Consider the following 115,343-nt stretch of genomic DNA (forward strand, 5'->3'; position numbering starts at 1 on the left):
GGCGGCCCTGCGGGCTGAAACCGCCGGTCACCGTTCCATCCGCCCCGGCGGGGCCATAGAGGAAATTGGCCGGGTTGGCGACATCAAAGCCGAAGCCCAGCTTCGGCACGGAACCACCATCCCGGTAATCGATGGTGAAATTATCGCTGTCAATGACATCCATGAAGGTCTGGAACCGCTTGCGCCCATCCAGCTCCGACCGGTTAAAACCCAGCAAGCCACTGATTTCGAAATTATTGTCGAACTCATGCCGGAAATTCAGATTGGCCTGCTTGAAGCTGGAGACGAAACGGTCGACCAGCCCTTCGGATCGCACATCCACCCCGTCGAAGACGCCATAGACCAGGGAGCCCTTATCGTCGAACTTCGCATCCCGTACCGAGACCATGGGCTGGCCATTATTGGTGATGGAACGGGCAAAGGAAAGACCGGCAATGTAATTGTCCCGCCGGGTCACATCGAAGCGGGAATAAAGCCCGTCCAGCGAGATATCCGTCATCTCGTCCGGCTTATATTGCAGGGTCAGACTGGCGCCCAGCCGTTCCTGATCCTGTTCGGAATTCAGGTAACGCGGGATGCGGGGCAGGAAGGCCCCGCTGCCGGGCGTGTTGGGCTGGTCAGCCCGGCGCAAGCCCAGGATGGTGTTATAGGCATCCACCGACCCGGTACGCGGGTTGTTGGTGGAACACATTGTACTGGAAGAGCCTTTGGCCGGCACATTGGGATAGATCGGCGTCACCCCCAGCGGCGAGCAGAACAGGCCATTAGTGTTGGCCGAGAGGATATCCACGGCGGAATAGCCGACCTCCCGGATGTTCCGCTTCTGATAAGCGAAGGAGCCCAGAACGCCGAACTGCTCCTGATCACCAAATTTGTGCGAGAGCAGCAGCGAGGCACGCGGATCGGCCTTTTTCGACACTTCGTTATAGACACCCTTCACCGTGGCGGTCGCCACCGTCTTTTCCCGGCTGTCGAACGGCTTGGGCGCACTCAAATCCACCGTGGCGCCCAGCGAACCCTCCTCCGTATCGGCTGAGGGGGTCTTGCGCACCGCGAGAGCGGAGAAAATCTCGGTGGAGAACACATTGAAATCAAAACTGCGGCCGGCATTGCCGGCACCATAGATATCCGAAGAGCCGGTCTGCGAGGTGCCTTCCATGCCATTGATACGCACACGCGTGAAGGCAGCACCCAGGCCCCGGACTGAGATATTGCGCCCTTCCCCGCCATCGCCGCGCGCCAGCGCCACACCGGGCACGCGCTGCATGGATTCCGCCAGATTACTGTCCGGGAACTTGCCGATATCTTCGGCCACGATGCTGTCAATGGCGGCTGTCTCGTTACGCTTCTGGTTCAGCGCGCTGTTGAGCGAGGCGCGGAAGCCGGTCACGATGATCTCGTCCAACGCCCCTTCGGCTGGCGGTGCCTCCTGTGCCATAGCGATGCCGGGGGCCACCACGGCCATGGCGATCCCCAGCGCCAAAATGGAGGCGCTGGAACGATTGAATGGCAAACAACGCCCATGTTTCTGGAACATTCTGGTCCTCCCCTGATGCCGCATCATCCTCAACGGGATGGGTTTGATTGTTGATTATTGGCCACAGTCCGGCACCGCCATCGCCCCTATTTACGCATACAATTCCCCATGCGGCCCCCATTTCAGAGGCCGGGCAACAGGATGCGGCAAGGATAAATGGCCGGCTTGACCGGCTGGAACGTCACTGCAACTGCAAAGGCACCCTTAAGGTGCGCCGATCTTGCGACCGGTCCTCCCGTACTTTTCTTATATTTGTCTGAGTATGGGAGGTGTGCGTCAGAGTCAATAGAAAATTCACATTAAGGAAATGCATTCCATTATATGAGAAATTTCTAGAGTTGCCGGATGCACGATATATCCGGCCGCCCCATCGCGGCCTTCGGTGGAAAATTCTGCCGGGGCCATGGCTTTTCCGCAATCATACCCGTGGATGGGGATAAGCTTTACCGACAAGGGGCACGGACGGGCGAGGGCGTCCGGCACCCGGAAGCCCCAGACGGACAGGATCGGGACATGAAAAAACGGATGCGCATCGCCCTGGCATTGGCCACGCTGGCCGGATTTGCCGCCACCATGCCCGCCGACGCCCATGGCATCTGGTTCGCCCAGCGCGCCAAGCAGACGGCCCTGATCTATGGTGTCGGCGCCGACGATCTGGACATGGTGAAGCGGCTGCCCCTGATCAAAGCCACTAGCGCCTATGATGCCAGCTGGCAGCCGGTGGAAGCCACCCTGCGCGCCGCCGGGCCCATTGTGCTGGCGGAAGCCAAGGGGCCGGCCGTGGCCCTGACCGCCATCATGGATAATGGCAACTGGACCAAGGCGCCCGACGGTAAATGGCACAATGCCGGGCGGGACAAAGTGCCGGACGCGGTGCGGGCCGAACATACCTATAAATATGCCGTGCATCTGACCGGCCAGCCCACCAAGCCGATGCCGGCCCTGCCCGGCCACACGCTGCAACTGGTGCCGCTGGAAGCGATCCCCACGGAAATGGGCAAGCCGCTGAAGCTGCGCGTGCTGTTCCAGGGCAAGCCGCAGGCCGGCGTATCGGTGCAGCGCGATCTGGTCACCGATCCCGACCAGGAACCGCAGAAGACCGATGCCGATGGCGTGGTGACGGTCACCATCCGCAATCAGGGCCTGAACGTCATCGCCGCCACCTATGCCGCCAGCCCGGCAGAGCCCAAGCTGGTGGACCATGATGAACATCTGGCCACCCTCTCCTTTGTGCTGCCGCACGCGGAGGAATAAAGTCGTACAAATCTCCCTGGATCGTGACCGATCCCGGGAGATGGCGCTGCCATCCGGCAGCTTGGCTTACGCGCCCATGGGGGTGCTAAGCCAGCGGTCGCCGGCCTCCACCCCGCCTAAAGGTCAACCTTTAGGCGGGGTGGTATCAATTCAGACTGGGCCGGGGAACGCGGGGGTGGAACATCCCACCCCCGCGCCGGGTTGTTGGCAGGCAGCCAGACAACCCGACCCGGAGCCTGCCGCCATGGCCATTGTAAAACCGTCGTCGCGCGTCACCGAAGGGCTTCCTTACCCCTTGGGGGCGACCTGGGACGGGCTGGGGGTGAATTTCGCCCTGTTTTCCGCCCACGCCACCAAGGTGGAACTCTGCCTGTTCGACAGCAGCGGCAAGCGGGAGCTGGAGCGGATCACCCTGCCGGAATATACGGACGAGGTGTGGCACGGCTATCTGCCCGATGCCCGGCCGGGGGCCGTCTATGCCTATCGCGTGCACGGCCCCTTCGCGCCGGAGCAAGGCCACCGTTTCAACCCGCACAAGCTGGTGCTGGACCCCTATGCCAAGGGGCTGGTGGGGCGGATTGACTGGCACCCCTCGCATTTCGGCTATCGCATGGGGCATTCCGCACTGGACCTCAGCTTCGACCGGCGGGACAGCGCCCCCCATATGCCGAAATGCCGGGTGATCGACCCCGCCTTCACCTGGGGCCGTGACCGGCGCCCCCGCATCGCCTGGGACCGCACGATCTTTTACGAAGCGCATGTAAAGGGCATGACCATGCGCCACCCCGCGGTGCCCCCCGCCCTGCGCGGCACCTATGCCGGGCTGGCGGTGAAAGAGGTGGTGGATTATCTGAAGGCACTTGGCGTCACCAGCGTGGAACTGATGCCCATCCACGCCTTCGCCCAGGATCAGCCCCTGCTGGACAAGGGCCTGCGCAATTACTGGGGCTATAATTCGCTGGGATTCTTTGCGCCCGAACCCGGCTATTCCACCAGCGGCGGGGGGATCAGCGAGTTCAAGCATATGGTGGCCCAGTTGCATGATGCCGGGCTGGAGGTGATCCTGGACGTGGTTTACAACCACACTGCGGAAGGCAACGAATTAGGCCCGACGCTGAGCTTCAAGGGCATCGACAATGCCAGCTATTACCGGCTGATCCCGGACCAGCAGCGCTATTACATCAACGAAACCGGCACCGGAAACACGCTGAACCTGTCCCACCCGCGCGTGCTGCAGATGGTGACCGACAGTCTGCGCTATTGGGTGGAGGAAATGCATGTCGATGGCTTCCGCTTCGATCTGGCCACCATTCTGGGGCGGGAGCCCTATGGGTTTGATGAAGGCGGCGGCTTTCTGGACAGTTGCCGGCAAGACCCGGTGCTGTCCCGCGTGAAGCTGATCGCAGAGCCGTGGGATTGCGGTCCCGGCGGCTATCAGGTCGGTGGCTTTCCACCCGGCTGGGCGGAATGGAACGACAAGTTCCGCGACACGGTGCGCGCCTATTGGAAGGGGGACGAGGGCCAGTTGCCCGAACTGGCCGACCGGCTGACGGCCAGCGGCTCCGTCTTCAACCGGCGGGGCCGGCGGCCCCATGCCTCGGTCAATTTCATCACCGCCCATGATGGCTTCACCCTGAACGACCTCGTTTCCTATAACGACAAGCATAATGATGCCAATGGGGAGGAGGGACGCGACGGCCATTCGCATAACCTCTCCTGGAACCATGGGGCGGAGGGGCCGACCGACGACCCGGAAATCCTCTCCCTGCGCGAACGGCAGAAGCGCAACCTCCTGGCCACGCTGATCTTTTCCCAAGGCACGCCGATGATCCTGGCGGGCGATGAGTTCGGGCACAGCCAGCAGGGCAACAACAATGCCTATTGCCAGGATAATGAGACGACCTGGCTGGACTGGGCCGGCGTGGATGCGGCGGGCGAGGCGTTGCGGGATTTCGTGCGGCATTGCATCGCGCTGCGCCAACATTACCCGATCCTGCGGCGGGGCCGCTTCCTGACCGGGCAGCAGCATCCCGATCTGGATGTGAAGGATGTCACCTGGCTGACCCCGGCGGCGGCGGAGATGGTGCCGGAAAACTGGCACGATCCCCATGCCCGCTGCCTGGGCATGTTGCTGGATGGCCGGGCCCAGCCCACCGGCATCCGCCGGCCGGGCAGCGATGCCACGCTATTATTATTGCTGAACGCGCACCACGAGGCGGTGTCCTTCACCCTGCCCACGGTGACGGGTGGCGCGCTTTGGCAGGTGCTGCTGGACACGGCGGCGGAAACGGATGGCGTGTTGCCAGCGGGTGAGGCCCACCCGCTGGCCGCCCGTTCCCTGTTGCTGCTGGGTTTACAGCCGGCGCAACCAGCGCCCGCCCACACCGACGCCGATCAAGCCGACAGCCAGCAGCAGGAAGGCGATGGACAGGCTGCTGAGATGGGCGACAAAGCCGATGGCGGCTGGGCCGGCCAGGATGCCCGCATAGCCAAGGGTTGACACGGCTGGCAGGGCCAGGCTTTCCGGCATGGCGCGCTGGCGGCCGGCGCTGGTGAACAGGATCGGCACAATGTTGGACGCGCCGATCCCCACCAGCGCATAACCGGCCAGCACCAGTTCCCAGACCGGGGCCAGGGTGGCGGCGATGAAACCCAGCCCGGCAATGAAACCACCCACCGACAGCACGGTGACAGGGCCAAACCGATGCACGATCCGGTCCCCCAGGAAACGCCCCACCGTCATGGCCCCAGCAAAGGCAGCATAGCCTAGACCAGCATAGGCCGCCGGCACCTGATGCGTGCCGGTCAGGAACACCGCACTCCAATCCAGCATGGCGCCTTCGGCCAGAAAGCTGATGAAGCAGAGGATCCCCAACAGCAGCACGATGCCACGCGGCAGGGCAAAGGCCGGACCGTCCGACTTGCTGCCATAGGGCAGCAGCCCCCCCTGTGACAGGAACAGCAGCACAACCATCGCCACCAGCATGGTCAGCGTGGCCACCAACGGGGAGGCGCCCAGGCCCAGGATGGCCGCCATCCCGGCGGCCCCGACAATGCCGCCCAGGCTGAACAGGGCATGGAATCCCGACATCATCGGCCGGCCGCTATCCCGCTCCACAATGATGGCCTGCACATTGATGGCCACATCCATGGTGCCGATGCTGGCCCCGAACAGGAACAGGCCCGGCACCAGCCACCAGAGATCGGGGGCGACGGCCAGCAGCGGCAGGATCGCCGTGGCGATCAGGCCGGAGACCATGATGGTGGCGCGGCAGCCAAACCGCGCCGCCAGCTGCCCGGCCAGCGGCATCATCAGGATCGACCCGCCGCCCAGCGCCAGCAGCACCAGCCCCAGCGTGCCCGCCTCCATGCCGATGCGTGATTTGACAAATGGCACCAGCGGCGCCCATGTCGCCGTGCCAAAGCCGGCGACCAGAAAAACCAGCCGCGTGGCGAATTGCGCGGCGGAAGGGGCGGGAACCGGGGAAGAAAGCGCAGTCATGATGGTCCTGGGCAAACAGATCGTCGGGTGTCAGGCGGCAGCCTGGAGAATGACAAGGCCGGCATCCAGCAGGGGGGCCAGTGCCGCATCCGGCACCTCCCCACCGACGATCAGATGATCGATGGTGGCCAGATCGGCGACATGGAAAGAAGCGGCCGTTCCCACCTTCTCCGCCGTCACCGCCACAGCCACGGCGCGGCTGGCGGCAATGACGGCGCGTTTGAATTCGGCATCTTCCAGGGAAAAACAGCGCAGGCCCGCCTCGGCAGAGACAGCACAGACACCCACAAAGCATAGATCGGCGGCATAATCCGCTACTTCTCGCACCGCGCGGGCGCCCAGCGTGCCCCCAACAGACGGGTTCAGCACGCCGCCCACCTGGATCACCGTAAAGCCCGGACGGCCGGCCAGGGCCAGCGCGATATCCGGAGCGTTGGTAATCACGGTCAAATCGGCATGATCAGGCAAGGCATCGGCAATGGCGCGGTTGGTGCTGCCGGCATCCAGGAACAGCACCTGTCCCGGCTGCACCAGCCCCACCGCCCGCCGCGCCACCAGGGCCTTGCCCTCCGGGTTCTGGCGCTGGCGCGTCTGCAGGTCACCCGACGCCGGCGACAGGCGCAGCGCCCCGCCATAAACGCGCTGGCAATGGCCCAGCGCCGCCAGTTCGCGCAGATCGCGCCGTATCGTGTCTTCGGAGATATTGAGGTCACGCGCCAGATCGACCGCCAGCACCCGCCCCTGCGCCTCCAGGCGCTGACGGATCAGGCGGTGCCGTTCTTCCGGCAGGATGGGCAGGTTGGCCATGGGGTGAGACGCATCACAATGATTGTTGGGCGGCAATATGGTTCAGATTGCCCTCAGAATCAAGGATAAACACGCACAAACGTGCAACGCTTCCAGATTTGTCAACATATTTAGAGAATTGATAAATTGAATGTCACACGGCAATGCCGCCTTCTGACGCTTGGCTGATGTCAATGGACACAGAATTCGAAACATAGAGGTAATTAATGTCTACTGCTCTGTCATGGCCCCCCGCCGTACCACAAAATGTTAACATCACAAGTGCCCAGATTGCAGAAATGAAATTATTAGAAATTCCTCTTTATTATATTCCATGTCAAAGCAATGGAGAAACCTACTACAAGGTAGGCATTGTTGTTAATGTTGCAGTCAATAACGGCAGCGCACAAGGCTCACAATCCAGCTGCCTGTATGAATTCGACACAGGCGGCCCAGGTTTCTGGGCTAATGGGAGTAACTTCAAGGGGTTTCAGTCTGGCAGTTATGACACCGCAATTCAGTATGAAAGTGGCATTACGTACTTTGCTCAATCGACAGAATGTCAAATCAGCTTCTATCTGAGTGGTTCTAACAATCAGACACCAAGCATATCTATAAATATGGGATTGGTTGGGGAATCCTATGTTACAGGACAAGAATCAATAAATACGCCTCACTCAAAATTCGAATCGAATGTTGATGACGACAATAATTTATTTCCAATATATAATTATTTTCAGGGTGATTTTGGCGTATCTCTATCAAGTCTACAAAAATGCAATGTTCCAAGTCAATATTCTGGCGAATTCACCCCTTTATTGGGCGCTTTATCACAAATAATTCAAAACAATGTAAACGGCTTTGTTATTGATCTGGCAAATCTTACTGAACTTCCACAAAATCCATACCTAGGATCAATCCCAATTACTCTCCCAAGCGAGACTAAGGTCGGTCGATTAATTTTAGGTGCCGTTGCGCCTTTAATTGAATATTTTCCGCAGGTATTTAAATTACAAAATAAAGGACAGTTTACCCCTGAAACACAATCAGAAAAACAAAATAGCTATCCCATTTATAGCCCACAATTATTATGTGGTAATGCTTACACAGCCCAAAATGATATACCAAATATAATACTTACTAAAGAAATCACCCAAGCCGCAGTGGCTGTAACTTTGGATACCGGAACGCCCAGTATCCTCTTCGACCAAGGTACAAACATGCAGATTTCTGCAAATCAATTTCCGGATAACACTGAAATTGCCCTTACGGTTGGCGGAGAAGGAGACGATGAAGGAACACCAATGCCAATTCTATACCTGACAAATCCAAAACCCGGAGATGCACCAAACAATATAAACATGTCCACCTCAGCAGGAGGTCTAGGTAACATTAATACTGGAATTTATCCTTTCACACAATTCCCTATTCTCTTTATGATTGGTACAGAACCTAATGCCCCCGGCTTGATTGCCTTCCCTGCGGCGAGTACGACGGTGTCCGGCTAATATCAAGTTGCCATGAGCAGAACGGATCGCAACTTGATACGACGGCGCCCCCCGCCGTACCATCGGCCATGAATTATGACCGATGGTATAACAGGGTACGCAATAGGCTTTCGCGTCACGAGGGTGGGGGATTTTCGGGCCAAGATTAAGAGAGGGTTTTTCAGCACCCTGCCAATCGCCTGACCGTACTCTGGGAAGGTTTTAACAGAAAAGGCGGGCCGCATCTGCTGCGGCCCGCCGTTACGCCGGATCAGAACTTCGCCCGCACGCCGGCCGTATAGCGGCGGCCGTAATAGTAGATTTCGCGCGGCTGGTTCTTGTCGTTACCGTAATTGTAGATGGCGGCCCCGGTCAGGTTGGTGCCTTCCAGCGTCACCGTGATATTCTCGGTGACGGCATAGGAGAGGCTGGCATCCAGGGTGCCGAAATCATCCACATTGGTGTCGGAGCTGACCTCGTTGCCGAAACCGCTCATATAGGCGCTGCGCCAGGAATAGCTGGCACGGGCGCCGAACGGCCCCAGCTCATAGAAGCCAACCAGATTATAGCTGTCCTTGGACAAGCCCGGCAGCAGGTCCCGCACGGTGCGGGTGCCGGTGACGAATTCGGTCTTCACATCGGCATGGGTGTAATTCGCCTGCACGCCCAGCCCGTCAAACGGGGCCGGCAGGAAGCTCATCACCTGCTGATAGGCCAGTTCAAACCCGCGCACCTCGGCATCGCCACCATTGGTCAAGGTGGTGACGCGGATATCGCCACGGCCCGGTACGTCGATCTGGGTGTTGCGGGCGGTGATATAGCTATCCAGCTTCTTGAAGAAGACGCCGCCGGTCAGCGCCGCATCCTTGGCGAAGTACCATTCCAGCGTGGCATCATACTGGGTGGCCAGATAGGGGTTCAGGTTGGGGTTGCCACCGCTGCCGGTGGGGGCATCGTTGGAAATGGTCAGGCGCGGGGCGATATCGCCCAGGTTGGGGCGGGTCAGCACGCGGGCCACGCTGAACCGGCCCACCAGATCGTCGGTCAGGTCGGCCTTGACGTTCAGGCTGGGCAGGAACTTGGTATAGTCCTTCTCATACCGCACCGGGGTGGCGGTGGTGCCATTGCTGGCATGGCCGGCAGAGATCTGCTGGGTATTGACCAGACGGCCACCCAGATTGGCGCTGACGGGGATGGAGCCCAGCTCCGTCTCCATATTCAGGCGGGCGTAACCGCCCCAGATTTCTTCCTGCACATTGAAGCTGTTGGCCTTGTCGGCCGCGGTCAGCGGATTGCTTTCCAGCGCCTTGTTCCAGTATTTGGCAAAGAAGGCCTTGCCATCCGGCACCAGCCAGGTGCGCGGGAAATTGCCGCTATAGTCGGACAGGAAGTCGTTATAGGGGAAACTGTCGAACAGGTCGCTGGAGAAGCTGGCACCGGGCACATTGGCCACGCCGGTGTTGCTGGTGATGTCGCGGCGGAAATAGTCACGCTCCCGCTTGCGATATTCGGCACCGGCCTGGATGCTGGCCAGCGGCCCCATATTCAGTTCGCGCGTCACATCCAGACGCCCGCCCCAATCGGTATCGTTGCTGTCCTGCATCCGATATTCCAGCCGGCGGCCGACATAGGAGGCCGGGTTGTTCAGATCGGTGCTGGTAATCAGATCATAGGCATTCTTGTAACCACGGGTAAAATCCATGGTCAGCGGCAGATAGGTCTGCAACCGGGTGCGGGAGATAGGGTCTTCGCTGATCGAATGCGCCTTGGAGTAGGACACATCCATATCGACGATCCAGCCGTCACCGCTGGTGAATTTCTGGTTCAGGCCCGCCACGTACAGGTCATGGCGCTGGCCCGAGGTCTCCCGCGAGGCCATGGTGAAGACGTTATCGAACGTGCCCTTTACAAGGGTACCATTCTTGATGGTGAAGCTGCCGGGGCGCGGCTTGGCGGCGCTGTCGCCGGGGTAAATATCGATGCCGTATTCGTCATAGTCGTTACGCAGACGGGAGAACAACAGATCGACATTGGTTTCCCAGCGCGCATCCGGCTGCCATTGCAGGGCGCCGGCCACGGTGTAGCGCTTGCGGTCTTCCTGCTCGATGGTCGGGCGGATGCGGGTCGGCGTCCAGGTGTCGCCGCCAAACAGGGAGGACCAGCCCTTCTTGATCTCAAAGCCGGTGCTATATTCGCGGTCCTGGCGGACGGAACGCTTCATGTAGGAGCCGGCCAGCAGCAGGCCCAGGCTCTTATCGTCATTCACCCAGGAGACGATGCCCGACGCCGACGGATCGGTCTTTTCCCGCAGGTCGGAATAGCTGCCCTGTACCGTGCCGCTGACCGTGGTGCCCAGATCAAACGGGCGCACGGTGCGCACATCGATATTGCCACCGATGGCGCCTTCATTCATGTCGGCCGTGGGGGACTTCACCACATCGATGCGGGAAACCAGTTCCGGCGGCAGCACGTCGAAGCGGAACTGACGGCCATTGACGCCGCCATTTTCCACATTCTCGTTCACGGCGATGGAGCGGCCATTCAACTGCGTGGTCTGGAAGTTGGAGGCCAGACCACGCACGGCGATATCAAGACCCTCGCTGCGGCTGCGGGTCATGGTGATGCCGGTGACCAGCTGCAGCGCCTCGGCAACATTCTGGTTGGGGAACTTGCCGATATCTTCGGAGGAGACCGAATCCACCACCTTGTCGGCATTGCGCTTCACGTCGCGGGCGGCCTGCAGGCTGCGGCTATAGGTGCCGGTGACGACGATTTCTTCCATCTCCTCCGTCGCGGGGGCGACATCGGCGAAGGCCGTCATGGCCGGGACGCAGGCAAGGCAAAGCGCCAGCGCAGAGGCGCTGCGCAGCAGGAAAGTCCGGTGCATCGGTCAACCTGTGGGGTCGGATTGGCAACAGCCCCACGGCCATCAGGGGCCGCCGGGACAAGGCGGCTTATAGGCCCCAAAGGTGACAGTATCTGCGCAGATAGATTTCAGATTTATTTCGCGGTGCAAACGTTTGAAACTTGCCCAACCAGCATACCTTTATATGCTTGGCGTTCCGCCACTCACAGCCCTGTCAATATCCATTTTTGCAGGGGAAATCCGCTTCTCAACTCAACCGCATCGCCACCTGTTTGCTGCCGGGTGTACGGGCCAGGCACTGCTGCAGGGCGGCAACACGGGCATCCACCCCCTGTGCACCGGGATATGATGCCTGGACATAGGCGGCACAGCCGGCAAAGCCGGGATGTTCTTCGGCCACCTGTAAAGGGGCGGAAGCGGTGAGGGTATTGGGGGCGGTGGTGCAGGCACCGAGAAGCAGCAGCAATCCCGTGCCCGCCAATGACAAGCGGCGCATGGCCCTGATTCCTGTTAAGATGGCGATGAGGTTGATGAAACCTAATCCAGGGCCCGCCGGCCCTCAGTGACACGGCTCACAGCGCCGTCCCTGCCGCCGCATGGCGGCCTTGCAGCAAGGGATCATGCCATGTCAGGCCCCGCCGACCGCTCCGCCCCCACCCCGCTGGTGCTGACCGGGAACAGCCGGCTGGTCATCATTGATGTGCAGGACCGGCTGCTGGCCGCCATTGATGGGGCGGAACAGGTGGTGGCACGGTGCGAATTGCTGGCCCGCGCCGCCCATCGGCTGGGCATCCCGCTCGCCGCCACGGATCAGAACCCGGCCGGCATCGGCCCCACCACCGCCCGGCTGGCCACCCTGGTGCCGCTGCGTTTCAGCAAGGTGCATTTTGCCGCCAGCAACCAGGGCGATTTCCTGGCCTGGGCCGCTGGCGGGGGAACCGTGCTGCTTTGCGGCACAGAGGCGCATATCTGCGTGCTGCAGACGGCCCTGGGCCTGACAGGCTTGGGTTTGAAGGTGGCGGTGGTGGTGGATGCCATCGGCTCCCGCCACCCGTCCGACAAGGCTGCAGCGCTGGACCGGCTGCGCCATCACCGGGTTGAACTGGTAACGGCGGAGATGGTGGTGTTCGAATGGCTGGAACGCTATGACCGGCCGGAATTCAAGGAATTGCTGCGGCTGGTGAAGTGACCAGCGGGGAGTTTCGCCATGATCACGGAAAACAGCTATCGGCGCTCCCGGATATTTCCGGGCCTCCTCGCCGCCGGGGCGGTATCCGCCGCGGCGATGTTCCCCGTCGTGGGGTTCTACGAGTCTTTTGACATGTTTACCCGGCAAGGCGGGTTATGGGAGCCCGACAAGGCGCTGGCACTGCTGCGTCTCTATGCCTTTACCGCCGGGCTTTCCATCCCGCTGACGCTGATGCTGGGTGCAATCATCTTCGCGCTGTTGATCCGGCGGGTTCCGTTCACCCCTCGCCACTGCGCTGCGGTGGGCGGGTTCTTGGTGCCGCTGCCCTTTGCAGGGTTTCCCGATATGGGCAGCCTGGCCGGGACGATACCCCTGGCACTCATCACCCTGATCGGGGCGGCGGCCGGGCTGACCTTCTGGCGTATCGTCAGGATCGGGCCGGCGGATCAGCCCGCCGGCCCGTCAGCATCATCTCAGTGATGGCCATGCCCATGGTGGCCATGGCCGTGACCATGATCGCCATCGCCTTCCGGCGCCTTGATGGCGGCAATGCAGATGCCGGCCAGCACGCTGGCGGCGACGAAAATACCGATGACGGCGAAGCTCATGATCGATGCATTCCTGAACAGGGAGGGCCGGCGGCGAAATTAGCCGGTGTGGCCGCCGGGCGCAATGGTGGCGACCACACCGCGCCGCACCCCGCTTGTAATTCGCCAAGCGGCTGATTAGGTTCCCGTGCGGGTTCACCCCTATCGTTTCACCCCAGCCGGATTGTGGCGACGACATGAGCTACGGCCTTTATGACCATCATCGGCGCTATCGCCGCCGCTTCTGGGCCCGGATTATCAAGCTTGGGCTGTGGCTGCTGGTCCTGGGCGGGGTGGCCGGCTTCTCCTATCTGGTCGGCGTCGAACAGCTGAAATCGCGCCAGGGCTCCATGCAGGAAGAGCTGGCCAATGCCACCGCCGCCAAGGACAAGGCCGAACGGCGCGCCGGGCAGTTGCAGCAGATCGCCCAGTCGCTGGAGGTGAAGACCAAGGAGCTGGAAATCCGCCTGCAGCGCGAAGTGCCCAGCGGGGAGCTGGCGCGGCTGTCGGAATTGCTGTCGCGCAAGCTGGCCGAAGGGGTGAAGCCGGAACGTATCGCCTTTCTTCTGGAACAGGCCAGCAACCCGCGGTCCTGCGCCCGGCCGGAAACCAAGCGCTTCGTGCTGCCCACGCCGATTTATCGCGGCGCCAATACCAGTGTTGCTTTCGCCGATGGCAGCCTGGTGGTGACCGGCGAAGGCGTGCCCGCCCGCAATGCCGGCGGCAGCCCGGAGGCCTGGTACGACCCGGCCAAGCCGGTCACCCTGCGCATCAGCAATGGCGATGCCCCGGCGCAGGAAATTTCCGGCGTGCTGCCCCTGCAGCACTCGCTGATCGCCTCGGACAAGGAAGTGAAGCTGACCGTCAGCGCCGGCGCCCGTTCCTTTGTGGAGGTCACCGGCGAAGTCTGCCGCTTCCCCTGATCCGTCAGCCACCGCGCAGATAGGCCGCCACGGCTGCGTCCAGCGCCGGGGGACGGGCGGGCGGCCCTGCATCTGCCGGCGGGCGCAGATGCAGGCTCAACCCCATGGCATAGCCGCCATAAAGGTCCGGGTTGCCACCGTCCAGCCGCAGCACCGGGGCGTCGGCCCCCGGGCTCAGCCGCAATTGGCGAAATTGGTAATGGCGCAAGGCCGCCGCCACCAGGGCCGGGCTGTCAGTCTGCCGCGGGTCAAGGAAGGGCGGGACGGTCTCCGCCCCTTGCCAGATGATCTGCCCCGGCCCCACCGCCTGGAAGCCCCCAAGCGGTAAGGACCTGCCATCCAGCGGCAGATCAATGCGACCGGCAATCACCCCTTCCGCCGACAGCGGCGCCATGCCCAGCGCCGCCAGCACCGGGCCGGCCGCGCTGTCGGGCAGGGTCAGGGCCAGGGGGGACGGCGCCTTGCCCAGGGTGAAACGGCTGGGCGCCAGCTGCAGGGCAAGGCCGGACCAGCTGACCAGGGCCGGGCCGACCAACAGCTGGCCATCCCCCGGCAGTTCCACCGACAGCGCCCCGCCATCCAGCACCATGCCGGCCGCCCGCAGCCGGCCCAGCCACAAATTCTGCGCCGGCATGGCCAGCGGCGACAGCGTGTCGAACCACAGCACGCCGGACAGCCCCTCCACCTGCCCGCCGTTCCAGGAAAATCCCGCCTGATCCAGCAACAGATGGGCGGCACTGGTGGAACCGGCGGCGTCCTGGGCATAGGTCAGGCGCAACCCGACACGCCCCCGCGCCGCCGTCAGCCAGCGGGCAAGCCAGGGGGAGAGGGCATCCAGGGACCGGCCTGCCAGCCCCAGATTCTGGGGCGGGATTTCCAGCATCAGCCGGGCCTCGCCCCCCGGCTGCCACGCCGCCTCCCCCCGCACCAGCGGCTGCCCGGCAAGGTCGGTCGCCGACAGGCTGGCCGTCCATTGCCCCGGCTGCCCGCGATCCAGGCGCAGCACCGGGCGCAGCGGCACCAGCAGCGGGGCCGGCCCGCCCAGATGCAGGCTGTCGGCCGAGAGAATCAAGGCGCCCTCCGCCGCCGGGGCGGTCAGGGTCAGGCCATGGGCCGCCACGCCCAGCGCGGGCAGGAACAGCGCGCCACCGGCCGGGCTTTCCACCTGCCAGCCCTGTGCGCCCCGGCGCAATAACAGGGGCAGGCTGGCGCGATTATCGCGGGGGCCGTCCTGGATACCGATCCCCTCCGCACTCACCTGCCCTTCCAGCCGGGTCGGGGTGCCCGACAGGGATAGGCTGAGCCGGCCCGCCTGCAGGGGGCCGGCCGCGTCCGGCAAGGTCAGCAGCCCCTGCAACGCCAGCGCCCCGTCCTTGTCCGACTTGGCGGAAAGCTCCAGCCGCAGGGGGAAGAGGCCCCAGAGCGCCAGCTTCTCCAACTGCACATGCCCTTCCCCCACCGGCGGCGCGCCGGCGGGCAAGCGGATTCGCATGGTCCCGCTGGCCTGCGGGCCAGCGCCGGCCGGGCTGGCCGTGACCGCAATTTCGGACGGCTGCCCCGGCAGCAGGCTGCCCTGCAGCGCCAGATGGGCCAGCACGGCCCCACCGCCCAACAGCTGCCCCTGGCCGTCGGCCTGCCAGCCGCCCGCCGGCAGCGGGGTCAGGCTGGCCTGCATCACCTGCGCCGAAGCTGGCAGCACGGGGTTGTCCGGCAGCGGCAGGGGAATATCCCGCAGCTGAATGCTGGGCCATTGCCAGCGCTCCGCCCCCGCCGGCGGCAAAGGCGGCGGCGACCAGCCGGCCAGCGACAGGTCGCTGATCAGCAGCGCATCCAGCCGCCGGCCCCACAGGCCGGGTAGGCTGTAGCCCAGGGTGAAGCGGGCATGGCAGGCCGGGGCGCAGCGCGTATCCAGCAACAGGGTGCCGCTGGCCTGATCACCGCCCAGTTCCGTCAAGGTCACCTGGGCGCCGGTCAGCCCCTCCGCCCAGAGCGCCTGGGTCAGGGCGCGTTCCACCAGCCCCGGCAGCATCTGCCGCCCCACCAGGAAGAGTATCAGGCCCGAAAGGGCCAGCCCCGCCGCCAGCCAAAGCCGATATTGCCGCACCATCCGCCCCATCACCCTTTGCCGGATCGCCCGGATAGGTAAAATCCACCCAGCATCAATAAACGCCAAGGGTTCCCTTGCAAGGCCGTGGCCGTTATCGTCGGGCCAGGAAAAAACATGGATCGGGGAGAAACCATGGCGATGCTGCGCCGCCTGCTGCTGTTGCTGCCGCTGGCCCTGGTGCTGGCCCTGCCGGCGGGGGCCGCCCCCGCCTATAAGGCCAAGCCGGAGGATATTCTCTATCTGCAACTGGCCAGCGGCCGCATCACCATCAGTATGCGGCCGGATGTGGCACCGCTGCATGTCGCCCGCATCCGCCAGCTGGTGCGACGCGGCTTTTATGATGGGCTGGCCTTTCACCGGGTGCTGAAGGGCTTTCTGGTCCAGACGGGCGACCCGCGTGGCAATGGGGCCGGCGGCACCGGCCGCTATCTGATGCTGGAACCATCGGACCTGCCGCATGAACGCGGCACCGTCTCCATGGCGCGCGGGATGCACAAGGACAGCGCCGACAGCCAGTTCTTCATCCTGATGCGGGCAGAACCGCAGCTGGACCGCAAATATACCGTCTGGGGCAAGGTGACTCAGGGGATGGAGCTGGTGGACAAGCTCAAGACCGGCGATATGAAAAAAGATGGCCGCGTGACTGACCCCGACCGCATCATCCGCGCCTGGATCGCGGCGGATGGGGAGGGGCCGCCGGCAGCGGCCAACCCGCAGCCCCAGAAGAAATAGACGGCGGCAACGCATAAAGCGCCGGTTTTCATCCGGTCCCCATATCGCTATGGTGCGCGCCGGCCCATAAAACACCGACCAAGGAACCGACACGATGGATTTGGAAAACACCCTGTATCTCGATCTGGCCGGCGGCCGCGTCACCATTGAGCTGCGTCCCGACCTGGCGCCGAAGCATGTCGCCCGCATCAAGGAGCTGGCGCGCGAAGGCTTCTATGATGGGCTGAAATTCCATCGCGTCATCGAAGGCTTCATGGCGCAGGGCGGCTGCCCGCGCGGTGATGGCACCGGCGGTTCGGGCCAGAACCTGCCGCAGGAATTCAGCCGCCAGCCGCATGTGCGCGGCACCTGCTCGATGGCCCGCGCCGCCAGCCCGAACAGCGCCGACAGCCAGTTCTTCATCTGCTTCGCCGATGCCCGCTTCCTGGACGGCCAGTACACCGTCTGGGGCCAGGTGACCGAGGGGATGGAGCATGTGGACGCCATCAAGCGCGGCCAGGGCCGCAATGGCGAGGTGAAGGACCCCGACCAGATCATCAAGCTGCAGGTCGCGGCCGACGCCGAAGCCGCCTGATCCTACACAGACGGTTTGATCACACAGAACCGCCGCCGGCCTGCCCGGCGGCGGTTTTGTTTTGCCCGCACGGTGGATGGATGCGGCTTGGTTAATTATGCTGCGTCAGCGCAGTGGTTTGGCTAACATCCTGTGGCCTGATACACCACATGGGTTGCAATCATGCCTGATCATTCCGCAAGCCCTGCCCTGGAAATCCGCGCCTTGCGCAAATCATATGGCGCAAAGGAGGCGGTGAAGGGCATCGACCTTTCCATCCAGCCGGGGGAATTTTACGGGCTGCTGGGCCCCAACGGCGCCGGCAAAACAACGACCCTGAAAATGGTGGTCGGGCTGCTGCGCCCGGATGCCGGCAGCATTTCCGTCTTTGGCGTGGATACGCAGAGCCGGGGGGTGGAGGCCAAGCGCCTGATCGCCTGGCTGCCGGACGAGCCGATGCTGTATGACAAGCTGACCCCGCTGGAATATCTGGAATTCGTCGCCGGACTCTGGGGCATTGACGCCGGTCGCGCCCGGGATGAGGCGGAAAGGCTGCTGACCCGGCTGGAATTATGGGATCACCGGGATGAGCGCTGCGAGGGCTTTTCCCGCGGCATGAAGCAGAAGGCCGCCCTGGCCGGCGCGCTGATCCATGATCCGCGCCTGTTGATCCTGGACGAGCCCTTGACCGGGCTGGATGCCGCCATCGCCCGGCAGGTGAAAGACCTGCTGCTGGAACGGGCGCGGGCAGGCTGCACCATCATCCTGACCACCCATATCATGGAGGTGGCGGAACGGCTGGTGGACCGTATCGGCATCATCCAGCATGGGCAGCTGGTGGCGGAAGGCACCCTGGACGCCCTGCGCCAGCAGGCCGGCCGCAGCGGTGGCACGCTGGAAGAGGTGTTCCTGGATCTGGTCGCCACGCGGGGGGCCGCCTGATGCTGCCCGCCTTGCGCCCTGGTTCCCTTCCCTGGCTGCTGCGCCACGAACTGCGCCTGTCGTTCCGCACCAAGCGGAATGGCCCCTGGATGATCGCCGGCTCCATCGTGCTGCTGCTGATGCTGCATGGGGTTGGCATCATGTCCGCCTTCGGCTTCGCCAAAATGGACCTGCCAGCCCCCGTGCTGCATCTGATGCTGGGGGGCGCCGGCCTGTTCACGATGGCGATGAATATCGCCATCGCCCTGCAATTGCTGGTGAACGGGCTCTATACGCGGGGGGATTACGATCTGCTGCTCTCCTCCCCCCTGTCGCCGCGCGTCATTCTGCCGGTGCGATTGATGGGAACCTTGATCGCGCTCTCGGCCGGGGTTCTGATCTTTACCGCTCCCTTCATCAATGGCGGGGCGCTTATTGTCTCCTGGCGATGGCTGGTGGGCTATCTGACCCTGCCCACCCTCAGCCTAATCACCCTGTCCTTCTCTTTCCTGCTGCTGCTGGGCCTGGTGCGGGTGCTGGGGCCAAGACGGGCCCGAACGGTGGCCCAGGTGACCGCAGGCATTGTCGGTATCGGCGGGGCTCTGTCCTGGCAGCTGATGAATATGAAGGGGGGAGGCAGCGGAGAGCGTACCCGCGCCGGCATGGAGACAGCGTTGAAGCTGGCCGATACGCCGATTGCGCTGGCTGTGCGCTGGCTGGGCGCCGCCATGTCGGGGGAGCCGGGGCCCCTGGCCATCCTGCTGCTGGTCGGCATCGGTGGTTTCACCGCCATCTGCTGGTTCAGCGGCCCGGCCTTCCTGCGGCTGGCCGCCAGCACCGGGGCCACCGACGCCAGCCCACGCCGCCAGAAAAACCGACCGATGGGGTTGCGGGTGCGCGGCCGCACCTTGTCCGTCCTGTTGAAGGAATGGCGGCTGATCTGGCGTGACCCGGCCTTGCTGACCCAGGTGCTGTCCATCGCGTTGATGATCGTCCCCATGGGCTTTTCCCTGCATGGCAAGACCATCACGACCATGGGGAACGCGCCGTTATACATGGGATGGCTGATTGTTCCCCCCAGCCTGGGCCTGCTTGCCGGTGCCATGGTATGGCTGGCCGTGGTGGCAGAGGATGCACCGGACCTGCTGGGCACCGCGCCTGTGCCCCGGATGCGGCTGCTGGCGGATCAGCTTCTGGCGGCCGGCCTGCCCTCCCTCGCCATTCTCAGCGCTGTCAGCCTTTACCTGCTGCCAGCCTATGGCATGGCGGCGGTCGGCATCTGGCTGACCGGGGTGCTGGCCATCCTGCTGTTCCTGCTGCTGGATATGCGCCAAGCCCCGGTGGAAGGGGGCCGTAAGGCTTTCCAGAAGCGCTATCAGGGTAATTATTTCATCCTGGTGGCAGAGCTGTTGCTGGCCTTCGCCCTCTATGGCGTGGCCAGCCTTGCTGTCTGGGGTAACCCGCTCTGGATCATCCCGGCGCTGCTGCTGGCCATCGGGCTGGCGGCCGCCGCCCTGCTGACCCAACCCCCGCGCCTTGCCCATCTGGGATAGCCGGCAAGGGCCGTAAAATAAAAGGCCGGGGCTTCAACGCCCCGGCCTTTTATTTGGCAATAGGATCAAGCAAACCGCTGATAAGCGGCCGCTGACAATGGTTTCAGCGAGCCTCGCCGCTGACGGCAGCCGGGGTAGGTGCCTGCACCAAAGCGGTCCGGGCGATCACGGCACGATACAGCATCAAGGTAAGGGCCAAAGTGACCACGAAACCGGCAGGGCCACCGACCAGCATACCCAGCAAATTCGGAACACCCACCATCAGCCAATAGACGACAGCGGTGCGCACCGGCGACACCAGCCAGCGCAGCAGATAATGGTGCAGATGTTCCCGGTCAGCAGAGAACGGCGCGCGGCCGGAACGGGTGCGGGAGATGATCAGGCGCAGGCAATCCAGCACCGGCAGCAGGAACAGCCCCACCAGCTGCATGTTGGTCAGGCCGCTGTCTGGCTGGGCAACAATGGCCAGCCCCAGCAAACCGATCACGGCAGAGATGCCATAGGCCCCGCTGTCACCAAGGAAAATGCGGCCCCGCATGTTGAAGCACAGGAACACCACACCACCAAAGAACAGCAGCAGCGACAGCCACGCCAAGACCCCGGTTCCGGTGAAGAAGAAGAACAAGGCCCAGATCATAGCGGCGCCACTGGCCACACCATTGGCGCCATCGCTCATGTTGAAGGCGTATTGGAAGCCCACCAGACTGACGATGGTCAGCACGGCACCGACAACCGGCGCCATCGTAACCAGCGTTCCCTCACCGAAATTCAAGGTCTCAATCGCCAGATGCGGGGACAGGATCACCGCCAGGGAGAACATGACCAGCGAAACAGAGAGGCGGATCGCCGGGGGCAAATGCTCCCGGTCATCCATCATGCCCATGATGAACAGGACGGTGGCCGTAGGTACGATGACCCAGTGGGAGACCTCACCGGTCATGACGGAAAGGACAATGCCAATCAGCGCCGCCGGCAGCAGGATGGCCAGACCGCCGATCAGCGGAACAGCACCACGGTGCAGTTTGCGGTACGTATCAGGCTTGTCCATCACCCCCAGCAAGGTTCCGATCCGGGGCGCCATCAGGCAGATCAGCGCAGACGCGGCGATCTGCAGAACAAGAGCTATCGCATAATTCAATTTGCCCACCTTCTGCGCGGGTTTTAGGAACGGGCTATCACCGACCAAATAAACCCGTCATCCCCTGCGCATTTCAGGCGCAAGCAATGCCAAGCTCCCTGGTGGGAGAGCACCTTTGCCGTTTATCCGCGGTCCGCCCCTTCGTTCCGCAGTGCCGAAGCAATGTTGCTTTACCACAACCTGCTGCCGCTGGTGAAGACATTAGCTCAAGCTTCGCCTGCGTCAAAAGCAGAGTTTCAAGAATACAACTTTCTAGGCAGGCTCCCCCGGTTGGGCAAGCTCCACGGTCTCTTTCGCTGAGGAGTCGTATGCAATTTCGGTAGGGAAACCGCCATTACCAACCCGAGTAACGACGTTTGGCATAACCCAAAATGCCGAAAATGAGAATTGCTATGATTTCCTTTGAGGGCGGATGCGCAACTTTCGCAACGCATCGCCCCGACACTATTGGACATCAGCGCAAAAAATCCCGCGCCGCAACATAAAGTGACGAATCAGTCCACTTGGCACCTCTTTTGTCGCGCGAAAGTAACATCCGATCCATTAGGTTCCCCTGCGTCAACGGATCAGGGGGAGGCCCGGATGCCCTCCAGGAAGATGCGCACGGCCACCTCGACATCGCCCAGCACCTCTTCCCGCGTCGGCGGATCGGGCATTTCAGCCGCCAACCGGAACATCGCATCCCCCCAGGCCATGCTGAAAAAGATGCGGGCATATCGTTCCGGGTCCGGAATATAATAGGCACCGTCTCGGGAAATATCCGCCAGATAGGCGCCCAGCATCCGGTTACCTTCCACGAAGCCCTGTTCATGGAAGACCTGCGTCAGATGCGGAAATTTCCGCCCCTCGGCCAGCACGACCCGAGTCAGGGCCAGATTGGCCGGCGATAACAGCACGTCTACCGAACGCACTGCCATTTCCCGCAGCACCTCCCCCGGCGGGCGGGAGCGCACGGCATCGGCCGAAAGCGGTGCCAATACCGCCTGACAGCATTCCACCAGCATGGCCTCCAGCAGCCCGTCCTTGCTGCCGAACAGCTGATAGATGGTGGCGCGCGACCCGCCAGAGAGGGTGAGAATCTCGCTGAGACTGGCCTTCTCATAGCCTTTCTGCAGAAAGACGATGCTGGCCGCATCCAGAATCGCGCGCCGCCGCATCTCCCCACGGCTGGGACGACGCCCGGCCATGGGGATGGCGGGTTTTATCCCGGTCACGGTGTTGCGTCGACCGTGGCCGTTCCACCGGCCAGCGTGCCGCCCCCCAGCGCCTTATACAGCGTCACCAGATTGGACAGACGCTGCAGCCGGACAGAGATCAGGCTCTGCTGGGCGGCATAAAGCGCCCGCTGGCTGTCCAGCACAGTCAGGTAATCATCCACCCCGCGTTCATAGCGGGCCTTGGACAGGTTGAAGCTGCTCTGCGTCGCCGCCACCAGCCCTTCCTGCGCCCGCAACTGGTCCGTCAGCGTCCCCCGCGCCGCCAGACCATTGGCCACCTCCTGGAAGGCGGTGCGCACCGTCTGGCGATACTGGGCCACGGCAATGTCGCGGTTGGCCTTGGCCACACCCAGATTGGCCTCGTTGGCGCCGAAGTCAAAAATTGGCAGCGTGGCAGACGGTGCCACGCTCCATGCCTTCGTTCCGCTATCGAAAAGATTGGACAGGCTGCCCGAAACGGTACCGATGGAAGAGGTCAGCGAGATGCTGGGGAAGAAGGCGGCCCGCGCCGCACCGATATTGGCATTGGCGGAACGCAGGGAATATTCCGCCTGCAAAACGTCTGGGCGATGCACCAGCAGGTCGGATGGCAGGCCGCCCGGCAGATCCGGCAGCATATAGGTGCCATCCTCTGCGGCCAGCGTGGCCAGCCCGGCATCCACCGGGCCGCCGACCAGCACGGTCAGGGCGTTGATGTCCTGATCGACCTGCCGGCGATAGAGCGCCTGGTTGGCACGCGCTGTCTCCAGCGTCGTCTGGGCCTGGCTCAGCTCCAACTGGGTGCGCACGCCCCGGTCGAAGCCGATCTTGATCAGGTCATAGCTTTCCTGCTGGGCCTTCAGCGTATCGTCCGTCAGCTTCAGCAACGCCTTGTCGGACAGCAGGGTCAGCCAGGCATTGGCCACCTCCGCTACCAGCGAGAGCTGGGTGGAACGCTGCGCCTGTTCGGTGGCCAGGAAGCTCTGCAGCGCCGCGTCAGACAGGTTGCGCACCCGGCCAAAGAAATCCAGCTCAAAGGCGGTGATGCCCAGATTGGCCTGGTACTGTTCGGTCACCATGGAGCGGCCATTGCTGGAGCTGGCGGCCGGCACGCCCTGCCGACTGGCCGAAACACCGGCATTCAGCTTCGGCAACAGGTCGGACCGGTTGATGCGGTACTGAGCACGCGCCCGCTCCACATTGGCCACTGCCACTTCCAGGTTGGCATTATTGGCCAGTGCCCGCTCGATCAGGCCTTTCAGGGCCGGATCGCGGAAGAATTCCTGCCAGGCGATGGCGGCGGCCTTCTGATCGGCCGCCTTCACCGGGCCGGCAGATGCCGGCCAGGCACTGGCGACGCCGGTTTCCGGTCGCACCGTCTCCGGCGCCAGGCTGCACCCGGCCAGCCAGAGGGTCAAAGGCAGGGTGAGGGCAAGTTTGGCATGGGTTCTCATCGGATCAGCCCTCCCGGTTGGCGGCGTTTTCCTGCCGCTTCGACCGGTTCAAACGAAGGACCAGCTTCTCCACCACCACGAAGAAGATGGGCACGAAGAAGATAGCCAGCAGGGTGGCGGAGATCATGCCGCCGACCACGCCGATACCGATGGCGTTCTGGCTGCCCGAGCCGGCGCCCGAGGCAATCGCCAGCGGCGTCACACCCAGCACGAAGGCCAGCGAGGTCATCAAGATCGGCCGCAGGCGCTGGCGCGCCGCCTCCAGTGTGGCGGGGATCAGGTCCATCCCCTTCTCATAATATTCCTTGGCGAATTCCACGATCAGGATCGCATTCTTCGCCGACAGGCCAATGGTGGTGAGCAGGCCGACCTGGAAATAGATGTCATTGGGCAAGCCGGTCAGGGTGGCCGCAACCACCGCCCCCAACACACCCAGCGGCACCACCAGCATCACCGACACCGGGATGGCCCAGCTTTCATAGAGAGCCGCCAGGCAGAGGAAGACGACCAGCAGCGAGATGGCATAGAGCGCCGGGGCCTGCGAGCCGGAAAGACGTTCCTCGTAAGACAGGCCCGTCCAGGCCAGCCCGATGCCGGGCGGCAGCTTGGCAACAATCTCCTCTACCGCCGCCATGGCGGCACCCGAGGAATAGCCGCGCGCCGGCTCACCCTGGATGTTCATCGCCGAGTTACCCTGGAAACGCTCCAGACGCACGGGGCCATGGATCCATTCAGCCTTGGCGAAGGCCGAGAACGGCACCATCTCGCCCTTTGCGTTGCGGACATGCAGCAGATTGATGTCCTGGGGCAACATGCGGAACTGGGCTTCGGCCTGCAGGTAGACGCGCTTGACGCGACCCCGGTCGACGAAATCGTCGATATAGGCCGAACCCCACATGTTGCTGAGCGTGCTGTTGACATCGGCGAGATTGAGCCCCAGGGCGGCGGCCTTCACCTTGTCGATATCGACCTTCAACTGGGCAGCATCTTCCATGCCATTGGGGCGGACATTGGCCAATGCGGGATTCTTGGCGGCCATGCCCAGGAACATGTTGCGGGCTTCAAGCAGTTTGGCATGGCCAACACCGCCTTGATCGATCAATTGCAGGTCAAAGCCGGTGGCATTACCCAGTTCCAACACCGCCGGCGGGGTGAAGGCAAAGGCCAGTGCGTCCTTGATGGTCATCATGAAGGCGCCCATGGAACGCATGGCGATGGCCTGGGCACGGCCTTCCTTATTACCGCGCTCCTTCCAGTCCTTCAGGTTCACGAACACCAAGGCGGTATTCTGCCCCTGGCCGGAGAAGGAGAAGCCGGTGATGGAGAAGACGCCGTTGATATACTGCTTCTCCTGCCCCAGCAAATAATCCTCCACCTTCTTCACCGCTTCCAGGGTGCGTTCCTGGGTGGAACCGGAAGGCGTCATCACCTGGGCGAAAATGATGCCCTGGTCTTCTTCGGGCAGGAAGGAGCTGGGCAGCCGGGTGAACAGCACCGCCAGACCGCCAACAATGGCAACGAAGAGCAGCAGGTAGCGCACCGGCCGGTTCACCAGCCGGTCGGTAACCGAGACATAGCGGCGGTTGCTGCGGTCGAAGGTCCGGTTGAACCAGCCGAAGAAGCCTTTACGCTCATGATGCGCCTGGCTTTTCAGGATGGTGGCGCACATTGCCGGGGTCAGCACGATGGCCACCATCACCGACAGCGCCATGGCAGACACAATGGTGATGGAGAACTGGCGATAGATCACACCGGTGGAGCCGGGGAAGAAGGCCATCGGCACGAACACCGCCGACAGCACCATGGCAATACCCACCAGGGCGCCGGTGATCTGTTGCATGGATTTGCGGGTGGCTTCGCGGGCGGAAAGCCCCTCCTCCGCCATCACGCGTTCGACATTTTCCACCACGACGATGGCATCATCCACCAGCAGGCCGATGGCCAGCACCACGCCGAACAGGGTGAGGGTGTTGATGGTGAAGCCGAACGCCGCCAGAATACCGAACGTCCCCAGCAACACCACCGGCACCGCAATGGTGGGAATAAGGGTGGCGCGGAAGCTCTGCAGGAACAGGTACATCACCAGGAAGACCAGCACCACGGCTTCGCCCAGGGTCTTCACCACCTCATGGATGGAGAGCTTGACGAAGGGCGTCGTCTCGAACGGATAGGCCACATCGACCCCGGCCGGGAAGGACGGGCGCAGCGTCTCAATCTCTGCCTTTACAGCCTCTGCCGTGCCCAGTGCATTGGCGCCGGTGGCAAGGTTGATGGCAAGGCCGGCCGCCGGCATCCGGTTATAGCGGGACACGAAGTCGGAATTTTCCGCCCCCAGTTCCACATGCGCCACATCGCGCAGATGGACCGTGGAGCCGTCCGTATTGGTGCGCACCAGGATGGTGCCGAATTCCTCCGGCGTCTGCAGGCGCGACTGGGCGGTGATGGTGGCGTTCAGCTGCTGGCCCTTGGGCGAGGGCGTGCCACCGATCTGGCCAGCGGAGACCTGAGCATTCTGCGCCTTGATAGCGGCCGAAACCTCCGCCACGGTCAGGCCGTAGCTGGTCATCTTGTTCGGGTCCAGCCAGATGCGCATCGCATAGGAGGAGCCGAAAACCTGGATGCTGCCCACGCCATTGACGCGGCTGATCGGATCCTGGATGCGCGAGGCGACAAAATCGCCGATATCGGCATCGTTCAACCGCCCGTCCGTGGAAACAAACGCTGCCACCATCAGGAAGCTGGCCGACGACTTGGCCACCACCACGCCGCGCTGCTGCACCTCTGACGGCAAGCTGGCGAGCGCCGGCTGCACCTTGTTCTGCACCTGCACCTGGGCAATATCGCCATTGGTGCCGGCATTGAAGGTCAGGTTGATGGAAACGGTACCGGTGCTGTCACTGGTGGAGGAGATGTACCGCAGATTATCGATGCCCTTCAGGTTCTGTTCGATAACCTGGGTCACCGTGCGTTCCAGCGTCTCCGCCGAAGCACCAGGGTAAGAGGTGGTAACCGAAATGGTCACCGGCGCGATGGCCGGATATTGTTCGATCGGCAGGCGCATGATCGAAAGCGCGCCCGCCAACATGACGATAATCGCGAGCACCCAGGCGAAGACCGGGCGATCGATGAAGAATTTTGCCATGATGCGGCGCTCCGATCAGTGGGCCTGGCCCTGGGGTGCAGCACCGGCGGCAGGGGCGGTCGGCTTCTGGCCGGCGGGTACGGGCTTCACCTCCGCACCGGGGGCCGTCTTCAGCACCCCTTCGGTGATGATCCGTTCATTGGCGGCCAGGCCCTTGGTCACCAGCCACTGGTCACCGACAGCCTGACGGGTTTCAACCGGGCGCATCTGCACCTTGTTGTCTGCCCCCACCACCATGGCGATAGCAGCACCACCGGCAACGCGCTGGATGCCGACCTGCGGCGCCAGGATGGCGTCAGCCATCACACCCTGTTCCACACGGGCACGCACGAACATGCCGGGCAGCAGTTCCTGGCGCGGATTGGGGAAGGTGGCGCGCAGGGTCACCATGCCCGTCGTCTGATCGACGGTGACTTCATAGAAATCCAGCGTGCCGGCCTCGGCATATTCGCTGCCATCGGGCATCAGCAGGGTGACCCGCAGCTTGCCGCCTTCGGGCATGGAAAGCTGGCCATTGGCGATCTGCCGGCGAAGCGCGGAAATCTCTTCCGCCGACTGGGTCAGATCGACATAGACCTTGGACAGGTCGGTGATGTTGGTCAGCATGTCCGCCTGACCGGCGGTGACCAGGGCGCCCTCGGTAAAGCGCGACCGGCCGATGCGGCCGGAAATCGGCGCATTCACTTCCGTATAGCCAAGATTGATCCGCGCCGTTTCCAGCGCGGCCTTGGCAGAGGCAATCGCCGCTTCCTGCTGGCCCAGCAGGGCGACGACATCGTCATAATCCTGCTGGCTGACGCCGCGCACGCGCACCAGTTCACGGTAACGCTCCGCCTTGGCGCGGGTGGCAACCGCCTGGGCCTGGGCGCTTTTCAGTTTGGCCTCAGCCTCAGCGGCAGCCGCCTTATAGGTAGCCGGATCAATCTGATAGAGCGCCTGGCCGGCCTGGACAGTGCTGCCCTCCTCAAACAGGCGCTTCTTGATGATGCCACCCACCTGCGGTCGCACCTCGGACACCTGGAAGGCGGTGATACGGCCGGTCAGTTCCGTGGTCAGCGTATAGGGTTTGGCCGACAGGGTGACCACCCCCACTTCCGCTGGTCCCATCGGACCCATGGCATGCTGTTCCTTGCCGCAGGCGGTCAGTAACAGCAGGACGCTACCGAGCGCGAGCGGCCCTTTGAGACGGGAGAGGGTGGGCATGGTGCAGTGATCCCCAGTGATCGGTCGTTCTCCGCGCCGGACGCGCGGTTGTCAAATTACATCCGATGGCGGATGTATCATGCATCCGGCAACACAGGTAGATTTCTTTGCGCTGCCGACCCTATCACCATGGCGATAGGCCGGGCGGAAAGATACTGTACTGACGGGTACATTTCTGTACCGGCACTTATGGGTTCAAATGCAAACAGCCTCTGTGATCCGGCTCACAGAGGCTGTTGATTTTTAACGCGCCGCACAATTTCGTTTTAAAACAAACGCTTGATATCCCCCAACCAGTAAGGATACCCCGGATCAGAAACCGCCATCGATACGGTAGATATCGGGGGCGGTCGGCTTTTCAACATAGGAGAGCCGCAGATTCGCCCCCTTCACCACCGGTTGGGCATTGGGCTTGTCGGCCTTTTCCGTGATCAGGCCCAGCACCAGTTCCGTCAGGCGGCCCTGGTTATCCTTGCCCTGAAACACCAGCACATTGTCGCCATCCAGCGGGTGGTTCAACACCAGCGTATCGGGCTTATAGCCCTGATCGGTAAGGAAATTACGCAGGGCGTTGGCGGCGGAGACGATATTTTCGGCCTTGGTGTCCGAACCCGCTTCCCGTCCCCAGATGACATTGACGCGGAACAGCTTTTTGGATTTGTAGCCCATGATATAGGCGACCACGCCCACGCCGCTGTCCGGCAGCAGATCCTTGACCTTGATCAGCAGGGCCGTAGTGCGTTCCGATGGGTCTTCCACCTTCTGCACCGCGTCACCGGTCAGGTTGAAATCCTTGGCGATGGCTTTGCGCAGCTCTTCCTCATTCATGCCGAAGCGGGCATTGCGGAAGCCCTCTACCTTGGCCTGCTTGGTCTGGCCAGCGGGGGCGGCAGGGCTGGTCTGCGCCTGGGCCAGGGTGGGGGCCGCGACCAGCACCATCCCCAACAGCAGCGAAGCGGCAAAACGCGCGAACATGGAACCCTCATGGCAGGAATTGGCTTTGCACCCTGTTCTATCGCCAGTTCCGCCGAATGACGATGCTTTTCCACATCCTTACCGCTTGGGGGCAGGTACCGGGTTCCCGTCGGCACCTGCCCCCAACTACTCAATGAAACAGCACGGCCGCCTTTTGCAGGGTGACCCAGACACCCCAGAGGATGGGGATACCGACCGCCAGCCAGGCCAATGCCGCCCTGCCGTCCAGACCGCCCTTGCCAATGCCGAAGGAACCGGTCACCTGCTGGGCGGCCGCGGCGCGGGCGGAGGCCTGCAGGGCCGCCACTTCGCTGTCGGGCATGAACCATTTCTCCGCCAACGGCCGCACGGCCAGATTGGCCAGCAGCCCCAACACCAGCATCCCGGCCAGGATATACATGGTGAAATCATAGACCTGATCGCGCGGCACCCCGGCATCGATCTGGGCTTCGCGGATGAAGGTAACGACGAACGGGCCGATAATGCCCGCCGTGGCCCAGGCCGTCAGCAGGCGGCCATGGATGGCGCCCACGAACTGGGTACCGAAAATATCCGCCAGATAGGCCGGGATGGTGGCAAAGCCGCCGCCATACATGGACAGGATGATGCAGAAGAAGGCGACGAACAGGGCGACAGAACCGGCATGGGCCGCCCAGGGGGCCAGCCCATAGAGAACGATGCCGAGCGCGAAGAAGGTGAAGTAAGTCGCCTTGCGGCCGATCTTGTCCGACAGCGAGGCCCAGAAGAAGCGGCCACCGATATTGAACAGCGACAGCAGGCCAGTGAAGCCGGCGGCAATGGCCGCCACCGCCTTGCGCTGGCTTTCATCCAGGGCATTGAAGCCCACATCCGGCGCGCCGATCAGCGAACCAGCGAAAATTTCCTGCAGCATGGGCGAGGCCATGCCGATCACGCCGATACCGGCAGAGACATTCAGGCAGAGCACCGCCCAGATCAGCCAGAACTGCTTGGTTTTATGGGCATCACGCAGATGCACATGGCCATGGGTGATCATAACCTTACCGCTTGGGGGCGGTGCGGCCCAGCCATCCGGGCGCCAGCCGGCCGGCGGAATGCGATACCCAAAGGCCCCGGCCACCATGAACACGAAATAGCCGGCCGCCATCACCAGGAAGGTCTGCCACACGCCCACGCTGGTGGGGCTGCGGAACATGTTCATCAGAATGTCGGCCAGCGGCGCGCCGATCATCGCCCCGCCGCCAAAGCCCATGATGGCCATGCCGGTGGCCATGCCGCGCCGGTCGGGGAACCATTTCACCAGGGTGGAGACCGGCGAGATATAGCCAAGCCCCAGCCCGATCCCGCCAATGACGCCGGAGCCCAGCCACATCAGCCAGAGTTGATGGGTCATGATCCCGAAGGCAGCGATCACCATGCCGCCACACCAGCAAAGGGCGGAGACAAAGGCGGCCTTGCGGGGCCCGACCTTTTCCAGCCAGCCGCCCCACACGGCCGCCGAACAGCCCAGGAAGACGAAGAACAAGGTGTACATGATCGACAGGTCGGCCACCCGCCAGTCGCAACTGGTGGTGAACAGGGCCGAAAGGACATTCAGGTCCGTACAGGCGACCGGGGCCGTGACGCCCAGCGCCCGGCTGAGCGGTAGCCAGAAGACGCTGAAACCATAGGCCATGCCGATGCACAGATGCACGGCCAGGGCTGCCGGTGGCACCAGCCAGCGGTTGAATCCGGGCTGGGCAATGATGCGCTGCTTATCCAGCAGGCCCACGCCATCCGCATCTAAAGGGGGATTGGCAGCACTCATCCTTTTCACGCCTCCTGTTCCAGTTTCCTGCCTGTTCAGTCACTTGCGGCCGGCGCTTATAGCGCACCGTGCTGGGGGCGCGAGGTGCCAAAACCTCACGCCTGTATGCGCAGACTTTCCAATGCCTGGCGCACCAGCGGGTCCAGCCCCTGTCCACCCGCATCCAGATGCGCCAGAATTGTCTGGCGCATCCGGGGATCCCAGAAGCTGCGAATATGGTCGGCGATGCCAGCGGCGGCCTGGTCGCCGGGTTGGGTGGCGAAGAATTTGCCGATCTGGTTGGCCATGCTGACCAGCTTGTCAGGCGACATCGGCCTTTGCCTTTCCGTCAATACGATTTGGATGGGTGAACAGCTCAAACTCCGGGCCACGCACGATGGCGGCCAGGGTGATGCCAGCCTGTTCAGCCAGCCGCACGGCGAGCGCCGTGGGGGCGGAAATGGCGGCGATGACAGGTGCGCCGATACTGGCCGCCTTCTGCACCATTTCAACCGATACCCGGCTGGTCAGCAGCAGGATGCCGGCAGCCGGGGAGATACCGGCGCGTGCCAGGGCGCCGGCCAGCTTGTCCAGCGCGTTATGCCGCCCGACATCCTCCCGCACGGCAACGATGCCGGTATTGGCGGTCCAGAAGGCGGCGGCATGAACGGCGCGGGTCTGCTGGTTCAGCGGCTGCAGCGCCGCCAGTTGCGCCATGGCGTTTGTCAGTTGGGTCGGGGTGAAACGGGGCTGTGCCGTCACCACCGGCAGGGCGCGGTTGGCTTCCGCCAAACTCTCAATCCCGCACAAGCCACAGCCGACAGGACCGGCCAGCCGCCGCCGCCTTCTTTCCGCCCGTGCCGCCGCCGCCGGTTCCAGCCACAGGCGCAGGTTCACGCCATCCGGAACCGGCACCAGCTCCAGTTCCCGGATGGCGGATGGCTGATCGATGATGCCTTCGGTCAGGCTGAAACCGACCGCGAAATCCTCCAGGTCTGCCGGGCTCGCCATCATCACCGCATGGGCGGCCCCGTCATAGCTGAAGGCGACCGGTGTTTCCTCGGCCAGATGGCGTTGATGCGGCTGCATTTCCCCCGCCCGCCACGCCTGACCGGGGGTTATCCTTACGGCTTGGGGGAGAGGTTGATCACTCATTCCGCCGCACTCACGTGGCCGGAAATGCGGCGCGACAGGTCGGCATGGGCCTGATAGCGCTCCTGCCAGTCAGAGGGGCCATTGCTGGGCGATACCTGCACCGCCGTCACCTTATATTCCGGGCAATTGGTCGCCCAATCGGAATAGTCGGTGGTGACGACATTGGCCTGGGTCATCGGGTGGTGGAAGGTGGTGTAGACGACACCCGGTGCCACCCGGTCGGTGATCAGCGCCCGCAGCGTCGTCTCCCCCGCCCGGCTCTGCAGCCGTACCCAATCCCCGTCGCGCACGCCGCGCTGTTCGGCATCATGCGGGTGGATTTCCAGCCGATCTTCCTGATGCCAAACGGTATTGGCCGTGCGCCGTGTCTGCGCGCCGACATTATATTGCGACAGGATGCGCCCGGTGGTGAGCAGCAGGGGGAAGCGTGGGCCCGTCTTCTCGTCGGTCGGGATATATTCGGTAATGACGAACTTGCCCTTGCCACGGGCGAAGCCGCCAATATGCATGACGGGCGTGCCTTCCGGGGCCTTGTCGTTGCAGGGCCATTGCACCGATCCCAGTTCCTCCAGCTTGGCGTAAGACACGCCCTTGAAGCTGGGGGTGACGGCGGCAATCTCGTCCATGATCTCCGCCGGGTGCTTGTAATTCATCGGGAAACCCATGGCATTGGCGATGGCCACGGTGATTTCCCAATCCGCCAGCCCCGGCCCGCCGGCCCCATTGCGCGGCGGCATCACCTTGCGCACGCGATTGATGCGGCGTTCGGCGTTGGTGAAGGTGCCGTCTTTCTCCAGGAAAGTGCTGCCGGGCAGGAAGACATGGGCGTAATTCGCCGTCTCGTTCAGGAACAGATCCTGCACCACCACACATTCCATCGCCGACAGGCCAGCGGCGACATGGGTGGTGTTGGGATCGGATTGAACGATATCCTCCCCTTGCACATACAGCCCCTTGAAGCTGCCACCGACGGCGGCATCCAGCATGTTGGGGATGCGCAGGCCCGGTTCATTATCCAGGGTCACACCCCAGAGATTTTCAAACATCTCCCGCGTCGCATCGTCCGCCACATGGCGGTAGCCTGACATTTCATGCGGGAACGACCCCATGTCGCAGGCCCCCTGCACATTATTCTGCCCGCGCAGCGGGTTCACCCCCACCCCTTCCCGGCCCAGATTGCCGGTGGCCATGGCCAGATTGGCAATGGCCATCACGGTGGTGGAGCCCTGGCTATGCTCGGTCACGCCCAAGCCGTAATAAATCGCCCCATTGCCGCCCGTGGCATAGAGCCGGGCGGCACCGCGCAGATGCTCCGCCGGCACACCGGTATATTGTTCCACCGCCTCCGGGCTGTGGCGCGGGTCGGAGACGAAATCCGCCCAATCGGTGAACTCCTCCCAATCGCAGCGTTCACGCACGAACGCTTCATTCACCAGCCCTTCGGTGACGATGACATGGGCCATAGCCGTCAGCACCGCCACATTGGTGCCGGGACGCAACGGCAGATGGAAATACGCTTCCACATGCGGCTGGCGCACCAGATCAATCCGGCGCGGATCAATGACGATCAGCTTGGCCCCCTGGCGCAACCGCTTTTTCAGGCGGGAGCCGAAGACGGGATGCCCATCGGTGGGGTTGGCCCCGATCACCACCACCACATCGGCGTGCTCCACGGAGTCAAAATCCTGCGTACCGGCAGAGGTGCCAAACGCCGTCTTCAACCCATAGCCGGTGGGGGAATGGCAGACGCGGGCGCAGGTATCGACATTATTATTGCCGAAACCACCCCGGATCAGCTTCTGCACCAGATAGGTTTCTTCATTGGTGCAGCGGGACGAGGTGATGCCGCCAATGGCATTGCGGCCATATTGGCCCTGCAGGCGCTTGAATTCAGATGCCACATGGGAAATCGCCTGATCCCAGGTCACTTCCTGCCAGGGATCGTTGATCTTCGCCCGCAGCATCGGCTTCAGGATACGTTCCTTATGCGTGGCATAGCCCCAGGCAAAGCGGCCTTTGACGCAGGAATGGCCCCGGTTGGCCTTGCCATCCTTATAGGGGACCATGCGCACCAGTTCGGTCCCGCGCATTTCCGCCTTGAAGGAACAGCCAACCCCGCAATAGGCGCAGGTGGTGACGACGGAATGTTCAGGCTGGCCGATCTCGATCACCGATTTTTCGATCAGCGTCGCCGTGGGGCAGGCCTGTACGCAGGCCCCACAGGATACGCAATCCGATGACAGAAAATCCTGCCCCGCCCCGGCATTCACCTTGGACGCAAAACCCCGGTCGGCAATGGACAGCGCAAAGGTACCCTGCACCTCCTCACACGCCCGCACGCAGCGGGCGCAGACGATGCATTTGCTGGGATCGAAGGTGAAATAGGGGTTGCTGGTATCCTTTTCCTGGCCCAGATGGGTTTCAACCTCATTGCCATAGCGCACTTCCCGCAAGCCCACAGCACCGGCCATATCCTGCAATTCGCAATCGCCATTGGCGGCACAGGTCAGGCAATCCAGCGGATGGTCGGAGATATAAAGCTCCATCACCCCACGCCGCAGCTTGGCCAGCTTCGGCGTCTGCGTCGCCACCTTCATGCCGGGCGCGACAGGCGTGGTGCAGGAAGCGGGGGTGCCGTTGCGCCCCTCAATCTCCACCAGACAGAGCCTGCAGGAACCATAGGCATCCAGCATGTCGGTGGCACAGAGTTTCGGCACCTGGATGCCGGCATCCATGGCCGCCCGCATCACCGATGTGCCTTCCGGCACGCTGATGTCCACCCCGTCAATGGTCAGGCTGACCATGCTCTCCGACTTGGACCTGGGCGTGCCATAGTCGATCTCGTGGATCAGGGTCATGGGTTCCTCCGGGGGTGGGGGCAGGCGTGGGAATGAGGTGAGCTTGTTTCAGCACATTGCGTTTTTGCTGCCTCCCCCGCGAAAGCGGGGGTCCAGGGGCCAAGTGCACCGAAGCGTTGGTTCTTGTGGCCCCTGGTTCCCCGCTTTCGCGGGGAAGGCATGGAATAAGGGATGTTGATGGGGGCGCTCATCCCCCCTACTCCGCCGCCGCCGCATGACGCCGCCGGAAATCCTCCGGGTAATGGCGCACGGCACTCAACACCGGATAGGGGGTGAAGCCGCCCAGCGCGCAGAGCGAGCCGAACTTCATCGTGGCGCAGAGATCTTCCAGCAGGGCCAGATTGGCATCGACATCGCGGCCCGCCATGATCTTTTCCACCACCTCCCGCCCCCGGGTGGAGCCGATGCGGCAGGGGGTGCATTTGCCGCAGGATTCAATGGCGCAGAATTCCATGGCGAAACGCGCCTGCGCCGCCATGTCCACGCTGTCATCAAACACCACAATCCCGCCATGGCCGATCAGGCCATCACGCTGGGTAAACGCCTCATAATCATAGGGTGTGTCGAACAGCATCGGCGGGAAATAGGCGCCCAGCGGGCCGCCGCACTGCACCGCCTTGACCGGGCGACCGGTGGCGGTGCCATCGCCGATGCCTTCAACGATTTCACCCAGCGTCACGCCGAACGCCGTTTCATACAGCCCGCCATGGCGGACATTGCCGGCGATCTGGATTGGCATGGTGCCGCGTGAACGTCCCATGCCGAAATCGGCATAATAGGCCGCCCCTTCCGCCAGGATCACCGGCACGGTGGCCAGCGAGATCAGGTTGTTGATCACGGTCGGCTGGCCGAACAGGCCCTTATGCGCCGGCAGCGGTGGCTTGGCCCGCACCTGCCCGCGCTTGCCCTCCAGGCTTTCCAGCAGGGCGGTTTCCTCCCCGCAGACATAGGCCCCGGCACCAACGCGCAATTCCAGATCGAACGTGACGCCGCTGCCCAGAATATCGGCCCCCAGCCGCCCGGTACGGTAGGCTTCCGCAATGGCGGCGCGCATGGTGCGGTTGGCATGGGGATATTCGGAGCGGGAATAGATGTACCCCTTGGTCGCCCCGACCGCGATGCCGGCAATGCTCATGCCTTCGATCAGGCAGAACGGATCGCCCTCCATGATCATCCGGTCGGCGAAGGTGCCGCTATCGCCCTCATCCGCGTTGCAGACGATATATTTCTGCGGGGCCCTGGTGTCGGCCACCGTCTTCCATTTCACGCCGGTGGGAAAGCCGGCCCCACCGCGACCGCGCAGACCGGATTTTGTCACCGTCTCCACAATGGCCGCCGGGCCAATCGTCAAGGCGTGGCGCAGGCCCTTGTAACCGCCCGTCGCCTCATAATCGGACAGCGACAGCGGATCGACGATGCCGCAGCGGGCAAAGGTCAGCCGCGTCTGGCCCTTCAGCCAGGGATGATCCTCCATCCGGCCCAGCCGCAGCGGATGGGCGCCGCCCAGCAGAAAGCCGGCATTGAACAGGCCCGGCACATCATGCGGATTGACCGGGCCATAGGCGATGCGGCCGGCGGGTGTTTCCACCTCCACCAGCGTTTCCAGCCAGAACAGCCCGCGCGAGCCGGTACGAATGATGCTGATGGCTGTGCCATCGGCGGCGGCATGGCTGGTGATGGCCTTCACCACCCGCTCCGCCCCCACAGCCAATGCTGCCACGTCCTGCGGGATGAACAGCCGGATCGGCGATATCGGGGCGGTATTCATGCGCGCCGCGCCTCCTCAACAATGCCGGCCAGGCTTTCCGGGGTCAGCCTGCCATGCGGTTCGCCATCCACCAGGGCGGCGGGGGCCGTGGCGCAGAGGCCCAGGCAATAGACCGGTTCCACCGTCACCGACCCGTCCGGCGTGGTGCCGCCCCAATCAATGCCCAGCCGGCGCAGCAGGTGGCTGGCCGTATGCTCCCCCTTCATGGACTGGCACGCCTCTGCCCGGCAGAGCTTCACCACATGGCGGCCGGCGGGATCATGGCGGAAATCATGATAGAAGGTGATGACGCCATGCACCTCCGCCCGCGACAGGTTCAGCGCATCCGCCAGCAGCGGCACCGCCGGTTCGGGCACATGGCCGAACTCTTCCAGCAGCGCGTGCAGGATGGGCAACAGGGCGCCCGGCATCTGGGCATGGTCAGCAATAATCGCTTCCGCCCGGAACGGATCCCAGGTGGGGCGATGGGACGCGCTTGGCATCGGGGGCTGCCTTTCGTCTCAACATCGTTTCAGTTGAGAGAAACAGAGCCTTGCACGCGTTTCAACATAGCTGTCCCATGCTGCGATAGAACATTTCTATCAATAACCCGTTGTCGATCCAGAAACCCGACGGGGCGGCCGCCAGCCCGGGACCGCCCCTGCAAAGCCGGCACTGGCGGTGGGGCTGGCTTTGCGCTATCCCCTGTGCCCAGCCAAACCGGTTTTGTTCTTGAGACGTGACATGACGAATTGCCATTGCGGCTCCGGCCGCGCCTTTGATGAATGCTGCGGTCCTTACCTCTCGGGGGCGGCCGTGCCGCCGACGCCGGAAGCGCTGATGCGCTCGCGTTACTCTGCCTTCGCCACGGCCAATGTCGCCTATCTGGGTGAAACGCTGCTGCCGGGCACGCAGGATGATTTCGACGCCGAACAGGTGACGGAATGGGCGAAGAACAGCCAGTGGACCGGGCTGGAAGTGCGCTCCACCGCCGATGGCAAGGACGCCAATGAAGCCTATGTCGAGTTCGTCGCCAAGTTCATCATGGATGGCAAGGAACTGATTCACCATGAAACCGGCCGCTTCCAGAAGCAGGATGGCCGCTGGTGGTATGTGGATGGCATCATGGGCCAGCGCCCGCGCACCGTGGTGAAGGTTGGCCGCAACGATCCCTGCATCTGCGGGTCGGGCAAAAAATACAAGAAGTGCTGCGGGGCCTAAGAGCCCGTCCGGAAAGTTTCACGCGATCTCAACGTCTTAAACGTCTTATCTTTAAACGCTCCCGTCACCCATGCTGCGGCCGGGGTCCAGAATCACAAGCGTTTTGCTCTACGAACTGGACCCCGGCCTTCGCCGGGGTGACGGGATTAAGACATTAACATGTTGAGAAAGAAGGAAAACTTTTCAGACGGACTCTAAGCCGTTCTGATCGCTCCCCGCCCCGGAAGGGGCGGGGAGCGATAACCCATCCCTATCACCCTGATCAGATCAATCGATTTCCCTATCGCCGGCGGTTCGGCCAGAATAACGACCAATCGGACATGTGATCGGGAGTTGATCCAATGCAACAGCGTAAATCCGCTGAGAAAGTCTTTCATGCCCTGCGTCAGCATGGGGCCGGCCTTGTGGCCAAAGGGGAACAGCTGATCATTGAAGGTTCAGCGCCAGCAGATATCTTGATGCAGGCGCATCGCCATCGGCGCACATTGCTGGCGATGGTGCGCATGAAAGCCTGACCTGCCCGGAACCCCCAAAGGATATCGTGCTGCAAGCCCCCTCCCCCCACCTGCCCGCCGGTCACCAGCCTGTAAAGACGCCGCGTGTCGGCGTATTGCTGATCAATCTCGGCACGCCGGAGGGCACCGATTACTGGTCGATGCGGCGCTATCTGTCGGAATTCCTCTCCGACCGGCGGGTGGTGGAAGTGCCGCGCCTGATCTGGCAGCCGATCCTGCAGGGCATCATCCTGACCTTCCGGCCGAAGAAGAGCGGCCATGCCTATGCCGGCATCTGGAACCGGGAACTGGATGAAAGCCCGCTGAAAACCCATACGCGCGAACAGGCACTGCTGCTTTCCGCCGCCATGGCGGCCCGCCATGGCGATGGCGTGGTGGTGGAATGGGGGATGCGCTATGGCCACCCCTCCACCGCCGCCGCCCTGGAACGGCTGACGGCGGCAGGGTGCGAACGCATTCTGCTGTTCCCGCTCTATCCGCAATATAGCGCCACCACCACGGCCACGGCCTGCGATCAGGCCTTCCGTGCCCTGATGGCCATGCGCCGCCAGCCGGCGCTGCGCACCGTGCCGACATATCATGATGAGCCGGCCTATATCAGCGCGCTGGCCACCAGCGTGCGCGACCATCTGGCCGGGCTGGACTGGACGCCCGATCTGCTGATCACCAGCTTCCATGGCCTGCCCAAGGCCTATCTGGAAAAGGGCGATCCCTATCATTGCTATTGCCTGAAGACGGCGCGGCTGTTGCGCGAAGAACTGGGCTGGACAGCGGACAAGCTGCGCTTTGCCTTCCAGTCCCGTTTTGGCCGCACCGAATGGCTGCAGCCCTATCTGGAACCGATGGTGAAGGCCCTGCCGGAACAGGGTGTGAAGAACCTTGCCATCATGGCCCCCGCCTTTGTCAGCGACTGTGTGGAGACGCTGGAGGAGGTCAACCAGGGCATTCGGGAGACATTCCTTACCGCTGGGGGGCAGAATTTCACCTATATTCCCTGCCTGAACAGCAGCCCCGCCCATATCGACCTGCTGGTCCGCCTGACCGAACGCGAATTGGGGGGCTGGGTATAGATCCCCACCACACAACCCCACGCCGATCCAACCCGGCAAAAATGATCGTGCACCGCGTGCCATTTCATGGCACGCGGTTTGCTTTATAAAGTTCCGGTTGGAAAATTCTTCAGGCGAAAGAAACGATAATGGCCACGACGATCACTCTGCCGAACTATACCGGTCCGGTCAGCGGCCTGACGCCGCAGAGAATGTCAACGTTGACGGCCACCCAGATCCGATCGTTCGATCTGGAGGATATCGGTTCCCTGACAAAGCCGCAGATTGCCGCCATTTCTGTCAGGCAAATCAGTGGCTTGACCACCGCCCACATCCAGGCATTGAACAGCAGCCAGATCGGTTTCACCGCAGCGCAACTGGCCGCCCTCAGCGATGATCAGTTCAAAGCCTTCGAGGCCGATGATTTCTCCGCCATGACGGTCAGCCAGATCCGCGGGTTGACCCCGCGGGAGGTGGCATTAATGACCCCTGAAAAAATTGCCGCCCTCTCCACCACCCAGGTGGCCGCACTGACGGCGCCGCAATTGAAGGCGATGTCCACCACGCAGATCGCCAGCTTCAGCACAGACCAGATCGGGGCGCTGACCAGCAGCCAGATCGCGGCCCTGTCCGGCGACCAGTTGAATGCGATGACGGCGGATCAGGTGGGGGCCCTGTCCACCAACCAGTTGAAGGGCCTGACCGCAGCACAGATGGCGTCGTTGAGCGACACCCAGCTGGAACGGTTGAGCCCGACCCAACTGGCCAGCCTGTCCACCGTGCAGGTCCGCAGCCTGACATTGACGCAGCTGAACAACTTGTCCGCCGCGCAATGGCAAAATTTCACCCCGGCCCAGATCGGCACCCTGACAACGGGACAGGTGAAGGGGCTGGATACAAACCTGCTGTCCAGCCTGCCGGAGGCACAGTTCAAGGGCTTTACCGCCAGCCAGCTGGCAGCATTGACCACCACCCAGGTTCAGGGCCTGTCCGGCGAACAGATCGGCAGCATGAGCCCGGCCCAGATGATGGGGCTGACCCAGGCCCAGCTGGGTGCCCTGACAGAAGGTCAGTTGGCGGCTTTCAGCCCCGGTCAGCTCTCCAAATTGTCGGTGGCCCAGGTGAAATGGCTGCCGGCGGAAAAAATGACCGCCCTGTCCCCCGACCAGGTGGCCGGACTGAACGGGGCGCAGATCAACGCACTGACCACCACCCAGTTCCAGAATCTCAGCGCCGACCAGATCGGCGTGCTGACCCCCGCCCAGATCGCCCAAATCGGCCCGGCCAAGCTGTCCAACCTGAATGATGAACGGCTGGCCGCCCTGACCGGCACCCAGCTGACGGCGCTGACCCCCTCCCAGGTGGCCGTGCTGACCACCACCCAGCTGGCCAGCCTGACCGATGATCAGTTCGGCAGCCTGGGCAAGGGCCAGCTGACCGCCCTGACGGCCAACCAGATCAAGGCCCTGCCGGAAGGGCGGGTCGCCATTTTGTCCACCACCCAGCTGGCCGCGCTGACGGCCCCGCAGGTGGGCGCCCTGACCAGCGGGCAGATCACGGCGCTGAGCCAGGATCAGCTGGCGGCATTGACCACGGTGCAGCTGCGCGCGCTGACCACCAGCCAGATCGGGATGCTGGCCGGCAACCAGCTTTCCGCGCTGAGTTCGACGCAGGTCGCCGCCCTCAACCCCGGCCAGGTACGGGGCGTCGCACCGGAACTGCTGGGCGGCCTGTCCACCACACAAGTGTCGGCCCTGACGCCGGCCCAGGTGGCCGCCATCTCCACCGACCAGATGACGGCGCTGACCGGCAGTCAGCTGGCGGCCATGTCCGCCACCCAGCTGCGCAGCTTCAGCGCCGCCCAGGTCGGCGCCATCACCGCCGAACAGATTGGCAGCATCGGCGGCGATGTGATGGCCAATCTGACGGCCGTGCAGCTGAAAGGCATGTCCAGCACCCAGACGGCGGCCCTGAACCAGACTCAGGTGGAAAGCCTGTCCCGCGCCCAGCTGGCCGGTTTCAACAACAGCGCCCTTTCCGGCTTCAGCAATGTGCAGCTGTCCTGGCTGTCCAGCACGCAGCTGGGCGGGTTGACGGCGGGGCAGATCGGCGCACTGAGCGATGGCCAGATCGCCGGCCTGACCGGCAGCTCCCTGGCCGGGCTGACCAACCAGCAGATCAAGGGCCTGACCACCCTGGCCATTGCCGCCCTGTCGCCCGATCAGCTGGCCGCCCTGACCAGCGAGCAGGTGGCCAGCCTCAGCACCACCCAGATCCGGGGATTGACGCCCGAGCAGGTGACGGCCCTCAACACCACCCAGATCGGCGGGCTGGCCGCCTCCAGCATCTCCAGCCTCAGCACCGCACAGGTGGCCGCCCTTTCCGGGGAACAGGTGGCCAGCCTGTCGGAAGTGCAGCTGAAGGCGCTGTCGGCCACCCAGATCGGCGCCATGCAGGGTGAGGATGTGGCCGCCCTGACCACCAGCCAGATGGCCCTGTTGAATTCCGGGCAGATCAAGGCGCTGACGGCCGACCAGATCGCCCGGCTGTCCGGCACGCAGATGGCGGCCCTGTCGACCACCCAGCTGTCGGCCCTTTCCTCCACCCAGATCAACGCCATCAGCGGGGAACAGCTGGCGGCCCTGTCGGCTACCCAGCTGGCCGGCCTAGCCGCCGGCCAGCTGGGCGGGCTGGCCCCGGAAAAGGTGGCACAGCTGACCCCCGCCCAGATCGGCGGCATGACGGTGGCCCAGGTCAAGAACTTGACGGTGACCCAGCTGAACAGCCTGAGCGAAAATCAGATCGGCGCACTGACGCCGGAGCAGCTGGCGGGGCTGAGCAACAGCCAGGTGGCGGGTGTCAGCAACGAATTCATGGGCCGCCTGACTGCCAGCCAGTTCGCCGGGCTGACAGCCGGCCAGTTTGGTGCCATGACGGCGGATCAGCTGAATTCCTTCAGCGATGAACGTTTTGCCGAAATCTCCGTCAGCCAGCTTTCCGGCCTGACGGCCACGCAGATCGGCAGCCTCAGCCAGACCCGCGTGGCCTCCATCGGGCAGGAACAGTTTGCCAGCCTCAGCGTGGGTCAGATTGGCGGGTTGAAGGCGGAACAGGTCGCCGTCTTGAACATCAACAATCTGAATGGCTTGAGCACGGTGAAGTTCGCCGCCCTGACGCCGGCGGCCATCAGTGGGCTGAACACCACCCAGATCACCAATCTGAGCCCGGAACTGCTGGCCGGCATGACGGCGCCCCAGCTGGCAGGGCTTTCTACCGACCAGTTCGCCCTGCTGTCGCCCGACCAGCTGGCCAGCCTGACCAACACGCAGATTTCCGGCCTGACAGCGGCACAGCTGGGGTCACTCAGCCCGGCGCAGCTGGCTGGGCTGACCCCGGCGCAGATGGCGGCCCTGCCCAATGCCGCCATCACCGGGTTGACCGGTGGCCAGATCACCGCGCTGACACCGCAGCAGATGGCCGGGCTGACGACAACGCAAATTGGCTTGTTCACACCCGACCAGATGAGCAAGTTGTCACCCGATCAGGTGGCCCAGCTGACCGTGCCGCAGCTGCAGGCGCTGTCCGCCACGCAGCTGGGCGCCATCGGTGCCGTCAGCCTGCCGATGTTGAGCCAGACGCAGCTGCAGGCCCTGGGCACCCGCCAGATCGCCGGCCTGTCCGCCGACCAGATCAATGCCCTGACGGCCAGCCAGATGCCCTGGCTCAGCACCGGCCAGCTGGGGGCCATCAGCAGCACGGCCGCTGCCGGGCTGCGCGGTGAACAGCTGGAAGCCCTGTCCAGCGCCCAGTTCGCCACGCTGTCCTCAGACCAGATGAAGGCGGTGTCACCCTCCCAGCTGGCAGCACTCAGCGATACGCGGCTGGCCCAGTTGAGCACCGGCCAGGTGAGCGGGCTGACCGCTGCCCAAGTCAACAGCTTCAGCACCACCCAGCTGGGGCTGATGGGCACCGGGCAGGTCAGCGCGCTGGGCACTGGTGTTATCGCCAGCCTGTCTGCCGGCCTGCTGAACGCGCTCAGCAGCACGCAGATGAGCGGGCTGACCGCTGCCCAGGTCGGCGCCCTCTCCCCGGCCCAGGTCGCCTCCCTGCAGACGGAAAAGCTGGGCGTGATTGTGGCCCAGCAGCTGCCTTCCCTGACAGCGGCCCAGCTTGGCGCCATGAGCCAGGCGCAAATCCAGTCGCTGGGCACCAGCGGCATCGCCGCCTTGTCCGCCACCCAGCTGGGCGGGTTGACCGCCAGCCAGGCCGGCGGCCTTTCCGCCAGCCAGATGCAGGCCCTGACCACCACGCAGGTGGCCGGGCTGTCCACCGGCTTCGTCAGCTCCATCGGCACAGTGCAGTTCGCCGCCTTGACCGGGACGCAGCTGAACGCCCTGTCCAGCGCCCAGGTGGGGGCGCTGTCCTCCGCCCAGGTCGGTGCCCTGACCTCCAGCCAGATCGGCCTGCTGAACGTGGCCCAGCTCAACCAGCTGAACGCCACGCAGCAGGCCGCCTTCAGCGGCACGCAATTGCAGGATCTCACCACCACGCAGGTGGCGGGGCTGTCCACCGGCTTCATCAGCCGGCTGACACCGGATCAGGTCAGCAACATGCTGACCAATCAGGTGCAGGCGCTCTCCCCCTCAGCACTGGGGGCCATTCCCGCCGCCAGCATCGGTTCCATCGGCACGGCCCAGCTGGGCGGCATATCCTCCACCCAGGTCAGCGGGTTGACCAGCGACCAGCTGCAGGCGCTGTCCAACACCCAGTTGCAGTCCCTGTCCACCAGCGCCATGCCGGGCCTGACCGGGCAGCAGCTTTCCGGCCTGCTGCGGGTGCAGCTGCGCGCCCTGGGCAGCGGCCAGGTGGCCGCCCTCACCGGCACGCAGATCGGCGGCATGGCACCCAGCCAGTTCGCCAACTTCACCGCGGCGCAGATGCAGTCGCTGACCGGCAGCCAGTTCAGCCAAGTGTCGTCGGCGCAGATCGCAGCGGTCGGCGTCAGTCAGTTCACCGCCTTGACCACCAGCCAGATCAGCCAACTGACGCCCCCGCAGCTGACCGGCCTGACCACGGATCAGGTGGCAGCGATGCCCAGCAGCCAGATCAGCGCCCTTTCCACCAGCCAGATCGAATCCATGTCGGAAAAGCAGGTGAAAGCCTTCACCTCTGCCCAACTGGATAGCATGACCAGCGCCCAGCGTCAGGCGGTGAACAATGCCCTGGCATAAGCCGACGCCCCCATGATGAAGAGTCCGTTACGCATCCTTGGCAAGGCAAGCTCCATCAATGTCCGCAAAGTTCTCTGGACCTGCCGGGAAATTGGCCAGGACTTCGTGCGGGAGGATTGGGGCAGCGGCTTCCAACCCGTCGACACCGCAGCATTCCGGCAGATCAATCCCAATGGACAGGTGCCGGTGGTGGCCCTGCCGGATGGCTATCTTTGGGAATCAAACAGCATATGCCGCTGGCTGGCGGGGGAGGCAGAACGCGCCGACCTGCTGCCGACCGTTCCCTTGGCCCGCGCCCGGGTGGACATGTGGATGGATTGGCAGGCCACCGAACTGAATCCCGCCTGGCGCTATGCCTTCATGGCCCTGGTGCGCCAGAGTCCGGCTTTTCTGGATAAGGAATTGATCGCCGACAGCATCCGGGCCTGGAACGGCAAGATGCATATTCTCGACGATCAGCTCTCGAAGACAGGTGGCTATGTGGCGGGGGAGAATTTTACCCTGGCCGATATTGTGCTGGGGCTTTCAACCAACCGATGGATGCAGACCCCGATAGAGCATGTGCCCTTGCCGGCTGTGGCCGATTGGTGGGAACGGCTTTGCCGCCGCCCCGCCTTTATGGAATTCGGGGCTAATGGCATTGCCTGAAAGCGGCGGCCGGGCCGCCGCTTTTCTCAACAACCGATGAAATCCTTGATCACCGCCGCCACCGCCGGCCCGTAGCCATCGGCACCGAAGGCTGGCGTTTCCCGGCATTGGCCATGGGGGGCCAGCGCCAGGGCGCGGCGTGTATCATCGCCCAGCGGATCGCTGGCCCCGATCAACCCCAGCACCGGGCAGGTGATCAGCCGGATACGCTCCAGGGTCGGATAGACGAAGGCCGCGTGATAGGCCCAAGGATAGGTCTCCGGCGCCTTCAGCACATCCAGCACCAGTTCATGCAGCCGCTGCGGGCTGGGCAGGCCGGTGGGGCGGCGATGGGCGGCATCGCGGCTGTACCAGGGAAAGAAACTATACTGGTCGCGGCAGAACATGAAGGCCCGCTGCAGGTAATCCCCCTCCAGCGTCGGGCTGAAGGTCGGGGCGTAGCGGGCCAGATATTCCGCCTGCTGCTCTGGCGTAAAGGCCGCCACCCCGTCCATCACCACGCTCAACGCGCGGTCCGGGGCCAGGATGGCGGTTTCCGCCGCGATGGCCGCCCCGGTGTGGGAGCCGTAAAGATGCGACGTCGCAACTTCCAACGCATCCATCAGCGCCAGCACATTGGCGGCATAATCCGCCATCTGCGGACGACGCCCGCCGGGAAGGGCGGGCGCGTCGCTGTCGCCATTGCCCGGTGTGTCCGGGGCAATGACATCGAAGCGGTCGGCCAGGGCCAGCATCACCGGTTCCAGCTGTTTGGAACTGGCGGGGGAGGCGTGGAACAGCAGGATCGGGGCCCCCTGCCCCGCCCGCCGGTAATGGATTTGCCCATGCGGGCCGTCAGCAAAGCCACGCCGGATACGGATGGGGCCGTTCATGCTGCGTCCCCCGCCACCCGCACCAGGGCGCGGCCATTGGACTGGCCACGCACCACCTTTTCCAGCTGCGCCGGGGCGGCCTGCAGCCCCACAGCCACATCATTGGCTTCCCGCAGGGCGCCGCTGGCGATCAGGGGGCGGGCCATCTCCACCCATTCCGCCCGGCGCGGAATGAAATCATAGACGATCAGCCCATGCACTGTGGCCCGCCGGAACATGATCATGCCGGCATTGATCATGGCCGGCGTGCCAGCCCCATAATGTTCGGCCAGCCCGCACAGCACCACCCGCGCATAGGGACGCAGCAGCGGCAAAGCCACCTGCAGCATACTGGCGCCGACATTTTCAAAATGGATGCTGAAGCCGCCTGCTTCCTTTGACAGATCGGCCAATTGCTGTTGCCAGCCTTCCAGCCGGTAATCGACGCAGGCATCAAAACCATATTGTTCCAGGGCCAGCCGGCACTTATCCGGCCCGCCGGCAATACCAATGACGCGGGCACCGGCCGCCTTAGCAATCTGCCCGGCCGTGCCCGCCACCACGCCGGCAGCGGCATTGATGCACAGCACATCGCCGGCCTGCACCTTGGCCAATTGGGTGATGCCGGCCCAGGCGGTGACACCCGGCATTCCCAGCAGGCCCAGTTGGGCCGTCAGCCCCAGGCTGGGATCAATACGGCGTACAGTCTCTGCCGGCACCATCGCCTCTTCCGCCCAGCCGGCTTCGGTCACCACATAATCACCGGGCTGAAAGCCATCTGCGGCGGAGGCCAGCACCTGGCAGACCCCTTCGCCCGGCAACGGGCCGCCAGGCACCGGCCGGGGTTCGCCCATATGGCGGCCGCGAATGCGCGGCCCCAGATAAGGGTCCAGCCCCAGCCATAACAGCCGCACATGCACCATGCCTTGCGGCGGATTGTCGGGCAGATCACGGTGGATCAGGGTGAAGTCCGCCGCCGTCGGGGCCGCCTCCACCGGATGCGCCAAGGTGATTTCGGCCACGCTGCGTCCCATTTTTATTCTCCCACGTTGCTGGCGACGACACAGACCGGGCAATCCTCTGCCGGTTCGTCCGCCACCCCTTCCACCATGCGTTTCACCAGATCGGGCCGGCCGGGCCGGGCAATCACCCGTTCCCCGCCGGCCCAAACCCCTGCCCGTTCCGCCGCCAGCACGGCACTGGCCAGCGGGTTGATCACCGGGACCGGGGCGCGCGCCGCCAGCGCCGCCGCCAGGGGCGACATGCAGGTGCAGCCCAGCAGCACTGCTGCCGCCCCCCTGCCCGCCATATCGGCAATAGCCACCGCGATGGCATCCAGCACTGCCGCTGCCCCATCGCGCACCTGGGCCAGATAGCCATCAGGGCCGGCCAGCCGGTCCAGTTCCGCCTCCGCCCCCACATTGGCGATGCCGATGCAGGCGGCCTCATGGCCATATGTGCGCAGCAACCCTTCCGGAATGAAGTTCATGGAGGCTGGCCAGACGGTGACGATGCCAAAACGGCGGCCGCCTGCAGCGGCGGCCGCCATCCCCATTTCCCCTGGCCCGAAGACGGGCAGCGCGGTGGCCGCGCGCAGTGCCGCCAGACCGTAATCCCCCAGACTGTCGATCACCAGCACATCACAGCCAGCCTCTGCTGCCGCAAGCCCGGCTTCCAGATGCCCCACCTGCTGCAGCGCCTGCTCCAACGGGGTGAAGGGGAAGGCCGGCACACGGGACGGGAAGGGGCGCAGCACACTGGTAGGCGACAGCAGCGGCGCCAGTTCTGGGGCGACAGGGCGGAACGGGTCACGCACCGCCCCCAACAAGCCGATCAACATGTCGCCCCCGTAAATGATGCAAAGCTATATCTTTATATTTTATTGCCGCGACTAATCTGTCAATCACCTATCCATGATGGTTATGAACCAGCAATTGCGCTGCCCGGCCGGGCGCACTAGGTTCGGTGGGTGAAGCTTCAACCGGACCCCGATCATGCATAGTGAAATTACCCTGGAGGCCGATGGGTCATTGACCTTGACGCCGGAAATGCAGGCCCATCTGCGCGTGCGGCCGGGGCAGAGGCTGAAAATCTCCCTGACCGAGGAGGGGGAGATCATCCTGTCTGCCGCCATTGCCCCCGGCGCGCAATTGCTGCGCGGCATGTTGGGGCGCAAGACGGGTGAGTAATACCACCCCGCCGTGGGTTTAACCCTTGGCGGATTGGAGTCCGGCGGGTGCTGGCCTCCAAGGATCATGTCCCATGACCCTTGGTTTTGCCCTCCCCCAAAAAAAGAAAGCCCACGTGTTGGCGACCGTGGGCTTTTTTAAGTTTTACTGAAGGAAAACAGGGTCAGCGTTGCCGACCCCGTTGCACGGGAACCGCAAGCGGTTCCGGCCTCGTGATAATGAAGCTGGCCGCAGCGGCCAGGATCGCCATGATTCCAACGCCCAGCCAGGGCAGGGAGAGTGCGAGCGGCACCAGAAAGGCCATGCCCAGGCTGATACCGCCCAGGGCCAGGGCCTTGCCCCGGCGGGTGATGGCGCCATGATCCAGGAACAGCCGGATCGGCGCGCCATAGCGCGGATGCGCCAGCAGCCGTTCCGCCCGGTGGTCGCCAGCGCGGATCAGGCAGATGACCGCCAGGATCAGAAAAATCGTGGTGGGCAGGACCGGCAGCACAATGCCGATGATCCCCAGGATCAGACAGAAGCTGGCCGCCAGGCGATAGAGCGCCCGCGCCATGGGTCCGATTTGTTTGGCCGGTTCCCGATCTTGCATGATGGCTTCCTGTTCCCCGCTTGCGACGTCGCAACATCGCCTCCCAACGCCAACCGCTGGGCATGGGTAAACAGTAAGCCCGGAAAAGAATTCCGTACAATCGAATGATCCGATCAGCCTGATAGGGGCGGCCTATCCCCCAGCGGCGGATCGACCGCTGGGGCTTTCCTTACTGCTTGGGGGAGCGCCCCTTAAGATCTAACGGCCTTCATGGCCGCAGCCATTTCAGCGGCCTGCACGCCATGGCCGAAGACGCGGACGAAATGGCCCTGGCGGTCGAACAGATAGATGAAGGCGGAATGGTCGACCAGATATTCGGTGGTGCCGGCCTCTTCGGCCGACACCTTCTTGGAATAGACGCGGAATTCCTTCTTCACCGCTTCAATCTGATCGGGGGTGCCGGTCATCCCCCGCAGGTTGGGATGGAACAGGCTGACATAGCCGGCCAGATGTTCCGGTGTGTCCCGTTCCGGATCAACCGTCACGAAAAGGGCCTGGGCGTCCGGCAGTTCATTGCCCAGCAGGTCCAGCGTCTCCCCGATCGACTGCAGGTCGGTGGGGCAGATATCCGGGCAATAGCTATAGCCGAAATAAATCAGGCTGACCTTGCCCTGCAGCGCCGCCTCGGTGATCGGCGCGCCGGTATGATCGGTCAGGGCGAAGGGGCCGCCGATATCGGCGCGCCCCTGGCCCTGGTCTGCTTGCGAAAAGGGGCGGAGATGATCCGCCACCAGCAGGGCGGCCCCCAGGAAACCGACAGCGCCCAGAATGGCGATGCCGGTCCATAACATGCGGCGTTTCATCGGCCCCTCCCGGCTTAATGCTGATGGCCGTTATGGCCACCCTGCTCCGCCCCGGCAGCCGGACGGGCACCCGGACCCTTGACCGGAACACTGACAGAAACGGCACCCGCCTTTTCGAAATTCAGCGTCAGCGGCACGGCGTCGCCCGCCTTCAATTGCTGCTTCAGGCCGATCAGCATGATGTGCAGCCCGCCGGGCTGCAACTGCACCGGCGTGCCGGCCACCAGGGGTATGGCCGCCACGGACCGCATCTGCGCCACGCCATTTTCCATGACATGATTATGCAGTTCGACCTTCTCCGCTGCCGGGCTGCTGGCGGACAGCAGCTTGTCCTCCCCCTGGTCCAGGGCCAGCGTCAGGAAGGCAGCCCCCACCTTGGCCGTGGGCGCGGTGGCGCGGGAGAAGGGTTCCGTCACCGTCACGGTGGCAGCAGCGGCCATGCCGGTCAGCGCCAGCATGGAGAGGGAGGCCAGCGCCAGATGCTTGGCAAAGTAATTCATCATGTCACCCTTGGGTATTCATATAAGGATATTCTAGGGGGGATGGGGCTGGCTCAAGCCCCAGGCGGCCCCCGTGCAGGTGGAATTCCCAGGGTGATGCTGAAGGGTGCGCGCCTGCTGTCCATCGCGGTAGCGGCGGACAGAACCCATTGCACCGGCAGGCGCAAAACCGGCCCAGCCAGGGCGGGCAGGCCGGACATGGCGGCGAACAGGCAATGGTCACCGCCATGCAGGATGAGGGGACCATCCCGGTCCGCCGTGCCGGCCGGCAATCCCGCCCGGCAGAGTGAAAAACCCGCCCAGCCGCCGGAAGACAGCCCGGCCGGATCGGGCATATAGCCGGCCGGCACCAGGGCCCGCAGCCAAAAGGCCGCCAGCACCAGAATGGTGAGCCATTGTCCGCCGCGCGGCACCGGGTGCGGTATCGCCTTCATGCTTAATGGGTGCCACGCGTGGCCGCCCCTGTCCATTCCCCTGTTGTCGCAGGGATGGAAGGCCGCCGATCAATGCAGGCGCTGCGGCGGGGTCAGCACCGGGGCCCGGTCGCAGGCAAGATCAAAGCCACCCTGCCGCAGCAGGCGGGCCAGCCCTTCCATCGCCGGGGCCGCCCGTTCCGCCGCCTGCACCGGCAGCCAGGCGGTCAGGATCACCTCAGCCCCCAGCCCCTCGTCCCGCTGCAGCGCCCGCACCCCGTTGAGGATCTGCGCCTCATCATCGGTCAGCCGCGTGCAGGCCGGGCAGCCCAGGGCCGGCGCGCGGCGGGAAGCCGTGGCGAATATCCGCATCAGCCCGTCGATGCTGGCCGCCGCATCCGGCACCCCGGCACTGCGATAGACATCGCGCAGCATCAGGGCCGGGCAGCGCCCATGCCGGGCACAGGTGGCCCAATAGCGCATCCCCCACAATGTCAGCCGCGCCGCCGGGGTCAGCGCCACAAAAGGCATCTCCGCCCGGATGGGGGCGGGCAGATCGGCTTGGTTGTTCCAGACAAGTCGCAGGCTGCGCATCATCAACACCATGGCAGGGGGAAAGATGGGGCCACCGTATCGTTATTAAGAATGATTCGCAATATCTCATGAGAGGTGATTTTTCCATCGTCCGGGGTTGCAGCCCCTGCCAGGCGGCCCCACCTGCAAATAAGGAACCCCGTCCAAGGAGAAGCGTTTTCCAACACGCATCAACCGGATTTCCATCGGACAGGGGCTGAGGCCGACAGTGCCATCGCCCCCGTAACCCGGCGGTCGGGACCGTTTCAAACCATGTCCCGACCGGACCGGAACCCGCATCAAGGGGAAAGGACTGACGTAATGGACATTCCGCTGCAGATCGCCTTCAAGGACATGGACAGCTCCGCCTTTCTGGAGGCGCAAATCCGTCACCGGGTGGAGAAGCTGAAACGGGTACATCAGGCCATCACCAGTTGCCGGGCGGTGCTTTCCATCCCCCATCGCGCCGCCGCCAGCGGCAAGCTGCCGCTGGAAATCGCCCTGGAAGTGAATATTCCCGGCCACAACACCCTGGTCGCCCGGGATGAGGAACCCCGCCACGACGCCAAGCAGGATCACACCCTGGTGATCAACCGCGTGTTTGAGGTGATGGAACGCCAGCTGGAACAGGCCAACCGGATCCATAAGGGGATTGTGAAGCATCACGCCTCGGCCCCCGACACCGGCAAGGTGGTGCGGCTGTTCCCCGAACAGGATTACGGATTCGTGGAGATGCGGGACGGCGATCTCTATTTCAACCGTACCGCCGTGCAGGGGGAACGGTTCGAAACACTCAGCGTCGGCACGTTGGTGGAGGTGGTGCGGGCGCGCGAAGAGGGGCCGATGGGGCCACAGGCCAGCAGCATCCGTCTGCGGGAAGCAGCGCGCGCCGCTTCCTGAGCTTTTTCCATCCTTACCGTTTGGGGGAGCCCTGAAATCAGCAACTTACCGGCCGTTGGCCAAGGAGTCGCCCGCCCCCGACCTGTAAGGGTTCAGTTTCGCAGAGCAAACGGCGCCGGAAATCCGGCGCCGTTTGTCGTTTCTGCAGGAAAATCGCCCCCAAACAGTAAGGATCAGCCAAGGGCCATTCCCCCAGGAAGTAAGCTTGGTCTGTGGGACTCGGGACAACCTTACGGGCAGGGGGTGGCTTGACTCTTCGCTGCCCCCCTGGAATCCGATCATTTCCTTACGCCGCGGGGGAGTGTAAGCCATTGAAATATATGAGACAGATAAAAGAATAGCGGCTTGATACAGGCCTATCCTTACCGTTTGGGGGCAAAATTCCGCGCACATCCTTACACCCCGGGGGAAAACCCGCCGCTGCAGCCCCCAAACAGTAAGGATAAGCACCACCCCGCCGCACGCCCCCAAGCCGTAAGGGAATCGGGGGCCCATTCCTTGGAGACGAATCACATTTACACCCCCGAGAGGTAAGGAATCCTGTCGCCCGAGTCGCTCTGACCGGCGCTGAAGCGGAATTTGCCCGCCAAACAGGACAGCAATCGCACTGCAAAACACCTGTTTTTGGTTTTCAGGATTCTTGTATAGATTCAGGGAACCGCAGAGCCGCAGGAATCCTCAGGTTTTTGGCCCTCATCCTTACAGACCGGGGGGCTCAACCCTACCTGACGGGGGCGTTTAGCCCACGCCCCGGGGCGTAAGTGTCTGCCCCCGCGCCGTAAGGATGGCTGCCATGGTCCTTTCCTTACTTGCACTCCCTGTAAGGAAGATCATAGGTTGGGGCATTGACCAGGGGATTTCCATGCCGCCTTCACGCCGTAAAGCCGCTGTCGCCGTCGACGATGGTGGCGCGGATGACCAGATTGCCAAACCCACGACCGGCCGCGCCAAGGGAGCGGCCGCCGCTGAGATCATACCCTACAGCCCGGCATTCGGGGATAGCGGCGTCGTCATCGACATGGAGGGCAATTCCGGCCCCGACAATCTGCCGGCGCTGGACCCTGGCGGCCACACGGCGCGCGTGGCCGCTGCCACGTTCGAACGCGATGGCTACAAGCATCTGATCAAGGCGGCGGAGGCGGTCTATTCCTACCCGGCCAACGGGTCGCGCCTGTCGCTGCCGGCGCAGAAGATGCTGAATTTCATGATCCATCTGGCCGGCAGCCAGAACTTCGCCAACAAGCTCTATCGCCTGCCCAAGAAGGTGGTGCGCGGCAACCACAAGGGGAACGAGCGCATCTTCGACGCGGTGAAGGAGATTTACGAAAGCTCCCTGGTGGTGATCGGCCCCTTCCGTGGCCGGCGCAGCCGGGCGGAACTGCGTATCCTCTCCTCCTATGTCCGGCCGGAAGATGAGGTGGAGATCGACAGCGCCGATATCCATTTCCAGTTCACCGATGCGTTCCTGGAGCTGCAGCGTTCCTCCCAGCTCTGGGCCCGGCTGTCGGGGCCGGCGATGGTGAAGGTCACCAGCACCTATGCGCTGAAGCTGTATGAGATCGGGATGCAGCGGTATCAGATGGATCATCCGTCGCTGACCCTGGATATCGAAACGCTGCGCAAGCTGCTGAATGTGCCGGAGGGGGCCTATAAGGATTTCGGCATTCTGCGCACCCGCACCATCGACCGCGCCATGGCGGAGGTGAACCAGCTGGCCCCCTTCCGCGTTGATATGCCGGAGGAGAAGTTCAAGCGCAAAGGCCGCAAGATTGAGGAAGTAACCCTGGATTTCCACGCCAAGGAGGAGGAGGAGGCCGCCGAGACCTTCCTGGAGCGGGAACGCCATGCCGCCGGCCGCAAGGCCCGCCGCCTGGGCAATGTGGAGAAGCTGGAGGCACCGGCCCCCGCCGTGCCGCCGCCGCCCCTGCCGGATGCCGATGATGCCGAGGCCTTGTGGGCCGCCGCCCGCCACGCCCTGGGTTCCCGCAATGTGCCCGGCCCGCTGCTGCGCGATCTGGAGGCTGTGGGGATTGAGGAAACCGCCCGCGGCGCCCGCAAGCTGGTGCTGCGCGCCGCCCACGCCGTGACCGCCGATACCGCCCGCCGCGGGCATGAGGCGACGATGCGGCTGGTGCTTTCCTCGCTGACGTCTGGCTCCATCACCGAGGTGGAGTTCCAGGTACCGGCCAGCAAGCCGCGCAAGGGCTGAGGCAGCACCCGCCCGCATAGCGCAAACACGGGCGGGAAGTGTGCTGCCCTTCTGTCCGGCCCGGTAGCCCCGTGCCAAGGTGCCTTCCGCTTGCGGCAAAGGTGCGGATGATGCTGGGTACAACGGTGCAGATACGCAGTGTGACGGTGGGGGAGGCGGAACGGCTTGGCCATCTCACCTTCCGCGCCCTGCGGGACTTGTTGCCCCGGATCGATGGCAAGCGGGTGGCCGCTGTGGCCGCCTGGCAGGATGAACGCCCGCTCGGTCTGGCCCTGCTGGGCCCCAATCTGCTGGGCAAGCCCGGTGCCCAGCTGCATTCCATCATGGTCAGTTCCAGCCATCGCCGCCAGGGATTGGGGCGGCAATTGCTGGCGGCCATCGTGGATGCGGCGACAGCGGCGGGGGCAGGGGAGTTGGTGGCGGAATGGTCCAGCCGCTTGCCGGGGGCGCCTGCCCTGGCGGGGCTGTTGCTGCAGGCTGGCTGGACGCCACCGCAACGGGTCAGCCTGCGCCTGCAGAGCAGTGTGGACCGCACAGAACGGGTTTTCCTGCGCCGTGCCGCCCTGCTGGGGCGGCTGGAACGGGATCGGGTGGCCCTGGTCCCCTGGGGCACGCTGGGGCAGGGGGGCCAGCAGCAGGTGCGGGACGCGGTTGCCGCCCTGCGCGCGACAGGGGAGCTGCCGGACTGGGCCGATCCCTCCGGCCATCTGGCAACGGCGGAACCCCATTTCACCCTGATGATCCATGATGCTGCCGGTGCGTGGCGCGGCTGGATCATCTGTGAATATCAGCCGCTGGTCGGGCGCTGGTTCTTCCCCATCGGTTGGGTGCATCCAGCCGATGCAAGGCGCGGCTGGCTGATGGCGGCCATCGCCCAGGTAACGGCCATGATGGAACAGCAGATCGGGCCGGACGCCGTGGCCGCGTTTGAGGCCAGCCATTTCAACCCGCCCATGTGGGCGCTGCTGGAGAAACATTTCTACCCGCACGCCACCATGGCGGATTACCTGCTTGCCAGCCGCAGGGTGCTGTAGCCGTCTGGTGAACAGGGGGGATGGCGGACGTCCCCTTATCGGCCGCATTGGGAGAAACTGTTCCTCCTTATCGTTGGGGAGGAACGCGTGATGGTGCGGATGCGGCGTGGCTATGCCGATGGGCCTTATGGCCAGATCCATTATCTGGATGGGCGGGAGGGGCGGCCGCTTGTGCTGCTGCATCAGGCGATCCAGAATGCCAACCAGTTCGATTATGTGTTCGAACCGCTGTTGGAACGGGGTATCCGCCCCATCGCCATCGACCTGCCCGGCTTCGGCCTGTCCGATGCCCCGTCCAGCCCGCCCAGTATTGCCGATTACGCGGCCGTGGTGCCGCCGGTGCTGGATGCGCTGGGGCTGGCTAAGGCGGCCGTGGGCGGCCACCATACCGGCGCCCTGGTGAGCAATGAGGTGGCCCTGCTCTATCCCGATCGCGTGGAAGCGGCCATTCTGGGCGGACAGATGCTGATCCCTGATGATGTTCGCCAAGCCCTGATCGACGATATTGTCGTGCGGGAAAAGGCGTTCCAGGCACTGCCCGAAGCCGCCCATATGGTGGAGGTGGCGCGCATTCGGGAACGCTATGCCGCCGGCAGCGTCAGCCCGGCGCGCATCAGCGATTATGTGGTGCAGGCCATGCAGGCGCTGGCCCAAGGTACCTATTGGTACGGCCATGCCGCCGCCTTTGCCTATTATCAGGAAGAGCGGCTGAAGCTGTTGCGTCACCCGACCCTGATCTTGACCAATACCGGCGACATGATCTATCAGGCGGCCCTGGCAACGCACCGGCTGAGGCCGGATTTCGCCTTCGCGGCCCTGGAGGGCGGCGGCATCGACATTGTTGACCAGCAGCCGGCGGCCTGGGCCGCCGCCATTGCGGATTTCCTGCAGGGCCTTTGATCGACGCAATCCAGGGAGAGGGGCGGCAGCCGATCCGGTGCCGCCCTTTTTTTGCCCGCCTGATATTAAAAGTGTCTTTCCTAAATTGTATGCACGCAAAAATTATAGCGGGCACATATAATTTACTCGCCTTAAGCGTGTTTATATGGTTTCATCATGTCGCCAAGGTGGTTGGTGGCGCAAGGGCTCCAGAACGAACTTCCAGAAGCCAATCACCCATAAATCTGCGCCTGCCCGCCCTTTGTGTGAACCGAGAGGGAGGTTTCATTGGAAAATTTCACCCCCATTACGCCCTATGGGGTGGCCATTCGCACGGCCATCTCCAGCGGGAATCTGGATGCGCTGAAAGTGGCACTGTCGCTGGCTCAGGAACTTCATGCCCGCGATGGCGATGTGCGGTCGGCTTTGGCGGCCGCCCGTGCCCAACTGGCGGCCGCCAAAGCCGCGCCCTGAGCGCCGCGCAAGCCCGTCTGAAATTACTGGCTGATCAATCCGCCATGACCCTAACCGGTGTGGCGGCAATGTCCCTTCATGCCTGCAATCAAGAGGAAGCCTGAAATGAGCGACGCTATTATCCGCCCCCTGTATGCCGTGGCACCCCAGGCGCACCATATCCCGCTCTATGCCGCCACGCTGCACAGTGCGGTGGCCCGCAATGACGCGGCCGAGCTGGACAGCCTGATCTGCCAGGCCGAGGCCTATCTGGAAAAATACGGCGATCTGCCGACCCTGATCGAACAGCTGAAGACCGAGATCGCCAAGCTGGAACGCTGATCAGCGCCTGCAACCTATATTTTTTAGGAGACGATTATGGTCACCACACCCCCGGAAGGTACCCCGCCCTGGCCCCCCGTCGTGGTGCTGTACGCGGCCAGCATCCGCAACAGCATCGTCAGTGGCGATGTCGGTCTGCTGAAACTGACCCTGGCGGAAGCCCAGAAGCAGAACAGCCAGATCGGTGATATCCGCTCTGCCTTGGCCCTGGCGCGTGCCGCCCTGACCAAGGCCAAACAGGGCGGCTGAGTTCCCTCCCGCCTGTCGGCCGCCGGCAGAACCGGCGGCCGGCCTTCTTGTGCCCCCTTCATGCCTTTAATCAAGGGTGATGCCGATGCCCGACATTCCCGCCTTGCCGGAAAGCAATGTGCCGCGTGCCCGCTCCATGCGCGATGTGGTCGATCTGGTGCCTGTCCATGTCGTGTGGGAAATCACGCTGGCCTGCAACCTGAAATGCCAGCATTGCGGCTCCCGCGCCGGCCATGTCCGCACCCGTGAGCTGACCACGGCGGAATGCCTGGATCTGGTGGACCAGATGGCGCGGCTGGGCACGCGGGAAGTGACCCTGATCGGCGGTGAGGCTTATCTGCGCCGCGACTGGCTGGATATTCTGCGCCGGGTGCGCGAACACGGTATCCTCTGCCTGATCCAGACCGGCGGGCGCAACCTGACGGATAAGCGCCTGGAAGAGGCGGTGGCCGCTGGCCTGTGTGGCATCGGCGTTTCCATCGACGGGCTGGCACCGCTGCATGACCGGGTGCGTGGCGTGCCCGGCTCCTATGACCAAGCCATGTCGGCCCTGCGCCGGGCCAAGGCGCTGGGGCTGTCCATCTCCGTCAATACCCAGATCGGGGCAGAGACCATGCCCGATCTGCCGGAATTGATGGACCGCATCATTGAGGTTGGGGCCACCCATTGGCAAATCCAGTTGACGGTGGCCATGGGCAATGCCGTGGATAACCCGGAGGTTTTGCTGCAGCCCTATCGCCTGATCGAGCTGATGCCCTTGCTGGCCAAGCTTTACCGCGAAGGGGCCAAGCGTGGCCTGACCATGGTGGTGGGCAATAATGTCGGCTATTTCGGTCCCTATGAATCGCTGTGGCGTGGCTTCGGGAATGAGGCGGTGCATTGGGCCGGCTGTGCCGCCGGCCAGAATGTCATCGGGATTGAGGCGGACGGCACCATCAAGGGCTGTCCCTCCCTGGCCACGGTCGGCTACGCCGCTGGCAATATCCGTGACCTGACCCTGGCCGATATCTGGCGGAACAATGAGGCCATGGCCTTTGGTCGCACGCGGTCGGTGGAACAGGATCTCTGGGGTTATTGCCGGACCTGTTACTACGCCGATGTCTGCCGGGCCGGCTGTACCTGGACCTCCCATTCTCTGTTGGGCAAGCGGGGCAACAACCCCTATTGCCATTACCGCGTGCGCGATCTGGCCAAGAAGGGCATCCGCGAAAAGGTGGTGAAGGTGAAGGAGGCGGGGCCGGAGAGCTTCGCTGTGGGCGAATTCGCCTTGATCGAGGAGGCGATCCCGGCGGCCGAGCAGGTGGCCCCGGCGCTGCTGGCGCCCTTCTCCGCCACCGATGGGCGGGAGGTCTATATCGCCCCGGATGAGCGCGACGGCTATGACCGGGGCCGCATCCCGCCGCATCTGGCGCTCTGCCGGGGCTGCCATGAATATGTCTGGCCGCACGAGACCGACTGCCCCCATTGCGGCACCCACATCGCCACCGCCGCGCAGGACTATAATGACCGGCTGGAGCGGGTGAAGGCGCTGGCGGCGGCCATCCGGGAGCAGTTGCCGGCGGCGGAGTAGGGAAGGCGGGTGATTGACGGCGCATCCTTCCCGCTTCACCCTTACTGTGCGTTATCGCGGGGAGGATGGGATGCCGGTCAAGGTTCCTTTGTTGCGCACGCTTAGCGGTCAAATCATCCCTCTGCCGGAAGATGTTGCCTTCGCGTCGGACGTGAAGGAGGTCTTTATTCTGGTGGAGGGGCAGCAAAGGGTTCTGGTGCCGGCGGACGCCCTATGGGATGCGTTTTTTGAGCAGCCCGGATCGACGTTTCCGCAACGGGAGCAGCCCGATCACCAAGTCCGGGAAGACTTCTGACGCGGTTGACTGTTGACATGTCACAACCAACCCCGTTGACGGCCCGTCAACCAACCCCTATGCTCCCGCGCATGTGACAGCCACAAGCGATGGGGCAGGGCCATGGATGGGCCGGAATTGCGGGCGGCGCGGGAAGCGCGCGGGGATACGCAGCAGGCGTTTGCCGAGTGGCTGAATGCCAGCCTGGGCCGCCGCTATGACAAGGGCCGCATTTCCCGCTGGGAAGGTGGGACGGAGAAGATTCCCCAGGTGGTGGCGGAACTGTTGGGTGCCCCGGTGCAGCGCCGGCGTGACCGCGCCACGGTGATTGCCATTTCCAACCAGAAGGGTGGGGTCGGCAAAACCAGTGCGGCGGTGAATATCGCTGCTGCGCTCGCCACCCTGGGCCAGCGCGTGCTGCTGGTGGATGCCGACCCGCAGGCCAGCGCCACGGTGCATCTGGGCATCTCCCAGGCCGAGGCGTCGGAGGCTGGGCGCACCACCTTCCATGTCATGCTGAAGGACCAACCGGTGGCCAATGCGGTGGTGCCGGTCTGTGACGGGCGCTTCCACCTGCTGCCCTCCACCATCCTGCTGTCGGCGGCGGAGACGGAACTGATGGCGGAGCCGATGGGCACGCTGGTGCTGCGTGAACGGTTGGCCGGGGTGGCGCGCGCCTATGATTACATCCTGCTGGATTGCCCGCCGCATCTGGGCATGATGACGCTGAACGCGCTGGCGGCGGCCAATGGCGTGCTGATCCCGGTGCAGACGGAATTGCTGGCCATGATGGGCGTGCCGCTGCTGCTGGACACCATCGCCAAGGTGCGCCGACGCGGTAATCCGGACCTGTCGATCATCGGCATCCTGCCCACCATGTTCACCGCCCGTCACACCCAGGACCGCGCCACCCTGGCCGACCTGACGGAACGGTTCGGCGGCAGCCTGCGCATTTTCTCTGCCGTGCCGCGTTCCACCATCTTCCCGCAATCGGTGGCGGCCGCGCAGCCGACCGTGGATGTCGCACCCGACCCCGCCACCGTGGCGCCCTTCCGCGAGGTGGCGCAATCCCTGATCGAGGCCGACCTGACGGAGGAAGCGAATGTCGCGTAAGCTCGCCCGCAGCAATCCGGCCCTTGCCCCCGCCGCCCCGCTGGTGCCGCGCGACAGCGGGTTGAACAAGCTGTTCGGCACCTCGGCCGACTTCCCGGAGCTGGTGGAGCTGGACCTGGATCAGGTTCATGCCAACCCGGACCAGCCGCGCCGCCATTTTGATGAGCTGGCACTGCAGGAACTGGCCGACAGCATCCGCCATAACGGCCTGCTGCAGCCGATTCTGGTGAAGAAGCGAGCCGAGGGTGGCTATGTCATCGCCGCCGGTGAACGGCGCTGGCGGGCGCACCGGCTGCTGGGCAAGCCCACCATCTTCGCCGTCGTCACCCGTGGCGATATCGAGGAAGTGGCGCTGGTGGAAAACCTGCAGCGCCGCGATCTGGATGCGCTGGAAACCGCCCAGGCCCTGGCCCGGCTGGGGGAACGGCATCATTATGCCCAGGAACAATTGGCGGCCATTGTTGGGCTCAGCAAGTCGGAGGTCTCCCGCCTGCTGGCCCTGCCCAGCCTGCCGGAATTGATCCGCAGCGAATATCCGCCCCTGCGGGACCGGGTGACGAAGAGCCACCTGTTCCTGCTGGTCGATACAGAAGGGGAGGGGGCGCGGCTGGCGCTCTGGTCCCGTATCAAGGCCGGCGCCACCATCAAGGAACTGCGCGCGGCCCGTGCCCAGCCTGCAGCGGCGGATAAGATCAAGGCCAGCGCCGTGCTGCAGGCGGCCACCCGCCTGGGCCGCAACCTGGACAATATCGCCAAGCGCGCTGGTGCGCTGGCGGAGGATGAACGCGCCTCCCTGCTGGCGCTGCGGGAACGCATTGACCGGTTGATTGGCGGCTGATCGATAGCGCCGTTGCGACGTCGCAATAAAAAAGGGGGGCAACGTGGCCCCCCTTTTCCAAGTCTGCACCCAGAGCTTAACGGAACAGCTTGGGCAGGAATTCTTCCAGATAGGCGCGCCAGTTGATCCAGGTATGGCCGCCGCCGCTTTCCTCATATTCGTGCTTGATGCCGTAATCATCCATGATCTTGCGCACGGGGGCCACGGAGGGGAAGACGAAATCTTCTTTACCGACAGCCAGGAACACCGGCCCCTTTTCCTTGGCGCGAGCCTTCAGCCCGGCATCATTGGCGCTGGCATAGGCGGTGACCTGATCACCGAACAGGCCGATGCTGAACACGCCGATGCTGCCGAATACATCCGGCCGGGGCAGGCCGAACTGCAGCGTATGGGCGCCACCCATCGACAGGCCCGCCATGGCGCGGGTCTTGGGTGCGGCCTCGGTGCGGAAATGCTTGTCGATATAGGGGATCAGCTCCTTATGCAGATCGGCGCCGAAATCGGTATTCACCATGCCCTGCACGCCCGCCCGTTCCGGCGTATGGCCATAGGGCATGACCACGATCATCGGCTTCACCTTGCCGGCGGCGATCAGGTTGTCCAGGATCGCGTTGGCATTGCCCTTCTGCACCCAGGCATCGTCGCTGTCGCTATAGCCATGGACCAGATACAGCACCGGATAGCGTTCCTTGCCGCCTGCCTCGTACCCCGGCGGGGTATAGACATGGGCGCGGCGCTTGATGCCGCCCAGGCTGGCGGAACTATATTCGACCAGGGAGACCAGGCCGTGCGGCACCTCGGCCTTATAGAACTGGTTCGGGGTTTCCGGCCCCTGGATTTCGAAGATCGATTGCGGGCCACCGAAGCTTTCGGCAAAGCGGGTGCCCTGCGGATCGGCGATGCGCAACCCATCCACCTTGAAGGCATAGGTATAGACGCCGGGTGCCACCGGGGCGCTGGTGGTGGCCGACCAATAGCCCTTGTCGTCAACGCTCAGCGCCAGACCCGGCGGCTTGCCATCCAGCCCGGTGGGCACGCCGGCCACTTCCATGGCCAGCACGCGCACATCCTTGGCGGATTTGGCGCAGAACCGGAAGGTGACGCGCCCGTCCGCCAGTTTCTCCACACCGGGATAAAATAGCGGCGGCTGCATGAAGCTGCGCTCCTCACACGGCTGCACATCGGCGAGGGCGGGCAGGGCAATGGCAGAAAGGCAAAGTGCGGCGCTGGCCGCGATCATGTATTTGCGCATGATGGCTCCTTGAAAGGGAGAATTTGGAAGGGGGCCGCGCGGATAAAAAAACGCGGTGGGGAAGACCGACCATTCCCCACCGCGCTGATCCCGTAAGCGGGATGAGAGCGGATCGCCAAAAGGTGACATCTCCTTTTGGCGTGAATCCGCTCGCAGGCAGACTCATCTAAAGCCACCTGCGTTCAACTAAACGCAGGTGGCTTTAGAACTTGACCTTGACCTGCGCACCGACGGAGCGCTTCTCCCGCAGACCCACATTGATGGCGTTGTAGGCCGCATAGGTGGTGGTGGGGGAGAAGATGAAATTGTCGGTGATGGAGGTATAGGCATCCTCGTTGAACAGGTTGTTCACGAAGATATCCAGGGAGATGTCACCCTTGGTGATACCCGCACGCAGGTTCACGACCTGCGAAGACGGGGTTTTTACAATGTTAGCCACATCCGACCACATGCCGGACTTGTAGGTGTAGTCGACACGCGTGAACCAGGTGCTGTCTTGCCACAGGCCCAGCTCCCCATTCAACAGCACGCCAACGGAAGCGCCGTACTTGGATGTTGATGGCAACTCGTTGCCGCGGAAGCTGGAGAGACCGGTCAACTGGGTCGTCAGCGGTGACCGGTAATTCTTCACCTTGCTGTCATTGATGGAGCCGGCCGCATTCAGGGTGATCAACTGGTTCAGCCGGTAGGAGCCTTCGAACTCAATACCCTTCATGTCGGAACCACCGGCATTGATGGTGCCAAACACGCTGGAGAAGCCGCCAACCGTGTTGCCGAAGGTCTGGATGACCTGGTTCAACTGGTCACGCCACTGGGAGAAGTAGCCGGCAAAGGTGTAACGCAGCCGCCCACTATCACCCGAGCCCTTCAGGCCCAGTTCATAGGTGGTCACCTTCTCCGGGCTGACGAACACATCCAGGCCCAGATTCTTGGCGAAGGCAGCGGATTCACCCGTATAGGTCACCACGCCGGAATTGAGGGCCGCCGGGTTGACGCCCTTTGCCACGGAGGCATAGGTCATCACCTCGTCTGTCCACTGGTACTGAGCGATGAAGCGGGGCAGGAAGTTCTCGTACTTCTTGCTGGCCAGCAGCGAACCGGCGGCATAGGTGCCAGGCTTGGTGAAGGTGGGATCGGTGACGACCAGATCACGCAGCGGCGAGATATAGGCGTAAAGCTTATCGATCTGATAGCGGCCTTCGACGCTGGCGGTCAGCGCGTCGGTGATATCGTAGGTGATGCCGAAGAAGCCGCTGAGCGTCTCGTTCCGCGTCTTGCCCGAGGGCGTGACACCGGAGGCTGGGGTGATGTTATCCAGGATATCAACCGTGCGCTTGGCGCTGGCGTTCAGGTAATTGACACCGGTCACAAAGCGCAGGTCGCCCTGATCGTCATAGCCAAGGCGCAGTTCCTGGGAAAAGTCCTTGGACTTGCTTTCCACCAGATAGGAGGAGCTGTAATAGTTACGCAGACCATTGGTCGGCGTATAGGCGGCGTTGGCAATGCCCGAGCTGTCATAATTGACGATGTCGGACAGGGAGCCCCACTGTTCGCGGTTCATGCCCGTCAGGGCTGTCACCGTGAAGCCGGTATCCGGAATGTCGTAATCGGCGGCCAGATGATAATGCTGATAGTCGCGAACCAGCCCATAACCTTGGACACCATCTTCCGGATCGATCAGACGGTTCTGCTTGATGGCCAGACGTGAGCGGACATAGCTGTCCACCAGCGTGTTGGAGGCCGGCGACAGGCCGCTGAGCTTGGGTGCGGTGCCGCAGATGAAGCGGTTGGTGCTGGTAAAACCGAACAGGGCGTTGGTGACGGTGAAGCCGCAATTGGACTGGTTGGCGACCACCACCTTGCCCTTGGCATCGGTGACCTGCCCGGCGCCGATCACGCCCATGCCGGCCGGGCCATCATCATCATGGGAGACCATGCCGAAGGCCTTGATGGTCAGGTTCTCGCTCGGCTTTACCACCAGCAGGCCGTTATAGGTGTAGCTGGACTGCTCACCCAACGTTTCACCCGGATTGGCACCATTCTTGTAGCTGCCATCCTTGGAATCTTTGCTGCCGGCGATGCGGAAGGCCACCTTGTCTTCCAGGATCGGGGCTTCCAACTCACCCTGCAGACGATAGGTGTTGCGGCTGGCGATGGAGGCGAGAACGCTGCCGGCCAGCTTGTCACCCGGTTCCTTGTTCACCACGTTCAAGGCACCGGCAAAGGTGTTGCGGCCGAAATAAGCCGATTGCGGGCCACGCAGCAGTTCAACACGCGCCGGGTTGGAAATGCTCATCACCGCTGTGGCGGACGAAACGGGCACACCATCAATGAAGGTGGCGACCGGCGTGCTGTCGGTGGTGGCGGGCGTGAAGCCACGCAGGATCAACTGCTGGAACGACCGGTCGGCGCGGCCGGAGCTGTTATTATTGATGTTGAAGCCGGGGGTCTGTTCCGCCAGATTTGAAATGGTGGTAACGCCGCGCTGTTCCAACTGTTCAGACGTTACGGCGGTGACGGAAACCGGCGTCTTCAGGATATCTTCGGCCCGCTTACGGGCTGTCACCACAATTTCGTCCAGCGCGTATTCGTCCGCCGCCGGCTTTTCCTTCTCCGCATTCTGGGCCTGGGCCGGCAGTGCGGCCGCAGCGATGCTCAGCGCCAGGGCCGAAACACCCAGCGTGTGACGGAAATAGACCCCCTTCATCCTACAACTCCCCTTCGTATCTTCGCGTGAAAGCGTCCCGATGCCGGCTTCTTGTTGGGCGCAAAGCGCCCCCGCGCACGGATGCCGGCATCATCCGCGTTCGACCTGTTCTGGCTTTTCACATGGCTTGTGGCCGAGGCGTGGAGGCTGGGGCCTCCGCACGCGTCAACTGTTGGGTTTTGTCCCAAAACTTATCAAAATTATTCAATCACCCTGTCCGTCACACGGACAACGTTGTCCCCAGGCCCCATTCAGGTTCTGAATGGGTATGGTCCAATTCGTAACAGGGGATGTTTTGCGCCCTGCAGGCGATGGGTGCCCGGCGATTGGCCGGGCACCGCCGGTGGCCTCAGGCCATCACCGGCACGCCATCCGCCAGGGCGGCCAGACCGTCGGCCGTGACCTTCAAATGGCGGGGCTTGGTGGTGGGGCCATTGATGCCGGCGACAGCCAGCAGATACTCGCCCTGTTGCCACTGCTCCAACTGCCACTGACCGGCCTGACGCAGCCATTCCTCATGGCAGTCAAGGCCAGGGCCGTTGCCGTCATCGGCGGCGGGTGTGACGCTGAAACCGGTCAGTTCCTGCGACAGGCCCCGGCCGGTGGCCTTGATGACGGCTTCCTTCAGGTTCCAGATGCGCATGAAGCGTTCCCGCTTGTCAGTCTCCGCTTCGATGGCGGCGATCTGGGCCACCTCTGCGGCGGAGAACCAGCGGTCAGCAATCTCCAGCTCCGGCTCCCGGCGGGGGCAAAGCTGTTCCACATCCACCCCTACCTCGCCCTGCGGGGCGATGGCCACGGCCACCATGCCGCGCGTATGGCTGATGCTGAAGGGCGCGCCACCGCGCACCAGGGCTGGCTTGCCCCAGGTGCCAGCGTTGAAGGCAAGCTGCGTCGGCGACCGCCCCAGCCAGGCGCCCAGGAACAGGCGCAACAGGCCATGGGCGGCGATGTAGGAATGACGGTCGGCGTCGAAATGGAAACTTGCGGCACGGTCCTGTTCACCAGCATCCAGAAGCTGATGCAGGGAAGCCAGATCGCGCGATCCCAGCCCATCCACCGACAGGCTGACAATAATGGTTTCGTTCCGCCAATCGCCGCGCATGGCAATCCCGTCCCGCATCCTGTTCCCCCATTTTTTGATGCGGCGGATCATAGGGCGGAACGAAGCATTTGGTAAGGAAAACAGCCCCGACCTGGACAAGGGACCGCCCCGCGATTCAATCAATCCCGTGCTGACAGGCTCCCAACCTTTCCATCGTATACGAAACAGAGAAACCCCATTGACCTTTTGGCTGATGCCTTCACTATCAAAGCTTTGAAACGCCGGGGCGACTGGACGGACGCCGGCGGGGGGAGAGTGGGGAATGATGGTTTTCAAGCGCTGCGCGGCGGCCATGCTGGCCACGCTGCTATTGTGTTTTCTGCCATCCCTGCCGGTATCGGCGGATGCGATTGAACAGACCAAGGGCAGTTGGAAGGATAAGTTCCGCCAGTTGGAGGTGGACCTGCCCACGCCCAACAATTATCGCACCGCATCGGGGGCCCCCGGCCACCAATATTGGCAGCAGCGGGCCGATTACCGCATCAATGCCAAGCTGGATGCGGCGGCCAAGCGCATCACCGCGTCAGAAACCATCCGCTACAGCAATAATTCGCCCGACGCCCTGCCCTATCTGTGGCTGCAGCTGGACCAGAATATCTACAAGGATAAATCGATTGCTGAGCTGACCCGCACCAGCGGCGAAGACCGGGTCGGTTACGACACGCTGGCCCGCGCCCAGTTGATGAAGGATATCAAATACGGGTTTGAGATCGCCAAGGTGACCGATGATCGTGGCAGCCCGCTGCCCTATGTCATCGTCGACACCATGATGCGGATCGACCTGCGCCAGCCGCTGGCGCCGGGTGCCTCGATCAGTTTCTCCATCGACTGGGCCTTCAACATCATCAATCAGGAACGCATCGGCGGCCGCAGCGGGTATGAGCATTTCAGCGAACCCGACAGCGACCTGTTCTTCATCGCCCAATGGTTCCCCCGCATGGCCGCCTATACCGATTATGCCGGCTGGCAACACAAGGCCTTTCTGGGTCGGGGGGAGTTCACGCTGGAATTTGGCAATTACGATGTCTCCCTCACCGTGCCGGCCGACCATATCGTCTCGGCCAGCGGGGAGTTGCGCAATGCCAGCGATGTGCTGACCGAAACCCAGCGCAGCCGGCTGGAGAAGGCCCGCACCGCCAAACAGCCGGTCTTCATCGTCACGCCGGAAGAGGCGGCGGAGAATGAGAAGGCAACCGACAAAGAGATGCGCACCTGGGTGTTCCGCGCCCAGAATGTGCGCGATTTTGCCTTTGCCAGCTCCAACAAATTCATCTGGGATGCCATGGGCTATCGCCAGGAGGATCAGGCCCAGCCGGAAGTGATGGCCATGTCCTTCTATCCCAAGGAGGCGGAGCCGCTCTGGTCGAAATACTCCACCCAGGCGGTGGTACACACCCTGCGCACCTATTCCAAATTCTCCTTCGCCTATCCCTATCCCACGGCCCAGTCGGTGAATACCTGGGAGGGTGGGGGCATGGAATATCCGATGATTACCTTCAACGGATATCGCCCCAGCGTGGATAAGAAGACGGGCAAGCGCACCTACTCCGCCCAGGCCAAATATGGCCTGATCGGCGTGGTGATCCACGAGATCGGCCATATCTATTTCCCCATGACCGTCAATTCCGATGAACGGCAATGGAGCTGGATGGATGAGGGGCTGAACACCTTCCTGCAGAACATCGCCCATCTGGAATGGGAGGAAGGGTTCGGCAGCCAGACCCGCAACCCCAACCTGCCGGCGCAGATCACCAGCTATATGGTCAGCGAAAACCAGGTGCCGATCATGACGCAGTCGGACAGCGTGCTGCAGTTCGGCCCCAACGCCTATACCAAGCCGGCCACGGCCCTGACCATCCTGCGCGAAACCGTGATGGGGCGTGACCTGTTCGACCATGCCTTCCGCGAATATGCGCGGCGCTGGAAATTCAAGCGGCCAACCCCGTCCGACTTCTTCCGCACCATGGAGGACGCGTCGGGCGTGGATCTGGACTGGTTCTGGCGCGGCTGGTTCTACACCACCGACCATGTCGATATCGACCTCAGCAATGTACGAGAATATCGCATCGGCAGCGGCGACCCGGACAAGGAGAAGCCGCTGCAGCGCGAAGAGGCGGCGCGCGATCAGCGTGAACCGCTGGCCAGCATCCATAACCGCGAACAGGGCCTGCAGACGGCGGTGGAGCGCGATCCGTCGCTGAAGGATTTCTATAACGAGAATGACAAGTTCACCGTCACCAACAAGGACCGCAACAGCTATCAGGAGATGCTGGAAGGGCTGGAGCCGTGGGAGCGTGAGGCGCTGGCGCGGGCCGAGAAGGAGGGCGACTGGGTCTATTTCCTGGATTTCGTCAATAAGGGCGGGCTGGTGATGCCGCTGCCCCTGCAACTGACCTTTGCCGACAAAAGCACCGAGTTCCTGATGATCCCGGCGGAAATCTGGCGGTACAATTCCAGGAAGGTGACCAAGATGCTGATCCGGCCGAAGCAGATTGTCGCCGTCGATCTGGACCCACGGCAGGAAATTGCCGATGCCGACCCGTCCAATAACAGCTTCCCCCGGCGTATCCAGGCTTCCCGCCTGGAACTCTACAAGGATAAGCGGGACGAGAAGAACCTGATGGCCGATATGCTGGTGGAGCTGAAGGCCAAGGAAGGGGAGAAGGGAAAGGGGGCGGAATCCGGCAAGGATGTACCGCTGGCCCCGGCGGGGGAGGCGAAGTGAGGCGCCGGTCTTTGTTGGCCCTGATGGGGGGCGGCCTGCTGCTGGCCGCCCCCCTGCCGGCCCAGGCCCACCGGGCCAAGGCTTCCCTGACGCTGGTGCGCTGGAACGCGGCGGCCAAGCTGCTGGAGGTGGAGCATAAGCTGCACGCCCATGATGCGGAGGTGGCGCTGAGCCAGCAGGCCGGCATCGCCACGCCGGACCTGTCCCGGTTGGAGGATCAGGCCAAGCTGGCGCTGTATGTTGAGGCCCGTTTCAGCCTGACCCCGCCGGGGGGAAAGCCCCTGCCCCTGAAGCTGCTGGGGGCGGAGCTGGAGGGTGATCACATTTTTGTCTATCAGGAACTGGCGCTGCAGGCCCCGCCCCAGGCGCTGGCCGTGGAGGATGACATCCTGCGCGATGTCTTCCGCACCCAGCTCAATCAGGTGAATTTCGACATGGCCGGCGGCGACCCGGCCCATATCCGGACCCTCACCTTCAACGGTCAGGATAAGGCGGAGAGCGTGACGTTTGATCGGTAGTGGGGCAATGGCTTAATTTCTCTGCTTTGCGGGAGTTTTGTGATGACCACTATAAGGATAGTGTCTTATCAATTTCCGGATGTTAAAGAGATAATAGACGATCTATGCTTGGAATTAGGGCTTGTAAGAGAATTTAAATCAATTTGCACTGTCGGAAATTTCTACGGTGTCGTCGGCGCCGATGAAACAGTTGAGGTTTTTCCAGATCGTGGGTTTATTTGTGAAAATGGCGTCGGGCGAAACGAAGTTTTGGAGTTTATCCTAGAAAAAATCAGAAATTTTACGCCACATGTGAAAATTTTATTACAAAATATATGGGCAAGAGAGGAGGATTATAAAGGGGGTATACGTGATATGGGGGCGTTTTTTGTGGTTGACGATTCTGTTTATAAATGTTTTTCACAGAATGATGATTTGAGTTTTATTGTCAACTCATTGAAACTTATTATAAGTTACACGGCGGTTTTTTCTTTTTTTGAATCGAAGTTGGATGTTGATCACAGCTTGCCGAGTCCGCAAAACATATTTGCTTTTGCTGTAGAGGCTTTTGACGGTCAGGGTTGGTTGGTTTGGACAAAAAGTCAAATTTTTGAATAATGATCAGGTAAATATGCACCTATAAATATTTTCTTATCATTGTATGGGGCCGATAGAGATGAACCTAAGAGTCCGTCTGAAAACTTCTCCTTCTTTCTCAACATGTTAATGTTTTAATCCCGTCACCCCGGCGAAGGCCGGGGTCCAGTTTCGTAGAGCAAAGCGCCCCTTGATTCTGGACCCCGGCCTTCGCCGGGGTGACGGTAGCGTTTGCAGATAAGACGTGTAAGGCGTTGAGATAACGTGAAACTTTCCGGACATACTCTAATATTTTATAAATCCAAGCTCAACTCTGTCCCCGGCCGCGTGCTGTGGTCGTGCCAATGCAGGTTACAGCGGGGCTCGTACAGGTCGGCCTGACCCAGTTCGACGGTGCGGTCGTTGCTGTGCTTCTTGAAGCTCTTATGCGCGTCATGGCCGCAGACGGCGCAGCGGGCGCGCAGCTTCTGGATGCCATCGGCCATGGCGGCCAGGGTGGCGGTCAGCGGGAAGGCGCGGCCGCGCCAATCCATATCCAGCCCGGCGACGGCCACATCGATGCCACGGGCCAGCAGGGCGCGCACATCTTCCACCAGATCGCCCTGGTAATGTGGATCGGTGCAGAACTGCACCTCATCGATGAAGACGGCGGAAATCTGGTCCGCAACGGGCGGCATGCGGGTGATGGGCATGGCATCAAAGCCGACACCATCATGGTTCACCACCCGGTCCTGGGCATAGCGCACATCGAAGGCGGGCTTCAGCAGCATGATGTGGGAGCCGGTGCCGTGCGTGTACCAGATGGCCCGCTTCAATATCTCCGTCGATTTGCCAGAGAACATCGGCCCGCAGATCACCTCCAGCTTTCCGTACCGCATCCGCAGAACCTTTCCACACCCGCATTCCTGTAAGGCGGCGATCTATAGGCGAGATCGCCGAAGCGTGCCATTAAAAGCGAAAGCGTCGTTTCTGGATATGGGCGAGATGCAAGGCTGGACCGAAGGATATGTAACGGAGATCGGCTACACCCACGGGTTCCACGTGGAACTGCTGCCGTGGGAGATGGCGGCGGCCCTGCCCGATGCCCCGATCAGCCCCGGCCAACCCTTCGATTATTGCGAGCTGGGCTTCGGTCAGGGATTCAGTCTGGCCCTGATGGCGGCGGCCAACCCGCAGGCCCGCTTCTGGGGCAATGATTTCAACCCCGACCATGTCGCCCATGTGCGCGGGTTGGCTGATGCTGCAGGCTTGACGAACCTGACGGTCAGCGAAAAGGGCTTCCGGGATTACCGGCGGGAGCCCGACCTGCCCGCCTTTGACATGATCGCCCTGCATGGCGTCTGGTCCTGGGTGGGGCCGGCGGCGCGGGCCGATGTGGTGCGCTTCATTGAGGCCAAATTGAAGCCCGGCGGGCTGGTCTATATCGGTTACAATGTGCTGCCGGGCTGGGCGCAATATCTGCCGCTGCGCCGGTTGATGCTGGAGCAGGCAAGGCGGACGGCCGGCGATCTGCCGACGCGTATCGGGGCGGCGTTGGAACTGGCCAGCCGGCTGGAAGGGCAGGGGGCGGATTATTTCCGCATCAATCCCACCCTCTCCCCCCGGCTGGCCCAGTTGCGGGGGCGCCCGGCTCAGTATCTGGCGCATGAATATTTCAATGAGAGCTGGGAGCCGGTCTATTTTGCCGATATCGCCGCCGATCTGGCGGCCATCGACGTGCATTTCGCCGGCCAGCGCCGCGCAGCCGACCGCTGGGAAGCGGCGCTGCAGGCCCCCGCCATTGCGGAAGCAGCAGGGCCGGCAGGGAATGATGATCCCGTCTTTGTGGAGATGCTGCGCGATTATCTGACCAACCGACCGTTCCGCCGTGACCTGTTCCGCCGGGGCGGCGGCGTACCGGCAGCGCCTGTCCCGGATCCAAGCTGGGCGGCGCTGGGCCACCCGCGTGACCTGCCGCGCCGGGCCACCCTGCCCGGTGGCAGCACGGTGGAACCGGATTGGCATCTGTCGCAGGACATCCTGGCCAGCCTGCAGGCGGGGCCATTGCCCCTGTCGGTGCTGCAGGCCCGCCATGGCGCGGGGGTGCCGGGGGCGCTGGGCCTGCTGGCCGCACTGGACCTGCTGGCGCCGGCCCTGCCGCCTGCAGGGCTGCAGGCGCGGGCGACGACGGCACAGCGGCTCAACGCCGTGATCCTGCAGCAGGCGCTGCAGGTTGACCGGCTGCAGGCGCTGGCCTGCCCGGCCACCGGCGGCGCCATCGCCGTGGATCGGGTGGAACAGCTTTTTCTGCACGCCCTTGGCCAGCAGGCGGCCGACCCCGCGCAGGCGGCCTGGGACGTTCTGGCGGCGTCCGGTCAGCGGCTGCTGCGCGACGGTCGCCTTTTGGAAACACCGAAACAAAATCTCGTGGAACTGGAGGAACGCTGGCAGCGTTTCCGTCAGCGTCGGCTTCCGCTGCTGCAGGGCCTTGGTGCAGTGCAGCAGTAAAGAGGGGGTACTCCCATCAAGGGGCTGGACAAAGCAGAAAACCACTAGGGAGACCCGGCGGAAGGTGGTAAATTCTGCCTGTGGTGCGGTGCAATAAATTCGTCAAACTTTTTGCCAACCGCATCATTCGCGCGTTCCCCCAATCGCCGCTTCGCGAACCGCCTTGCATGGAGATCTGGACCTATGCCGCGTAAGCCCAAGAATGCCGAAACCGCTGCCACCACCCTGGTTGAAACCATCCCGGCAGAGCCGGTGATGCCGCCGCCCGCCCCAGCCAAGAAGGCGCGGACGGGGGCGAAGGCCGCCAAGCCGGCGGTTGCATCCGCCAAGGCCCCCGCCGGCCGGACGAAGAAGAAGGCCGCCCCCGTCACTGCCGCCCCGCTTGATCTGGTTGCCGTGCAGCCCACCACGGAGCAGGTGGCGCATGAGGCCTATCTGCTCTGGCTGAGTGAAGGCCAGCCGGTGGGCAAGGATATGGAACATTGGCTGGTAGCCGAACAGATCGTTCGCAGCCGTCTGTCTCTGTTGTCAGCGGCCGTCCATACGGCCTGACCCTGTGGTCGCATCGCCCTTGCCGGGGCGGTGCGACCATCCCTGTTCTGACGCCTCCTCGCCATCCGCCCGCTTCCGGGCGGATTTTCTTTGCTGGGTGGTTGAGATTGGGTCCCCATGCCCGGCCAAGCTTGCCGTTTCCGGTTTTCTCTTCTGGGAAGAAATTGCCGGTGGGACTCCTCGTCCTACCTGTCACCGTTTTGAATCAGTGACTTAACCGTCTTCTCCCTTTTGGCCCGCCCATTGCATAGGGGTAGGCGACCGATCCATCCGGGGTCTGTCGCTGCCCAGCCGGGCCGCATCAAGGGATAGGGACGATGACCAGCCTTTTCGGCGTTCTCAACAACACCTCCAGCAACCTGCGGATGATCCAGGGGCAGCTGTCGGTCGTTGCCGAGAATGTGGCCGGTGCCGATGATCCCAACCGTTCCCGCCATGTGCTGGAACGGACCATTGATGCAACCGGCAACCCGATGGTGGCACAGTACCGGCGGGAAGTGGATGTGGCGCTGCGGGTGCAGCTGCAGCAGACGCTTTCGGAGGAGGCCAGCGCCAGCACCCTGTCCACCTATATGCGCAAGGCAACCGACCTGCTGGGCACCACGGCGGGCACCCCGCCCTTGACGGATGCCATGCAGAAATTCCAGGCCGCCTGGATGGAAGTGGAGGCCACGCCGGAAAATACGGTGGCGCAGGGCCAGGTCGTCACCTATGGCGATGACGTGGCCCGCGAGCTGCGGCGGCTGAACCTGGGCGTTAATGATCTGAAGCGTGAGATTGACACGGATATTCAAAGCTCCGTCGATCAGTTGAACACGGCGCTGACCACCATCGACAAATTGAATGACGATATCCTGGCCAGCAAGGGGGCCGGCGACCCGACCATGAATCTGGAGGATAAGCGTGACCAGCTTATCCGCGAAGTATCCAGCCTGATGAGCGTCCGCACCATAGAGCGGGGTGATGGCAAGCTGTCCATCTTTACCTCGTCCGGCGTCTCGCTGCTGGATGCCGCACCGGTGAAATTCAGCTATTCCAACGGGGTGCTGCGCTCGTCCGGCAGCGACCGGGCACTGAATGACCAGATCAATGACGGCAAGCTGGGCGCCCTGCTGCAATTATCGGCCGACGGGTCCACAGCCAATCCGCCGCAGCCGGCCAGCAACCAGCCGGCGGCCGAGATCATCCGCAAGCTGAATTCCCAGCTTCAGGGGCTGGGGGAGGCCTTCCTGGGATCGACCAAGCCGGGGGAGCCCACCAGCTTTGCCGATGCCTATGACAAGGCCAGTCCCGCCGGCGAGGGCGAACTGGACAACCGCTTCTTCATCGGCAAGGGGGCGGGCGATATCCAGCTCAACCCGGCCTTGTTGTCGGGCGAGAAGAAGATCAAGCAAAGTGCTGTAACGGGGGTGACGCAGTCGCTGTCCGCCTCCGGCCGCAGCCTGAATGCGGACGGCTTGCGCATCACCAGCGTCAGCTATTCCTCCATGGTTTCCACCGTGATCGGCTCCTGGAGCACCAATGCCAAGGTGACGCACGAGCAGGCGACCATCGCCACCGATTTCAAATCGCAGCTGGACAGCCGGTACAAGAACAATACCGGCGTCAACATGGATGAGGAGATCGCCATGTTGCAGGTGCTTCAGCGCAACTATTCCGCCGCCGCCCGCGTGATGCAGACGGTCAACACTATGCTGGACGCTATCGAGGGCATCGTCAGATGACACGGATCAGCAGCTATGGCAGCTACCTCTCCACGCTGGGAGGGCTCACCGGTGGGCAGCGGCAGATCGACGATTTGTCGGCGCAGCTCAACACGCTCAAAAAATCGGTCGATGTCTCCGCCTATGGCACGCAGACGCAGCGGCTGCTGGACCTGCGCGCCGATTATGCCAAGCGTCAGGCCTATACGAACACCATCGACCAGTCGATGACGCGGGTGAAATCCTACAACACCATCATGGAACGCATGGTGAAGATGTCGTCGGAGCTGAGCAATGTCAGCCGTCTGCCGCAGGGGCCGGGCGCGGTACGGGTCAGTTCCGTCATCAATTCCAATGCCGACAGCATGAAGGTGACGGTCGACCAGATCAATTCCAGCTTCAAGGCCGAAGCCACCTATTCGGTTTCCGCCGTCCCCAGCAGCACTGGTCCCGCCGGCAGTTTCGATGTGACGGTCACCGACGGGCTGGGCGGTAAATCCACCAACACGATCAATATGAAACAGGTACCGCCCCAGGTGGATGCCGACCGTTTCATCATCAATGGCGGCCCCGGCGAGGGGGCTGTGATCAAGCTGAATATCGAGAAACTGGCGGGCGGCGGGACGTCCAGCTTTGATGTCACCTGGCCCGATCTTGCCTCCACCAAGGCCCTGATCAAGGGCATGACCACCGAACTGCAATCCATGCTGAATGAGAAGGTGGGGGATCGCTATATCTTCGCCGGCTCGCGCCTCTCCACCAAGCCGGTGGGGGATATCATCTCCGCCAAGCAGGTTATGACCACCACCCTCTCGGGTGCACGGGGTGACGCCGGCGAGGTCTTTGAAATGACGCTGAACGGCAAGCGCTTCACCTATACCAGTACCGGTAAGGAGAAATCGCTGGACGAGGTGCTGACCAACAGCACCGGCACCGGCCTGGTGGATCAGATGAAGGCGTACCAGCCGCCCTTCAATGTCACCTTGTCCGTCAGCAACGGCATTGTCACCGCCACGGCCAATGATGTCACCGACAAATTCACCATGTCGTCGGCCGTCTATGACAATGGCACCCATAAGAACACGGTGGAGCCGGCGCCGGGCGCCCTTGATCCTGGTCAGGCGCCCTATACGATCCAGAAAGCCACTGAAACCCAGAACCAGATCGACCATGTGAAGCTGCATGGCAATGAGGCGGATGTCGGTGATGTGTTCAACATTGCCGTCGGTGCGCGCACCATTGTGCAGAACGAGAATGCGCCGCCGCAGGTCATCATTGCCGGCCCCACGCAATATTCCTATGCCATCAGCCCGGCCGATACCGATATTTTGAACGGCAATACGCCGGTGCCGGCGGGTTTCACCCAACCCACCTCCATGACGAACTGGGTGGCGCAGAAACTGACGGCGCAGATCAATGGTGATCAGGCCTCTACGGTCACGGCCAGCATTGATCCGGCCGATGATACCAACATCATCCTGACAGCCAAGGCCAATAACAGCCAGTTCCAGACCACGGCCAGCATCAATAATGCCGGTAACAGCGCGCGGCTGGTGACCAATGAAATCCCCCCCCTGGCCAATCAGGATGTTTTTGCCGATCTGGCGGCACCGCCCAAGCTGCCCTTCTATGATACCGAGTTCGCCAAGCAGACCGATAACAGCGCTGCCTATGATCAGGCGCGCATGACGGCGGATGAAGGCCTGTCGGTCACCTATGGGGTCAGCAGTAATGATCCCGCCATTCAGAAACTGGTCACCAGCCTGCGTCGGCTGACCCAGGCCGTGGCCCAGCCCGGCCGTTACAGCGAGATCATGAGCGAAGGGCGCGATCTGGCCATCGCCGCCCAGAATGAACTGAAAGGCGTCTCCGCCCGTGTGGTCAATGCCGCCACCACGATGGAAAACGCCCAGACCCGCCACGCCAGCGCCATGGCCAAAGCCACAAGCGAAATGGCCCAGATCGAGGGCGTGGACGAAAATGAAGTGGCCGTAAAATTGCAAGCGGCCCTTGGTCGTCAGCAAACCTCCTACGCCGTGACCGGGCGCACCGCTTCCCTGTCACTGGTGAATTTCCTGTCCTGATCCTGTTCCATCCCTTCAAAACCTGTTTCAAGCAAAAGGAGAACCGACATGAACGCCTTCACTGAATCCTCCCAGTTCACCATTTCCGCTCCCGAAGCCGCCGGGATGCCGGCCCAGGACGAGGCGGTGCGCACCCGCCTGTTCGATCAGTTCAATGCCTTCTGGCTGAACGCCATCCACGAAGGTGCGCCCTACGACATGATCGGCACCATGTCGGTGACGGCCGCCATTTACGGCCTGCTGGCCAAGCATGGTCCGGAAACCACGGCCGGTTTCCTGGATGGTCTGGCCGCTGACATCCGCTCCGGCATGTTCACCATTCCCCGGCCCAATTGATCGGCGATGGGCCCCAGACGGGGGCAAATTTCAAAGGGCCGGTTCCCGTGAGGGACCGGCCCTTTTGCTTTGGGCGTTACCAGCCTGATCGGCAAATCCGGCACGGGTCCGATCGGCAAAAACCGCCGGGCAAGGGCCGGCGGCAGAGCGTGCCGGGTGGGGTGGGAACCAGAACTGAGGAAAATCAGCGGATTCCGCCCCCATCCCCAGTTGGCATCACAATTGCTTAGGTACTGGCGACACGCCATTATTCCAACGGGAGTTTTCCCATGAGCATCTTCGGCTCCTTGACCACTGGTATCGCCGGCCTGCAGGCCCAGGCCTCTGCGCTTGGCCATATCTCTGACAATATCGCCAACTCGCAGACCACCGGTTACAAGCGGGTGGATACCGCCTTCACCAATCTGGTGCTGCAATCCAACGCCCGTACCCATAGCCCCGGTGGTGTGGTGGCGCGCCCGTCCTACGCCAACAGCGTGGCCGGCAACATCTCCACGGTGGACCGTACCACCAATCTGGCGGTGCGTGGTCAGGGCTTCTTCAGCGTCAGCCGCCTGACGGAAGTCAATGGGGTCGCGACGCCGACGCAGGAACGCTTCTATACCCGTGACGGCAGCTTTGAGCTGAATGATGATCGCACACTGGTCAATCGTTCCGGCTATGCGCTGAACGGCTATATTTACAATGAGGCGACCAATTCCTTTACGACGACGGCTTCGCCCATCAAGGTGACGGCGGATATCGACAGCCCGGTGCCGACCAAGAATATCACGCTGAAGGCCAACCTGCCGAAGGAACCACAGGCCGGTACGCCGATCCAGCCGACCACCATTCAGATCTATGATGCGACCGGTACGCCGCGCGACATCACCCTGGGGTGGCGTCCTGGCCAGTCCGAAGGGTCCTGGCGTCTGTCCATTGACACGCCGGGTGCGACCGGCAAGCTGCCCTTGTCCGGCAATCTGACCGGCTTCCCGGTCAATGCCGCCTCCACCAGCCTGACGCAGGGTGCCGAAGCCCGTAAACAGATCGACGAGGTGCAGTTCACCTCCCCCAAAGGCGATGGCGCGTTCAAGATCGGTGACACCTACAAAGTCACTGTGAACGGGGTGGATTTTACCGAAACGATTACCCCGACCAACGCTTCCCAGCTGTCCAACCTGACCGGTGTTGCCCAGTCGCTGGCCGACAAGATCAACGCCTCCGTGCCGCCTGCGGGCGTCAATGCCGTCGTCAGCGGCGGTCGCCTGCGTCTGACCGCCGCCAATGCCGGTACTGGCTTCACCCTGGCCACCAAAGTGACCAACGGTGCCCCCACCGCAAACACGGTGAACAGCCCCGTTACCACGGCCGCTACCGCGACCCAACCGCAACAGAGCGTGTTGACCTTCGCCGGCAGCTCCATCGATATCGGTGACGTCTTCACCGTGAATGTCGATAATACGACCAACAAGACCTACAAGGTGGAAGTGACGGCGGCCAATGTGGGCCAGCTGAAGGATCTGAACGGTGTTGTCCAGGCGCTGGCCTCCCAGATCAACGCTAACTCGGCCGGCGAAAAGGTGGTGGCCTCGGTTTCGGGTAATGCCCTGGCGCTGCGCAGCACCAGTGCTGGCGACAGTTTCAGTGTTGGCGATCAGGTGGGTGAGACGGTTACCCCCAATAATGTCGGCGTGGCGCAGGTCACACAACTCTCATACCCCAACCGTGCGCCGGTTGCGGGTGAAGAATTGAGCCTGAGCGCAGATGGTCAGACCTATTCCTACAAGCTGACCCAGGCTGACATTGATGCGCTGCCGCAGCCGCCGAAGTTCAGCGACGCGTTGACGACCCATTTGCTGCCCACCATCACCAGCACAAACTTCTCGGCCAGCGTCACCGATAACCGGCTGGTGCTGACGGCGACCACGCCCGGCACCGGCTTCAATGTCACGGCGCGCGACAAGCTGATGCAGCCGTCGGTCACCAATGCCGCCGCTGCCGACAATACGACCTTCGTCAGCTCCCTGCAGGGGAATGTTGGCGGGGGACGTCAGACCCAGCGCATTTCCATCTCGGGCGTTCCGGGTGATGTCGGGGCCGTCTATTCCGTTACATTGCGCAGCCCCAGCCCCATCCAGGCTGAGCCGACAGCGCAGCGTGGCACCACCATCACCCAGGCAACCGCCACCAAGGCCCAGGTGACGGAACTGAACTATCCTGACCGCGCCCCGGTGGTGGGGGATATTTTCAGCCTGACCGTCAATGGCTCGCTGGCCAACTATGGCCCCCTGACGCAGGCTGATCTTGATGCCCTGCCGCAACCGCCGAAAATGACGGATGCGCTGACGACTTATCTGTTGCCCAAGATCACCAGCACGGATGTCACTGCTGCCGTGGTGGGCAATAAGCTACAGCTGACCGGCACGGCCGTCGATCCTGTCACGGGTGCCAACAAGCCCTTCAATGTCACCGATACTGATGCGATGGTCACCGATCCGACCTCGCAGCGGTTCGATTTCTCCAACGCCACGGCGGTGCCGGTTCTGGGCAATGTCTATGCCGTCACCATGAACGGCACCACCTATTCCACGCAGATCACGGAACAGAATATCGGGGATTTCCCCGATGTTAAGAGCGTGATGGATAACCTCATCACCAAGGTGAATAATGATTTCGGTGCGCCGGTCAGCGCCAAGGCGATCACCAATGATAATGGCGATACGACCGGCATTGTGTTGACGGCCAAGGATGCCAGCATCAACTTGGACGGCACCCAGAAGACGTTCCCCAGCTTCAGCAAGACCATCCCCTACACCACGACCGGGAAGGAGGTTTCGCTGGACGAAATTGCCAGCAATCTGGCCGCTGCGGTCAATAAGGAACCGGGCATTCCGGTGCGGGCAACGGCGGTTGGCGGCGTTTTGACCATGACGGGGAATGAGGATGGGTTGGCTTTCCTGGCGGAGCCCAACTCCACCCTGGGGTCGACGCCGGCCCACGTCACGTTGAACTTCGGCGGCACCTTGCCCAGCGGGGAAAAGGTCAAGACCGGTACGCTGTCCAGCTTGTCTTCCGCCAATGTCGGTGAAGGTAATGCCCGTGTGACGGCCGTGACGGCGGCCGGGCAGCCGGCCCAGATCTCCTTCGACGTGGATTATGGCAATGGTCCGCAGACCATCACCCTGGATGTCGGCACCTTCGGTGAGGCTTCGGGCTTGACCGAGTTCAATGGCAGCCAGATCAACGTGACCTCCCAGCTTCAGGATGGCAGCCCGCAGGGTACCTTCAAGGATGTGGAGGTGCGTGAAAATGGCGATGTGGTGGCCAATTACGACAATGGTCGCCGCCGCATCATCGCCCAGGTGCCGCTGGTCCTGTTCAACAATGCCAATGCCTTGGGCCGTGAAAGCGGCGGCGTCTTCACTGAATCGGCGGAGAGCGGTCGGGCGCGCTTCAACGATACGGGCCAGAACGGTGCCGGCACCATCGCAGCCAGCAGCATTGAAGGCTCCAACGTGGATATCGCGCAGGAATTCACCAAGCTGATCGTGGCGCAGCGTTCCTACACGGCCAATACCCGCGTCATCACCACCACCGACGAAATGCTGACGGAGACCATCAACTTGAAGCGCTGATCCAGCGGGCGGCACCGGCCCCTTACCCCAGGTGCATGGCGTGTCGATCCCGGCCCCGCAAGGGGCCGGGATTTCGCGTTTATGGGAGACCTGCATCCGGCAGCGATGGCGTCCTGCCAGGGACCGGCTGGTCAAAATGCGGGAAGCGAACTATGTTACAGTGATAGGTTCTTCTCTCTGCGCCGTGTAAAATGTCTGTCTCCGGCCTGTCCGTTCTGTCGGGTGCTGCGTCGCCGCGCGTCGGTGGCGGTGGGGCCGCCGCGTCCGGACAGAAAGCGCTGTCCAACGAACAGCAGCAGCAGGTTCAGAAGCTGCAGAAGACCGACACGCAGGTGCGCCAGCATGAACAGGCGCACAAGACTGCCGGTGGCCCCTATGCCGGGGCAATCCAGTTTGAGTACACTACCGGGCCGGATGGCCGCCGTTACGTCACCGGCGGTGAGGTGCCGATTGATGCCTCCCCCGTCCGCAACAACCCGGAAGCCACCATCACCAAGATGGAGGTGGTCAAGCGGGCGGCACTGGCCCCCCCTGACCCATCGCCGCAGGACCGGGCCGTCGCCTCGCAGGCCGACGCCACCAAGGCACAGGCGCAGAATGAGCTGAGAGAGAAGAAGCAGGATGGTGGCGGTGGGGATGCTGACCAGGAACGGCCCAATCCCGCATCCCCGTTACTGAACCGGCAGGCGCAGGCCGCCTATGGGCTGGCTGCTGCGGCAGTGCCGACCCCGGCAAAGGCTGCCGCCCCGGGGCTGAATATCACGGCGTGAAACACGCCAATTCACGTGAAACATTCCCCCGCCCCGGTCAGGACGGGGGAATGCACGGTTGATCAGCTGGCTTTCGGCAGGGCCTTTTCCACCGCCGTCAGGAACTCCGCATTATCCGGTTCGATCTTGGAGGGGAAGGCCGCCACCAGCGTGCCGTCGGGCGCCAGCAGGTACTTGTGGAAGTTCCATTTCGGCTCCCCCTTCTGGGCTGCCACCCACTTGTAGAACGGGTGGGCCTGGGCGCCCTTCACCGGTTCCTTGGTGGTCATGGGGAAGTCGATGGCGAAATTGACATTGCAGAACTCCTTGATCTCCTTGTCAGAGCCGGGTTCCTGGCCGCCAAAATCATTGGAGGGGACGCCAACCACGACCAACCCCTTGTCGCGATACTTTTCCCACAGGGTTTCCAAGCCCTTGTACTGGGGCGTGTAACCGCACATGGAGGCGGTATTCACCACCAGCACGGCCTTGCCCTTATACTGGGACAGGGGCAGCGCCCCACCTTCAATGGCCTGGAAGGTGAAGTCATAGGCGTTTTCGGCCTTGGCCGGGGTGGCCAGAGGACCAAAGCCCGCCAGCAGGGCCAGCCCGGCGCAAAGCCCCATGAAGGCGCGGCGGGTGGAAGAACGACTCACCAGTTCCATGATCTCACCTGATCGGTTGGCATTATGCATCTTGGCAAAACCCTGCGCCGTCACCGGCGGCTTGGTTTAACCATTATTTAGGGGCTTAAGCGTCGCCGTCCAGTGTTTCCCGTACCTTTGCCGCCAACGCATCCAGCCCGAATGGTTTCTGCAGGAAATGGGTGCCGGGGTCCAGCACGCCATTATGGACGACCGCGTTGCGGGTATAGCCGGTGGTGTACAGCACCTTCAGCCCCGGCAGCAGGGTTTGCGCCTTGTCGGCCAGCTGGCGCCCGGTCATTTCCGGCATCACCACATCGGTGAACATCAGGGATGGCCGGCAGCCCGCTTCGATCAGCGACAGCGCCTCCAGCCCGCTGGCCGCCTCCACCACCGTATAGCCCAGCTCCCGCAGGGCTTCGACGGAGAAGCGGCGGACCCGTTCCTCATCCTCCACCACCAGCACCACCTCCCCCGGCCGGGCCACCTGTCCCGGCTTGGCTTCGCTGCGGCGCTGATAGGGCAGGGCATCGCCATAATGGCGGGGCAGATAGATTTTCACGCAGGTGCCGTGCCCCGGCTCCGAATAGATTTTCACATGGCCGCCAGATTGGCGGACAAAGCCGAACACTTGCGACAGGCCCAGCCCGGTGCCGCGCCCGACCCCCTTGGTGGTGAAGAACGGGTCGAAGGCGCGGGCCAGCACCTCCGGCGTCATGCCGTCACCCGTGTCGGTCACGGCGATCAGCACATATTGGCCCGGCTGCACCTCATGTTCGGCGCCATAGGCATCGTCGATGAAGGCATTGGCCGTCTCAATCGTCAGCCGCCCGCCGCCGGGCATGGCGTCGCGGGCATTGACGGCCAGGTTGATCAGGGCATTTTCCAGCTGGTTGGGGTCGACATGGGTGCGCCACAAGCCGGCAGCGCGCACCATTTCCACCCGGATCGGTTCGCCAAGCGCCCGTAGCAGCAGCTCCGACATGCCATTGATCAGGCTGTTGGCATCGACGATCTGCGGGGCCAGCGGCTGCTGGCGGGCGAAGGCCAGCAGCCGCTCCGTCAGGGCGGCGGCCCGATGTGCGCCATCCATGGCGCCGTCAATATAGGGGGCGATGTTGGTATCGCCGCGCGCCAGCCGGCGCTGCATCAGGGTCAGGCCGCTGATGATGACGGCCAGCATATTGTTGAAATCATGGGCGATGCCGCCGGTCAGCTGGCCCACCGCCTCCATCTTCTGGGCCTGACGCAGGCGGCTTTCCGCCTCCAGCAGCTTGGCCGTGCGCTCATTCACCTCGCGCTCCAGCTCCTCCCGCGATCGGGCCAGCACCTCGCGCGCGTCCACAATGTCCTGGATGTCGGTACAGGTGCCGAACCAGCGGACAATCCTGCCATCGCTGTCCCGCACCGGCTGCGCCCGGCCCATGGCCCAGAGATAGCGGCCCGAACGGTGCCGCATCCGGTATTCGATGCGATAGGGGGTGCCGGTGGCAAGCGAGTTGCGCCAGCATTCCCAGGTCCGCGCCTGATCTTCAGGGTGGATGACACGATCCCAGGCGTCGCCATCACTGGCCCCGCGTGGCAGGCCGGTAAATTCGTACCAGCGGTCATTGTAATAATCGAGATAACCATCGGCGCGGGCTGACCAGACCATGTCATCAATGGAATTGCTGAGCGCCTGCAGGTGCGCCTCACTATCCCGGACCCGTTGTTCCGCTTCAAAACGGTCAGCAATGTCGATGACCGAGCCGATATAGCCCAGGAAGCTGCCATCCTCGGCAAAACGCGGGGCGGCAGCATCGATGGCCCAGCGATAGAGGCCATCGGCCCGCCGCAGCCGGTATTCCAGCCGGAACGGCTCCCCCCGCTCCCCGGCGGCGGCGAAGATGCGTTCGGCTTCCGCCCGGTCTTCCGGATGCACCATCTCCAGCCAGCCCAGACCCTGCCCTTCATCCTGCCCCTGGCCGGTGAATTCGTACCAGGAGCGGTTGAGATAGGTGCAGAGCCCCTTCTGGTCGGTGACCCACATCATCACCGGGGCATGGTCGGCCATATTGCGGAAGCGCGCCTCGCTTTCCCGCAGCCGCCGTTCCCCCAGCACCCGCCCCGTCGTTTCCGAGACGATGCAGAGCACGCCGCCGATGCTGCCATCCGTATCGAAGACGGGGGAATAGGAGATGTCGAAATAGACTGTCTCCGGATAGCCATGCCGTTCAATGTAGAATGGCCGGTCATTGGCGAAGACGGTCTGGCCACTGTCCCGCACCGATTGCAGCAGCGGATGCAGATCGTCCCACAGTTCCGACCAATATTCCGCCGCCGGCCGCCCCAGTGCATCGGGATGTTTCAGACCGATGGTGGGGGCATAGGCATCATTGTACAGCGCAATGAAGGCGGGCCCCCAGAACAGCACGATCTGGGCCTTGGCGGCCAGCATCAGGCCGACCGTGGTTTTTAAGGCGCCGGGCCAGCCCTCCGGCCCGCCCAGGGGAGATTGCGACCAGTCCTTGCGCTGCATCAGCGCCCCGATCTCCCCGCCACGGGCAAGGAAGGCGGCGGTCTGTTGCGGCATGGTTGCTCCCGTCGGGGTGTGCCGGCCCGGATGTTTCCCAGGAATATCCCCTGGAGAACACGGTTCGGGGCCGGTGGTCAATTAGTGCCAACGGGTTATATCCGCGACCGCCCTCAACGCTGTTCGCCGAATACCTTGCCGGAGATGGCGGGGCTCATGAACTCGCCCAGATTCTTCAGCACCACGCGGAAGAACAGCCGGTCACCGGTATCGACGCCGGTGCGTTCGGTATAGTTGCGTTCCCCCACCAGCTGGAAGGTCAGACATTCATCCTGATAGGTGATGGTGGCGCCGCTGCGCAGCGGTCCGCTGCCGCCCTTGGCCAGATCGCGGCGATGGTTGATGCCGACCGACCAGTGCTCGGTGATGGCGGAATTGATGGCCAGGGTCAGTTCTTCACGGTCACGCAGGCTGGTGCTGCTGGTGATGCTGTTGGTGGGGGACTGGGCCAGCTTGTCGATGAAGACATAGCCGCCGGAGACGCGGAACTGCTGCGGACCGATGGTGCCATAGACATCGTGGAGGCGCTGGGCCAGCGTCTTGCTGTCCAGCCGGAAGGAATAGCTGACATCCATCCAGGGGCTGGGGCTCAGCTCCAGCTTGCCGACCACGTCAGAGCTGCGACGGCGCAGGCCGGAGCTTTCCGGGAAGTCCGTGTCTTTCTGCAGCCGGTAGGATTGGCCGACAAACAGGGTGCTGCTGCCACCGCCAAAGCCATAGAAGCCGTTTTTCACACCATAGGTGACGCGCTGCCCGCCCTCCAGCCGGTCAATGCCATTATAGCGGGAGGCGCTGAACAGGTTGGTGTAATCGAACTCGATATCCTGGCTGTCCTCGTTGGGGATGGCCGAGCTGGCAGAGATATTGGGGGCGGCCGACAGCATCACCATCGGTTCCACCATATGCTGCACCGTGCCCATCTGGCGGGCCAGCGGCATGGAGACGGTCCATTCCGCGTGCGGGAAGGCGCGCAGCCGCGCCTTGTCATCGCGGTCGACCGTGCCATCGGCCCGGCGCAGGTCGGACACCCAGTAGCCGTCGGTGCGCATTTCGGCATTCAGGGTGGAAACAAGGCCGATGGGGGCGATGTCGCTGCGCCGCCAGCCCAGGGCGCTGGACAGGCGGCGTGTATCATTGCCGTCACTGCGCAGCAGCGACAGCAGGCCGGCATCAAACTCCCAACGGCCGCCCAGCAGGCTGCCCGGCTCGCCCAGCAGATTATACTGGGCCATGGGCAGCACCACCGGTTCTTCCTCCCGGTTGGCGGGGCGGAGATCCTGGAAATCATAGGCGTTGAAGCTGAAATAATCCCGGCCGCTGAACCATTCCACGAAGGCGCGGCTGTTCAGGATGTCTTCCGCTGAATAATCATAGCGCAGCAGATGCGTATTGTCGGTGACGCGCCGCAGGTCGAAACCCCAGCGCCAGTTCTGGTCAATGTCGAACCGGCCATTGGCGAAGATATGGCCCCGGAAGTTCTTCTTCACCACTTCCTGATTGCCGATAATGCGCGGCCGGTCGGCATAGGTGGCGCTGCCCGAGAGGTTGAGGCTGCCGCTGCCGAAGCGTTGGCGATATTCACCACCCAGCAGCAGATCATCCTCCGTGCTGGGCACGGCCTCCAGGGTGAAATCCTTCGATTCGTCGATATCGAAGAAATATTTGATGCGGGCATAGGTGCCCAGATCGGAACTGATGCCCCCGGCCGGCGGCAGGAAGCCGCTGCGCCGTTCCACCGTGGGATCGGGATGGCCGAAGAAGGGCATATACATCACCGGAACGCCCATCACCTCCAGCGTGGCGTCCCGGTAATAGATATCGTGCTTTTCCTGATCATGGGTGATGCGGGCGGCCCGGATCTGCCAGATGGGCGGGCGCGTCGGGTCGCTGGCGCACAGCTCGCAAGGCGAATAGACGCCCTTTTCCATGCGGGTATAGCGCCCGTCCAGCCGTTCGCCCTGCAGGGCGGCGAACTTGGAATTGTCCGACATCAGGATGCGGACCTGATCGACGAAGCCACGGGAAAGATCGTCCGACAGCTCGGTGTAATTGGCGAACAGCACCTCGCCCGTTGGCTCCAGGATGGAGACATTGCCCGACGCGGTGACGATGTTGGTCTTTTCCGAGAAGCTGACCGTATCGGCCAGCAGCAGGCGCGCCCCCTGGCTCAGCTCCACATGGCCGCGCGCGGTGACGATGCCCAGATCCTCGTCATAATCCAGATGGTCGGCCGACAGCAGCACCGGCTGCCCCTTGCCCTTGTCCTTCTCCGCGCTGCCGGGTGCGACGGGGGAGACGCCGGGCGTGCCCACCGGGTTGGTCTGCGCCCAGGCCGCCGGCGCGCCAAGGGCCAGGGCGGAGCAGAGCAGCAGGCGGCGGAGGCGGTGGGTGGTCGGCGTCATGGGCGGGCCGTCTTGTTCCAACGGGGGAGAATCTCATCACTGGGTTTCAGCTTGTCCCCGACGACGGCAACGAAGTCAATGCACGCCGATGGCGGACAGGTCAGCGGCATGGAAGAGGGTGATTGCGGCAAAGACTTGGCGAAGACGGCCCCGGCCTTATTCTGCCGCTTCCCGACGGCTGGCTTCTTCCCGGGCGCCGGAGTCGATGGCGTGCCAGGCGGCAGCGATATGGCTGCGCATGACCGAACCGGCCCAGGCACCGTCGCGCACCTCCATCGCCGCCACGATCTCCAGATGGTGGTTCAGGCTGCGGCGCAGCGCCTCGCGGTCATAGCGGTGGAAGGTGCGCAGCACCAGCGGCAGCTCCACCACCTGGGCCATCATGCTGCCCAGCCGCTGGGTGCCGGCACTCTGCACGATGATGCGGTGAAACTCGCCATTGGCCTCGGCGATGCGGGAGCGGAAATCGGGTCCGCCCTCGGCCTCCAGCGTGATCATTTCTTCTGCCAGCTGGCGCAGCCGTACCACATCGTCGGCGGAACAGCGTTCCGCCGCGCGTTCGGCGGCATAGCCTTCCAGTACCCCGCGCAGATCAAAAATCTCGCGGATTTCCGCCATGGTCCAGTCGGCGACAAAGGCGCCATGGTTGCGCAGGAATCGTACCGAGCCTTCGGCATTCAGCCGGCGCAGCGCCTCCCGGATCGGGGTACGGCTGACGCCGATCCTTTTCGCCAGTTCATCTTCCTTCAGGTGCGTACCAGGGGGGAAAACGCCGACCATGATGGCATCACGGATTTCGGCATAGGCCTTCTCCACCGCATTGCTCATGTTCCGGGCCTCCCTTGATCGCCGTCATTACGGTCTTGCCTGGGATGGTTATAGCGCCCCTGTGCCCTGACACCAGCCATCAAGGGGCATCCCCTTGATGGCGGCTTTCGTTGGCACCGCGTCATTCATACAACAGTTCCAAGCAAAGTATACAATGTCTGCATCTCCCCCCTTGCTGCCTATCCGGCCGCAACACAGAATTATTGTCACGGGTAACAGGTCGCACAACCGAAAACAGGATCGTGGCCTCGGATAAATCAAAGAGAACAGCGGAGATAGCGATGAAACATGCCAAGGGACTGCTGTCGCGCCTCAGCGCCGGGACGGCAATGGCGATACTGACAATTGTATCCAATGGTGCGATGGCGCAGAATGCCGCCCCGCCACCGGCGAATGATGATATTGTGCTGGAGGAGATCGTGGTGATCGCCCGCCAGCGTAATGAGACGGCGCGTGAAACCCCGGTGGCCGTGGCCGCCTTTACCGCCGACACGATTGAAAAGGCCGGTATCACCGGCCCGGCTGATTTCCTGTCCCTGACGCCCAATGTCAGCTTCCTGCAGACCACCAATGTCGGCGAAAGTCAGGTGCATATCCGCGGTGTCATCCAGCCGCGCGACAGCGAGCCGCCCTTCGCCTATGTGCTGGATGGGGTGCTGGTGCCCAACCCCAATGCTTTCAACCAGGATATGGTGGATATCGCGCAGATTGAGGTGATCAAGGGCCCGCTGGGCTCCATCTATGGTCGCAACGCCATCGGCGGCGCCATCCTGGTCACCACCAAGAAGCCGGGGAACGAGCCGGAAGGCGAAATCCGCGCCGGCTATGAATTCAATGGCAATGAATACAAGGTCACCGGCTTTGTCGGCGGCCCGATCATTGAGAATAAGCTGTTTGCCCGTATCACCGCTGCCTACAAGGACCGCGAGGGCTATTTCGAAAACATCACCCTGCACAAGAAGGAGGATAGCTTCTCCGAAGGACAGGTACGCGGCCGGCTGATCTATAAGGCGACGGAGGATATCGAGGTCGATCTGTCGGTCGGCTATGCCAAGGTCCATGGCTATGCCTTCAATTTCAACAACCAGACGGCGGGCACGCCGGGCTTCACCAAGGGTGTCGATATCAAGGACACCTCCATCCCCTATGTGGGCAATGTCGACAGCTTCAATCATCAGAAGCGGCTGGATTTTGCCGGCAAGGTGGATTGGAACAGCGAGGCCGGCACCCTGACCTTCACCGCCGCCTACCATGACCTGAAAGAGAATATGGGCGGTGAAGGGGCGGTCGATCTGGCCCTGTTCGGTGCCCCGTTCCCCAACGCGCCCAAGCCGACGGATTTCTTCACCAACCCGGCGCTATATGAGGGCTATGGCCCCACCCCGCGCGACGGCACGCAATATCAGGAGCGCAATCAGGATGACACATCCTTTGAACTGCGCTTCACCTCCCCCGGAGAAGACCGGCTGCGCTATATTGCCGGCGCTTATTACATCAAGTTCAACCGCGAAGTCGTGCTGAACCGGGGCAATGATCTGGGCCAGGGCGTCATCGTGCCGGCACCGCTGGGCGGGCCGGCAAATCCGGTGGTGGCCGTCACTTGGACCGACAATGCCAACGATGCCTGGGCCCTGTTCGGCCAGCTTGCCTATGATATCGTGCCGGATGTGGAAGCGTCGGTCGCGCTGCGCTACGACAAGGAGAATCGGGAGACGACGAACCTGACCCCGGCCGCCTTCTCCCCCATCCCCAATGTGCAGGGGCTGGTGCGCAAGGAGAGCTTCAACGACCTGCAGCCGCGCATCTCCCTGCGCTGGAACGCTTCGGAGCAGGTCTCCCTCTATGCCACCTGGGGGGAGGGCTTCCGCTCGGGCGGTTTCAATCCGCTGGGCAGCCGCTTCAACATCATCAATATCGATGGTGTCACCAACACCACGGTGCAGGACCAGTTCAACAAGGAGACGTCTTCATCCTATGAGGCGGGCGTGAAGACCCGCCTGTTCGATGGCCGCGTCACCTTCAACGTGGCGGCCTTCACCACCAAGGTGGAAAATGCCCATTATTTCCAGTTCTTCCCCTTCTCCCTGTCGCGCGTGATCTCCATCGTTGATCGCAACGACATCAAGGGGTTCGAGATGGATGGCGTGGTGCGGGTGGCCGACGGGTTGGACCTGTTCGGCGGCTTTGGCTATCTGCATAGCGAGATCAAGGAGAATAAGGAGCTGCCGCAGACGGTGGGCAACCGTTTCCCCTTCACCGCCAAATATGACGTCATCCTGGGCAGCCAGTACAGCAAGCCGATTGGCGATGGCTTCGACCTGTCGGCCCGCGTGGAATATAACCGCACCGGCCCGATGTATTTCGACACGCTGAACACGCCGGGCACGGAGCGGCCGGCGCTGGATCTGGTGAATGTCCGATTGGGCGTGGAGAATGAGACCTGGGGCATCAACCTGTTCGCCCGCAACCTGTTCGACAAGCGCTACAATGCCGATGGCGTGGTGCTGGTGGTGCCCAACACCACCACCTTCAACTTCGTCACCAAGGGCCTGCCCCGCACCTGGGGCCTGGAGCTGAAGGCGAAGTTCTGAGGGTGAGTGATACAGCGGGGCCGGGAGATATCCCGGCCCCGCTGCTGCTTTCAGCGCGAGGTCACGCAGATGCGGTCGCGGCACTGCACGGTGACGGCCACTTCCTTGCCATCGCTGGTCTTCTGGCCGGTACAGACAATCTTATAGAGTGTTTCCGACAGCCGGCCATTGACGCGCTTCAGCACCTCCACCTTACCCGGCTTGCAATTGGCATCCAGCGCCGCCGCCTTGGCCTCGGCCTGCTGGGCCAGGGCAGGGGCGGGCAGGCTGGCCAACAGGGCCAGGGCGATCATGGGTGCGTGCAAGGGGCGGAACATGGGGCGAGCCTGATTGCGGCAGAACAGGCCCCATCCTATGCCCTTGTCCGCTGACGGGAAAGCCCGTCAGCCCAGATAACCGCTCAAGGCCGTTTGCAGCTTTTCTTCCCGTGCCTGCAATTCCGGGGTCATGGCAGGGCCGAAATCCTCGGCCGTGAAGATGCGGCGGATTTCGATTTCCGCCTGCTGGCTGGTGGGGTTGGGGCAGCGCTTCACCCATTCCACCGCCTCTTCCAGGCTGTTCGTCTCAAAAATCCAGAAGCCGGCAATCAGATGGGCCGGATCGTCCGCGAACGGTCCCGACTTTGCCTGGCGGTCAGCGCCATCGAAACGTACCCGCGCCCCGGCGCTGGTCGGGTGCAGCCCTTCGCCGCCCGCCAGCACGCCGGCCTGCAGCAATTCCTCATTGTAAGCGGTCATGGCGCTCAGCAGTTCGGTGTCCGGCATCTCCCCGGCTTCGGTGGCGCGGGTGGCCTTCAGCAGGATCATGAACTTCATCGGTGGCGTCTCCGTTCAGGATGGTTGTGCCTGAAAGACGTGGGCACCTGTTCCCTGCCGACAGGGGGCCGAAAATTTTTCCAAAAAGAAACCCCCGCCGGCGGACCGGCGGGGGTTCCCAAACGCTCTCTGCTGGCTGCCGGCCCTGTTGCCAGGGCCGGCAAGCGCATCAGACGCTGTAGTACATCTTGTATTCGATCGGGTGCGGCGAGGTTTCGAACGCCAGCACTTCTTCCATCTTCAGCTCGATGAAAGCGTCGATCATGTCGTCGGTGAAGACGTCGCCCTTCTTCAGGAACTCGCGGTCCGCGTTCAGGCTTTCCAGCGCTTCGCGCAGGCTGCGGCAAACGGTCGGGATTTCCTTCAGTTCTTCCGGCGGCAGATCGTACAGGTTCTTGTCCATCGCCTCGCCCGGATGGATCTTGTTCTGGATACCATCCAGACCGGCCATCAGCATGGCGGCGAAGGCCAGGTACGGGTTCGCACCCGGATCGGGGAAGCGGACCTCGACGCGCTTGCCCTTCGGGCTGGACACGTGCGGGATACGGCAAGAAGCCGAACGGTTGCGGCTGGAGTAAGCCAGCAGCACCGGGGCTTCATAGCCCGGGACCAGACGCTTGTAGCTGTTGGTCAGCGGGTTGGTGAAGGCGTTCAGGGCACGGGCGTGCTTGATGATACCGCCGATATAGAACAGGGCGGTTTCCGACAGGTCGGCATAGCCATTGCCGGCGAACAGCGGCTTGCCGTCCTTCCAGATGGACTGGTGGCAATGCATACCCGAGCCATTGTCGCCGAACACCGGCTTCGGCATGAAGGTCGCGGTCTTGCCGTACTGGTGCGCAACATTGTGCACCACATACTTAAACAGCTGCATCCCGTCGGCCATCTTGACCAGGGTGCCGAACTTCACGCCCAGCTCGTGCTGGGAAGCGGCCACCTCGTGGTGGTGCTTTTCGACTTCCACACCCATCTCGCCCAGAACGGTCAGCATCTCGGCGCGCAGATCCTGGGCGCTGTCGATCGGGGCCACCGGGAAGTAACCGCCCTTGACGCCCGGACGGTGGCCCATATTGCCACCCTCGTAGGCCTTGCCGGAGGTGTAGGGGCCTTCTTCGCTGTCGAACTCGTAGAACACCTTGTTCATCGAGACTTCGAACTTCACGTCGTCGAACACGAAGAACTCAGCTTCCGGACCGAAATAGGCCACGTCGCCGATACCGGCCGAGGCCATGTACTTTTCAGCGGCCTTGGCGATGGAGCGCGGGTCGCGCTTGTAGGGCTGGCCGGTCGACGGCTCCAGCACGTCGCACAGCACGGTCAGCAGCGGCTGGGCCGAGAACGGGTCCATGACGGCGGTGGACAGGTCGGGCATCAGGGTCATGTCCGACTCGTTGATGGCCTTCCAGCCAGCAATGGACGACCCGTCGAACATCACGCCGTCGGTCAGCAGATCCTCGTCCACGGTGGACAGGTGCTGGGAAACGTGATGGACCTTCCCCTTGATATCGGTGAAGCGGAAATCGACATACTTGACGTCGTTTTCCTTGATCAGGTCGAAGAACTTGGCCAAATCAGACATAGCCTCTGCTTCCGTGGTTTGAGGTTTGTCGCTGTCGCTGCGAGGCGGTGGTTGAGGCCGCTTCAAGATGAAGGGCGTTACCGCAACCCCCGCCGGTTTGAAAGATAATTTTCAAGGACTCCCAGAGGTGGCCCTGAAAATTGCCGCCTTGGCCATCTGGCGGGTGAACTGCCCGCCGGGGCAATGCGGCACGAAGCCTCAGATGGCGTCGGAACCGCGTTCGCCGGTGCGGATGCGGATCACCTCTTCCACCGGGGTGACGAAAATCTTGCCATCGCCAATACGGCCGGTATGGGCGGCCTGCTGGATCGCCTCAATCGCGCGGTCGACAAGGCTGTCGTCCATCACGATCTCGATCTTCACCTTGGGCAGGAAATCCACAACATATTCGGCGCCACGATACAGCTCCGTATGGCCCTTCTGGCGACCGAAGCCCTTGGCTTCGGTGACGGTGATGCCCTTGATGCCAACATCATGCAGGGCCTCTTTCACCTCATCCAGCTTGAAGGGCTTGATGATGGCTTCGATTTTCTTCATCGCGTCCCACCGCTCCAAATTTCGGCGCCGACCAGTCCGTTTCCGGTTGCCGGCCAGCGCGTCTGACCATGTAAGCACATGCCGTGCCAGTTGCCCATCCCGTTGGGATCAGAGGATTTCACCATGCCATCTCTTAATGATTGCCTCATTTTTAATCTTGATGTGGCCTAATTTTTGACCCTTGGGATTAAATGATGTGCATATGGGCGTTGTATCGCTTCCAAATACCGATCTGCTGCATGATATAGCGGCGTTTTCGTCCCTGCCAAAAAAGTCAAAAAAAGTTTGAACCAGTGCTTGACGCCGGAACGGCAGCTGGTGCATATAGCGGCTCCCGGCGGCGGTGGTAGCTCAGTTGGTAGAGCTCTCGGTTGTGGTCCGAGTGGTCGCGGGTTCGAGTCCCGTCCATCGCCCCAGTCCTCTCCTGCAGAGGATACACGTTGAAGGCGCCCGGCGAAAGCCGCAGGCGCCTTTACGTTTTCTGGCCCGCCGGCGCATCATGGTCCGGTATCCCCGTGCCAGAGGTTCGATCATGGAACCGGAATCCCCCATCCTGCTGACCATCAACCAGATGTATGCCGCCGATCAGGCGGCCATGGCCGCCGGCATTCCCGGCCCCCGTCTGATGGCGGCGGCCGGCGCGGCGGTGGCGTCGGCTGTGCAAACGCTGGCGGGAGAGGGCGCGCGGCCGCGCGTGCTGGCCCTGTGCGGCCCCGGCAATAATGGCGGTGATGGTTTCGTGGCGGCGGGCCTGCTGGCGGCGGCTGGCTGGCCGGTGCATGTTGCCCTGCTGGGGGAACGCGGGGCCTTGGCGGGCGATGCCGCCTGGGCGGCGGCGCAATGGCCGGGCGCGGTGGAGCCTGCGACTCCGGCCCTGCTGGCTAATGCCGATATTGTCATCGATGCGCTGTTCGGCGCCGGGCTGCGCCGGCCGCTGGAAGGGGCGGCGCTGGGCCTGGTGCAGGCCCTGGCAGCAAGCGGCCTACCGGTGGTGGCGGTGGATGTGCCCAGCGGGGTGAATGGCGATACCGGGCAGGTGATGGGGGCGGCGGCCCCGGCCCAGGTGACCGTGACCTTTTTCCGCCGCAAGCCGGGCCACCTGTTGCTGCCGGGCCGGCAGCTCTGTGGCCATCTCGCGCTGGCAGATATTGGCATCCCGTCCAGCGTGCTGGGGCAGATCGCGCCGACTCTGTTCGCCAACGATCCGGCGCTCTGGCGAGCCCAATATCCCTGGCCGCGCCTGGACGGGCATAAATATGCCCGCGGCCATCTGCTGCTGCTGGGTGGGGCGGTGATGACCGGTGCGGCGCGTTTGGCCGCCCGTGCCGCGCTGCGGGTGGGGGCGGGGTTGGTGACGCTGGCCTGCGATCCATCTGCAGCCCTTATATATAGTCTGTCGCAGGCCAGTTTGATCGTTGCGCCCCTGGACTCGCTGGACGGTTTTACCGCCCTGCTGGCGGACCCTCGCCGCAATGCCCTGCTGTTGGGGCCAGGCGCGGGAACGACGGGGGAGGCGGCGGCATTGCTGCGGGCCGCCACCCTGGCGGCGCTGGGCGCTGGCCGGGCCGGGGTGCTGGATGCCGATATTTTCAGCATTTTCGCCGGCGACTTGTCCCCCCTTCAGCAAGCGGGCCTTAACGAACATTGGGTGCTGACCCCGCACGAAGGGGAGTTTCAGCGCCTGTTCGGCCAAATTGCCGGCAGTCGGCTGGCACGTGCCCAGGAGGCCGCGCGTCGCAGCGGGGCGGTGGTGCTGTTGAAGGGGGCCGATACGGTGATCGCCGCCCCCGATGGCCGGGCCGCCATCAACCATAATGCCCCGCCCGATCTGGCCACGGCCGGCAGCGGTGATGTGTTGTCGGGCCTGATTGCCGGCTTGCTGGCCCAGGGGATGCCCGCCTTCGAGGCGGCCTGTGTCGGGGCCTGGCTGCATGGCGAGTCGGGCCGGGTCGCCGGCCCTGGCTTGATCGCCGATGACCTGCCTGAAGCCCTGCGGCCGGTGCTGGCGGCCCTGCGCCGGGGCTTCGAGTCGGCACCTGCCGGCTGATACCGGGGCTGCCGTTGGATGAACAGACCCTCCGCCCCTGTGGCATCGCCTGGTCTGTTCATGTTCCAAAATGGTTACGCGACCCGACGCCAAGCAGAATCTAGCTTCCCCGAGACGAATTTTCTGGCCCCGCACCCCCGATCCCTTTGCCTTTAAAATCAAATTTAAATTGCTGGGAATAAAATCGGGTTTCGGTGGGTCGGTTTCTTGCGAGGGCAATGTTAATGCGTTAGCCTTCGTGACGGGTCGGTTGGTGCCACTTTGGGCGGCGTTCCGGGGGAAAAGGTTACCTCGGTCGGTCACCCTTCAACCTCTTGCGAGTGGGGGAGCGTGGAGATGGGCGTGTCGTTCTTCAGGCGGTCGAAACAGGCGGCGGCACCAGTGCCTGGCGCCGTTTACCGGCGGGTGATTTTCAATACGGTGGAAACGGCCCAGGTGGTTGCCGTGACGGAGGAGGGGTTTCCCTTGCCCCATGTCCGCTATATCGCCCGCAACGACATAATGGATGGCCCCGACCGGGGGCATCCGGCCCGGAATATCCGCATCCTGTCGGTGGATAGTTTCAACCGCCTGTACGGTCTGCCGCAGGCCGGCTGATTACTTGGCGGAAGGTCAGGATGTAAGGGGGGCGTGTCTGCCCCCCTTTTGCTTTTCGATCCTGTGCCGAGCAAGGCATGGGCCGGCGTTGCCGCTTTCATGCCATTGCATGACTTGGAAAGCAGATGCGGCGCTGGTCTGCGCCAGCCCCATTGCTCTTGCCGCTCGGCTTTGCGGAATCGCGCTTGGCGCGGCTGTTTTCCCTTGCTATACGGTGCGCTCCCGCGGGCAGGCTTCGGTCTGCCCGTGCGTGCGGGCGTGGCGGAATGGTAGACGCGCCGGATTTAGGTTCCGGTGTCGAAAGACGTGGGGGTTCAAGTCCCTTCGCCCGCACCACAATTTGTTGTTTTGACCCGCAACCCACCGCGGTGGCGCCGATCCATGGGCGTATCCGCGGGAGCTTCGGTCCGATCCACCGGGCCCGAGGCGACCAGCAAAGACAGGCATTTCGTCCCATGCAGATCACCGAGACCAGCGCTGAAGGCCTCCGCCGCGACTATAAGGTCGTCATCACGGCCCAGGACATCGAATCGCGGGTGCAGACCCAGCTGATCCAAGTCGGCAAGACCGTGAAGATGCCCGGCTTCCGCCCCGGCAAGGTGCCGATGCCGATCCTGAAGCAGCGCTATGGCATGTCGGTCATGGGCGAGGTGCTGGAAGCGGCTGTCCAGGAATCGGTGGACAAGCTGGTCGCCGACAACAGCCTGCGCCCGGCCCTGCAGCCGAACGTGAAGGCCGTGGAGCCGTTCGCCGAGGGCAAGGATTTCACCCTGGACGTCTCCGTTGAGCTGCTGCCGGAATTCGAGCCGGCCGACCTGTCCGGCGTTGAGATCGAGAAGCCCGTCGCCGCTGTGGCCGACGAAGCCGTGACCGAGAGCCTGGAGCGTCTGGCCAAGGCTCGCCGCACCACCGAGAAGGTGGAAGATGATCGCGCCGCCGTCACCGGCGACATCCTGCTGATCGATTTCGACGGTTCCGTCGATGGCGAGAAGCGCCCCGGCATGAAGGGCGAAGGCCATGAGCTGGAGCTGGGCTCCAACTCCTTCATCCCCGGCTTCGAGGACCAGCTGGTCGGCACCAAGGCCGGCAGCGATGTCACCGTGAAGGTGACCTTCCCGACCGAATACCATGCCGCCGAACTGGCCGGTAAGGACGCCGTGTTCGAGGTAAAGGTGCATGAGATTCGCGCCGCCAAGGATGCGGAGCTGAATGACGATCTGGCCAAGACCTTCGGCTTTGACGATCTGGAAGGCCTGCGGACGGCCATTTCCGAGCGCATCGGCGAGGAATATGCCGCCACGTCCCGCCTGCGCGCCAAGCGCACCCTGCTGGACAAGCTGGCCGAGCTGCACAGCTTCGAGGTTCCGGCCGGCATGGTCGAGATCGAATTCGAGCAGATCTGGAAGCGCCTGCAGGACGAGCTGGCCAATGGCGAAGCCGAGGCTGAGGACAAGGATAAGGACGAAGAGGCCCTGAAGGCCGAATACCGCGACATCGCGGTGCGTCGCGTCCGTCTGGGCCTGCTGCTGTCGGAAATCGGCCGTCGCAACAATGTGACCGTCAGCCGTGAAGAGCTGAACAAGGCCATGATCGACGAGGTTCGTCGCTATCCGGGCCAGGAACAGCAGGTGTTCGAGTTCTTCCGCAAGAACCCCCAGGCTGTCGAAAGCCTGCGCGCGCCGATTTATGAAGACAAGGTTGTCGACTTCATCCTCGGAAGCGTTAAGGTGAACGAAGTGACCGTGTCGGTTGACGAGCTGATGCGCGATCCGGACGATGAAGAAGAGGGTGCGGCTGCCGCCTGATCGGCATTCCCCCTTTGAATTAAACCGTGGGGGTCTATATAGGGCTCCCACGGTACATGGCGAGGAACAAGGCAGGAATCATGATCGATCCGCAGATGAACGCGCTGGTTCCGATGGTGGTCGAGCAGACCAATCGGGGTGAACGCGCCTACGACATCTATTCCCGCCTCCTGAAGGAGCGGATCATTTTCCTGGTTGGCGGCGTCAATGACGCGGTCTCCAGCCTGATCTGCGCCCAGCTGCTGTTCCTTGAGGCGGAGAATCCTGACAAGGAAATCTCCTTCTATATCAATTCCCCCGGTGGCTATGTCACGGCTGGCCTCGCCATCTATGACACCATGCAGTATATCCGCTGCCCGGTGCAGACCATCTGCATGGGTCAGGCGGCCAGCATGGGCGCCTTGCTGCTGGCGGGTGGCGCCAAGGGCAAGCGTTTTGCCCTGCCCAACAGCCGAATCATGATCCACCAGCCTTCGGGCGGGGCCCAGGGTCAGGCGGCCGATATCGAGATCCAGGCCCAGGAAATCCTGCGGATGCGCCAGCGTCTGAACGAGATTTTCCAGGATCATACCGGCCAAGCGCTGGATGTGATTGAAAAGGCCGTGGAACGTGACAATTTCATGAGCCCGGACGAAGCCAAGGCTTTCGGCTTGATTGATCAGGTAATTTCCGATCGTCCCACCAGCTTTGGCCGGGGGGCGTGATCATCTGATCAGCTGAACGGGGGCGGCAGCGAACAAGTATATATTGATCCTGTCGCTTTACGTGTTGTTGAATAGGCGGGCAGGGCGGTGCGCCCGGTTCCGTCAGTCGGTTCAAGGGCGCGCGCAAGGTGTTGGTATCGGTCCCCAGGGACGGCCACCAACACTGTTGTAACCGCCCGGTTTGAAGTGGATGCCCCAACGGGTATCCGGGTGCGGGGGCCAGGGCCATGCCGGGCCAGGGACCACGCGCTATCCGGTGATGTACGGAGCCCATATGACCAAGTCGACCGGCGGCGACAGCAAGAATACCCTCTACTGTTCTTTCTGCGGAAAGAGCCAGCACGAGGTGCGCAAGCTCATTGCCGGCCCCACCGTGTTCATCTGCGATGAATGCGTCGAGCTGTGCATGGATATCATCCGCGAGGAAAACAAGACCACGCTGGTGAAGTCCCGCGACGGGGTTCCGTCCCCGCGCGATATCAGCACGGTGCTGGATGACTATGTCATCGGACAGGAACATGCCAAGCGCGTGCTGTCCGTGGCGGTGCATAACCATTACAAGCGGCTGGCCCACGGTGCGAAGCACAATGACGTGGAACTGGCCAAGTCCAACATCCTGCTGGTCGGGCCGACCGGTTCGGGCAAGACGCTGCTGGCGCAGACCCTGGCCCGCATCATCGACGTGCCCTTCACCATGGCCGATGCCACCACACTGACCGAAGCCGGTTATGTGGGTGAGGATGTCGAGAACATCATCCTGAAGCTGCTCCAGTCCGCTGATTATAATGTCGAGCGGGCGCAGCGCGGCATCGTCTATATCGACGAGGTCGATAAGATCAGCCGCAAGTCCGATAACCCGTCGATCACCCGCGACGTGTCGGGCGAAGGCGTGCAGCAGGCGCTGCTGAAGATCATGGAAGGCACCGTTGCCTCCGTGCCGCCGCAGGGCGGGCGCAAGCATCCGCAGCAGGAATTCCTGCAGGTGGACACGACCAACATCCTGTTCATCTGCGGTGGCGCCTTTGCCGGCCTGGAAAAGATCATTGCCGCCCGCGGCAAAGGCACGTCCATCGGTTTTGGTGCCGATGTGCGCGGCCCGGATGAACGCCGCACCGGCGACATCCTGCGCGAGGTGGAGCCGGAAGATCTGCTGAAATTCGGTCTGATCCCCGAATTTGTCGGCCGTCTGCCCGTGCTGGCCACCCTGCATGACCTGGACGAGTCGGCGCTGATCGAAATCCTCTCCAAGCCGAAGAATGCGCTGGTGAAGCAGTATCAGCGCTTGTTCGAGATGGAGGATGTGAAGCTGACGGTGCATGAAGATGCGCTGCGCTCCATTTCCCGCAAGGCGATTGAGCGCAAGACCGGTGCCCGTGGTCTGCGCTCCATCATGGAAACCATTCTGCTGGACCCGATGTATGATCTGCCCGGCCTGCAGGGCGTGGAAGAGATCGTCATCAACAAGGAAGTGGTGGAGGGCCGCGCCAAGCCGCTCTACATCTATTCCGACCGTCGCAGCGAGGCGGCGCCGGGGGCGTAACACCCCTGTTGTTCCATGGCTATCGTTGAAAACCCCACCGGCGCCGGCAGGTGGGGTTTTTCTATATTAATTTCCCTCATGCGCCGGGCGGGCGCATCCGCGCCCTTGGCTTACGCCGCTACCAAGCGGCGGGCCGGCAGTCGCCGGCCTCCAATCCGCCAAGGGTCAAACCCTCGGCGGATCGGTATCAGACCGATCAAAAGAAGAGGCCATCACCGGGCGCCCGGTGATGGCCTTATCAGTTTGGGGTGTTGAACTGCCGGTGCGCCCGAGAACAGGAAGGCGGGACCGGCAGGTCTTCCCGGCTGCGGGCTCAGCTTGCCGGGCAGACGGCGTTGGTCGGGTCGGCCTCCAGCTTCACATCGGTGAAGGTAAGGCCGAGCGTCGACGAACTGGTCAGGATCAGCGGCGCTTCCACCCGGTCCATCTTGGCGCCGGCCCCGGCGAAGCATTTCAGGGGAATCTTCAGGGTGGAAAAGCTGCCAACCGGCGCCTTGCGCAACAGGTCAGTCACGTCCAGCGTCCCGGCACAGTCAGTGCCACAACCCACCGCCATCTGCACCTTGCCGCCGGGGGCCTGATCCACCCGGTAGCGGACGGACAGGGTAACGTCGCCGTTTGACTGGCGGGAGAGATCGACGGCACGACCGGAAATCGCCAGACTGCCGGCGGCCTTGCCGGACCAGATGAGCTGTTTGGCATCTTCCTGGGCCGCCACATCGACGGAGCGCAGTGACAGCACGGAACCGGGACTGGCCGCTGTGGTGGTGGTGACGCGCAGTTCGCCCTGCGCATCGCGCAGGCCCAGCGACCAGGGGGCGGCGGCCCGGCCGGCGCGGAAATAGATGCCAGCATTCTGCCGCGCCCCGGCCGGCACGCCCGATTCTTCCGGCAGGGTGCCAACCTTGCTCTTGTCCTGATAGGTCAGGCCATAGCCATAGGCGAAGAGCGGGTTGTAATCCTTGTCCCCCCGGTTCAGCGGTGTCTGCACCGCCGTGCGCGGCCAGGAGAAGGAGAGCTTGCCGTTGAAATCATGGCGAATCTTGCCATCTGCCCCTTTGAACAGCACATCGGCGATACCCCCGCCCTCCGTCCCCGGCAGCCAGGCGGCAACGAACGCGTCTGACGCGTTCAGTTCCGGATTGACCCACAGCGGCCGACCGGAGAGGAAGACCGCCACCACGGGAATGCCCTGGGCGCGCAGCTTCTTCAGCAGGGCCAGATCCGTCTTTTCGTCCGGCTGATATTCCAGGGTTTCCACATCGCCCTGGAACTCGGCATAGGGTTCCTCGCCAAAGACGACGATGGCAACATCCGGCTTGGCGTTGAAATGGCCGGCCTTGTCATAATCGACCGTGCCGCCGGCGGCCGACACGGCCGCCTTGATACCGGCCAGGATGGAGGTGGCGCCGGGGAACTCGTCATTGCGATTGCCCGTCCCCTGCCAGGAGATGGTCCAGCCGCCGGATTGCTTGCCGATATTATCGGCGCCATCGCCGGCCACCAGCACCCGCGCCTTCGGCGACAGCGGTAGCACGCCGGCATCATTCTTCAACAGCACCAGCGACTTACGCACCGCCTCCCGCCCCACGGCGCGATGTTCCGGGCTGCCCAGCGTGCTGAGCGCCGGCAGGCCCGGCCGGTCCTTCGGCGCCGGCTTCTCAAACAAGCCCGACAGCAGCTTCACCCGCAGGATGCGGCGCACCGCATCATCCAGCCGGGCCATGGGGATGGTGCCATCCTTTGCCTGGGCCAGCGTATTTTCATAAAGCTGCTTCCAGCCATCGGCGGCCATAAACATGTCCAGCCCGGCATTGATGGCGGTGGGGCAATTCACCTTGGTGCAGCCGGGCACCTGATCATGCGCGTTCCAATCGCCGACGATGAAGCCGTTGAAGCCCATCCGGCTTTTCAGCACATCGGTCAACAGGGCCTTGTTGCCATGATGCTTGATACCCTGCCAGCTGCTGAAACTGGCCATCACCGTCAGCACGCCGGCATCAATGGCCGGCGGATAGCCGGCATTATGGATGCGGATCAGCTCCTCTTCACTGGCCAGGGCATTGCCCTGGTCGCGGCCCTTATCCGTGCCGCCATCGGCCAGGAAATGCTTGGCGCTGGCGACAATGCGGCCGGGGGCCATGAAATCCTTGCTGCCGGCCTTGCCCTGTACGCCTTCGACGATGGCGCTGGAATAGGCGGCGACGATCTCCGGATCTTCCGAGAACCCTTCATAAGAGCGGCCCCAGCGGTCGTCCCGCACCACTGAAAGGGCCGGGGCAAAGGTCCAGTCAATCCCCGTGGCGGCCATTTCCACGGCTGTTACGGCACCGATCCGGCGCAGCAGGTCAGGATCGTGGGCGGCCCCCAACCCGATATTATGCGGGAAAATGGTGGCCGCCCCGATATTGCCATGGCCATGCACGGCATCCACCCCGAACAGGACGGGAATGGGTGTGTGGCCCGGCCGCTTCTCCAGCGAGATGCGATAGAACTGATCCGCCAGATCAAGCCAGGCCTGCGGCGGGGCGCGATCATCCCCGCCGGGGCCGGAATTGCCCCCCGCCAGCACGGAGCCTAACGGGTATTTGCGCAAATCCGCCGGGGTGATGCTGCCAATATCGCCCTGGATGACCTGGCCCACCTTTTCTTCCAGGGACAGTTGCTTCAGCAATGCTTCCACCCGCGCCTCAATCGCCGGGTCGATCAGCCGCTGATGCGCCGGTGCCGGCCATTTTTCCGGATGCAACTGGGCGGCTGTCGGCGCCGTTTCCTGGGCCATGGCCGGGAAACCCGACACCATGCCGGTCAGGGCCAGGGCGCTGACCATGCCAAAGGCGGCCGCGCATCTCGCATAGGTGTTTTTCACCGGTAATCCTCCCCTGGCGACGGATCAAGGCCGCATCGGCGCGGGTGGCGCGCGCGGTCATTGTCTTCGCCCTTCTTCGTGACAGCGTTGTCAGGTTATGCCTGCGACAAAACCACCCTGTCAATGCTGATTCCGGGGCAAAATCATCGGTCCTTGGCGGCTTTCGCGTTGCAAAATATGCTGCAACGCGAAAGGGTGCAGCAAAGTTGCATCGGTCCAATTTATTGCCAATCGCTGGAAGGTATATATTAACCTATTGATAATAAATGATCACATGCGTGAGTCGGCGCATGATGTTGTAGGAATTATGAAAATTGAAACCGTAAAAATAGACAGCGCTGTCATTTTCCGTTGACGACAGCCGCTCTCTGTCGCCTGAATAGGGCTGCGCGGCTTGGGTGAGCTGCGACCAAACACCAACAGCAATAAATCCCTGGGAGGGAGAGATGCCTTTCAAAAACAGGCTCGGGCTCTACCTGCATTCCGTCGCCGCTGTCGCGCTGCTGGCCAGTCCGGCCGCCATGGGCCAGGCCGCCCCGGCGGCGGCCGATAGCGCGCAGCAGATGGACGAGATCATTGTTACCGGTTTCCGGGCGTCGCTGGCCAGCGCGCTGCAGACGAAACGAAGCGCCAATGAAATCATCGAATCCATCACCGCAGAGGATATGGGCAAGTTCCCCGACCAGAATATCGCGGAAAGCCTGCAGCGCCTGTCGGGCGTGCAGATCGATCGTGACAATGGCCAGGGCACCAAGGTCCGTATCCGTGGTCTGGACCAGAATGTCACCCTGCTGAATGACGAAATTTTCCTGACCGGCCTGGAGGTTTTCACCCTGGGCGAAGGCCAGAACCGCAATACCGACAGCCTGGAAGGCGTGCCATCGGAACTGCTGGGCGGGGTGGATGTCTATAAATCCCCCAATGCCAAGCTGCTGGAAGGTGGCCTGGGCGGTATCATCAACCTGAAGACCCGTAATCCGCTGGCACTGGATGAGGGCATCACGGCGGCCGGCAACGTCCGCATGGCCAAGTCCGGTGGTGCCGACGGCGGATGGAAGCCGCTGGGGGCGGTGGCCGTCGGCTACAATTGGGGCGACAAGGCCGCCCTGATCGGCACCTTCTCCTATGACAAGCAGAATACCCAGACCGACGTGCTGGGCGGGCAGAATCGCGGCAACTGGCGTTTTGCCGAACGCGGCGACAAGGCCACCGTCAAGACCAACTATTACGCCCCGGAATATCGCTACGCCACGGATCGTGACCAGACGCGGGAGCGTATTGGCGGATCGCTGAGCGGTGCCATCGTGCTCAATGACAGCTTGGAACTGTCGGGCGACTGGTTCCATTCGGAATCTGATATTCTGACCTCCGAGGCGTCGCTGAAATTCCCCTTCACGGTGGAAAGCCCCGGCCTGGATACGACCAAGCCCTATACGATTGACAGTAATGGCGTGCTGATCAACGGCACCCTGATTGCCAATTCCGCGGAAGCCATTTCCTATGTGCAGAATTCCAGTGTCGATGCCGATAATTTCGGCCTGAAGCTGAAATATGATGGCGGCGGGAACTTCCGTGGCTCCCTGCGCGGGGCCTATGCCACGGCGGAGCTGCACAGCGACAGCGCCAATAATGATGTGCGCTATACCAAGTACAATGTGCCGACGGCCGACCCGACCAGCCCCACCGGTTACAGCCATCAGGCGGCCAACCCGGCGGCACCGGCCAATTACCTGTTCACCTATAATAATGGCAACGGCAAGCTGCCCAGCTTCGCCCTGGCCAGCACGCCGGATCTTTATACCAACCCGGCCTATGGCTATTTCAAATCGCACTGGGTGTTTGGCGATCGTGCCGATCTGGAGAATTACTCGCTGCGGGCCGATGGCGAATATGATCCGGAATTCATTGCTGCCGGCAATGTTCATCTCTCCGCGGGCTACCGCTTCGCCTCACGCGATGTGGATTATGTCCGGGGTCGCTATCTCGCCGATTATTCCGGCAAGGGCGAGCTGGATGGCACCAAGTTCGGGCAGAAATGGACGCCCTATGGCTATTTCCAAGATGGTGCCATCGGCTTCAAATCCTGCGAACTGCCCAAGGGGACGCCGGGGATTCCGGCCAAGTGCGATAACCGCTTCGGCAATTCGCCGCCGCTGATCACGCCGTTCCAGACCTTTACCGGCGCCAGTGGCCGGCTGGAGACGATCAATAATTTCTTCTCGTCGGGCAATGTGGCGGGGGGCAAGATCCTGGTGCAGGATCGCAGCCAGATGAAGGATGGTCAGGCCTGGATCCAGGGGCTTTACCCCTCCACGCCGTTCGCCTTCTATGCCGAGCCGCTGGAGAGTTTCCGGGTGAAGGAGGAAACCCATTCCGGCTATCTGATGGCGGATATCGGTGATGCCGGGGACGGCTATCACATCAATGTCGGCGCCCGGCTGATCCACACCAAGCTGACCGTTTATCAGAACCGTGCCACCGATCCCGACCCGGTTTATCTGGGCACGGATAGCTGGAACGGGGTGCTGCGTGACAGTGAAACCATCGCCAATGAACGTTCCTACACCGATGTTCTGCCCAGCCTGAACATGGTGTTCGATCTGGATGAGGGACAGAAGGTGCGCTTCGCGGCGGGACGTGTGGTGGCCCGCCAGAACCTGTTTGATCTGGGGCGCGGTTTCCGCGTGGACTTCACCCGTAACCCGACCACCAACCTGTTCGAGGCCACCAACGGTTCTTCCGGCAACCCCGATCTCGATCCGTTCCGGGCGTCGCAGTTCGACCTGGGCTATGAATATTATTTCGGTCGCCAGGGTCTGGTGTCGCTGATCGGCTTCTGGAAGGAAGTGGACAGCTTTATTGCCAACGAAACCAAGCCGGAATTCGTCATGGATCAGGCCGGTGGGCGCAACACGCCCATCACCCGCCCGATCAATGGTGAGGGCGGACGGGTTCGGGGTTTTGAGCTGGGTGCTCAATATGCCTTCGATTGGGGCGTTGGCTTCAATGTCAACTATACCTATTCGGACAGCAAATCGCCGATCTTCAATGATTTTGACAAGGGGTTGCCGATCCCCGGCGTGGCCAAGCATGCCTTCAACGCTCAGGTCTATTACGAATATGAGGGGCTGGAAGCGCGGCTTTCCTATACCTGGCGGACCAAATCCTTTGCGGGCAATTTCGGTTTCGGCGATGGGGCGGTCAACCGCACGCTGGGCATCTGGAACCGCGCCTATGGCCAGTTGGATGCCCAGCTCGGCTATCAGGTCACCGAGCAGATCGGGGTGACGCTGGAAGGCATCAACCTGACCAAGGAGGATCAGAGCCAGTATCTGCAATATAAGAACCTGCCCTTCTCCTATGGATCGGGTTCCCGCCGGGTGATGGCGGGGGTACGGTTCAAGCTGTAAACGACAAACGCCAAGTGCGGGCGCCGGGGAAACCCGGCGCCCTTTTTGGTTTTGGCAAGGGGGCGACGCATGATGGTGGCGTCGTTGGCGCGTTGATTTGTCTGGCCGGCCCGCGCGCGGCCTGAGCCGCTAAACAATAAAAGAAAACCCCCGGTATCTGGGTGATGCCGGGGGTGATCAAGGAACGCGATTTTACGCCTTGCCAGGTTCGGCCGGCGTCTCAACGGCGGGCGGCTCGCCATCCGTCATCGTCTTGCGCAGCCGGTGTTCGCCCAGATAGAGCAGGATCGGGGCGGCGATGAAGATGGAAGAGGAGGTGGCCAGCAGCACGCCGAACAGCAGCGCCCAGGCAAATTCCCGCAGTGCCTCCCCGCCGAACAGGGCCAGCGGCAGGATCGACAGGAACAGGGCGATATTGGTGTTGATCGTACGGCTCATCGTTTCATTGATGGACCGGTCGATCAGCTCCCGCAGCGGCATCTTGCGATACAGCCGCAGGTTCTCACGCACGCGGTCATAGACCACGACCTTGTCATTGATGGAGAAGCCCATGATGGCCAGCATGGCGGCAATGGCCGTCAGGTTGAACTGCATCCCCGTCAGGGCGTAGAAGCCGATGGTCTTGGTCACGTCCAGCATCATGGTCACCACAGCACCGATGCCGAACTGCCATTCGAAGCGGATGGTGATGTAGAACAGCATGGCCAGGGCGGCCAGCCCCAGGGCCAGCATCCCGTCATGGAACAGTTCACCGGAGACAGAGGCGCCCACGGCTTCGACGCGGCGCACCTCGGTACCCGGTACATGCTGATTCAGCGCGTCCGTCACCGCCTTGATGGCGGCCTGCTGGTTGGCTTCGGCCCCTTCCTGGCGCTCCAGACGCAGGATGACATCGCGGTCGGTGCCGAAGGATTGCAGGGCCACCGGCCCGACATTCACACCCTCCATCACCTCCCGCAGCTTGGCGAAGTCCGCCGGCTGTTCGGTGCGGATTTCCATCACGATACCGCCGGCAAAATCGATGCCGTAATTCAGGCCGGGCTTGAAGAACATGAAGACAGACAGGGTGGACAGCACCACCGACATGGCCAGACCGACATGGCGGCCCTTCATGAAGGAGATGTTCAGCCCGACCGTCTTCAGCTTGATGGGGCCAAAAACCGGGATGTTCTTGGGCCGGCGGCGCTTGTACCAGATTGCCGTCAGCAGACGCGCCACCAGGGTGGCGGTGAACATGGAGGTGATGATGCCCAGCGAGGTGGTAACGGCAAAGCCCTTCACCGCACCGGTGCCCACGATATAGAGCAGCACCATCTTGATCAGCGTGGTGAGGTTACTGTCGGTGATGGTGGCAAAGGCCTTGGTATAGCCTGCTTCCAGCGCTGACAGCGGCGTCTTGCCCTTGCGCAGTTCTTCCTTGATACGCTCATTGATCAGAATGTTGGCATCCACCGACATGCCAAGCGTCAGCACGATACCGGCAATGCCGGGCAAGGTCAGTGTCGCCTGCAGCATGGCCAAGCAGGCCAACGTCAGGAACAGGTTAAAGATCAAGGCGATATTGGCAAAAATGCCGAACATGCCATAGGTCAGCCACATATAAGCGACCACCAGCACCACACCGACGATGCAGGAGATCAGGCCGGCCTTGATGCTGTCCGCCCCCAGCTCAGGCCCGATGGAGCGTTCTTCCACCACGGTCAGCGGGGCGGGCAGGGCACCGGCGCGCAGCAGCACTGCCAGCTCGGTGGCCGACTGGGCGTTGAAATTGCCGCTGATCTGGCCACGGCCGCCGACGATCGGCTCCCGGATCACCGGGGCGGAGATCACCTTGCCATCCAGCACGATGGCGAACGGCTTGTTCACATTGTTGCGGGTGGTATCGGCGAAGCGGCGGGCGCCCACCTGATCAAAGGTGAAGGAAACCACCCACTGACCGGTCTTCGGGTCGGGGGAGGGCTGGGCGTCGGTCAAGGTGGAGCCATCCACCTCCACCTTCTTGCGCACCAGCATCCGGCCCTCACCGGCCGCACGGTCGCTGTTGGGCAGCCAGTCATAGCCCGGCGGGGCGGCGGAACCCGGCGCCAGCGACCCATCACCCACCAGATGGAAGGTCATCTTGGCGGTCTGGCCCAGCAGGCGTTTGATGCGGCCCGGGTCGGTGACGCCCGGCAGCTGCACCAGCACGCGGGCGGCACCCTGGCGGGCCACGATGGGCTCGTTCACGCCCGTCTCGTCGATACGGCGACGGACAATTTCCAGGGACTGTTCCACCGCCTTGCTGACCCGCTTGGCCAGGGCCTGCGGGCCAAAGGCGAGGCGGACGCGGCCGGTTTCCTGGGTGATGGTGAAATCACCCTGTTCGCCCGGCAGGGTGCCGATGGTCATCGGCTTCAACAGGTCGGCGGCACGGGCGGCATCATTGGCATCAACCAGCCGCACCAGAATGCCATCGCCATCCACCGCCACGCCGCCGATCCGCAGATCGCCGGCGCGCAGCAGGCCGCGTGCCTCATCGGTGGCACCTTCCAGCCGCTCGCGCTTCACCGCCTCGGCATCGACCTCCAGCAGCAGATAGGAACCGCCCTGCAGGTCAAGCCCCAGATTGAAATGCCGCATGGGCAGCCAGGAAGGAATGTTCGCCGGCCCGATCAGGCTGGGAACGGAAAGCAGAACGCCCAGAAGGCAGATCCCGAGGATCAATGCCGTTCGGAGCTTGGAGAAATTCAACATCGGCTGTTATCCCGACAAAGGGGGGATTGCCGCGATACCGCACAGGGGGCCGAACCGATGGTCCGGTCCCTGCGGTGATCGCTTGGGGGAATGATCAGGGAATTCAGGTGTTGGCCGGTGGCGCGCGCGGGTGGCTGCCCCCGGCCAGCCGGCGGCGATGCGCCTGACTTTCCGGCATCTGGGCGCGCCGCGCCGTTCCGCTGATGGTCAGCAGGCCCCAGCCGTCGGGCACCAGACCGGCAGCATGGCCGTCGGCCTGGGTCAGCGCCTTGCCATCCAGCCGGCTCAGCGCCTGCAGAATGGTGGGCTGCGCCGGGGCGGTGAGGATGGCGGCACAGCCGGCACGATCCCCATGGTGACAGACATTGCCGGCATTCTCCGCCGGCTGGCGTGCCGCCGCCGCCCCGCCCATGGCGCCCGCCAGCAGCAGCAATGCCGCCGCCAGCCAATATCGCCAATGGGAAAGGGGAGCCCGCACTGCCATCATCCTGCCATGAAACCAGCGTGCAGCATTACGCCCTGTATCGGCGCGTGGCAAGGCGGATACCGGGGTACAGCCCACGATGCCGACCGTTGGCGTCCTGCATCAGCTGCATGGGTGCCGTTATTTTACCGATCTTGCTGATAATAAGCAGGCTTATAATATGTAAGCCATGACAAGCCAACCCATACCCCTCTCCCTGGGCTCCCTGTTGGGGGAGACGACGCGCTTGATGTGGCGCCGTTTCGACCAACATGCCCGTGCCGCCGGCTCCACCCGGGCGCAATGGTTCGCCATGTTCAAGATCTCCCAAGGGGAGGGCCTGAAACAGGCGGAACTGGCCGAGTTGCTGGAGATCGAGCCGATCACCCTGACCCGCACCATCGACCGCATGGTGGAAGGCGGCTGGGTGGAACGCCGGGCGGACCCAGGGGACCGGCGTGCCCGGCTGCTGTTCCTCACCGACAAGGCGCGCGACGCGGTGGCGGAAATGCGCCTCATCGCCAACGCGATCTATGACGAGGCGTTGGCCGGTTTCAGCCCGGTGGAACGGGAGATGTTGTTGGCACTGCTGATGCGGGTTCGCGGCAATCTATCCAATACAGTGCCGGTCTCCCCGGCTGAGGAAGGCAAGAAATGAGTGATGACAGCACCAAGGCCCCCCGTATGGGCCGTGCGCGCCGCCTGGGTCTGATGCTCTCCCTGCCGCTGCTGCTGGGGGCGGGGGGGCTCTATGTCTGGGCCACGGGCGGGCGCTATATCGGCACCGACAATGCCTATGTGCAGCAGGATATGATTTCCGTCGCGGCGGAAGTCTCCGGCCGCATTGCCGAGGTGAAGGTGGCAGAGAACGCGCATGTGAAGCGTGGCGATCTGCTGTTCCGCATTGATCCGGAGCCCTATCGCATCGCGCTGGCCCAGGCCGATGCCAGCATTGCCGCCGCCCGCCTGCAGGTGGAACAGATGCGCGCCGCCTATTCCCAGGAAAAGGCGACCTTGCAGGAGGCGGAACAGACGCTGGATTATCGCCGGCGGGAATTTGACCGCCAGTCCAAGCTGGCCACCAGCGGCTATGCCGCCCAGTCCCGGCTGGATGAGGTGCGCAATGATCTGCGGATGGCCGAACAGGGGGTCGCCAAGACCCGGCAGGGTGTGGCCGCGGCCCTGGCCGCACTGGGCGGTGACCCGGCAATCGAAACGGACAAGCACCCCTCGGTGATGCTGGCCCTGGCCGCGCGGGAACGGGCCGCCCTGGATCTGGCCCGCACCAGCATCACGGCCCCGGCCGATGGGGTGGTCAGCCAGACTGACCGGCTGCATGTCGGCCAGTTCATGCCGTTGGGCCTGTCCGCCCTCAGCCTGGTGGAAACCGGCCGCACCTATATTGAGGCCAATTACAAGGAAACCGACCTCACCCACATGATCCCCGGCCAGACGGCAACGGTGCGGCTGGATGCCTATCCCGACCGCCCGCTGACGGCGCGGGTGGAAAGTATCGGGGCGGGGACGGGTTCGGAATTCTCCCTGATCCCGGCGCAGAACGCGACCGGCAACTGGGTGAAGGTGGTGCAGCGCGTGCCGGTGCGGCTGGTGCTGGACAAGGCGACGGATATGCCCCTGCGCGCCGGCCTGTCGGTGAATGTGGAGGTCGATACCGGTTACAGCCGTGGCCTGCCCGGCTTGGCAACAGCCCAGGCGGCTGGAAAGTAAACCCTTGGCGGATCGGTCATCATTTCCTTTCCGTAATGAAATGGAGAAGCCATCATGTCGGCTTCGAAACAATCGGTTGAGGTGAAGCATCGCGGGCTGATCACCCTGTCGATCATGCTCGCCACCGTCATGCAGGTGCTGGATACCACCATCGCCAATGTCGCCTTGCCCTCCATGCAGGGCAGCTTGGGCGCGGCACAGGACAGCATCACCTGGGTGCTGACCTCCTATATCGTCGCAGCCGCCATCATGACGCCGGTAACCGGCTGGCTGGCGGACCGGATGGGGTTGAAGACCCTGTTCATCATTTCCGTCGGTGGCTTCGTCCTGTTCTCCATGCTGTGCGGCATTGCCACCAGCCTGGAGGAGATGGTGGTTTTCCGCCTGTTACAGGGCGTGTTCGGTGCCCCCTTGGTGCCCCTGTCCCAGACGGTGCTGTTGAACATCAACCCCAAGGAACGCCATGGTCAGGCCATGGCCATGTGGGGGGCGGGCATCATGGTCGGCCCCATCATCGGGCCGACGCTGGGCGGCTACCTGACGGAGATGCTGGACTGGCGGTGGGTTTTCTACATCAACCTGCCGATCGGTATTGTGGCCTTCATCGGGATGCTGATCTGGCTGCCCCGTTCGACCACCCGGCCGCGCGGTTTCGATTTCCTTGGTTTCGCCCTGCTCAGCCTCGCCGTGGGCGGTTTGCAGATGATGCTGGACCGTGGCGAACAGTTGGACTGGTTCGCTTCCACGGAAATCTGGCTGGAAACGGCCGTGGCGCTCTGCGCCCTCTGGGCCTTCATCATTCATATCCTGACGGCAGAAAAACCCTTTATCGAACCGCGCATCCTGCGGGATCGCAATCTGGCGGTCGGGCTGGTGCTGATTTTCGTGGTGGGCGTAATCGTGCTGGCGGCCATGGCATTGCTGCCGCCCCTGCTGCAACGGCTGATGGGTTATCCCACCATCACCACCGGTCTGGTCATCGCGCCGCGCGGGGTGGGGGTGATGGTCAGCATGATCGCCGTCGGCCGTCTGGTCCAGCGTGTTGATGCCCGGCTGATGATCCTGGCCGGGTTGGGGCTGACCGCCTGGTCGCTGCATCTGATGACGGAATATACCATTGTCATGGGCATGGGGCCGATCATCACCAGTGGCATCATTCAGGGGCTGGGTCTGGGTTTGATCTTCGTTCCGCTGTCCACCCTGGCCTTTGCCACCTTGGCCCCGCAGGATCGCACGGATGCCGCCAGCCTGTTCAGCCTGCTGCGCAATCTGGGCAGCAGTGTCGGGGTTTCGGCTGTTACCAGCCTGCTGGCCCAAAATACCCAGATCAACCATGCCGAACTGGGCGCCTTCATCAACCCGTTCCGCGTACAGCTTGATTCCTACCTGGCCCTGCTCGGGTCAATCTCGCCCGCAAAGGGGCTGGCCATGGTCGATGCCATGGTCAACCAGCAGGCGGCGATGATTGCCTATCTCAATGATTTCAAGCTGATGATGCTGGTGACGCTGGGCATTGCCCCCCTATTGCTGCTGCTTCGCAAACCCGCCCCCCGTGCACTGGGCGGGGATGATCATCCGGCGGTGATGGAGTAATCATCCTGCCGGTGACGGGTGTGTTTGGGCAATAACCGGCAAGGATTGCATGTCTGGCATCCCCTGCCTTGCCCTGTCCGCTGCTTGCGGGCGGGGCATCTGCGCCTTATTGCCAAGGGCAGCCCGCCGCCATCCGGGCGGCGGCACCGGTATCAAGAGGATTCCACGACCGTGAGCATCGTCCGTCTTCAGCCCGGCCGCCGCATGAGCGAAGCAGCCATCCATAACGGCACCGTCTATCTGGCCGGTCAGGTCGCCGCCGACAATAGTGCCGACATCAAGGGCCAGACCGCCCAGGTGCTGGCGCAGATCGATGCGCTGCTGGCCGCCGCCGGCAGCTCCAAGTCGCGCATCCTCTCCACCACCATCTACCTGTCCAGCATCGGCAATTTCGCCGCCATGAACGAGGTGTGGGACGCCTGGGTGGACCAGTCCAACCCGCCGGCCCGCGCCACGGTGGAGGCCCGCCTGGCCGCCCCCGGCTATCTGGTGGAAATCGTCTGCGTCGCGGCCCAGGGCTGATCCCGGCTCCCGGCTGCGCGGGGGTGAGCAATCACCCCCCACTTTCGGCCCCGCCCCTCTCGCCGCACTGGCGGTGGCGGGGCCGACGCGCTATGTGATGCGCCATATCATGGCGGCCCGGCCCGCCACCCCCAAAAGCCCCGGATTGGTGAGCAACCATGCCTGATGATCTTTCGCCCCAGAGCTTCAGCCTGTTCCCGCTTGGCGAGGACAAGACCCCCTATCGCAAGCTGACCGCCGATTATGTCTCGGTCAGCGAGTTTGAGGGCGAAAGCATCCTCAAGGTGGAGCCGGAGGGGATGCGCCTGCTGGCCGAGCAGGCCTTCATCGACATCAACCACCTGCTGCGTCCCGGCCATCTGGCTCAATTGGCCAAGATCCTGGATGACAAGGAGGCCTCGGCCAACGACCGTTTCGTGGCGCTCGACCTGCTGAAGAACGCCTCCATCGCCGCCGGTGGCGTGCTGCCCATGTGCCAGGATACCGGCACCGCCATTGTCATGGGCAAAAAGGGCCGCCGCGTCTGGACCAAGGGGGCCGACGATCTGGCGCTGGCCGATGGCATCCGCGACGCCTATCTGAAGCGCAATCTGCGCTACAGCCAGGTGGCCCCGCTCTCCATGTATGAGGAGAAGAACACCCGCACCAACCTGCCCGGCCAGATCGAGATCTATGCCGAGGGGGAGGATGCCTATAAGTTCTTCTTCATGGCCAAGGGCGGCGGTTCCGCCAACAAGACCTTCCTGTTCCAGGCCACGCCGTCCGTGCTGGCGCCCGACCGGCTGATCCCCTTCATTGAAGAGAAGATGGCCTCGCTGGGCACCTCGGCCTGCCCGCCCTACCATCTGTCGGTGGTGATCGGTGGTCTCTCGGCGGAACTGAACCTGAAGACGGTGAAGCTGGCCTCCGCCCGCTATTATGATGGGCTGCCGACGCAAGGTTCGGAAAGCGGCCATGCCTATCGTGATCTGGAGATGGAACAGGCTTTGTTCGCCGCTTCCCAGAAGCTGGGCATCGGCGCGCAGTTCGGCGGCAAATATTTTTGCCATGATGTCCGGGTGATCCGCCTGCCGCGCCATGGTGCCTCGCTGCCGATCGGTATTGGCGTCTCCTGCTCGGCCGACCGTCAGGCCTTGGGCAAGATCACCAAGGACGGTATCTATCTGGAACAGTTGGAAACCGATCCCGCCCGCTTCCTGCCGGAAGTGGATGCCTCCTCCCTCTCCGACGAGGTGGTGAAGATCGATCTGACCAAGCCGATGGCGGAGATCAGGGCGACACTGACCCAGTACCCGATCCGCACCCGCGTTTCGCTGACTGGCCCGCTGATCGTGGCGCGTGACAGTGCCCATGCCAAGCTGCGCGCCGCCCTGGATGCGGGCCAGCCGCTGCCGGATTATTTCAAGAACCACCCGATCTATTATGCCGGTCCGGCCAAGACGCCGGAGGGTTACGCCTCGGGCTCCTTCGGCCCGACGACGGCTGGCCGCATGGACAGTTTCGTCGATCAGTTCCAGGCAGCGGGCGGTTCTTTTGTCATGCTGGCCAAGGGCAACCGCTCGCCGGCGGTGAAAAATGCCTGCCAGAAACATGGCGGTTTCTATCTGGGCTCCATCGGTGGTGCGGCCGCCCGTCTGGCCCAGGATTGCATCAAGAAGGTCGAATGTATCGCCTTCCCCGAACTGGGGATGGAAGCCATCTGGCGCATCGAGGTGGAGGATTTCCCCGCCTTCATCATCACCGATGACAAGGGCAATGATTTCTTCGAAGCGACGAAGTAAGTTCGCTGGGGTGCATTTACCCTACCGTTTGGATTAAATTGGAATTAGGATGGCCGAATGATTCGCGCCATCCTTTTTCTTTTTTTCCTGTTTTTG

The 115,343-nt window shown here is 62.9% G+C and carries 91 protein-coding genes, 2 tRNA genes and 1 pseudogene (2 of these 94 running past the window's edge); 52 read left to right on the top strand and 42 right to left on the bottom strand.

The genetic code is table 11. The features are described from left to right. Positions 1-1,537, bottom strand: the 5' portion of a protein-coding gene (locus tag PCJ49_RS18985; protein ID WP_269912323.1) for a TonB-dependent receptor. Its footprint begins 1,421 nt before the window's first position; 1,537 of the gene's 2,958 nt are visible here — the first part of the coding sequence; its start codon is at positions 1,535-1,537; its stop codon lies beyond the left edge, outside the window. A 513-nt stretch (positions 1,538-2,050) separates the two neighbouring features. On the opposite strand from PCJ49_RS18985, the gene PCJ49_RS18990 reads away from it, so the two are divergent. Both PCJ49_RS18990 and glgX read left to right on the top strand, forming a co-directional pair. Continuing rightward, positions 2,051-2,791: a DUF4198 domain-containing protein gene (locus tag PCJ49_RS18990; RefSeq protein WP_269912324.1), complete on the top strand. Its 741-nt coding sequence runs from the start codon at positions 2,051-2,053 to the stop codon at positions 2,789-2,791. Between the two features lie 244 nt (positions 2,792-3,035). After that, on the top strand, positions 3,036-5,291 hold the full coding sequence (gene glgX / locus PCJ49_RS18995) for a glycogen debranching protein GlgX (RefSeq protein ID WP_089289512.1): 2,256 nt from the start codon (positions 3,036-3,038) through the stop codon (positions 5,289-5,291). 321 nt (positions 5,292-5,612) lie between these two features. Here glgX and PCJ49_RS24780 read toward each other — a convergent pair. Together PCJ49_RS24780 and PCJ49_RS19000 are read right to left on the bottom strand one after the other, a co-directional pair. Then, a pseudogene (locus tag PCJ49_RS24780) lies at positions 5,613-6,293 on the bottom strand (MFS transporter); the annotation flags it as partial. 30 nt (positions 6,294-6,323) lie between these two features. After that, positions 6,324-7,100: a DeoR/GlpR family DNA-binding transcription regulator gene (locus PCJ49_RS19000; protein ID WP_269912325.1), complete on the bottom strand. Its 777-nt coding sequence runs from the start codon at positions 7,098-7,100 to the stop codon at positions 6,324-6,326. 206 nt (positions 7,101-7,306) lie between these two features. Between PCJ49_RS19000 and PCJ49_RS19005 the strand changes: the two genes are divergently transcribed. Beyond that, positions 7,307-8,587, top strand: coding sequence for a hypothetical protein (locus PCJ49_RS19005; protein WP_269912326.1), 1,281 nt, complete (start codon positions 7,307-7,309; stop codon positions 8,585-8,587). Between the two features lie 250 nt (positions 8,588-8,837). Here PCJ49_RS19005 and PCJ49_RS19010 read toward each other — a convergent pair whose 3' ends face one another. Further along, positions 8,838-11,453 (bottom strand): TonB-dependent receptor, encoded by a 2,616-nt coding sequence (locus tag PCJ49_RS19010; protein ID WP_269912327.1) that lies wholly within the window; start codon positions 11,451-11,453, stop codon positions 8,838-8,840. Positions 11,454-11,679: 226 nt separating this feature from the next. After that, positions 11,680-11,928 (bottom strand): hypothetical protein, encoded by a 249-nt coding sequence (locus PCJ49_RS19015; protein WP_269912328.1) that lies wholly within the window; start codon positions 11,926-11,928, stop codon positions 11,680-11,682. 129 nt (positions 11,929-12,057) lie between these two features. On the opposite strand from PCJ49_RS19015, the gene PCJ49_RS19020 reads away from it, so the two are divergent. After that, positions 12,058-12,621, top strand: coding sequence for an isochorismatase family protein (locus PCJ49_RS19020; RefSeq protein WP_269912329.1), 564 nt, complete (start codon positions 12,058-12,060; stop codon positions 12,619-12,621). 18 nt (positions 12,622-12,639) lie between these two features. Next, positions 12,640-13,101 carry a hypothetical protein gene (locus PCJ49_RS19025; RefSeq protein ID WP_269912330.1) on the top strand — a complete coding sequence of 154 codons (462 nt, stop codon included), beginning with the start codon at positions 12,640-12,642 and terminating at the stop codon, positions 13,099-13,101. On the opposite strand, the gene PCJ49_RS19030 is transcribed toward PCJ49_RS19025, so the two are convergent. Continuing rightward, positions 13,095-13,229, bottom strand: coding sequence for a hypothetical protein (locus PCJ49_RS19030; protein WP_256387132.1), 135 nt, complete (start codon positions 13,227-13,229; stop codon positions 13,095-13,097). The two genes, PCJ49_RS19025 and PCJ49_RS19030, sit on opposite strands and share 7 nt — an antisense overlap. Positions 13,230-13,405: 176 nt before the next feature. On the opposite strand from PCJ49_RS19030, the gene PCJ49_RS19035 reads away from it, so the two are divergent. After that, entirely contained in the window at positions 13,406-14,131 is a 726-nt protein-coding gene (locus PCJ49_RS19035; RefSeq protein WP_089289519.1) for a hypothetical protein, read from the top strand. Between the two features lie 4 nt (positions 14,132-14,135). Here PCJ49_RS19035 and PCJ49_RS19040 read toward each other — a convergent pair whose 3' ends face one another. Beyond that, positions 14,136-16,238: a hypothetical protein gene (locus tag PCJ49_RS19040; protein WP_269912331.1), complete on the bottom strand. Its 2,103-nt coding sequence runs from the start codon at positions 16,236-16,238 to the stop codon at positions 14,136-14,138. A gap of 114 nt (positions 16,239-16,352) precedes the next feature. Between PCJ49_RS19040 and PCJ49_RS19045 the strand changes: the two genes are divergently transcribed. From PCJ49_RS19045 to PCJ49_RS19060, 4 genes are all read left to right on the top strand, one after another. Continuing rightward, positions 16,353-16,970, top strand: coding sequence for a peptidylprolyl isomerase (locus tag PCJ49_RS19045; RefSeq protein WP_269912332.1), 618 nt, complete (start codon positions 16,353-16,355; stop codon positions 16,968-16,970). A gap of 94 nt (positions 16,971-17,064) precedes the next feature. Further along, entirely contained in the window at positions 17,065-17,544 is a 480-nt protein-coding gene (locus PCJ49_RS19050; protein ID WP_089289521.1) for a peptidylprolyl isomerase, read from the top strand. A 162-nt stretch (positions 17,545-17,706) separates the two neighbouring features. Next, positions 17,707-18,465, top strand: coding sequence for an ABC transporter ATP-binding protein (locus PCJ49_RS19055; RefSeq protein ID WP_089289522.1), 759 nt, complete (start codon positions 17,707-17,709; stop codon positions 18,463-18,465). Continuing rightward, entirely contained in the window at positions 18,465-19,997 is a 1,533-nt protein-coding gene (locus PCJ49_RS19060) for a hypothetical protein (RefSeq protein ID WP_269912333.1), read from the top strand. Before PCJ49_RS19055 ends, PCJ49_RS19060 begins: the two co-directional genes overlap by 1 nt. Before the next feature lie 103 nt (positions 19,998-20,100). On the opposite strand, the gene PCJ49_RS19065 is transcribed toward PCJ49_RS19060, so the two are convergent. The 12 genes from PCJ49_RS19065 to PCJ49_RS19120 all read right to left on the bottom strand — a co-directional run bounded on the left by PCJ49_RS19065 (position 20,101) and on the right by PCJ49_RS19120 (position 37,133). Next, positions 20,101-21,078 (bottom strand): MraY family glycosyltransferase, encoded by a 978-nt coding sequence (locus tag PCJ49_RS19065; RefSeq protein WP_269912334.1) that lies wholly within the window; start codon positions 21,076-21,078, stop codon positions 20,101-20,103. A gap of 623 nt (positions 21,079-21,701) precedes the next feature. After that, positions 21,702-22,349 (bottom strand): TetR/AcrR family transcriptional regulator, encoded by a 648-nt coding sequence (locus tag PCJ49_RS19070; protein WP_269912335.1) that lies wholly within the window; start codon positions 22,347-22,349, stop codon positions 21,702-21,704. Then, positions 22,346-23,785, bottom strand: coding sequence for an efflux transporter outer membrane subunit (locus PCJ49_RS19075; protein WP_269912336.1), 1,440 nt, complete (start codon positions 23,783-23,785; stop codon positions 22,346-22,348). The genes PCJ49_RS19070 and PCJ49_RS19075 overlap by 4 nt, the downstream gene beginning before the upstream one ends. 4 nt (positions 23,786-23,789) lie before the next feature. Further along, on the bottom strand, positions 23,790-26,927 hold the full coding sequence (locus tag PCJ49_RS19080) for an efflux RND transporter permease subunit (RefSeq protein WP_269912337.1): 3,138 nt from the start codon (positions 26,925-26,927) through the stop codon (positions 23,790-23,792). Positions 26,928-26,942: 15 nt separating this feature from the next. Next, complete coding sequence (locus PCJ49_RS19085) at positions 26,943-28,043, bottom strand: efflux RND transporter periplasmic adaptor subunit (protein WP_269912338.1); 1,101 nt, start codon at positions 28,041-28,043, stop codon at positions 26,943-26,945. A 399-nt stretch (positions 28,044-28,442) separates the two neighbouring features. Then, the gene (locus PCJ49_RS19090) at positions 28,443-29,105 is read right to left on the bottom strand and encodes a hypothetical protein (RefSeq protein ID WP_089289529.1); all 663 of its coding nucleotides are present in this window, start codon (positions 29,103-29,105) and stop codon (positions 28,443-28,445) included. 130 nt (positions 29,106-29,235) lie between these two features. Then, complete coding sequence (locus PCJ49_RS19095; protein WP_269912339.1) at positions 29,236-30,891, bottom strand: OFA family MFS transporter; 1,656 nt, start codon at positions 30,889-30,891, stop codon at positions 29,236-29,238. A 95-nt stretch (positions 30,892-30,986) separates the two neighbouring features. Beyond that, entirely contained in the window at positions 30,987-31,202 is a 216-nt protein-coding gene (locus PCJ49_RS19100) for a formate dehydrogenase subunit delta (RefSeq protein WP_269912340.1), read from the bottom strand. Continuing rightward, complete coding sequence (fdhD, locus tag PCJ49_RS19105) at positions 31,192-31,959, bottom strand: formate dehydrogenase accessory sulfurtransferase FdhD (protein WP_269912341.1); 768 nt, start codon at positions 31,957-31,959, stop codon at positions 31,192-31,194. Before fdhD ends, PCJ49_RS19100 begins: the two co-directional genes overlap by 11 nt. Positions 31,960-32,021: 62 nt before the next feature. Further along, positions 32,022-34,883 carry a formate dehydrogenase subunit alpha gene (gene fdhF / locus PCJ49_RS19110; protein ID WP_269912342.1) on the bottom strand — a complete coding sequence of 954 codons (2,862 nt, stop codon included), beginning with the start codon at positions 34,881-34,883 and terminating at the stop codon, positions 32,022-32,024. A gap of 196 nt (positions 34,884-35,079) precedes the next feature. Further along, entirely contained in the window at positions 35,080-36,651 is a 1,572-nt protein-coding gene (locus tag PCJ49_RS19115) for an NADH-quinone oxidoreductase subunit NuoF (protein WP_269912343.1), read from the bottom strand. Then, the gene (locus tag PCJ49_RS19120; RefSeq protein ID WP_269912344.1) at positions 36,648-37,133 is read right to left on the bottom strand and encodes a formate dehydrogenase subunit gamma; all 486 of its coding nucleotides are present in this window, start codon (positions 37,131-37,133) and stop codon (positions 36,648-36,650) included. The genes PCJ49_RS19115 and PCJ49_RS19120 overlap by 4 nt, the downstream gene beginning before the upstream one ends. A 241-nt stretch (positions 37,134-37,374) precedes the next feature. Here PCJ49_RS19120 and PCJ49_RS19125 point away from each other — a divergent pair, with 241 nt between their 5' ends. The 5 genes from PCJ49_RS19125 to PCJ49_RS19145 all read left to right on the top strand — a co-directional run bounded on the left by PCJ49_RS19125 (position 37,375) and on the right by PCJ49_RS19145 (position 45,294). Continuing rightward, positions 37,375-37,851 (top strand): YchJ family protein, encoded by a 477-nt coding sequence (locus PCJ49_RS19125; RefSeq protein ID WP_089289536.1) that lies wholly within the window; start codon positions 37,375-37,377, stop codon positions 37,849-37,851. Between the two features lie 341 nt (positions 37,852-38,192). Beyond that, positions 38,193-38,366, top strand: coding sequence for a hypothetical protein (locus PCJ49_RS19130; protein WP_160106008.1), 174 nt, complete (start codon positions 38,193-38,195; stop codon positions 38,364-38,366). Positions 38,367-38,392: 26 nt separating this feature from the next. After that, entirely contained in the window at positions 38,393-39,436 is a 1,044-nt protein-coding gene (hemH, locus tag PCJ49_RS19135; RefSeq protein WP_269912345.1) for a ferrochelatase, read from the top strand. Positions 39,437-39,564: 128 nt separating this feature from the next. Then, positions 39,565-44,646, top strand: a complete 5,082-nt coding sequence (locus tag PCJ49_RS19140; protein ID WP_269912346.1) for a hypothetical protein — start codon at positions 39,565-39,567, stop codon at positions 44,644-44,646. A 12-nt stretch (positions 44,647-44,658) separates the two neighbouring features. Beyond that, positions 44,659-45,294 carry a glutathione binding-like protein gene (locus tag PCJ49_RS19145; protein ID WP_269912347.1) on the top strand — a complete coding sequence of 212 codons (636 nt, stop codon included), beginning with the start codon at positions 44,659-44,661 and terminating at the stop codon, positions 45,292-45,294. Between the two features lie 26 nt (positions 45,295-45,320). Here PCJ49_RS19145 and PCJ49_RS19150 read toward each other — a convergent pair whose 3' ends face one another. The 3 genes from PCJ49_RS19150 to PCJ49_RS19160 are packed head-to-tail and all read right to left on the bottom strand — an operon-like array spanning position 45,321 to position 47,985. Next, complete coding sequence (locus PCJ49_RS19150) at positions 45,321-46,166, bottom strand: alpha/beta hydrolase (protein ID WP_269912348.1); 846 nt, start codon at positions 46,164-46,166, stop codon at positions 45,321-45,323. Next, positions 46,163-47,179 (bottom strand): NADP-dependent oxidoreductase, encoded by a 1,017-nt coding sequence (locus PCJ49_RS19155; RefSeq protein WP_269912349.1) that lies wholly within the window; start codon positions 47,177-47,179, stop codon positions 46,163-46,165. The genes PCJ49_RS19150 and PCJ49_RS19155 overlap by 4 nt, the downstream gene beginning before the upstream one ends. Positions 47,180-47,181: 2 nt before the next feature. After that, positions 47,182-47,985, bottom strand: a complete 804-nt coding sequence (locus PCJ49_RS19160; protein ID WP_269912350.1) for an aspartate/glutamate racemase family protein — start codon at positions 47,983-47,985, stop codon at positions 47,182-47,184. A 154-nt stretch (positions 47,986-48,139) separates the two neighbouring features. On the opposite strand from PCJ49_RS19160, the gene PCJ49_RS19165 reads away from it, so the two are divergent. Continuing rightward, entirely contained in the window at positions 48,140-48,334 is a 195-nt protein-coding gene (locus PCJ49_RS19165; RefSeq protein WP_269912351.1) for a hypothetical protein, read from the top strand. Between the two features lie 163 nt (positions 48,335-48,497). Here the strand turns inward: PCJ49_RS19165 and PCJ49_RS19170 are convergent, their stop codons facing one another. From PCJ49_RS19170 to PCJ49_RS19190, 5 genes are all read right to left on the bottom strand, one after another. After that, positions 48,498-48,926, bottom strand: coding sequence for a YbaN family protein (locus PCJ49_RS19170; RefSeq protein ID WP_200820015.1), 429 nt, complete (start codon positions 48,924-48,926; stop codon positions 48,498-48,500). Between the two features lie 191 nt (positions 48,927-49,117). Next, positions 49,118-49,729 (bottom strand): SCO family protein, encoded by a 612-nt coding sequence (locus PCJ49_RS19175; RefSeq protein WP_269912352.1) that lies wholly within the window; start codon positions 49,727-49,729, stop codon positions 49,118-49,120. 14 nt (positions 49,730-49,743) lie between these two features. Continuing rightward, positions 49,744-50,232 carry a copper chaperone PCu(A)C gene (locus PCJ49_RS19180; RefSeq protein ID WP_269912353.1) on the bottom strand — a complete coding sequence of 163 codons (489 nt, stop codon included), beginning with the start codon at positions 50,230-50,232 and terminating at the stop codon, positions 49,744-49,746. A gap of 50 nt (positions 50,233-50,282) precedes the next feature. Beyond that, the gene (locus tag PCJ49_RS19185; RefSeq protein ID WP_269912354.1) at positions 50,283-50,663 is read right to left on the bottom strand and encodes a hypothetical protein; all 381 of its coding nucleotides are present in this window, start codon (positions 50,661-50,663) and stop codon (positions 50,283-50,285) included. 69 nt (positions 50,664-50,732) lie between these two features. Next, on the bottom strand, positions 50,733-51,239 hold the full coding sequence (locus PCJ49_RS19190) for a hypothetical protein (RefSeq protein WP_269912355.1): 507 nt from the start codon (positions 51,237-51,239) through the stop codon (positions 50,733-50,735). A 297-nt stretch (positions 51,240-51,536) separates the two neighbouring features. On the opposite strand from PCJ49_RS19190, the gene PCJ49_RS19195 reads away from it, so the two are divergent. From PCJ49_RS19195 to PCJ49_RS19245, 11 genes are all read left to right on the top strand, one after another. Beyond that, positions 51,537-52,115 (top strand): HPF/RaiA family ribosome-associated protein, encoded by a 579-nt coding sequence (locus PCJ49_RS19195; protein ID WP_269912356.1) that lies wholly within the window; start codon positions 51,537-51,539, stop codon positions 52,113-52,115. Between the two features lie 862 nt (positions 52,116-52,977). Then, on the top strand, positions 52,978-54,324 hold the full coding sequence (locus tag PCJ49_RS19200) for a replication initiation protein (protein WP_269912357.1): 1,347 nt from the start codon (positions 52,978-52,980) through the stop codon (positions 54,322-54,324). Positions 54,325-54,431: 107 nt separating this feature from the next. Then, positions 54,432-55,358: a GNAT family N-acetyltransferase gene (locus tag PCJ49_RS19205; protein WP_269912358.1), complete on the top strand. Its 927-nt coding sequence runs from the start codon at positions 54,432-54,434 to the stop codon at positions 55,356-55,358. Positions 55,359-55,448: 90 nt separating this feature from the next. Beyond that, positions 55,449-56,258 (top strand): alpha/beta hydrolase, encoded by an 810-nt coding sequence (locus PCJ49_RS19210; protein WP_269912359.1) that lies wholly within the window; start codon positions 55,449-55,451, stop codon positions 56,256-56,258. 267 nt (positions 56,259-56,525) lie between these two features. Further along, positions 56,526-56,711, top strand: coding sequence for a DUF1843 domain-containing protein (locus tag PCJ49_RS19215; protein WP_269912360.1), 186 nt, complete (start codon positions 56,526-56,528; stop codon positions 56,709-56,711). Positions 56,712-56,816: 105 nt separating this feature from the next. After that, on the top strand, positions 56,817-57,032 hold the full coding sequence (locus PCJ49_RS19220; protein ID WP_269912361.1) for a DUF1843 domain-containing protein: 216 nt from the start codon (positions 56,817-56,819) through the stop codon (positions 57,030-57,032). Between the two features lie 36 nt (positions 57,033-57,068). Next, positions 57,069-57,281, top strand: a complete 213-nt coding sequence (locus PCJ49_RS19225; protein ID WP_269912362.1) for a DUF1843 domain-containing protein — start codon at positions 57,069-57,071, stop codon at positions 57,279-57,281. Positions 57,282-57,366: 85 nt separating this feature from the next. After that, entirely contained in the window at positions 57,367-58,851 is a 1,485-nt protein-coding gene (locus PCJ49_RS19230; RefSeq protein WP_269912363.1) for a GDL motif peptide-associated radical SAM/SPASM maturase, read from the top strand. 70 nt (positions 58,852-58,921) lie between these two features. After that, complete coding sequence (locus PCJ49_RS19235; RefSeq protein ID WP_269912364.1) at positions 58,922-59,146, top strand: AbrB/MazE/SpoVT family DNA-binding domain-containing protein; 225 nt, start codon at positions 58,922-58,924, stop codon at positions 59,144-59,146. Positions 59,147-59,248: 102 nt separating this feature from the next. After that, positions 59,249-60,238, top strand: coding sequence for an AAA family ATPase (locus tag PCJ49_RS19240; RefSeq protein ID WP_269912365.1), 990 nt, complete (start codon positions 59,249-59,251; stop codon positions 60,236-60,238). Then, positions 60,228-61,076, top strand: a complete 849-nt coding sequence (locus tag PCJ49_RS19245; protein ID WP_269912366.1) for a ParB/RepB/Spo0J family partition protein — start codon at positions 60,228-60,230, stop codon at positions 61,074-61,076. Before PCJ49_RS19240 ends, PCJ49_RS19245 begins: the two co-directional genes overlap by 11 nt. Before the next feature lie 76 nt (positions 61,077-61,152). On the opposite strand, the gene PCJ49_RS19250 is transcribed toward PCJ49_RS19245, so the two are convergent. From PCJ49_RS19250 to PCJ49_RS19260, 3 genes are all read right to left on the bottom strand, one after another. Continuing rightward, the gene (locus PCJ49_RS19250; protein ID WP_269912367.1) at positions 61,153-62,328 is read right to left on the bottom strand and encodes an alpha/beta hydrolase-fold protein; all 1,176 of its coding nucleotides are present in this window, start codon (positions 62,326-62,328) and stop codon (positions 61,153-61,155) included. 202 nt (positions 62,329-62,530) lie between these two features. After that, positions 62,531-65,035 carry a TonB-dependent receptor gene (locus tag PCJ49_RS19255; RefSeq protein WP_269912368.1) on the bottom strand — a complete coding sequence of 835 codons (2,505 nt, stop codon included), beginning with the start codon at positions 65,033-65,035 and terminating at the stop codon, positions 62,531-62,533. Positions 65,036-65,384: 349 nt separating this feature from the next. Further along, positions 65,385-66,158 (bottom strand): 4'-phosphopantetheinyl transferase superfamily protein, encoded by a 774-nt coding sequence (locus tag PCJ49_RS19260; protein WP_269912369.1) that lies wholly within the window; start codon positions 66,156-66,158, stop codon positions 65,385-65,387. A gap of 244 nt (positions 66,159-66,402) precedes the next feature. Between PCJ49_RS19260 and PCJ49_RS19265 the strand changes: the two genes are divergently transcribed. The 3 genes from PCJ49_RS19265 to PCJ49_RS19275 are packed head-to-tail and all read left to right on the top strand — an operon-like array spanning position 66,403 to position 69,980. Beyond that, positions 66,403-68,865, top strand: coding sequence for a M1 family metallopeptidase (locus tag PCJ49_RS19265; protein WP_269912370.1), 2,463 nt, complete (start codon positions 66,403-66,405; stop codon positions 68,863-68,865). After that, entirely contained in the window at positions 68,862-69,383 is a 522-nt protein-coding gene (locus PCJ49_RS19270) for a DUF6702 family protein (RefSeq protein WP_269912371.1), read from the top strand. The genes PCJ49_RS19265 and PCJ49_RS19270 overlap by 4 nt, the downstream gene beginning before the upstream one ends. Positions 69,384-69,425: 42 nt before the next feature. Beyond that, on the top strand, positions 69,426-69,980 hold the full coding sequence (locus tag PCJ49_RS19275; protein WP_269912372.1) for a hypothetical protein: 555 nt from the start codon (positions 69,426-69,428) through the stop codon (positions 69,978-69,980). 272 nt (positions 69,981-70,252) lie between these two features. On the opposite strand, the gene PCJ49_RS19280 is transcribed toward PCJ49_RS19275, so the two are convergent. Further along, positions 70,253-70,837, bottom strand: a complete 585-nt coding sequence (locus PCJ49_RS19280; protein ID WP_269912373.1) for a thymidine kinase — start codon at positions 70,835-70,837, stop codon at positions 70,253-70,255. A 106-nt stretch (positions 70,838-70,943) separates the two neighbouring features. On the opposite strand from PCJ49_RS19280, the gene PCJ49_RS19285 reads away from it, so the two are divergent. The 7 genes from PCJ49_RS19285 (at position 70,944) to PCJ49_RS19315 (ending at position 81,508) form a co-directional block, all read left to right on the top strand. Further along, complete coding sequence (locus PCJ49_RS19285; protein ID WP_269912374.1) at positions 70,944-72,446, top strand: class I SAM-dependent methyltransferase; 1,503 nt, start codon at positions 70,944-70,946, stop codon at positions 72,444-72,446. A 183-nt stretch (positions 72,447-72,629) separates the two neighbouring features. Further along, positions 72,630-72,998 (top strand): DUF2934 domain-containing protein, encoded by a 369-nt coding sequence (locus PCJ49_RS19290; RefSeq protein ID WP_269912375.1) that lies wholly within the window; start codon positions 72,630-72,632, stop codon positions 72,996-72,998. A 317-nt stretch (positions 72,999-73,315) separates the two neighbouring features. Further along, entirely contained in the window at positions 73,316-74,722 is a 1,407-nt protein-coding gene (gene flgK, locus PCJ49_RS19295; RefSeq protein ID WP_269912376.1) for a flagellar hook-associated protein FlgK, read from the top strand. Next, entirely contained in the window at positions 74,719-76,785 is a 2,067-nt protein-coding gene (locus PCJ49_RS19300) for a hypothetical protein (protein WP_269912377.1), read from the top strand. The genes flgK and PCJ49_RS19300 overlap by 4 nt, the downstream gene beginning before the upstream one ends. A 48-nt stretch (positions 76,786-76,833) precedes the next feature. Next, a complete protein-coding gene (locus PCJ49_RS19305) occupies positions 76,834-77,121 on the top strand; it encodes a hypothetical protein (protein WP_269912378.1) in 288 nt (95 codons plus the stop codon). 269 nt (positions 77,122-77,390) lie between these two features. After that, on the top strand, positions 77,391-80,738 hold the full coding sequence (locus PCJ49_RS19310) for a flagellar hook-basal body complex protein (RefSeq protein ID WP_269912379.1): 3,348 nt from the start codon (positions 77,391-77,393) through the stop codon (positions 80,736-80,738). Positions 80,739-80,929: 191 nt separating this feature from the next. Next, positions 80,930-81,508 carry a putative metalloprotease CJM1_0395 family protein gene (locus PCJ49_RS19315; protein ID WP_269912380.1) on the top strand — a complete coding sequence of 193 codons (579 nt, stop codon included), beginning with the start codon at positions 80,930-80,932 and terminating at the stop codon, positions 81,506-81,508. A gap of 62 nt (positions 81,509-81,570) precedes the next feature. Here PCJ49_RS19315 and PCJ49_RS19320 read toward each other — a convergent pair whose 3' ends face one another. The 4 genes from PCJ49_RS19320 to PCJ49_RS19335 form a co-directional block, all read right to left on the bottom strand. After that, complete coding sequence (locus PCJ49_RS19320; RefSeq protein WP_089289592.1) at positions 81,571-82,152, bottom strand: glutathione peroxidase; 582 nt, start codon at positions 82,150-82,152, stop codon at positions 81,571-81,573. Between the two features lie 85 nt (positions 82,153-82,237). Next, positions 82,238-84,703, bottom strand: coding sequence for a PAS domain S-box protein (locus PCJ49_RS19325; RefSeq protein ID WP_269912381.1), 2,466 nt, complete (start codon positions 84,701-84,703; stop codon positions 82,238-82,240). Between the two features lie 113 nt (positions 84,704-84,816). Then, complete coding sequence (gene lptD / locus PCJ49_RS19330; protein ID WP_269912382.1) at positions 84,817-87,105, bottom strand: LPS assembly protein LptD; 2,289 nt, start codon at positions 87,103-87,105, stop codon at positions 84,817-84,819. Between the two features lie 156 nt (positions 87,106-87,261). Continuing rightward, the gene (locus PCJ49_RS19335; protein ID WP_269912383.1) at positions 87,262-87,933 is read right to left on the bottom strand and encodes a GntR family transcriptional regulator; all 672 of its coding nucleotides are present in this window, start codon (positions 87,931-87,933) and stop codon (positions 87,262-87,264) included. 281 nt (positions 87,934-88,214) lie between these two features. Between PCJ49_RS19335 and PCJ49_RS19340 the strand changes: the two genes are divergently transcribed. Beyond that, on the top strand, positions 88,215-90,524 hold the full coding sequence (locus PCJ49_RS19340) for a TonB-dependent receptor (protein ID WP_269912384.1): 2,310 nt from the start codon (positions 88,215-88,217) through the stop codon (positions 90,522-90,524). 50 nt (positions 90,525-90,574) lie between these two features. Here the strand turns inward: PCJ49_RS19340 and PCJ49_RS19345 are convergent, their stop codons facing one another. The 4 genes from PCJ49_RS19345 to PCJ49_RS19360 form a co-directional block, all read right to left on the bottom strand. Then, the gene (locus tag PCJ49_RS19345) at positions 90,575-90,841 is read right to left on the bottom strand and encodes a hypothetical protein (protein ID WP_244559610.1); all 267 of its coding nucleotides are present in this window, start codon (positions 90,839-90,841) and stop codon (positions 90,575-90,577) included. Between the two features lie 66 nt (positions 90,842-90,907). Further along, the gene (locus tag PCJ49_RS19350; RefSeq protein ID WP_269912385.1) at positions 90,908-91,339 is read right to left on the bottom strand and encodes a YciI family protein; all 432 of its coding nucleotides are present in this window, start codon (positions 91,337-91,339) and stop codon (positions 90,908-90,910) included. 169 nt (positions 91,340-91,508) lie between these two features. Further along, the gene (glnA, locus tag PCJ49_RS19355; RefSeq protein ID WP_269912386.1) at positions 91,509-92,918 is read right to left on the bottom strand and encodes a type I glutamate--ammonia ligase; all 1,410 of its coding nucleotides are present in this window, start codon (positions 92,916-92,918) and stop codon (positions 91,509-91,511) included. A 198-nt stretch (positions 92,919-93,116) separates the two neighbouring features. Further along, positions 93,117-93,455 (bottom strand): P-II family nitrogen regulator, encoded by a 339-nt coding sequence (locus PCJ49_RS19360; protein WP_089289572.1) that lies wholly within the window; start codon positions 93,453-93,455, stop codon positions 93,117-93,119. A 340-nt stretch (positions 93,456-93,795) separates the two neighbouring features. On the opposite strand from PCJ49_RS19360, the gene PCJ49_RS19365 reads away from it, so the two are divergent. From PCJ49_RS19365 to clpX, 7 genes are all read left to right on the top strand, one after another. Then, positions 93,796-93,871: transfer RNA gene (locus PCJ49_RS19365), tRNA-His, on the top strand. Between the two features lie 116 nt (positions 93,872-93,987). Continuing rightward, complete coding sequence (locus PCJ49_RS19370) at positions 93,988-95,502, top strand: NAD(P)H-hydrate dehydratase (protein WP_269912387.1); 1,515 nt, start codon at positions 93,988-93,990, stop codon at positions 95,500-95,502. 342 nt (positions 95,503-95,844) lie between these two features. Then, on the top strand, positions 95,845-96,099 hold the full coding sequence (locus tag PCJ49_RS19375) for a hypothetical protein (RefSeq protein ID WP_269912388.1): 255 nt from the start codon (positions 95,845-95,847) through the stop codon (positions 96,097-96,099). Positions 96,100-96,351: 252 nt separating this feature from the next. Beyond that, positions 96,352-96,435, top strand: a tRNA-Leu gene (locus PCJ49_RS19380). A 119-nt stretch (positions 96,436-96,554) separates the two neighbouring features. Beyond that, positions 96,555-97,904, top strand: coding sequence for a trigger factor (tig, locus tag PCJ49_RS19385; RefSeq protein WP_269912389.1), 1,350 nt, complete (start codon positions 96,555-96,557; stop codon positions 97,902-97,904). Between the two features lie 80 nt (positions 97,905-97,984). Further along, positions 97,985-98,608: an ATP-dependent Clp endopeptidase proteolytic subunit ClpP gene (gene clpP / locus PCJ49_RS19390; RefSeq protein ID WP_089289576.1), complete on the top strand. Its 624-nt coding sequence runs from the start codon at positions 97,985-97,987 to the stop codon at positions 98,606-98,608. 274 nt (positions 98,609-98,882) lie between these two features. Then, complete coding sequence (gene clpX, locus PCJ49_RS19395; RefSeq protein WP_089289577.1) at positions 98,883-100,148, top strand: ATP-dependent Clp protease ATP-binding subunit ClpX; 1,266 nt, start codon at positions 98,883-98,885, stop codon at positions 100,146-100,148. 313 nt (positions 100,149-100,461) lie between these two features. On the opposite strand, the gene PCJ49_RS19400 is transcribed toward clpX, so the two are convergent. Then, positions 100,462-103,017 carry an exo 1,3/1,4-beta-D-glucan glucohydrolase gene (locus PCJ49_RS19400; protein WP_269912390.1) on the bottom strand — a complete coding sequence of 852 codons (2,556 nt, stop codon included), beginning with the start codon at positions 103,015-103,017 and terminating at the stop codon, positions 100,462-100,464. Between the two features lie 446 nt (positions 103,018-103,463). Between PCJ49_RS19400 and PCJ49_RS19405 the strand changes: the two genes are divergently transcribed. After that, on the top strand, positions 103,464-106,427 hold the full coding sequence (locus PCJ49_RS19405; RefSeq protein ID WP_269912391.1) for a TonB-dependent receptor: 2,964 nt from the start codon (positions 103,464-103,466) through the stop codon (positions 106,425-106,427). Between the two features lie 192 nt (positions 106,428-106,619). On the opposite strand, the gene secD is transcribed toward PCJ49_RS19405, so the two are convergent. Continuing rightward, complete coding sequence (secD, locus tag PCJ49_RS19410) at positions 106,620-109,160, bottom strand: protein translocase subunit SecD (RefSeq protein WP_269912392.1); 2,541 nt, start codon at positions 109,158-109,160, stop codon at positions 106,620-106,622. A gap of 103 nt (positions 109,161-109,263) precedes the next feature. Then, positions 109,264-109,638, bottom strand: a complete 375-nt coding sequence (locus PCJ49_RS19415; protein WP_269912393.1) for a hypothetical protein — start codon at positions 109,636-109,638, stop codon at positions 109,264-109,266. 175 nt (positions 109,639-109,813) lie between these two features. Here PCJ49_RS19415 and PCJ49_RS19420 point away from each other — a divergent pair, with 175 nt between their 5' ends. The 6 genes from PCJ49_RS19420 to PCJ49_RS19445 form a co-directional block, all read left to right on the top strand. Further along, complete coding sequence (locus tag PCJ49_RS19420) at positions 109,814-110,281, top strand: MarR family transcriptional regulator (protein ID WP_269912394.1); 468 nt, start codon at positions 109,814-109,816, stop codon at positions 110,279-110,281. Next, positions 110,278-111,351 carry an HlyD family secretion protein gene (locus PCJ49_RS19425; protein WP_269912395.1) on the top strand — a complete coding sequence of 358 codons (1,074 nt, stop codon included), beginning with the start codon at positions 110,278-110,280 and terminating at the stop codon, positions 111,349-111,351. The genes PCJ49_RS19420 and PCJ49_RS19425 overlap by 4 nt, the downstream gene beginning before the upstream one ends. A gap of 54 nt (positions 111,352-111,405) precedes the next feature. Then, positions 111,406-112,944 (top strand): DHA2 family efflux MFS transporter permease subunit, encoded by a 1,539-nt coding sequence (locus PCJ49_RS19430; protein WP_269912396.1) that lies wholly within the window; start codon positions 111,406-111,408, stop codon positions 112,942-112,944. Between the two features lie 171 nt (positions 112,945-113,115). Beyond that, on the top strand, positions 113,116-113,466 hold the full coding sequence (locus tag PCJ49_RS19435; protein WP_089289584.1) for a RidA family protein: 351 nt from the start codon (positions 113,116-113,118) through the stop codon (positions 113,464-113,466). Between the two features lie 158 nt (positions 113,467-113,624). Beyond that, positions 113,625-115,247 (top strand): fumarate hydratase, encoded by a 1,623-nt coding sequence (locus PCJ49_RS19440; protein ID WP_089289585.1) that lies wholly within the window; start codon positions 113,625-113,627, stop codon positions 115,245-115,247. 57 nt (positions 115,248-115,304) lie between these two features. Further along, positions 115,305-115,343: the 5' portion of a hypothetical protein gene (locus tag PCJ49_RS19445; protein ID WP_269912397.1), read on the top strand. Its footprint extends 588 nt past the window's final position; only the first 39 of its 627 coding nucleotides appear in the window; it begins with the start codon at positions 115,305-115,307; the stop codon falls past the right edge of the window.

Origin of the sequence: Niveispirillum sp. BGYR6 (assembly GCF_027568365.1) — a bacterium.
In the GTDB taxonomy this organism is placed as follows: Bacteria; Pseudomonadota; Alphaproteobacteria; order Azospirillales; family Azospirillaceae; genus Niveispirillum.

Coding starts and splice junctions, on each gene's coding strand:
- PCJ49_RS19175 (WP_269912352.1), bottom strand. CDS start 49,729: ATGAAACGCCGCATGTTATGGACCGGCATCGCCATTCTGGGCGCTGTC.
- PCJ49_RS19115 (WP_269912343.1), bottom strand. CDS start 36,651: ATGAATACCGCCCCGATATCGCCGATCCGGCTGTTCATCCCGCAGGAC.
- PCJ49_RS19155 (WP_269912349.1), bottom strand. CDS start 47,179: ATGGGACGCAGCGTGGCCGAAATCACCTTGGCGCATCCGGTGGAGGCG.
- PCJ49_RS19220 (WP_269912361.1), top strand. CDS start 56,817: ATGAGCGACGCTATTATCCGCCCCCTGTATGCCGTGGCACCCCAGGCG.
- PCJ49_RS19140 (WP_269912346.1), top strand. CDS start 39,565: ATGGCCACGACGATCACTCTGCCGAACTATACCGGTCCGGTCAGCGGC.
- secD (WP_269912392.1), bottom strand. CDS start 109,160: ATGTTGAATTTCTCCAAGCTCCGAACGGCATTGATCCTCGGGATCTGC.
- PCJ49_RS19440 (WP_089289585.1), top strand. CDS start 113,625: ATGCCTGATGATCTTTCGCCCCAGAGCTTCAGCCTGTTCCCGCTTGGC.
- PCJ49_RS19255 (WP_269912368.1), bottom strand. CDS start 65,035: ATGAAGGGGGTCTATTTCCGTCACACGCTGGGTGTTTCGGCCCTGGCG.
- PCJ49_RS19150 (WP_269912348.1), bottom strand. CDS start 46,166: ATGAACGGCCCCATCCGTATCCGGCGTGGCTTTGCTGACGGCCCGCAT.
- lptD (WP_269912382.1), bottom strand. CDS start 87,105: ATGACGCCGACCACCCACCGCCTCCGCCGCCTGCTGCTCTGCTCCGCC.
- PCJ49_RS19005 (WP_269912326.1), top strand. CDS start 7,307: ATGTCTACTGCTCTGTCATGGCCCCCCGCCGTACCACAAAATGTTAAC.
- PCJ49_RS19260 (WP_269912369.1), bottom strand. CDS start 66,158: ATGCGGGACGGGATTGCCATGCGCGGCGATTGGCGGAACGAAACCATT.
- PCJ49_RS19305 (WP_269912378.1), top strand. CDS start 76,834: ATGAACGCCTTCACTGAATCCTCCCAGTTCACCATTTCCGCTCCCGAA.
- PCJ49_RS19265 (WP_269912370.1), top strand. CDS start 66,403: ATGATGGTTTTCAAGCGCTGCGCGGCGGCCATGCTGGCCACGCTGCTA.
- glnA (WP_269912386.1), bottom strand. CDS start 92,918: ATGTCTGATTTGGCCAAGTTCTTCGACCTGATCAAGGAAAACGACGTC.
- PCJ49_RS19230 (WP_269912363.1), top strand. CDS start 57,367: ATGCCCGACATTCCCGCCTTGCCGGAAAGCAATGTGCCGCGTGCCCGC.
- PCJ49_RS19310 (WP_269912379.1), top strand. CDS start 77,391: ATGAGCATCTTCGGCTCCTTGACCACTGGTATCGCCGGCCTGCAGGCC.
- PCJ49_RS19055 (WP_089289522.1), top strand. CDS start 17,707: ATGCCTGATCATTCCGCAAGCCCTGCCCTGGAAATCCGCGCCTTGCGC.
- PCJ49_RS19195 (WP_269912356.1), top strand. CDS start 51,537: ATGGACATTCCGCTGCAGATCGCCTTCAAGGACATGGACAGCTCCGCC.
- PCJ49_RS19290 (WP_269912375.1), top strand. CDS start 72,630: ATGCCGCGTAAGCCCAAGAATGCCGAAACCGCTGCCACCACCCTGGTT.
- PCJ49_RS19405 (WP_269912391.1), top strand. CDS start 103,464: ATGCCTTTCAAAAACAGGCTCGGGCTCTACCTGCATTCCGTCGCCGCT.
- PCJ49_RS19090 (WP_089289529.1), bottom strand. CDS start 29,105: ATGTTCGCGCGTTTTGCCGCTTCGCTGCTGTTGGGGATGGTGCTGGTC.
- fdhF (WP_269912342.1), bottom strand. CDS start 34,883: ATGACCCTGATCCACGAGATCGACTATGGCACGCCCAGGTCCAAGTCG.
- clpP (WP_089289576.1), top strand. CDS start 97,985: ATGATCGATCCGCAGATGAACGCGCTGGTTCCGATGGTGGTCGAGCAG.
- PCJ49_RS19350 (WP_269912385.1), bottom strand. CDS start 91,339: ATGAAGTTCATGATCCTGCTGAAGGCCACCCGCGCCACCGAAGCCGGG.
- PCJ49_RS19085 (WP_269912338.1), bottom strand. CDS start 28,043: ATGGGTCCGATGGGACCAGCGGAAGTGGGGGTGGTCACCCTGTCGGCC.
- PCJ49_RS19345 (WP_244559610.1), bottom strand. CDS start 90,841: ATGTTCCGCCCCTTGCACGCACCCATGATCGCCCTGGCCCTGTTGGCC.
- PCJ49_RS19160 (WP_269912350.1), bottom strand. CDS start 47,985: ATGTTGATCGGCTTGTTGGGGGCGGTGCGTGACCCGTTCCGCCCTGTC.
- clpX (WP_089289577.1), top strand. CDS start 98,883: ATGACCAAGTCGACCGGCGGCGACAGCAAGAATACCCTCTACTGTTCT.
- PCJ49_RS19095 (WP_269912339.1), bottom strand. CDS start 30,891: ATGAGTGCTGCCAATCCCCCTTTAGATGCGGATGGCGTGGGCCTGCTG.
- PCJ49_RS19235 (WP_269912364.1), top strand. CDS start 58,922: ATGCCGGTCAAGGTTCCTTTGTTGCGCACGCTTAGCGGTCAAATCATC.
- PCJ49_RS19360 (WP_089289572.1), bottom strand. CDS start 93,455: ATGAAGAAAATCGAAGCCATCATCAAGCCCTTCAAGCTGGATGAGGTG.
- PCJ49_RS19180 (WP_269912353.1), bottom strand. CDS start 50,232: ATGATGAATTACTTTGCCAAGCATCTGGCGCTGGCCTCCCTCTCCATG.
- PCJ49_RS19275 (WP_269912372.1), top strand. CDS start 69,426: ATGACCACTATAAGGATAGTGTCTTATCAATTTCCGGATGTTAAAGAG.
- PCJ49_RS19245 (WP_269912366.1), top strand. CDS start 60,228: ATGTCGCGTAAGCTCGCCCGCAGCAATCCGGCCCTTGCCCCCGCCGCC.
- glgX (WP_089289512.1), top strand. CDS start 3,036: ATGGCCATTGTAAAACCGTCGTCGCGCGTCACCGAAGGGCTTCCTTAC.
- PCJ49_RS19190 (WP_269912355.1), bottom strand. CDS start 51,239: ATGATGCGCAGCCTGCGACTTGTCTGGAACAACCAAGCCGATCTGCCC.
- PCJ49_RS19030 (WP_256387132.1), bottom strand. CDS start 13,229: ATGAGCTTCGCCGTCATCGGTATTTTCGTCGCCGCCAGCGTGCTGGCC.
- PCJ49_RS19200 (WP_269912357.1), top strand. CDS start 52,978: ATGCCGCCTTCACGCCGTAAAGCCGCTGTCGCCGTCGACGATGGTGGC.
- PCJ49_RS19120 (WP_269912344.1), bottom strand. CDS start 37,133: ATGCCAAGCGCGTCCCATCGCCCCACCTGGGATCCGTTCCGGGCGGAA.
- PCJ49_RS19185 (WP_269912354.1), bottom strand. CDS start 50,663: ATGAAGGCGATACCGCACCCGGTGCCGCGCGGCGGACAATGGCTCACC.
- PCJ49_RS19320 (WP_089289592.1), bottom strand. CDS start 82,152: ATGGAACTGGTGAGTCGTTCTTCCACCCGCCGCGCCTTCATGGGGCTT.
- PCJ49_RS19010 (WP_269912327.1), bottom strand. CDS start 11,453: ATGCACCGGACTTTCCTGCTGCGCAGCGCCTCTGCGCTGGCGCTTTGC.
- PCJ49_RS19015 (WP_269912328.1), bottom strand. CDS start 11,928: ATGCGCCGCTTGTCATTGGCGGGCACGGGATTGCTGCTGCTTCTCGGT.
- PCJ49_RS19240 (WP_269912365.1), top strand. CDS start 59,249: ATGGATGGGCCGGAATTGCGGGCGGCGCGGGAAGCGCGCGGGGATACG.
- PCJ49_RS19050 (WP_089289521.1), top strand. CDS start 17,065: ATGGATTTGGAAAACACCCTGTATCTCGATCTGGCCGGCGGCCGCGTC.
- PCJ49_RS18990 (WP_269912324.1), top strand. CDS start 2,051: ATGAAAAAACGGATGCGCATCGCCCTGGCATTGGCCACGCTGGCCGGA.
- PCJ49_RS19130 (WP_160106008.1), top strand. CDS start 38,193: ATGCAACAGCGTAAATCCGCTGAGAAAGTCTTTCATGCCCTGCGTCAG.
- PCJ49_RS19340 (WP_269912384.1), top strand. CDS start 88,215: ATGAAACATGCCAAGGGACTGCTGTCGCGCCTCAGCGCCGGGACGGCA.
- PCJ49_RS19250 (WP_269912367.1), bottom strand. CDS start 62,328: ATGCGCAAATACATGATCGCGGCCAGCGCCGCACTTTGCCTTTCTGCC.
- PCJ49_RS19100 (WP_269912340.1), bottom strand. CDS start 31,202: ATGTCGCCTGACAAGCTGGTCAGCATGGCCAACCAGATCGGCAAATTC.
- PCJ49_RS19210 (WP_269912359.1), top strand. CDS start 55,449: ATGGTGCGGATGCGGCGTGGCTATGCCGATGGGCCTTATGGCCAGATC.
- PCJ49_RS19370 (WP_269912387.1), top strand. CDS start 93,988: ATGGAACCGGAATCCCCCATCCTGCTGACCATCAACCAGATGTATGCC.
- PCJ49_RS19420 (WP_269912394.1), top strand. CDS start 109,814: ATGACAAGCCAACCCATACCCCTCTCCCTGGGCTCCCTGTTGGGGGAG.
- PCJ49_RS19045 (WP_269912332.1), top strand. CDS start 16,353: ATGGATCGGGGAGAAACCATGGCGATGCTGCGCCGCCTGCTGCTGTTG.
- PCJ49_RS19280 (WP_269912373.1), bottom strand. CDS start 70,837: ATGCGGTACGGAAAGCTGGAGGTGATCTGCGGGCCGATGTTCTCTGGC.
- PCJ49_RS19165 (WP_269912351.1), top strand. CDS start 48,140: ATGCATAGTGAAATTACCCTGGAGGCCGATGGGTCATTGACCTTGACG.
- PCJ49_RS19425 (WP_269912395.1), top strand. CDS start 110,278: ATGAGTGATGACAGCACCAAGGCCCCCCGTATGGGCCGTGCGCGCCGC.
- PCJ49_RS19075 (WP_269912336.1), bottom strand. CDS start 23,785: ATGAGAACCCATGCCAAACTTGCCCTCACCCTGCCTTTGACCCTCTGG.
- PCJ49_RS19300 (WP_269912377.1), top strand. CDS start 74,719: ATGACACGGATCAGCAGCTATGGCAGCTACCTCTCCACGCTGGGAGGG.
- PCJ49_RS19065 (WP_269912334.1), bottom strand. CDS start 21,078: ATGGCGCCCCGGATCGGAACCTTGCTGGGGGTGATGGACAAGCCTGAT.
- PCJ49_RS19285 (WP_269912374.1), top strand. CDS start 70,944: ATGCAAGGCTGGACCGAAGGATATGTAACGGAGATCGGCTACACCCAC.
- flgK (WP_269912376.1), top strand. CDS start 73,316: ATGACCAGCCTTTTCGGCGTTCTCAACAACACCTCCAGCAACCTGCGG.
- PCJ49_RS19060 (WP_269912333.1), top strand. CDS start 18,465: ATGCTGCCCGCCTTGCGCCCTGGTTCCCTTCCCTGGCTGCTGCGCCAC.
- PCJ49_RS19145 (WP_269912347.1), top strand. CDS start 44,659: ATGATGAAGAGTCCGTTACGCATCCTTGGCAAGGCAAGCTCCATCAAT.
- PCJ49_RS19430 (WP_269912396.1), top strand. CDS start 111,406: ATGTCGGCTTCGAAACAATCGGTTGAGGTGAAGCATCGCGGGCTGATC.
- tig (WP_269912389.1), top strand. CDS start 96,555: ATGCAGATCACCGAGACCAGCGCTGAAGGCCTCCGCCGCGACTATAAG.
- PCJ49_RS19000 (WP_269912325.1), bottom strand. CDS start 7,100: ATGGCCAACCTGCCCATCCTGCCGGAAGAACGGCACCGCCTGATCCGT.
- PCJ49_RS19035 (WP_089289519.1), top strand. CDS start 13,406: ATGAGCTACGGCCTTTATGACCATCATCGGCGCTATCGCCGCCGCTTC.
- PCJ49_RS19205 (WP_269912358.1), top strand. CDS start 54,432: ATGATGCTGGGTACAACGGTGCAGATACGCAGTGTGACGGTGGGGGAG.
- PCJ49_RS19170 (WP_200820015.1), bottom strand. CDS start 48,926: ATGCAAGATCGGGAACCGGCCAAACAAATCGGACCCATGGCGCGGGCG.
- PCJ49_RS19025 (WP_269912330.1), top strand. CDS start 12,640: ATGATCACGGAAAACAGCTATCGGCGCTCCCGGATATTTCCGGGCCTC.
- PCJ49_RS19225 (WP_269912362.1), top strand. CDS start 57,069: ATGGTCACCACACCCCCGGAAGGTACCCCGCCCTGGCCCCCCGTCGTG.
- PCJ49_RS19020 (WP_269912329.1), top strand. CDS start 12,058: ATGTCAGGCCCCGCCGACCGCTCCGCCCCCACCCCGCTGGTGCTGACC.
- PCJ49_RS19335 (WP_269912383.1), bottom strand. CDS start 87,933: ATGAGCAATGCGGTGGAGAAGGCCTATGCCGAAATCCGTGATGCCATC.
- PCJ49_RS19125 (WP_089289536.1), top strand. CDS start 37,375: ATGACGAATTGCCATTGCGGCTCCGGCCGCGCCTTTGATGAATGCTGC.
- PCJ49_RS19040 (WP_269912331.1), bottom strand. CDS start 16,238: ATGGTGCGGCAATATCGGCTTTGGCTGGCGGCGGGGCTGGCCCTTTCG.
- PCJ49_RS19315 (WP_269912380.1), top strand. CDS start 80,930: ATGTCTGTCTCCGGCCTGTCCGTTCTGTCGGGTGCTGCGTCGCCGCGC.
- PCJ49_RS19080 (WP_269912337.1), bottom strand. CDS start 26,927: ATGGCAAAATTCTTCATCGATCGCCCGGTCTTCGCCTGGGTGCTCGCG.
- fdhD (WP_269912341.1), bottom strand. CDS start 31,959: ATGCAGCCGCATCAACGCCATCTGGCCGAGGAAACACCGGTCGCCTTC.
- PCJ49_RS19325 (WP_269912381.1), bottom strand. CDS start 84,703: ATGCCGCAACAGACCGCCGCCTTCCTTGCCCGTGGCGGGGAGATCGGG.